92 protein-coding genes, 1 tRNA gene and 1 pseudogene are annotated in these 112,529 nt (G+C 43.6%); 64 read left to right on the top strand and 30 right to left on the bottom strand.

Annotation, left to right across the window (positions count from 1 at the left end):
• From R7M92_RS17790 to nspC, 4 genes are all read left to right on the top strand, one after another.
• Nucleotides 1-76 (top strand) — tRNA-Gly (locus R7M92_RS17790).
• Between the two features lie 897 nt (nt 77-973).
• Entirely contained in the window at nt 974-3,850 is a 2,877-nt protein-coding gene (locus tag R7M92_RS17785) for a pyridoxal phosphate-dependent class III aminotransferase (protein ID WP_186584860.1), read from the top strand.
• Between the two features lie 18 nt (nt 3,851-3,868).
• Nucleotides 3,869-5,113 (top strand): carboxynorspermidine synthase, encoded by a 1,245-nt coding sequence (locus R7M92_RS17780; protein WP_132936799.1) that lies wholly within the window; start codon nt 3,869-3,871, stop codon nt 5,111-5,113.
• A 103-nt stretch (nt 5,114-5,216) separates the two neighbouring features.
• On the top strand, nt 5,217-6,350 hold the full coding sequence (nspC, locus tag R7M92_RS17775; protein ID WP_005386789.1) for a carboxynorspermidine decarboxylase: 1,134 nt from the start codon (nt 5,217-5,219) through the stop codon (nt 6,348-6,350).
• Nucleotides 6,351-6,427: 77 nt separating this feature from the next.
• On the opposite strand, the gene R7M92_RS17770 is transcribed toward nspC, so the two are convergent.
• Together R7M92_RS17770 and R7M92_RS17765 are read right to left on the bottom strand one after the other, a co-directional pair.
• Nucleotides 6,428-6,940: a glycine cleavage system protein R gene (locus R7M92_RS17770; protein ID WP_005376814.1), complete on the bottom strand. Its 513-nt coding sequence runs from the start codon at nt 6,938-6,940 to the stop codon at nt 6,428-6,430.
• 221 nt (nt 6,941-7,161) lie between these two features.
• Nucleotides 7,162-8,064 carry a DUF3943 domain-containing protein gene (locus tag R7M92_RS17765; RefSeq protein WP_213963915.1) on the bottom strand — a complete coding sequence of 301 codons (903 nt, stop codon included), beginning with the start codon at nt 8,062-8,064 and terminating at the stop codon, nt 7,162-7,164.
• A gap of 191 nt (nt 8,065-8,255) precedes the next feature.
• On the opposite strand from R7M92_RS17765, the gene R7M92_RS17760 reads away from it, so the two are divergent.
• A complete protein-coding gene (locus R7M92_RS17760) occupies nt 8,256-9,488 on the top strand; it encodes a CinA family nicotinamide mononucleotide deamidase-related protein (protein ID WP_115386155.1) in 1,233 nt (410 codons plus the stop codon).
• A 96-nt stretch (nt 9,489-9,584) separates the two neighbouring features.
• Here the strand turns inward: R7M92_RS17760 and yfaE are convergent, their stop codons facing one another.
• The 4 genes from yfaE to ubiG all read right to left on the bottom strand — a co-directional run bounded on the left by yfaE (nt 9,585) and on the right by ubiG (nt 14,568).
• Nucleotides 9,585-9,866, bottom strand: coding sequence for a class I ribonucleotide reductase maintenance protein YfaE (gene yfaE, locus R7M92_RS17755; RefSeq protein WP_005376817.1), 282 nt, complete (start codon nt 9,864-9,866; stop codon nt 9,585-9,587).
• Complete coding sequence (nrdB, locus tag R7M92_RS17750; RefSeq protein ID WP_005376818.1) at nt 9,866-10,999, bottom strand: class Ia ribonucleoside-diphosphate reductase subunit beta; 1,134 nt, start codon at nt 10,997-10,999, stop codon at nt 9,866-9,868. The genes yfaE and nrdB overlap by 1 nt, the downstream gene beginning before the upstream one ends.
• An 83-nt stretch (nt 11,000-11,082) precedes the next feature.
• Nucleotides 11,083-13,365, bottom strand: coding sequence for a class 1a ribonucleoside-diphosphate reductase subunit alpha (nrdA, locus tag R7M92_RS17745; protein ID WP_005376819.1), 2,283 nt, complete (start codon nt 13,363-13,365; stop codon nt 11,083-11,085).
• 495 nt (nt 13,366-13,860) lie between these two features.
• On the bottom strand, nt 13,861-14,568 hold the full coding sequence (gene ubiG / locus R7M92_RS17740; RefSeq protein WP_005376820.1) for a bifunctional 2-polyprenyl-6-hydroxyphenol methylase/3-demethylubiquinol 3-O-methyltransferase UbiG: 708 nt from the start codon (nt 14,566-14,568) through the stop codon (nt 13,861-13,863).
• Between the two features lie 475 nt (nt 14,569-15,043).
• Between ubiG and gyrA the strand changes: the two genes are divergently transcribed.
• The 3 genes from gyrA (at nt 15,044) to R7M92_RS17725 (ending at nt 19,108) form a co-directional block, all read left to right on the top strand.
• Entirely contained in the window at nt 15,044-17,764 is a 2,721-nt protein-coding gene (gene gyrA / locus R7M92_RS17735; protein WP_054574746.1) for a DNA topoisomerase (ATP-hydrolyzing) subunit A, read from the top strand.
• A 123-nt stretch (nt 17,765-17,887) separates the two neighbouring features.
• Complete coding sequence (locus tag R7M92_RS17730) at nt 17,888-18,511, top strand: tetratricopeptide repeat protein (RefSeq protein ID WP_054574745.1); 624 nt, start codon at nt 17,888-17,890, stop codon at nt 18,509-18,511.
• A 42-nt stretch (nt 18,512-18,553) separates the two neighbouring features.
• Nucleotides 18,554-19,108 carry a hypothetical protein gene (locus R7M92_RS17725; RefSeq protein ID WP_047103266.1) on the top strand — a complete coding sequence of 185 codons (555 nt, stop codon included), beginning with the start codon at nt 18,554-18,556 and terminating at the stop codon, nt 19,106-19,108.
• A 130-nt stretch (nt 19,109-19,238) separates the two neighbouring features.
• Here R7M92_RS17725 and nrfA read toward each other — a convergent pair whose 3' ends face one another.
• Nucleotides 19,239-20,666: an ammonia-forming nitrite reductase cytochrome c552 subunit gene (nrfA, locus tag R7M92_RS17720; RefSeq protein WP_054574744.1), complete on the bottom strand. Its 1,428-nt coding sequence runs from the start codon at nt 20,664-20,666 to the stop codon at nt 19,239-19,241.
• A gap of 451 nt (nt 20,667-21,117) precedes the next feature.
• Here nrfA and nrfB point away from each other — a divergent pair, with 451 nt between their 5' ends.
• The 15 genes from nrfB (at nt 21,118) to R7M92_RS17645 (ending at nt 35,611) form a co-directional block, all read left to right on the top strand.
• A complete protein-coding gene (gene nrfB / locus R7M92_RS17715; RefSeq protein ID WP_054574743.1) occupies nt 21,118-21,720 on the top strand; it encodes a cytochrome c nitrite reductase pentaheme subunit in 603 nt (200 codons plus the stop codon).
• Between the two features lies 1 nt (nt 21,721).
• The gene (gene nrfC / locus R7M92_RS17710; protein WP_054574742.1) at nt 21,722-22,408 is read left to right on the top strand and encodes a cytochrome c nitrite reductase Fe-S protein; all 687 of its coding nucleotides are present in this window, start codon (nt 21,722-21,724) and stop codon (nt 22,406-22,408) included.
• Nucleotides 22,405-23,376, top strand: a complete 972-nt coding sequence (gene nrfD / locus R7M92_RS17705) for a cytochrome c nitrite reductase subunit NrfD (protein WP_054574741.1) — start codon at nt 22,405-22,407, stop codon at nt 23,374-23,376. The genes nrfC and nrfD overlap by 4 nt, the downstream gene beginning before the upstream one ends.
• A 9-nt stretch (nt 23,377-23,385) precedes the next feature.
• Nucleotides 23,386-25,293 (top strand): heme lyase CcmF/NrfE family subunit, encoded by a 1,908-nt coding sequence (locus tag R7M92_RS17700; protein ID WP_054574740.1) that lies wholly within the window; start codon nt 23,386-23,388, stop codon nt 25,291-25,293.
• Nucleotides 25,271-25,804 (top strand): DsbE family thiol:disulfide interchange protein, encoded by a 534-nt coding sequence (locus tag R7M92_RS17695; RefSeq protein WP_054574739.1) that lies wholly within the window; start codon nt 25,271-25,273, stop codon nt 25,802-25,804. Before R7M92_RS17700 ends, R7M92_RS17695 begins: the two co-directional genes overlap by 23 nt.
• Complete coding sequence (gene nrfF, locus R7M92_RS17690; RefSeq protein ID WP_025767282.1) at nt 25,791-26,201, top strand: heme lyase NrfEFG subunit NrfF; 411 nt, start codon at nt 25,791-25,793, stop codon at nt 26,199-26,201. Before R7M92_RS17695 ends, nrfF begins: the two co-directional genes overlap by 14 nt.
• Before the next feature lie 146 nt (nt 26,202-26,347).
• The gene (locus tag R7M92_RS17685) at nt 26,348-26,524 is read left to right on the top strand and encodes a hypothetical protein (protein ID WP_020480909.1); all 177 of its coding nucleotides are present in this window, start codon (nt 26,348-26,350) and stop codon (nt 26,522-26,524) included.
• Nucleotides 26,525-26,795: 271 nt separating this feature from the next.
• Complete coding sequence (locus R7M92_RS17680) at nt 26,796-27,392, top strand: GTP cyclohydrolase II (RefSeq protein WP_025767283.1); 597 nt, start codon at nt 26,796-26,798, stop codon at nt 27,390-27,392.
• Nucleotides 27,393-27,566: 174 nt separating this feature from the next.
• Entirely contained in the window at nt 27,567-28,829 is a 1,263-nt protein-coding gene (locus R7M92_RS17675) for an imelysin family protein (protein ID WP_318133920.1), read from the top strand.
• A gap of 92 nt (nt 28,830-28,921) precedes the next feature.
• Nucleotides 28,922-30,304 carry a di-heme oxidoredictase family protein gene (locus R7M92_RS17670; RefSeq protein ID WP_104979495.1) on the top strand — a complete coding sequence of 461 codons (1,383 nt, stop codon included), beginning with the start codon at nt 28,922-28,924 and terminating at the stop codon, nt 30,302-30,304.
• A 10-nt stretch (nt 30,305-30,314) separates the two neighbouring features.
• Nucleotides 30,315-31,352 (top strand): imelysin family protein, encoded by a 1,038-nt coding sequence (locus R7M92_RS17665; protein ID WP_318133918.1) that lies wholly within the window; start codon nt 30,315-30,317, stop codon nt 31,350-31,352.
• Complete coding sequence (locus R7M92_RS17660; RefSeq protein WP_318133916.1) at nt 31,333-32,415, top strand: DUF1513 domain-containing protein; 1,083 nt, start codon at nt 31,333-31,335, stop codon at nt 32,413-32,415. Before R7M92_RS17665 ends, R7M92_RS17660 begins: the two co-directional genes overlap by 20 nt.
• A gap of 153 nt (nt 32,416-32,568) precedes the next feature.
• Nucleotides 32,569-34,110 (top strand): L,D-transpeptidase family protein, encoded by a 1,542-nt coding sequence (locus tag R7M92_RS17655; RefSeq protein WP_005376852.1) that lies wholly within the window; start codon nt 32,569-32,571, stop codon nt 34,108-34,110.
• A 166-nt stretch (nt 34,111-34,276) separates the two neighbouring features.
• Nucleotides 34,277-34,825, top strand: coding sequence for a DUF882 domain-containing protein (locus R7M92_RS17650; protein WP_031778936.1), 549 nt, complete (start codon nt 34,277-34,279; stop codon nt 34,823-34,825).
• A 129-nt stretch (nt 34,826-34,954) separates the two neighbouring features.
• Nucleotides 34,955-35,611: an MBL fold metallo-hydrolase gene (locus R7M92_RS17645; protein ID WP_005376855.1), complete on the top strand. Its 657-nt coding sequence runs from the start codon at nt 34,955-34,957 to the stop codon at nt 35,609-35,611.
• An 18-nt stretch (nt 35,612-35,629) separates the two neighbouring features.
• Here the strand turns inward: R7M92_RS17645 and R7M92_RS17640 are convergent, their stop codons facing one another.
• Complete coding sequence (locus R7M92_RS17640) at nt 35,630-36,295, bottom strand: DUF2982 domain-containing protein (RefSeq protein ID WP_005386825.1); 666 nt, start codon at nt 36,293-36,295, stop codon at nt 35,630-35,632.
• 273 nt (nt 36,296-36,568) lie between these two features.
• On the opposite strand from R7M92_RS17640, the gene R7M92_RS17635 reads away from it, so the two are divergent.
• The 6 genes from R7M92_RS17635 to R7M92_RS17610 all read left to right on the top strand — a co-directional run bounded on the left by R7M92_RS17635 (nt 36,569) and on the right by R7M92_RS17610 (nt 42,571).
• Nucleotides 36,569-36,973 (top strand): hypothetical protein, encoded by a 405-nt coding sequence (locus R7M92_RS17635; protein ID WP_005376863.1) that lies wholly within the window; start codon nt 36,569-36,571, stop codon nt 36,971-36,973.
• A 414-nt stretch (nt 36,974-37,387) separates the two neighbouring features.
• A complete protein-coding gene (locus R7M92_RS17630; protein ID WP_017636112.1) occupies nt 37,388-38,479 on the top strand; it encodes a TRAP transporter substrate-binding protein in 1,092 nt (363 codons plus the stop codon).
• Between the two features lie 115 nt (nt 38,480-38,594).
• Nucleotides 38,595-39,134: a TRAP transporter small permease subunit gene (locus tag R7M92_RS17625; RefSeq protein ID WP_054574734.1), complete on the top strand. Its 540-nt coding sequence runs from the start codon at nt 38,595-38,597 to the stop codon at nt 39,132-39,134.
• Nucleotides 39,135-39,146: 12 nt separating this feature from the next.
• The gene (locus R7M92_RS17620) at nt 39,147-40,433 is read left to right on the top strand and encodes a TRAP transporter large permease (RefSeq protein WP_005376871.1); all 1,287 of its coding nucleotides are present in this window, start codon (nt 39,147-39,149) and stop codon (nt 40,431-40,433) included.
• Between the two features lie 151 nt (nt 40,434-40,584).
• On the top strand, nt 40,585-41,940 hold the full coding sequence (locus tag R7M92_RS17615) for a cache domain-containing protein (protein WP_053306569.1): 1,356 nt from the start codon (nt 40,585-40,587) through the stop codon (nt 41,938-41,940).
• Entirely contained in the window at nt 41,933-42,571 is a 639-nt protein-coding gene (locus R7M92_RS17610; RefSeq protein WP_005376875.1) for a response regulator, read from the top strand. Before R7M92_RS17615 ends, R7M92_RS17610 begins: the two co-directional genes overlap by 8 nt.
• A 40-nt stretch (nt 42,572-42,611) precedes the next feature.
• Here the strand turns inward: R7M92_RS17610 and R7M92_RS17605 are convergent, their stop codons facing one another.
• On the bottom strand, nt 42,612-43,088 hold the full coding sequence (locus tag R7M92_RS17605) for a MarR family winged helix-turn-helix transcriptional regulator (protein ID WP_005376877.1): 477 nt from the start codon (nt 43,086-43,088) through the stop codon (nt 42,612-42,614).
• A gap of 387 nt (nt 43,089-43,475) precedes the next feature.
• On the opposite strand from R7M92_RS17605, the gene R7M92_RS17600 reads away from it, so the two are divergent.
• Nucleotides 43,476-45,047, top strand: coding sequence for a BCCT family transporter (locus R7M92_RS17600; RefSeq protein ID WP_005376879.1), 1,572 nt, complete (start codon nt 43,476-43,478; stop codon nt 45,045-45,047).
• 230 nt (nt 45,048-45,277) lie between these two features.
• Nucleotides 45,278-47,161: a methyl-accepting chemotaxis protein gene (locus R7M92_RS17595; RefSeq protein WP_005376880.1), complete on the top strand. Its 1,884-nt coding sequence runs from the start codon at nt 45,278-45,280 to the stop codon at nt 47,159-47,161.
• A 69-nt stretch (nt 47,162-47,230) separates the two neighbouring features.
• On the opposite strand, the gene R7M92_RS17590 is transcribed toward R7M92_RS17595, so the two are convergent.
• A complete protein-coding gene (locus tag R7M92_RS17590; protein ID WP_005376881.1) occupies nt 47,231-47,950 on the bottom strand; it encodes a 3'-5' exonuclease in 720 nt (239 codons plus the stop codon).
• An 8-nt stretch (nt 47,951-47,958) separates the two neighbouring features.
• On the bottom strand, nt 47,959-49,848 hold the full coding sequence (locus R7M92_RS17585) for a DUF294 nucleotidyltransferase-like domain-containing protein (protein ID WP_017636107.1): 1,890 nt from the start codon (nt 49,846-49,848) through the stop codon (nt 47,959-47,961).
• A 314-nt stretch (nt 49,849-50,162) separates the two neighbouring features.
• Between R7M92_RS17585 and R7M92_RS17580 the strand changes: the two genes are divergently transcribed.
• Nucleotides 50,163-50,804 (top strand): outer membrane beta-barrel protein, encoded by a 642-nt coding sequence (locus tag R7M92_RS17580; protein ID WP_017820457.1) that lies wholly within the window; start codon nt 50,163-50,165, stop codon nt 50,802-50,804.
• An 89-nt stretch (nt 50,805-50,893) separates the two neighbouring features.
• Here the strand turns inward: R7M92_RS17580 and R7M92_RS17575 are convergent, their stop codons facing one another.
• From R7M92_RS17575 to R7M92_RS17565, 3 genes are all read right to left on the bottom strand, one after another.
• On the bottom strand, nt 50,894-52,084 hold the full coding sequence (locus R7M92_RS17575) for an amino acid aminotransferase (RefSeq protein ID WP_042522780.1): 1,191 nt from the start codon (nt 52,082-52,084) through the stop codon (nt 50,894-50,896).
• A 332-nt stretch (nt 52,085-52,416) separates the two neighbouring features.
• Nucleotides 52,417-52,716, bottom strand: a complete 300-nt coding sequence (locus tag R7M92_RS17570) for a hypothetical protein (protein WP_005376885.1) — start codon at nt 52,714-52,716, stop codon at nt 52,417-52,419.
• A gap of 245 nt (nt 52,717-52,961) precedes the next feature.
• Nucleotides 52,962-53,192: a hypothetical protein gene (locus R7M92_RS17565; protein WP_017636104.1), complete on the bottom strand. Its 231-nt coding sequence runs from the start codon at nt 53,190-53,192 to the stop codon at nt 52,962-52,964.
• A gap of 259 nt (nt 53,193-53,451) precedes the next feature.
• Between R7M92_RS17565 and R7M92_RS17560 the strand changes: the two genes are divergently transcribed.
• From R7M92_RS17560 to R7M92_RS17520, 9 genes are all read left to right on the top strand, one after another.
• Nucleotides 53,452-54,843 carry a PLP-dependent aminotransferase family protein gene (locus R7M92_RS17560; protein WP_318133914.1) on the top strand — a complete coding sequence of 464 codons (1,392 nt, stop codon included), beginning with the start codon at nt 53,452-53,454 and terminating at the stop codon, nt 54,841-54,843.
• Between the two features lie 98 nt (nt 54,844-54,941).
• Complete coding sequence (locus R7M92_RS17555) at nt 54,942-55,166, top strand: hypothetical protein (protein ID WP_318133912.1); 225 nt, start codon at nt 54,942-54,944, stop codon at nt 55,164-55,166.
• Nucleotides 55,167-55,347: 181 nt separating this feature from the next.
• Nucleotides 55,348-56,805, top strand: coding sequence for a gamma-mobile-trio recombinase GmtY (gene gmtY / locus R7M92_RS17550; RefSeq protein ID WP_318133910.1), 1,458 nt, complete (start codon nt 55,348-55,350; stop codon nt 56,803-56,805).
• Nucleotides 56,805-59,468, top strand: a complete 2,664-nt coding sequence (locus R7M92_RS17545; RefSeq protein ID WP_318133908.1) for an integrase family protein — start codon at nt 56,805-56,807, stop codon at nt 59,466-59,468. Before gmtY ends, R7M92_RS17545 begins: the two co-directional genes overlap by 1 nt.
• A complete protein-coding gene (gene gmtX / locus R7M92_RS17540; RefSeq protein WP_318133906.1) occupies nt 59,468-60,145 on the top strand; it encodes a gamma-mobile-trio protein GmtX in 678 nt (225 codons plus the stop codon). Before R7M92_RS17545 ends, gmtX begins: the two co-directional genes overlap by 1 nt.
• A complete protein-coding gene (locus R7M92_RS17535; protein ID WP_318133904.1) occupies nt 60,145-60,582 on the top strand; it encodes a VPA1267 family protein in 438 nt (145 codons plus the stop codon). The genes gmtX and R7M92_RS17535 overlap by 1 nt, the downstream gene beginning before the upstream one ends.
• Before the next feature lie 23 nt (nt 60,583-60,605).
• On the top strand, nt 60,606-61,019 hold the full coding sequence (locus tag R7M92_RS17530) for a hypothetical protein (RefSeq protein WP_318133901.1): 414 nt from the start codon (nt 60,606-60,608) through the stop codon (nt 61,017-61,019).
• A gap of 79 nt (nt 61,020-61,098) precedes the next feature.
• Entirely contained in the window at nt 61,099-62,742 is a 1,644-nt protein-coding gene (locus R7M92_RS17525) for an AAA family ATPase (protein ID WP_318133899.1), read from the top strand.
• 105 nt (nt 62,743-62,847) lie between these two features.
• The gene (locus R7M92_RS17520) at nt 62,848-63,444 is read left to right on the top strand and encodes a tyrosine-type recombinase/integrase (RefSeq protein WP_318133897.1); all 597 of its coding nucleotides are present in this window, start codon (nt 62,848-62,850) and stop codon (nt 63,442-63,444) included.
• A gap of 210 nt (nt 63,445-63,654) precedes the next feature.
• Here the strand turns inward: R7M92_RS17520 and R7M92_RS17515 are convergent, their stop codons facing one another.
• From R7M92_RS17515 to R7M92_RS17505, 3 genes are read right to left on the bottom strand one after another with little or no spacing between them, the layout of a single operon-like run.
• Nucleotides 63,655-64,665, bottom strand: a complete 1,011-nt coding sequence (locus R7M92_RS17515; protein ID WP_318133895.1) for a hypothetical protein — start codon at nt 64,663-64,665, stop codon at nt 63,655-63,657.
• Nucleotides 64,666-69,051, bottom strand: a complete 4,386-nt coding sequence (locus R7M92_RS17510) for a PAAR-like domain-containing protein (RefSeq protein WP_318133893.1) — start codon at nt 69,049-69,051, stop codon at nt 64,666-64,668.
• A 17-nt stretch (nt 69,052-69,068) separates the two neighbouring features.
• Nucleotides 69,069-69,521: a hypothetical protein gene (locus R7M92_RS17505; RefSeq protein WP_021018079.1), complete on the bottom strand. Its 453-nt coding sequence runs from the start codon at nt 69,519-69,521 to the stop codon at nt 69,069-69,071.
• Between the two features lie 580 nt (nt 69,522-70,101).
• On the opposite strand from R7M92_RS17505, the gene R7M92_RS17500 reads away from it, so the two are divergent.
• On the top strand, nt 70,102-70,344 hold the full coding sequence (locus R7M92_RS17500) for a helix-turn-helix domain-containing protein (RefSeq protein WP_041853476.1): 243 nt from the start codon (nt 70,102-70,104) through the stop codon (nt 70,342-70,344).
• A 630-nt stretch (nt 70,345-70,974) separates the two neighbouring features.
• Here R7M92_RS17500 and R7M92_RS17495 read toward each other — a convergent pair.
• A complete protein-coding gene (locus R7M92_RS17495; protein ID WP_079325371.1) occupies nt 70,975-71,289 on the bottom strand; it encodes a helix-turn-helix domain-containing protein in 315 nt (104 codons plus the stop codon).
• Between the two features lie 103 nt (nt 71,290-71,392).
• On the opposite strand from R7M92_RS17495, the gene R7M92_RS17490 reads away from it, so the two are divergent.
• A complete protein-coding gene (locus tag R7M92_RS17490; RefSeq protein ID WP_318133884.1) occupies nt 71,393-71,923 on the top strand; it encodes a hypothetical protein in 531 nt (176 codons plus the stop codon).
• Nucleotides 71,917-73,296: a DEAD/DEAH box helicase gene (locus tag R7M92_RS17485; protein ID WP_318133882.1), complete on the top strand. Its 1,380-nt coding sequence runs from the start codon at nt 71,917-71,919 to the stop codon at nt 73,294-73,296. The genes R7M92_RS17490 and R7M92_RS17485 overlap by 7 nt, the downstream gene beginning before the upstream one ends.
• A gap of 324 nt (nt 73,297-73,620) precedes the next feature.
• On the opposite strand, the gene R7M92_RS17480 is transcribed toward R7M92_RS17485, so the two are convergent.
• Both R7M92_RS17480 and R7M92_RS17475 read right to left on the bottom strand, forming a co-directional pair.
• The gene (locus R7M92_RS17480) at nt 73,621-74,097 is read right to left on the bottom strand and encodes a hypothetical protein (protein ID WP_318133880.1); all 477 of its coding nucleotides are present in this window, start codon (nt 74,095-74,097) and stop codon (nt 73,621-73,623) included.
• 87 nt (nt 74,098-74,184) lie between these two features.
• A pseudogene (locus R7M92_RS17475) lies at nt 74,185-74,384 on the bottom strand (IS3 family transposase); the annotation flags it as partial.
• 282 nt (nt 74,385-74,666) lie between these two features.
• On the opposite strand from R7M92_RS17475, the gene R7M92_RS17470 reads away from it, so the two are divergent.
• The gene (locus R7M92_RS17470; RefSeq protein WP_070967984.1) at nt 74,667-75,263 is read left to right on the top strand and encodes a tyrosine-type recombinase/integrase; all 597 of its coding nucleotides are present in this window, start codon (nt 74,667-74,669) and stop codon (nt 75,261-75,263) included.
• Between the two features lie 541 nt (nt 75,264-75,804).
• Here the strand turns inward: R7M92_RS17470 and R7M92_RS17465 are convergent.
• From R7M92_RS17465 to R7M92_RS17455, 3 genes are all read right to left on the bottom strand, one after another.
• Nucleotides 75,805-76,656 carry a hypothetical protein gene (locus tag R7M92_RS17465; protein WP_025541420.1) on the bottom strand — a complete coding sequence of 284 codons (852 nt, stop codon included), beginning with the start codon at nt 76,654-76,656 and terminating at the stop codon, nt 75,805-75,807.
• A gap of 674 nt (nt 76,657-77,330) precedes the next feature.
• A complete protein-coding gene (gene asnS / locus R7M92_RS17460) occupies nt 77,331-78,731 on the bottom strand; it encodes an asparagine--tRNA ligase (protein ID WP_017636101.1) in 1,401 nt (466 codons plus the stop codon).
• A 189-nt stretch (nt 78,732-78,920) separates the two neighbouring features.
• A complete protein-coding gene (locus R7M92_RS17455; protein ID WP_213971100.1) occupies nt 78,921-80,546 on the bottom strand; it encodes a methyl-accepting chemotaxis protein in 1,626 nt (541 codons plus the stop codon).
• A gap of 380 nt (nt 80,547-80,926) precedes the next feature.
• Between R7M92_RS17455 and R7M92_RS17450 the strand changes: the two genes are divergently transcribed.
• The 4 genes from R7M92_RS17450 to queD all read left to right on the top strand — a co-directional run bounded on the left by R7M92_RS17450 (nt 80,927) and on the right by queD (nt 88,815).
• Nucleotides 80,927-82,129, top strand: coding sequence for an EAL domain-containing protein (locus R7M92_RS17450; RefSeq protein ID WP_017820452.1), 1,203 nt, complete (start codon nt 80,927-80,929; stop codon nt 82,127-82,129).
• Entirely contained in the window at nt 82,129-86,916 is a 4,788-nt protein-coding gene (locus R7M92_RS17445) for a PAS domain S-box protein (protein WP_318133876.1), read from the top strand. The genes R7M92_RS17450 and R7M92_RS17445 overlap by 1 nt, the downstream gene beginning before the upstream one ends.
• A 20-nt stretch (nt 86,917-86,936) precedes the next feature.
• The gene (locus R7M92_RS17440; protein WP_318133874.1) at nt 86,937-87,854 is read left to right on the top strand and encodes a hypothetical protein; all 918 of its coding nucleotides are present in this window, start codon (nt 86,937-86,939) and stop codon (nt 87,852-87,854) included.
• A 589-nt stretch (nt 87,855-88,443) separates the two neighbouring features.
• Nucleotides 88,444-88,815, top strand: coding sequence for a 6-carboxytetrahydropterin synthase QueD (queD, locus tag R7M92_RS17435; protein ID WP_017820449.1), 372 nt, complete (start codon nt 88,444-88,446; stop codon nt 88,813-88,815).
• 88 nt (nt 88,816-88,903) lie between these two features.
• Here queD and R7M92_RS17430 read toward each other — a convergent pair whose 3' ends face one another.
• The 5 genes from R7M92_RS17430 to R7M92_RS17410 all read right to left on the bottom strand — a co-directional run bounded on the left by R7M92_RS17430 (nt 88,904) and on the right by R7M92_RS17410 (nt 95,050).
• Nucleotides 88,904-89,371: a GNAT family N-acetyltransferase gene (locus R7M92_RS17430; protein WP_262592407.1), complete on the bottom strand. Its 468-nt coding sequence runs from the start codon at nt 89,369-89,371 to the stop codon at nt 88,904-88,906.
• Nucleotides 89,372-89,465: 94 nt separating this feature from the next.
• The gene (locus R7M92_RS17425; protein ID WP_054577702.1) at nt 89,466-91,181 is read right to left on the bottom strand and encodes an EAL domain-containing protein; all 1,716 of its coding nucleotides are present in this window, start codon (nt 91,179-91,181) and stop codon (nt 89,466-89,468) included.
• Between the two features lie 211 nt (nt 91,182-91,392).
• Nucleotides 91,393-92,754, bottom strand: a complete 1,362-nt coding sequence (locus R7M92_RS17420; RefSeq protein ID WP_005376899.1) for an L-serine ammonia-lyase — start codon at nt 92,752-92,754, stop codon at nt 91,393-91,395.
• A 97-nt stretch (nt 92,755-92,851) separates the two neighbouring features.
• A complete protein-coding gene (locus R7M92_RS17415; protein WP_005388284.1) occupies nt 92,852-94,105 on the bottom strand; it encodes an aromatic amino acid transport family protein in 1,254 nt (417 codons plus the stop codon).
• 345 nt (nt 94,106-94,450) lie between these two features.
• Nucleotides 94,451-95,050, bottom strand: coding sequence for a CoA pyrophosphatase (locus R7M92_RS17410; RefSeq protein WP_005376901.1), 600 nt, complete (start codon nt 95,048-95,050; stop codon nt 94,451-94,453).
• A gap of 231 nt (nt 95,051-95,281) precedes the next feature.
• On the opposite strand from R7M92_RS17410, the gene R7M92_RS17405 reads away from it, so the two are divergent.
• On the top strand, nt 95,282-95,821 hold the full coding sequence (locus R7M92_RS17405; protein ID WP_005388282.1) for a heme NO-binding domain-containing protein: 540 nt from the start codon (nt 95,282-95,284) through the stop codon (nt 95,819-95,821).
• 7 nt (nt 95,822-95,828) lie between these two features.
• Complete coding sequence (locus tag R7M92_RS17400; protein WP_318071020.1) at nt 95,829-97,529, top strand: ATP-binding protein; 1,701 nt, start codon at nt 95,829-95,831, stop codon at nt 97,527-97,529.
• Between the two features lie 364 nt (nt 97,530-97,893).
• Here R7M92_RS17400 and pabB read toward each other — a convergent pair whose 3' ends face one another.
• Nucleotides 97,894-99,258, bottom strand: coding sequence for an aminodeoxychorismate synthase component I (pabB, locus tag R7M92_RS17395; protein WP_138940465.1), 1,365 nt, complete (start codon nt 99,256-99,258; stop codon nt 97,894-97,896).
• 270 nt (nt 99,259-99,528) lie between these two features.
• Here pabB and R7M92_RS17390 point away from each other — a divergent pair, with 270 nt between their 5' ends.
• The 8 genes from R7M92_RS17390 to R7M92_RS17355 all read left to right on the top strand — a co-directional run bounded on the left by R7M92_RS17390 (nt 99,529) and on the right by R7M92_RS17355 (nt 107,417).
• Nucleotides 99,529-101,046, top strand: a complete 1,518-nt coding sequence (locus R7M92_RS17390; RefSeq protein ID WP_005376905.1) for a fumarate hydratase — start codon at nt 99,529-99,531, stop codon at nt 101,044-101,046.
• 174 nt (nt 101,047-101,220) lie between these two features.
• Entirely contained in the window at nt 101,221-101,406 is a 186-nt protein-coding gene (locus R7M92_RS17385; protein ID WP_005376906.1) for a hypothetical protein, read from the top strand.
• A 255-nt stretch (nt 101,407-101,661) separates the two neighbouring features.
• Nucleotides 101,662-103,038, top strand: a complete 1,377-nt coding sequence (locus R7M92_RS17380; RefSeq protein WP_318133872.1) for a YcjX family protein — start codon at nt 101,662-101,664, stop codon at nt 103,036-103,038.
• The gene (locus tag R7M92_RS17375) at nt 103,035-104,075 is read left to right on the top strand and encodes a YcjF family protein (RefSeq protein WP_064354116.1); all 1,041 of its coding nucleotides are present in this window, start codon (nt 103,035-103,037) and stop codon (nt 104,073-104,075) included. Before R7M92_RS17380 ends, R7M92_RS17375 begins: the two co-directional genes overlap by 4 nt.
• Nucleotides 104,076-104,175: 100 nt before the next feature.
• On the top strand, nt 104,176-105,720 hold the full coding sequence (tyrR, locus tag R7M92_RS17370; protein ID WP_017820442.1) for a transcriptional regulator TyrR: 1,545 nt from the start codon (nt 104,176-104,178) through the stop codon (nt 105,718-105,720).
• A 36-nt stretch (nt 105,721-105,756) separates the two neighbouring features.
• The gene (gene rimJ / locus R7M92_RS17365) at nt 105,757-106,341 is read left to right on the top strand and encodes a ribosomal protein S5-alanine N-acetyltransferase (RefSeq protein ID WP_213876434.1); all 585 of its coding nucleotides are present in this window, start codon (nt 105,757-105,759) and stop codon (nt 106,339-106,341) included.
• Between the two features lies 1 nt (nt 106,342).
• Nucleotides 106,343-106,930 (top strand): HD domain-containing protein, encoded by a 588-nt coding sequence (locus R7M92_RS17360; protein ID WP_005376917.1) that lies wholly within the window; start codon nt 106,343-106,345, stop codon nt 106,928-106,930.
• 13 nt (nt 106,931-106,943) lie between these two features.
• Nucleotides 106,944-107,417 carry a DUF2947 domain-containing protein gene (locus R7M92_RS17355; protein WP_017636094.1) on the top strand — a complete coding sequence of 158 codons (474 nt, stop codon included), beginning with the start codon at nt 106,944-106,946 and terminating at the stop codon, nt 107,415-107,417.
• 43 nt (nt 107,418-107,460) lie between these two features.
• Here R7M92_RS17355 and R7M92_RS17350 read toward each other — a convergent pair whose 3' ends face one another.
• Nucleotides 107,461-108,423 carry an integron integrase gene (locus R7M92_RS17350; protein WP_017636093.1) on the bottom strand — a complete coding sequence of 321 codons (963 nt, stop codon included), beginning with the start codon at nt 108,421-108,423 and terminating at the stop codon, nt 107,461-107,463.
• Nucleotides 108,424-109,151: 728 nt separating this feature from the next.
• On the opposite strand from R7M92_RS17350, the gene R7M92_RS17345 reads away from it, so the two are divergent.
• The 5 genes from R7M92_RS17345 to R7M92_RS17325 all read left to right on the top strand — a co-directional run bounded on the left by R7M92_RS17345 (nt 109,152) and on the right by R7M92_RS17325 (nt 112,351).
• Nucleotides 109,152-109,910: a hypothetical protein gene (locus R7M92_RS17345; RefSeq protein ID WP_136977444.1), complete on the top strand. Its 759-nt coding sequence runs from the start codon at nt 109,152-109,154 to the stop codon at nt 109,908-109,910.
• A 199-nt stretch (nt 109,911-110,109) separates the two neighbouring features.
• Nucleotides 110,110-110,388: a hypothetical protein gene (locus R7M92_RS17340; protein WP_033007115.1), complete on the top strand. Its 279-nt coding sequence runs from the start codon at nt 110,110-110,112 to the stop codon at nt 110,386-110,388.
• A 174-nt stretch (nt 110,389-110,562) separates the two neighbouring features.
• On the top strand, nt 110,563-111,156 hold the full coding sequence (locus R7M92_RS17335; protein ID WP_203346223.1) for a hypothetical protein: 594 nt from the start codon (nt 110,563-110,565) through the stop codon (nt 111,154-111,156).
• A 186-nt stretch (nt 111,157-111,342) separates the two neighbouring features.
• A complete protein-coding gene (locus tag R7M92_RS17330; RefSeq protein ID WP_005377023.1) occupies nt 111,343-111,696 on the top strand; it encodes a DUF6404 family protein in 354 nt (117 codons plus the stop codon).
• Between the two features lie 145 nt (nt 111,697-111,841).
• A complete protein-coding gene (locus tag R7M92_RS17325) occupies nt 111,842-112,351 on the top strand; it encodes an ATPase AAA (protein WP_047104285.1) in 510 nt (169 codons plus the stop codon).
• The last annotated feature ends 178 nt before the right edge of the window (nt 112,352-112,529 follow it).

Raw genomic sequence — 112,529 nt, 5'->3', positions numbered from 1 at the left:
GCGACACTAGCTCAGTTGGTAGAGCGCAACCTTGCCAAGGTTGAGGTCACGAGTTCGAACCTCGTGTGTCGCTCCAGATTTAAGGCCTAACATGAAAATGTTAGGCCTTTTTCGTATTTTTTGAAAATCTCAAACTTCTTTTCTGTCACAGACTTCGTTAAGTAACGAACCCTTTGTCTAATTGACTCAAGTGATTGTTCATTCTGCCATTGCAAAGCATCTTAGCCATTCCTACTAGTCTATGTTTAAACCATCACTTGTGGAGAATAACCACTCTTGCTCCAGGCAAAGCTGTGACGAGAATGCTATCTTTTTAAATGTTCCGGATATTGAAAGGAATGTTTTACGATTAAGCAGCACAACCTTAAACCTCTGTTGGATGAGGTGATGATATCTCAAGAATATTTGTTTAAATAACAGCTGTTTGAGAGAAGCAGAAAAGCATAGCTCATGAATATGAACATGCGAGTTACGATGGGGTATGTTTTGTTGTGATTTACATCACTGTTACTAATATGAAAAATCGTTGCCAGAAGATTTTATTTTGTGATAAATTCGCGCGCAATCTCGGAGCGTAATTAACAACGTTTGATCTCTGGGGGATACGCGTAGTGACCATTCAAGCTGATTGTGACACTGCGTAGGGTAGGTATCGGCAAAGCCTTTTGTCGATAGACGGGATACTAATGCTGTAAACGCGGCATATTAATGGGAAACCCAACATTGAAACCTTTGAATAAACACACACTAATCAGCTTCATACTGCCGAAATGTCCTGTTTTACAAAACGGGTGCATTACAGAACCTTGATTAATCCCTTTTACATATAAAGTCGCGAGTATCGTGGCGGATGATCTGTATTTGTCATTTATGCACTGACAAATGCGGAGGGGTCTTCACACCTCCTGTAATTTCATTCTAATGATTATTAATACAGGATACAGAATTATTATAATTCAAGGGATTATGTAGTATGAGCACTGCCTTTGAAGTCGATAGCAATATCGCAAACATTTTTTCGTCTCAGGTTCCTATCGTTGAGGGAACGTATGACTTAACGCCAGATCAAGTATTGATTGATCAGGCTGAGCATGAATCTGAAGTACGTTCTTATCCACGTCGTTTGCCGATCGCAATTAAACAAGCCTTTGGGTGCTTGGTTGAAGATACGCGTGGACAGATCTTTCTAGACTGCCTTGCGGGGGCAGGCACTCTAGCTTTGGGGTATAACCATCCTGAAATAAACCAAGCTCTGAAAGAGCAATTAGATTCAGGACTGCCATATCAGACGCTAGATATTGCAACATCAGCAAAAACGACGTTTATTCAATCTGTTAAGTCTTTTCTTCCTCAAGAGTTAAGCGAGAACAGCGTTATCCAATTTTGTGGCCCGTCTGGAGCTGATGCGGTTGAAGCTGCTATCAAGCTCGCGAAACAGACTACCGGTCGCAACACTATGTTTGCCTTCCGTGGCGCATACCATGGTATGACTAATGGTACGATGGGGATGATGGGTAACTTAGGCACCAAAGCTCGTCGAACTGGTTTGATGTCGGATGTGCACTTTATGCCTTTCCCATACAACCTGCGTTGTCCTTTTGGGCTTGGCGGTGATGAAGGTGCAAAAGCAAGTATTCGCTATATCGATCGTCTTTTAAACGATGATGAGTCAGGCATTATGAAGCCTGCCGCGATTATCGTGGAGCCAGTGCAAGGTGAGGGTGGTGTTGTTCCTGCGCCAGCATTCTGGCTACGAGAGTTACGTCGTATTTGTGATGAACACGGTATCTTACTGATCTTCGATGAGATCCAGTGTGGTATTGGTAAAACTGGCTACAATTTCGCGTTCGAAGAGTCGGGCATTGTTCCAGATATTCTGTGTTTATCAAAAGCAATTGGTGGTGGCTTACCAATGTCGCTATTGGTTATCAACAAGCAACATGATACATGGAAGCCGGGCGAGCACACAGGTACATTTCGTGGTAACCAGCTAGCTATGGTCTCTGGTGCGAAAGCATTAGAAATTATCCAGCGTGATAACCTTGTTGAGCATGCCAATATTGCGGGTCAGTACCTGCGTTACGGCCTTGAGAGTATTCAAAAGCGTGTAAACTGTATCGCAGAGGTTCGTGGCAAAGGTTTGATGCTAGGCGTGGAGATTAAAAATCCAGACGGTGAGCTCAATAAATTTGGTGAACCTCAAGCGGATAGTGAACTCACACTTTCTATTCAACGCGCAGCACTCGAGCGTGGCTTGATCGTTGAAAAAGGTGGACGCGAAGGCGCAGTAATTCGTTTCCTTCCTCCTCTTATCATCTCGTTTGAGCAAATCGACTTTGCTTTACGTGTATTTGAAGACGCGATTTTAGCCGCTGGCGGTAGTCACATCGAAACTCAGCCACAAGATGAATGGAAGGAGCATTTCATCCACACTGGGGAGATGGGCAGCAATGAATTTGCTTCGGTGATGAATCACACTACTACGGCAATGAAGTCAGTGTTTGAACAAGTGACTGCACCGTATTCAGGTATGGATCCAAAAGCATTGGAAGCAGCGATTCACGACGTTGATCTTGATAATGGAAATGCGCCTCTTAAATCCGTTATCGACGATGCTGCTGAGCTGGTCGCGAAAAACGCAATTTTTACTCAACATCCAGATTGTATTGCTCACCTACATACTCCACCGTTGATGCCAGCGATCGCGGCAGAGGCAATGATTGCGGCTTTGAACCAGTCGATGGACTCATGGGATCAAGCTTCATCAGCGACTTATGTTGAACAGAAAGTTGTGAACTGGCTATGCGATAAATATGAGTTAGGTGCAAAAGCGGACGGTATCTTCACGAGCGGCGGCACGCAAAGTAACCAAATGGGTTTGATGCTTGCGCGAGATTGGATTGCTGACAAACTCAGTGCACACTCAATTCAAAAGCTTGGCCTTCCTGAATACGCAGACAAGCTACGTATTGTATGTTCGAAAAAATCCCACTTCACGGTTCAAAAATCAGCGTCTTGGATGGGATTGGGTGAAAAAGCGGTCATGACCGTCGATGCTAATGCCGATGGAACGATGGATGTCACTAAGTTAGACGAAGTTCTCAATCAGGCCAAAGCAGAAGGTTTAATCCCATTTGCCATTGTTGGCACAGCGGGTACAACGGATCACGGTGCTATTGATGACTTAGACTTTATCGCCGATATCGCAGCGAAACATGACATGTGGATGCACGTCGACGGTGCATACGGTGGAGCTCTGATTCTAAGTAGCCAAAAAGCGCGTCTGAAAGGTTGTGAGCGTGCACATTCCATCAGCGTAGACTTCCATAAGCTGTTTTACCAAACCATCAGTTGTGGTGCGCTATTGGTAAATGACAAGTCTAACTTTAAATTCCTGCTTCACCATGCAGACTATTTGAACCGCGAACACGACGAACTACCGAACTTGGTGGATAAGTCTATTGCGACAACTAAGCGTTTTGATGCGCTCAAAGTGTTTATGACGATGCAAAGCGTAGGGCCAAAAGCCCTAGGCGATATGTATGATCATTTGCTTGAACAGACGCTTGAAGTGGCGGACATGATTCGAGATAACAAACACTTTGAGTTGTTGGCTGAACCATCACTATCTACGGTTCTGTTCCGAGCGACACATGAATCAGCGGATCTTGATGAACTGAACAAAACGTTGCGCTTAGAAGCGTTAACACGCGGTATCGCGGTATTGGGTGAAACCATTGTCGACGATAAAACTGCATTGAAATTTACGATTTTGAACCCGTGTCTGACGACGGCGGACTTTGAATCTTTGCTCTCAAAAATCAATACGCTAGCGGCAGAGCTAGTTTAACAAAGGTAACGGAAAACTATGGCAATTCTACAGATTGGTGCAGGCGGCGTTGGCTGGGTAGTTGCACATAAAGCAGCACAAAACAACGACGTTCTGGGTGATATCACAATCGCATCACGTACCGTAGGTAAGTGTGAGAAAATCATCGAATCGATTCAGAAGAAAAACAATCTGAAAGATTCAACTAAGAAATTAGAAGCGCGAGCGGTAAACGCGGACGACGTAGATTCTTTAGTTGCTTTAATTAAAGAAGTACAACCTGACTTAGTGATCAACGCAGGTCCTCCTTGGGTGAACATGTCTATTATGGAAGCATGTTACCAAGCTAAAGTGTCATACCTTGATACATCTGTTGCGGTTGATTTGTGCTCTGAAGGCCAACAAGTACCTCAAGCTTACGATTGGCAGTGGGGTTACCGTGAGAAGTTTGAAGAAGCGGGCATTACAGGTATTCTTGGTGCTGGTTTCGATCCGGGCGTAGTATCGGTGTTTGCCGCATACGCAGTGAAGCATCTGTTCGATGAAATCGATACTATCGACGTAATGGATGTAAACGCAGGCGACCACGGTAAGAAGTTCGCAACTAACTTTGATCCAGAAACGAACATGCTTGAGATTCAAGGCGATTCGTTCTACTGGGAAAGCGGCGAGTGGAAACAAGTACCTTGTCACTCACGTATGCTTGAGTTTGAATTCCCGAATTGTGGTTCTCACAAAGTGTACTCAATGGCGCATGACGAAGTTCGATCTATGCAAGAGTTCATCCCGGCGAAACGCATCGAATTCTGGATGGGCTTTGGTGACCGTTACCTAAACTACTTCAATGTGATGCGCGACATCGGTCTACTCAGCCCAGATCCACTAACGCTTCATGACGGTACGGTTGTTCAACCTTTGCACGTGCTAAAAGCACTACTACCAGATCCAACATCTCTCGCACCAGGCTACACTGGCCTAACGTGTATCGGTACTTGGGTTCAAGGTAAGAAAGATGGCAAAGAGCGCAGTGTATTTATTTACAACAACGCTGATCACGAAGTCGCATACGAAGATGTTGAACACCAAGCTATCTCATACACCACTGGCGTACCTGCGATCACTGCTGCTTTGCAGTTCTTCCGTGGCAAATGGGCAGACAAAGGCGTGTTCAACATGGAGCAGCTAGATCCTGACCCATTCCTAGAAACCATGCCATCTATCGGTCTAGATTGGCATGTTCAAGAACTGGAGCCAGGACAACCTGTTATCCATAAATTGAAGTAAGAATTTAGCGACTCTTATTTGTACGTTTAAGCCGATGCACTTGCGTCGGCTTTGTTCGATTTTAAAGTGCCTTTGCTAAGGCGAAGGGACGTAAGGTATCAAAATGCAACAAAACGAACTAAAAACGCCATACTTCATGATCAATGAAGACAAGCTGATTGAGAATTTAGAGAAAGCAAAACAGCTAAAAGACATCTCTGGTGTGAAGCTTGTATTAGCACTGAAGTGCTTCTCAACATGGGGTGTATTCGACATCATCAAGCCTTACCTAGACGGAACAACAAGTTCTGGCCCGTTTGAAGTGAAGCTTGGCTACGAAACGTTTGGTGGTGAGACACACGCATACAGCGTGGGTTACAGCGAAGATGACGTTCGCGATGTGGCGGACATCTGTGACAAGATGATCTTTAACTCTCAGTCACAGCTAGCGGCTTATCGTCATATTGTCGAAGGCAAAGCATCGATTGGCTTGCGCCTAAACCCAGGTGTGAGCTATGCAGGGCAAGACTTAGCAAACCCAGCGCGTCAATTCTCTCGTCTTGGTGTTCAGGCTGATCACATCAAACCGGAAATTTTTGATGGTATTGATGGCGTAATGTTCCACATGAACTGTGAGAACAAAGACGTAGATGCGTTTATCGGCTTACTCGATGCTATTTCAGCTCAGTTTGGCGAGTACCTAGATAAGCTGGACTGGGTAAGCATGGGTGGCGGCGTGTTCTTCACATGGCCGGGGTACGATATCGAGAAGTTGGGGTTAGCACTTAAAGCGTTCTCAGAGAAACACGGCGTACAAATGTATTTAGAGCCGGGTGAAGCGATAATTACTAAGACAACTGATCTCGTTGTAACAGTGGTTGATATTGTAGAGAACGTAAAGAAGACGGCGATTGTCGATTCAGCCACAGAAGCTCACCGCTTAGATACGTTGATCTACAATGAGCCAGCGTCAATTCTTGAAGCATCTGAAAATGGTGAACATGAGTATGTGATCGGCTCGTGTTCTTGTTTGGCTGGTGACCAGTTCTGCGTAGCGAACTTCGAACAGCCTCTAGAGATAGGACAGCGTCTGCATATTCTAGATAGTGCCGGTTACACCATGGTGAAACTGAACTGGTTTAACGGTCTACGTATGCCGTCGGTTTACTGTGAACGCTCGAATGGTGACATTCAAAAACTGAATGAATTTGACTACTCTGATTTCAAACGTTCACTGTCTCAGTGGTCAGTGAAATAAAACGTATTGAGTATTAGAACGACAAAGAGCAGCTGAATTGCTGCTCTTTTTATTGGGGAAGCGTTAAAGGTATGCAGTTAGCTTTCTACAATTACACGAGTGTCTTCACTCAGAGATTCTAACTCATTGGCTATGTCTTCAATTTCTAGCTCGCTAGGTAGTTTTATCGCCATTTTAGCACTGAATAAGCTAGAGCTTACCCCTCCGCCTCCAGCAATGAATACACGCTGACAATCCATATCTAAAATTGAGATACCTTGATTATCGAGAACGTGAGTAATTTCATTCACAATACCCGCTCTATCGTTGGCATCTAAACGAAGTTGGAAGATAGTGTCTTCACGATATGAGTGAGGCTCAGAGTCGACGAACCTAACAACAAGAGTCTGACAAGAAGAGAACGCCTGTTTAACGATGTCGGCATTTTCTCTTGGAAGCTCTACTTTGATGACACCTGCAACTTGGTCTTCGATAAAGTTTACTTTGCTGATCAGCCATTTCCCGCCGTTTTCGTGTGTGATTGCAGCGAGCTCTTTAATCGTGGCGGGTGACGCTTGTCCGACAAAATTAACAATAAATACGGTGTTCATAATGTCCCCTCCTGGAATCAAGGTTTGGACGCAGTACGAATAAACGTGCTACTTAAGTTATTGGAATAAATCCTTTTATTTAGTGTAGGTGCTAAGGGCGGGTAATGTTTGATGAAAGTCAATTTTTAACACTAATTCGTGATGCAAATAATTAAAACAATGTTCAGAGCACAAAAAAACAGCCATCGTAAGGCTGCTTTTTACCGAGTATCAACTTAGGATTAGAAGGTTACTTTTAACTCGATACCATAAAATTGACTGTCGTAGTTTGCGCCTGCGTCCATGGCGAATTTTGCAACATCTTGGTTTCCAAACCAAGGTGATGAATTGAATTGTAGTTCTGCACTACCGCCCCATGCATCAGTTACCCAATAATGAATATGTCCAACAGGGTTTAAGAAGAAGAGCGAAACATCACCTGCGGTTTCAGAACCCATAACTTCGCCGCCGTTTGCAATAATGTCTTGCTCAGCCGTTAACATCATTTCACCAACAACAGCACCAAAGAATGGTGTGATAAAAATATCCTGCCAAGATGGTACTTCTGCGAACGCCTCCACGCCATACTCCCAAAAGAACGTCGACATAGTTGCGGAGTACAAAAACGACTGAAATTCATTATAGCCAGCGTGACGTGCTGCCGTGTAGTAAACGCCGCCAAAATATGGGTGCATGATGTAGTTGAGGACATGTTCATCGCGATCCCAAACGGGGCCGTCAGAGACATTATCTTTCCACTTTTGCCCCAACTTACTCATGTCTCGGTCTTCTTCGTCCCATTTGGTGATACTTTCTGGAAGAAAAGTCATCATGCCTACGGTCGCGATACTGAGACCTAGAATGGTGTAGGTTTGACCCATCAGATAATCCCAGTCTTTATCTTGAGGGATGATGAGATGTTTAGGCTGAAGCCCTGCGTCAAGGTTTAGCGAATCATCATTATTCTGTTCATACATAACACCGCGATTTTGAGCCTCGAAGGTGTACAGAGTCGTCGTTTCGCAGTAACCTGACAAGCAATCAGGTGTGTAAGAAAACTCTGTATGACGGTTTAGGTCATAGCGACTTGCGTGCGCAAGCGCTGACGAAGCCAAGCAAAGGCCTGTTAGAGTCGTCTTGAACATGGATGATTTTGACACAAAGGTCTCCGAGTTAATGGTGTATGTTCGGGCTCGTAATTATCCCTCAAAACATCAATCATTTAAACACTTGACCCTTATTTAGTCCCAACAAACCTCGGCGAGATTTGTCCAAATAAAAAGAAAAATAAGCGCTATAACGAAAATAGGATTGTGCTTACGTTCAGGAGTCAGTTGTGAAAATAGCAATGCTTAGTACTGGTGAGGAAGTCCTCCACGGTGATATTGTTGATACTAATGCGGCATGGTTGTCTAGCCTGTTTTATCAACATGGATTTGGCTTAACAAAGCGCTCTACGGTTGGTGATAGCCTATCGAGTTTGGTTGAAGAGTTTTTAATGCTCAGCTTTAACAACGATGTGGTTATTGTTAATGGTGGTTTAGGCCCTACAACGGATGACATGAGTGCTGCCGCCGCCGCGAGAGCCGCCGATTGTAAACTGGTGCTATTCAAAGAGTGGTTGCAGCATCTAGAAAGTTTGTATGCTCGACGTGGCATCCCTATGCCGGACAGTAATTTAAAGCAAGCAATGCTGCCAGAAACGGCAGAGATATTGGACAACCCGATAGGCACTGCTTGCGGTTTCAAAATGCTGATTAATGATGCCATTTTTTATTTCACACCGGGTGTACCAAGTGAATTTAAGCTCATGGCAGAGACGCAAATTCTTCCCGATCTGAGAAGAGTGTTTCCAGATGTTCAAGGCTCATGTTGTAGTCGAATCTACACGTTTGGTCTATCTGAATCCGGTATTTCAGATAAGCTAGATCAGCTAAAACTTCCTCAAGGCTATGAGCTAGGGTATCGCTCTTACTTGCCTTTTATTGAAGTGAAACTTTTTGGTCCTTCAGATCAGATTGAACAGCGTTTGAAACTCGTACAGATAATTAATAAACACCTTGAGAGTAATACCGTTAGTATTGACTTACCTATGGTTGAAAATGTCGGCCAGTTGTTGGTCGATAAAGGACTAACGGTGTCGACCTCCGAAAAAAGTAGCGGAGGATACTTAACGTACTGGCTAAACGGCGATGAAAACGCTGAAAAGCAACTAGGGCATGGTTGGATACTACCGAGCCTGACTCAAGCGATGGCCAACAGCGGAGATCCATTAGCAGAAACGTTTGCTCTGGCTGGTGCTACGCGAGAGAAGTGTGGGACGGATTTATCACTCGTTACTGGCCATATTGAAGAGGGTGTTTTTTCCGTCGCTTTATCGACACCGTCAGGCGAGTGGGGAGCGTTATATAAACTCTCGAAAAAGTATCAGCGCAGTGATCAAGTTAAAGTGATCAGCACGGCAGCTCTAGACTTGTTGCGTCGCTACCTAGAACGTAAACCGATGTTTGCGCATTATGCATTTTTAGAGAAAGTTAAAGAGATGCACCTCCCGAGCAGTGCTTTATAACCAAAGCTCTCTACAGTAGTCTGAGAGACAAAAAACAGAGACAAAAAAGCCAAGGTGATTACCTTGGCTTTTGCATTTTATACCGTCGAGTCAACGTTATGCGCGCTGCTTTTCTTTCATCGCGTAGTTAACGCCGCTAAGTGACAAATCTGATTTTGCTTTACAGATACAAGGTAATATTTCATCACTTTGTGTGTAAGCCATGGCAAAACCAACATACTCCACTTCACCAGACTCCAATTTGCAGCGACAGGCGCCGCAGTGCCCATCACGGCAGTTGTATTCTGGTAATAGGCCAGCTTGCTCCATTGTTTCCAAAATCGTATTGGAAGGGTTGGATTCAATGCTGATCAGTTTGTTGATTTTGAGTGTTGCCATTACAGCTCGAATCCTTCGAAGTCATCTGCGCGAACTTCATTGTCAATTTGACCCACAAGGTAAGAAGAGATTTCTGCTTCTTGAGGCGCAACTTGAACGTTATCTGAAGACAACCAAGCGTTAATCCATGGAATTGGGTTGGTTGTTGCTTCTGGATACGCTGCTGGTAGACCTACCGCTTGCATACGAATATTTGTGATGTATTCAACGTATTGGCTTAGGATGTCTTTGTTTAGACCGATCATAGAGCCATCTTTGAATAGATACTCTGCCCACTCTTTTTCTTGCTCAGCCGCTTCTTTGAATAGGTCAAAACAGTCCTGTTTTGCCTCTTCTGCGATTTGCATGAAAGTGAAGTCATCTTGACCGTTACGTAGCAGGTTGATCATGTGCTGCGTGCCGTTTAAGTGAAGTGCTTCGTCACGAGCGATCAGCTTGATGATTTTCGCGTTACCTTCCATTAGTTCGCGTTCTGCGAAAGCGAAAGAACATGCGAAACTGACGTAAAAACGAATAGCTTCTAATGCGTTAACAGACATCAGACAGATGTACAGCTTCTTCTTAAGATCGTACAGACTAACCTTAACCGTTTCACCGTTAAGGACATGCTCACCTTCACCGTAGCGATGGTAATCATTCGTCGCTTGAATCAAATCGTCGTAGTAGTGCGCGATGTCTTTTGCACGCTTCAGAATGTGCTCGTTCTCAACGATATCATCAAACACCACCGCAGGGTCGTTCACGATGTTACGAATAATGTGTGTGTAAGAACGAGAGTGAATCGTTTCAGAGAAAGACCAAGTCTCAATCCAAGTCTCTAGTTCTGGCAGAGACACAAGCGGCAGCAGTGCCACGTTAGGGCTGCGGCCTTGGATAGAGTCAAGAAGCGTTTGGTACTTCAAGTTAGAGATGAAGATGTGCTTCTCGTGATCTGGCAGTTTGTTGTAATCGATACGGTCGCTAGATACGTCTACTTCTTCTGGACGCCAGAAGAAAGAAAGTTGTTTCTCGATAAGTTTTTCGAAAATCTCAAACTTTTGTTGGTCGTAACGTGCAACGTTTACTGATTGACCTAGGAACATTGGTTCCTTCAATTGGTCATTCTTTTTTTGGTTAAAAGTACTGTAAGCCATAATGCCTCAATTCCTTTTAAACCTCCCCGTAAGGGGGAGGTTATCGATAGTCTGTCTTTACGGGTTCGCTAGGTACGGGAAGATTAAATCTTACAACCGCCGCCAGCACAATCGTCATCTTGTGGTTGAACAGCGTCTTTCTGTTCATCTTTCGCGCCATCACGAGTGTTGTGGTAGTAAAGCGTTTTCACACCAAACTTATACGCTGTTAGCAGGTCTTGAAGTAGTTTCTTCATTGGAACCTTGCCAGTCTCGTAACGTGACGGGTCGTAGTTAGTATTAGCAGAGATAGCTTGGTCAACAAACTTCTGCATAATACCCACAAGGTGTAGATAACCGTCGTTCGAACCGATATTCCAAAGCAGTTCATAGCTGTCTTTAAGTTCTGTGAACTCTGGTACAACTTGCTTCAGGATACCGTCTTTCGAAGCTTTTACTGAAACGTAACCACGTGGTGGCTCAATACCGTTAGTTGCGTTTGAAATCTGAGAAGAAGTCTCAGAAGGCATTAGCGCAGTCAGTGTTGAGTTACGTAGGCCGTGCTCCATAATTTCTTTACGTAGGCTGTCCCAGTCGTAGTGCAGCGCTTCGTCACAAATTAGGTCGATATCTTTCTTATACGTATCAATCGGCAGTAAGCCTTTCGCGTAGTTCGTCTCGTCGAATGAAGGACACTTACCTTGTTCTTTCGCCAGTGCTACAGATGCTTTCAATAGGTAGTACTGCATTGCTTCGAACGTACGGTGAGTTAGGCCGTTCGCGCTACCGTCAGAGTATTTCACGCCATTCTTCGCTAAGTAGTAAGCAAAGTTAATCACACCAACACCTAGCGTACGACGGTTCATAGTCGATTTGTATGCCGCTGGTAGAGGGTAATCTTGGTAATCAAGCAGTGCATCTAACGCACGAACAACAAGATCGGATAGCTCTTCGAAATCATCTAGAGACTTGATAGCACCTAAGTTGAATGCAGAAAGCGTACACAGTGCGATCTCGCCTGAGTCATCTTCAACGTTAGTTAATGGTTTCGTTGGCAGTGCGATTTCTAAACATAGGTTCGACTGACGAACTGGAGCGACTTCAGAATCAAATGGGCTGTGAGTATTACAGTGGTCCACGTTCTGGATGTAGATACGACCCGTTGATGCACGCTCTTGCATTAGCAGAGTGAACATTTCAATCGCTTTAACCGTTTCTTTCTTGATTGAAGGATCGTTCTCGTACTTCACGTATAGACGCTCAAACTCTTCTTGGTTTTCGAAGAATGCGTCGTACAGACCAGGTACATCAGATGGTGAGAATAGCGTAATATTGCCGCCTTCAACTAAACGTTGGTACATCAGTTTGTTTAACTGAACACCGTAGTCCATGTGACGAACACGGTTTTCTTCAACACCACGGTTGTTCTTAAGTACCATTAGTGAGCGTGCTTCACCGTGCCACATTGGGTAGAACACAGTAGCCGCGCCACCACGTACACCACCTTGTGAACAACATTTTACTGCTGTTTGGAAGTACTTGTAGAACGGAATACAACCAGTGTGGAATGCTTCACCACCGCGAATCTCTGAGCCTAATGCACGGATACGACCTGCGTTGATACCAATACCAGCGCGCTGAGATACGTAACGAACAATTGAGCTTGCTGTTGCGTTAATAGAATCAAGACTGTCGCCACACTCGATCAGAACACATGAGCTGAACTGGCGAGTAGGGGTACGCACGCCAGACATAATTGGCGTAGGTAGAGAAATCTTAAATGTCGATGTCGCATCGTAGAAACGTTTGATGTAATCAAGACGCGTCGCTTTTGGATATTTCGCAAATAAGCACGCTGCTACAAGGATGTATAAGAACTGAGCACTTTCGTAAATTTGGCCCGTAACACGGTTCTGTACGAAGTACTTACCCTCTAGCTGCTTAACTGCCGCGTATGAGAAGTTTAGGTCGCGTTTATGGTCGAGGTACGCATCAAGTTCGTCGAGTTCTGCTTTTGTGTAGTCTTCTAGAATATGTTGATCGTACTTACCCATATCGACGAGGCGAGACACGTGATCATAAAGCGTTGGTGGCTCGTATTGGCCATACGCTTTTTTACGCAGATGGAATACCGCTAGGCGAGCAGCTAGGTATTGGTAATCCGGAGTCTCTTCAGAGATCAGGTCTGCCGCAGACTTGATGATTGTCTCGTGAATATCTGTCGTTGTGATGCCGTCGTAAAACTGGATGTGAGCGCGAAGTTCTACTTGAGAAACCGAAACATTATCTAGACCTTCTGCAGCCCAAGTGATAACGCGGTGGATTTTATCCAGATCGATACTTTCTTTACGGCCATCACGCTTGGTGACGGTAAGTTGTTGGTTCATTCTGCTTTATTTCCCTAAGAAAACTGATAAAAGCCGTATTTTTGTTTGTTTATGTGCAATATGAGTAAAGCTTGCGGCGGCTTTGTGATCAAAGTCTATCTATATATTGTCGCTTAAACACAACATATAGGGGTTCATTTGTTTGCGGGTTACAAGATAGTGCTATTACACTGATTTATCAAGGTACAGATCGGGGATGACTTGTGGATAACTGACAAAATGAAAAAAATCAGTAAGTGAACACTAACCGATGAGAAAAGGGCAGACTTGAATGGTTAAAAGTACGGTTTCGAGATCGGTTTAGAAATAACCGCATGCAAAAATATTTTCCTTGATCTTTGGCCGTTTTTATCTACGAAAAATGGCTTGGTCAAAATGGAATCTAGAGCACGAATTTTAGCCATAAAAAGACAAAAAAAGCGGCAACTTTGTGCTACCGCTTCATTTTCTTTAAAAAATGTCAATCACAAAACACATTTTTTAACGCAACAGCGTTCAGTATTTTTTAGTATGAACGATGTAGTTTACATCTACATTACGACCGAGTTTGTAGCTGTCATTTAGAGGGTTGTAATGAAGCCCAGTAATGCCCATTTCCGTCAGGTCAGTTTGGTCTATCATCTTCATCATTTCGGCTGGCTTGATAAACTTATCGTGCTCATGAGTGCCTTCAGGAACAATCTTAAGAAGCTTCTCAGCACCGACAATAGCAAATAAGTACGACTTAATGTTTCGGTTCAAAGTTGAGAAAAACACGTGACCACCGGGTTTGACTAGCGCAGCACAAGAGCGGATAACGGAGAGAGGATCTGGAACGTGTTCAAGCATCTCCATACAAGTCACGACATCGTAAGTTCCTGCGTTTTCTATAGCGTGGTCTTCTATTGTGCTCTGAATGTAGGTCAGTTGAGTGCCTGTTTCTAATGCATGTAGTCGCGCGACTTCTAATGGTTCTTTACCCATATCAAGCCCCGTCACAATAGCGCCTTCTTTTGCCATGCTTTCAGCAAGAATGCCACCACCACAGCCGACATCAAGTGCTCGCTTGCCAAACAAGCCATTTGCTTTTTCAAGTACATAGTTCAAACGAAGTGGGTTAATTTGATGAAGCGGCTTAAACTCGCCTTCTAAATCCCACCATCGAGAAGCCATGTCCTCGAATTTCTTAATTTCACTTGGGTCGACGTTTTGTGCTTTAGTCATAATTGGTTTTATTGCATTCAATCTGAGTCCTTTAGAGGGCGCCAGTATACTCCAACGTTTTACACCCAAACAACCTCGATGTGCTTAGTTAAGGGACAATGACAGAGTTCACTGGCGCGGCAATCGAGACAGGTGCCTGTAATTTGTAAAGCGCTCGCTATTGTTTTTGGTTCATCCTTGAACTGGTGCCAGTGACAATAACTCTAAAACCTGCATTTTCGCGTTGTGTAGTTAAAGGAATTTACCTCGCTTTTCCGCGTAAAGAGTCCGATTTTGCTCAATATTGACCGAAATATAACCACTAATCAGAAAGATATGGGATGAGTGTGCAAATTCTCGACATTTGATTCATAACCAAGCTCACAACCTGATAAAAGGAGAGGGAAAGTGATGCCGAAGTGATGAATTGTGTGTTATATTTTTGCACCTTACACGTATCGTAATTACGATCAGATAATAGAGGGATAATGGCTCTATGAGCGATTTAGCTAAAGAGATCACGCCCGTAAACATTGAAGATGAGCTTAGAGGTTCATACCTAGACTACGCGATGTCAGTCATCGTGGGTCGTGCTCTTCCAGATGTGCGTGATGGCCTAAAACCAGTACACCGCCGCGTTTTATTCGCGATGAACGTACTAGGCAACGATTGGAACAAACCATATAAAAAATCAGCCCGTGTTGTCGGCGACGTAATCGGTAAATATCACCCACATGGTGATAGTGCTGTGTACGACACAATCGTACGTATGGCTCAGCCGTTCTCGCTTCGTTACATGCTGGTCGATGGTCAAGGTAACTTTGGCTCGATCGATGGCGACTCTGCTGCGGCAATGCGTTACACCGAAGTTCGAATGGCAAAAATTGCCCATGAACTATTGGCTGACCTAGACAAAGAAACCGTAGACTACGTACCAAACTACGACGGTACTGAGCAGATCCCAGCGGTTCTTCCAACTAAAATTCCAAACCTATTGGTTAACGGTGCTTCTGGTATCGCAGTAGGTATGGCAACCAACATCCCGCCTCATAACCTTGGCGAAGTGATTGATGGCTGTCTTGCATACATCAATAATGAAGAAATCACTATTGATGAACTAATGGATTACATTCCTGGTCCTGATTTCCCAACGGCGGCGCTTATCAGCGGTCGTAAAGGCATTGTAGACGCGTACAAAACAGGTCGTGGCAAAATCTACATGCGTTCGAAAGCGGACATCGAAGTGGAGAAGAATGGTAAAGAGACCATTATCGTCACTGAAATTCCTTACCAGGTGAACAAAGCTCGCTTGATCGAAAAGATCGCTGAGCTAGTTAAAGATAAGAAAGTAGAAGGCATCAGTGCACTGCGCGACGAGTCAGATAAAGACGGTATGCGCATTGTTATTGAGTGTAAGCGCGATGCTGTGGGCGAAGTAGTTCTAAACAACCTTTACGCTCAAACTCAGCTGCAAACCACTTTCGGTATCAACATGGTGGCCCTAAACAATGGCCAGCCACAGCTATTCAACCTAAAAGATATGTTGAAGTGCTTCGTTGATCACCGTCGTGAAGTTGTGACACGTCGTACTATCTTCGAACTGCGTAAAGCGCGTGAACGTGCTCATATCCTTGAAGGTTTAGCTCTAGCGCTTGCTAACATTGATGAAATCATTGAGCTTATCCGTAAGGCACCTACACCGGCTGAAGCAAAAGCGGGTCTTATCGCTCGTGGTTGGGATTTAGGCAACGTTTCAGCAATGCTAGAGCGTGCTGGTACAGATGCTGCGCGCCCTGAATGGCTAGAGCCTGAATATGGTATTCGTGATGGTCAGTACTTCCTGACTGAGCAACAAGCACAAGCTATCCTAGATCTACGTTTACATAAACTAACAGGTCTAGAACACGAGAAGATTCTTGGCGAATACAAAACACTTCTAGAAGAAATCGCTGAACTCATGCATATCCTTGCGAGCACTGAGCGTTTGATGGAAGTGATCCGTGAAGAACTTGAAGCGGTTCGTGACGGCTTTGGTGACGCTCGTCGTACAGAAATCACAGCTGCGAGCCATGATATTGACATGGAAGAGCTGATCGCACGTGAAGACGTTGTGGTTACTCTATCTCACGGTGGTTACGTTAAGTACCAAGTACTGAGCGACTACGAGTCACAGCGCCGTGGTGGTAAAGGTAAGAGTGCGACTAAGATGAAAGATGAAGACCATATCGAGCGTCTTCTAGTGGCGAATACCCACGATAACATCTTGTGTTTCTCTACTCGTGGTAAGACATACCGCCTGAAAGTTTACCAATTGCCTCTAGCGAGCCGTACTGCGCGTGGTAAGCCAATTGTGAACATCCTTCCGCTCGAAGAAGGTGAGCGCATTACCGCGATTCTACGTGTAGATGAATTCTCTGAAGACAAATTCATCTTCATGGCAACAGGTGACGGTACGGTTAAGAAAACGCCGTTGAACCAGTTTGCAAACGTACGTTCAAACGGCCTAATCGCTGTGAACCTACGTGAAGACGATTCGTTAATCGGTGTGGATATCACTAACGGCGAAAACGAAATCATGCTGTTCTCTAAAGCGGGTAAAGTGGTTCGCTTTAAAGAAGCAGAAGAGATTCCAGTACTTGATGAAAATGGTAAACCAGTTCTTGATGAGAATGGTCAGCCAGAGATCAAGTTTAAAGGTGTTCGTCCTATGGGTCGTACCGCCTCTGGTGTTCGTGGTATGAAACTGGCTGAAAATGACCAAGTTGTATCACTTATTGTTCCTTCGCACGAAGGCGACATCCTAACGGTTACAGAAAACGGTTATGGTAAACGTACAGCACTTAGCGAGTACCCGACAAAAGGTCGTGGCACTCAAGGTGTAGTTTCTATCAAAGTTTCTGAGCGAAATGGCCCGGTAGTTGGTGCTATCCAGGTTGTTGAAGGTGATGAAATGATGATGATCACCGACGCTGGCACGTTAGTACGTACTCGTGTGGGTGAAGTTAGCCAGGTTGGTCGTAACACACAAGGTGTAACGCTTATCCGTACTGCGGAAGATGAATCAGTTGTTGGTTTGCAACGTATTGAAGAAGTTGATGATGAAGAGCTGCCTACTGATGAAGATGCAGAAGCGTTAGAGTCAACAGACGAAAATACGCAGCAAGACGCTTCAGAAGCTCCAGCTGCTGATGATGCAGAGGAAGGTAACGAAGAGTAATCTTACATCGTTATCCTGATATGAAAAGCCGAGCCTTAGTTGCTCGGCTTTTTTGTATCTGTATCAACGCATTTAAAGTAAGAAATGCGTACACTGACGTTATCTTTGTTTACAGGACGTGTTATGTCTGTTTGGTTTTTCGCTGCCATCACTCTGATGGGGTTGTTTATCGTACTCTTATCATTGAGTGCATCAAAAGTTAAACCTGCTCAATGGTTTGGCTTTTGCCTGTTAGTACTTGTCGTGACGAGTGCCAGTTTCTTATTGCTGCATCAAACACCGCCTAAACGAATACAAGCGGAAATGTCACGAATGATGACTGCTCGTGACATCATGAAAGAGATTCAAGACCAGTTGCGTGAAGATCCGAACAACGCTGAATTGTGGTTCCAACTCGGGCAGGGCTACCTGCTAGAGGGGGAATTTGACGGCGCGCTGATTTGTTTTGATTACGCGATCCAACTGACTGAGCCAGTCAATGCCACGCAACTTGCTGCGAAAGCGACGACCTTGTACTACATTCACCAGCAATCAATGACGCAAGAAGTCAGTTTGCTTCTAGAACAAGCTCTACAGATAGAACCGCATAATGAAGCGGCTTTGTCTTTGATCGCAAATGATCATTTTCTGTCATTCCGATTTCAGGAAGCGATTGATGCCTGGGTAATATTATTAGATTCTAATGATCCAAATTTAGATAGGGTGCAAATCATTAACTCTATTAACAAAGCAAAAGAGCTATTGTAAGCGTACAATTTAACAAGCAATAGAGAGAAAGGTGGGCAACGAATGAAAAATAAAGCACTAAGCATATTGGTTTTGCTGTGCGGCTCTGTGCTGGCGGGTTGTAGCTCTTCCGATCATTCTGGCTCTTCCTCTATGGTTTATTATTCATCGGGTTATTACGATCCGTGGTGGTACGATCATGACGACTACTGGATTTATTACTATCCGGGCTGTTGCGATAACGACGATGAATACAAAGAGAAACTGGAAGAGTGGTGGAATGGTTTAGATGAAGACCAACAGCAATCCATCAAAGACAAAGTCGAAGATTGGAAAGACGATGATATGTCCGCCAATATCGATAACATGAAACGCCAACTCGACGATCATTGGCAATCATTGCCTGACGAGCAAAAGCAAGAGATTAAAACCAAATGGGAGAATCGTCCGGAACGTATTGAGCCAGCGACTTTACAAGACAAAGCGGTAAAAGAAAAGGTTCAACAAAGAAAAGCATTACCGGAAACGAAGATCCAGCGTCCAGTTGCTCGTCCAAATGTGCAGATACCTAAAGCACGTCCAAATATTCAGCCTAGACCGAGGCTTCCTCGTCGCTAGTACGTTCGATTTTGTCTCTCGATAGAATCGGGGATGAAGAAATAAAGATAACAAAGAAACAAATAAACAAAAAAAAGGGGCGTTCAGTACGCCCTTTGTTGTATCTATAAACTAACCTCTGCAAGTTAGACTAATATGTGGCTTCGCGTTCAGCTGCTGCTTTATCCCATTCTGGTGCCACCGTTTCTAGGAAGTGTTTCTTGTCTGCGTTCATCTTATCCATATCCATGCCCAGTGCTTGCTGTGCTTTCGCTTTGGTCGAGATATCTGGAATTTGAACAGGGTCAGTAATGCCTTTGGTTGCCAGTAAGCGAACCAACTTGGTACGGGCGTCAGCAGCGCGGTCAACTGCAGTACCAAGTACTTCTAATGCTACCTCAGGAGCATGCATGTGGACACCGTGAGAAGCAATCGCGTAGTCCCAACGCCATTGTGCATGGCGAATATCTTGTAGGATAGGTTCCATCTCTGCTTCTGTTGCACCTGCTTTCCACGCCTCGCCTGCTTCAAAGTGTGCCGCTACGATTTGCTTCTCGGCGGTTAGCTTCATGTTCAGTACTTGCGCTTTGCGAGTCGAAACGATGCCTTGTAGCTGCTCTTTAGTTTGGGTATGACATTGTGCACAGGTGTCTTCGAAGCGGTCAAATGGGTTACCCACTTTGTGGTCTGTGTACACCGTGCCGTCTTCTTTGGTTACTTTAGGCATATGACAGTCCACACACACCACTTTGTTTTTGCCATGGATGCCATCGCGCCATGTTTCGTAACCTGGGTGTTGTGCTTTTAGCATCGGAGCTTTAGATACTGCATGCGTCCAATCTTTGAAATTCAACGCGTCGTAGTATTTCTCCATGTCATTAACGGTGGTGCCCATATCCCATGGGAACTTAACCGCTTTAGTCGGGCCGGTGAAGTAGTATTCAACGTGACATTGAGCGCAGACCGATGCTTGCTTATCTAGGCGAGATTGTTCATCAAAGTTTTTACCAATAGTATCAAAAGCACGCTCGACATAAGGGCGAGTTACCGCCAGTGCTGGTTCGCCTTTCTTAAATTCTTCAGAGCGAGTGTCGTGACAGTCAGAACAACCAATAGGGTTGACGATTTCTGAGCCCAATCGTGCCCATTTACCTTCGAAATAACCGTCTTCACCACGTTCATCAATCACGCGAGCAACGTCAGGGCTTTTACAGCTCCAACAGGCCATTGGCATCGGGCCGGATTTTTCATCAGTCGGTGCGCCAGTACGTAAGGTTTGGCGAACATCATCAAGTGCGTAAAAGTGACCGCGCGCTTTGTTGTAGTCTTTCGCAAAGCCGTAGCCAGCCCATAAGATCACCATGTTTGGGTCTTCACTTAGGGCGTCTTCAATGTGTTCGCTTTCGGATGTTGCTTTCCAAGAGTGGTATTGGTCGGGATGGTTCTGTTCAAAGGCGTCATTACGAGGATCGATAAGGCCTTTTTCTTCTGCCGCCAACGGAGCGCCGACCAAAAATAATTGGCTGGCGAATAAGGTCGCAACCGCGATAGGTGCGCTCATCCAGTGTTTTATGCTCACGGTGTTATCTCCATATTCGTTTTTATTAGCAGCGTTGTGAGAAGCTATTCCAAATAAGAACTGGAGATCTACGATTAATAATATTGCTTAATTGGATAGATGAAATAGTGAGCGAATCTTGTCTTGTTTTAGATCAATTTACACCAGTGATCTCAGTCATGTTTGAATTTATATACCCCTAAAGTGGTAGTGGTTAAGTCCTTGTTCGTCAATGTATTGGGCTTTTAACCATTTTAAAAATAGGGTGATTTAGTTCGCTTTTTGAGCAGGTGTTTCTACCCCTTATGAATAATAGAGGTATTATAAATATAGGTTTAGCGTTGTGGCTTTCCGAAATAAGAATTGATGTCATTTGAAGATTTGAAAAAATATCTTCAGAGGAAATTAATTGTCGCTCAAATAAATAATTGAGAATAGTTATCAATTATTATCGAGCTAAGGAAAGAACAATATGGGCAATATAAAATTGACCATAGAGACAATGCTGAAACTTCTCTTCGTCTTTGCCATCTATGGTTTCTCCATCGCCGCCCATGCGACTTCTTCAGAGCCGATTGAAGGTGCTCAAGCTGAGCGTCATCAAGTCGAGTTGATCCGTGACCGAGACTACAAGTGTCTGCAATGTCATAAGGATGCCAAAGAGACTCTGAACCTTTCGCATGACCCGCAAGCTCTACTCAGCCAAGGGAAGCAACTTAATTGCACCAATTGCCATAGCAACATTGGTCCCGACCATCGTGAAGGCGCGCCTGATGTGATTAAGTTTTCTGCCGCGCAATCGAAAGAGGTACACGACAAAGTGTTCCTTGATCCAAGCATGATTCTTAAAGCTAACAGCCAATGTGTGGATTGCCACGCACCGACACAGCTAAGAGAAAGCCACTGGACGCACGATGTGCACGCCAAAAACCTCACTTGTTCAAATTGCCACGATGTACACGCAGCGAAAACCAAAGCGTTGTCGTACAACAGAAAACAACTGATCAAGCAGTGTGTGGATTGTCACTCTGAATTTGCCGTCGAACCTGAACTTGCCAAAGAAGAGGAGAGATAGCATGAAATGTTCGAGAAGAAACTTTTTAGCCGGCAGCGGCGCGTTGATTTTAACTACAGGCGTTGCAGGCACTTCCGTTGTTAGCTCCTCTCTTTATGCCAGCAACAGTGAACAAGCGAAGCGCATGGGTATGGTTCATGATGAAAATGCCTGTATAGGCTGTACCGCTTGTACCGATGCTTGTCGCGAAGTAAATAAAGTCCCTGAAGGCGTGACCCGACTTAAAATTCATCGCAGTGAACCGATTGGCGAATTCCCAGATGTGGAATACCAGTTTACTCGCGAATCCTGTCAGCACTGTGATAACCCACCATGTGTGTACGTTTGTCCAACAGGCGCTGCATACCAAGATGAAGCGACAGGCATCGTGGATGTACACAAAGAGAAATGTGTCGGATGTGGTTATTGCCTTGCTGCTTGCCCTTACCAAGTGCGCTTCTTTAATCCCGTCGATCACTCTGCGGATAAATGTAACTTCTGCCGTGATACCAATCTAGCGCAAGGTAAGCAGCCAGCTTGCGTGGAATCTTGCCCAACAAAAGCACTCATCTTTGGTGATTTAAATGACCCAACTAGCGAGGTGAGCAAAGCTATCGAAAGCCATGTTGTCTATCGCGATAAATCGCATTTAGGTACGCAACCTAAACTGTACAAAATTCCGCATAGCAAAGGGGAGGTGTCATCATGAACGGCTTCGAAAGTGCATTCCACTTTGACTCGTTAGTCTGGGATTGGATCATTGCGATTTACTTATTCCTTGCTGGGATGTCAGCAGGTGCGGTGATGATTTCAATCTATTTAAAACGCAAAGTGATTGAAGGTGATCCCGCAAACAACGGCATCATGAAAGCGATGGCTTGGCTTGCGCCATTTGGCATCATTGCTGGGTTAGTAATTTTGATTTTCCATTTAACCAAGCCTTTAGAGTTTTGGAAGATCATGATCTACTACAACCCAACGTCGGTGATGTCGATGGGCGTGATCTTGTTCCAAGTGTACATGCTAGTGCTGTTTGTTTGGATTGGCGTTATCTTCCGCCATCAAATCATCAGCTTCTGTGAAGGGAAGTTACCTAGCAAACTGTTGGATTTTGCCGATGGCATTTTAATTAAGGCGGGGAAAGCCAACAACGGCATTGAATTGTTTTTGGGCTTCTTAGCCATCGTGCTTGCGGCATACACTGGCTTTCTACTGTCTGCGTTGAAGACTTACCCAATGCTAAACAATCCAGTACTGCCAATCTTGTTCCTGTTCTCTAGTTTGTCCTCGGGCGCAGCGGCATGCTTGATGTTCGGCATCTTGGTGTTTAAAGAGTCGACCAGCAGCCCAAGTGTATCTTGGGTGCACGGATTTGAACGCCCAGTAGTGTTGTTTGAGTTGTTTGTCTTAGTGACCTTCTTTACTGGATTGATCTTCAGCGGTGGTCAGAACGAAGTCGCGGCTTGGAATGCTATTTCGAGTGGGTTCTGGGCTCAATGGTTCTGGGTTGGAGTAGTGTTCATCGGCATGCTTACGCCTTTGACTCTCAATTGGTTAACGCCTTCAGAAGTGCGCCACAAAGGCAGTTACGTTTTTGTGGTCACGACGTTGAGCTTGGTCGGCGTACTTATGCTGCGTACTTTCATTCTCTATGCCGGTCAAATGACCGTAGTGTAAGGGGGATAAATGGAAGCTGAGCTAGGGTTCTTCTTACTGATATTGGTGGCTGTAACATCGACTTGTGCATCGCTGCTGCATTGGATACGTCGTGCTATAGGTAAGAAGGCAACATTGCCGCATCAAGTCGCGATGTCCCACATCATTAGCTTAGCTTCCATCATTTGTTTAGCACTTCTGATCGTCTGCTTCGTGCAAGACAACTTCGCGTTGGAATATGTTGCTACGCATTCCAACAGTCAACTTCCCGTGGCGTTCAAAATTGCTGCCGCTTGGGGTGGGCACCAAGGCTCCATGTTGTTTTGGGTCGTCACCTTGAGTTTATGGGCGTCGTTTATTGCATTTAAGTCACCGCTCAATGCCCAATATACTTGCGACTGTTTAGGAATCATGAACGTTCTGATTGGGACGTTTGCATGGTTCACGTTAATGACCTCTAACCCGTTCGAATATGCCCAAGTATTGGTGTCGGAAGGGCGAGATCTAAACCCAATGTTGCAAGATGTTGGGCTTATCATTCATCCACCATTGCTTTATCTCGGTTATGTTGGTTACGCAGCAATATTAGCTTTTGCATTAGCGGCGCTATTGGGTAAACAACCGATGGGCGATTGGTATGTGGTCGCTCGAAGCGCAGCGTTTTTTGCATGGGGAACGCTCACGTTGGGTATCTTGGTAGGATCTTGGTGGGCGTACAATGAGCTAGGGTGGGGCGGCTGGTGGTTTTGGGACCCTGTGGAGAACGCTTCTCTACTCCCTTGGCTTACTGGTACTGCTTTGTTGCACAGCGGTGTTGTCGCAACACGTAACAGAGGCGCAATTTGGAGCACCTATGCACTGGCGTTTGCTACGTTCAGTCTAAGCATTTTAGGGACATTCGTGGTGCGCTCTGGCGTGCTGACTTCAGTGCATGCTTTTGCGGTGGACCCAACTAAGGGTTTAGTGCTGCTTGGTGTATTGAGCTTGCTTATCATCATCACTTTTGGCGTATTGATTTTGCAAGGAGAACAACTCCCTCGCTTCAAACTTCAATCTCTAGCGAGCCGAGCTTACGCTGCTTATATCGCCAAAGGACTATTGGTTATTGCGACTGCCATCGTTTTTCTTGGCACTTTTTATCCGATGGTTTATCAACTGCTCGGCTTAGGGAACATTTCAGTTGGCGCACCTTACTTTAATAGTCTGCTCTTTCCATTAAGCATACTGGCTCTGATTGCCTTAGCTTTGATGCCGGTGCTGAAATGGACAAAAGGCACAGTGCCGAGTGTAAGCGCTGATATCGCGATCAGTATCGCGTTATCTCTAGTCTCTGGGATCGGGTTTATGTTCTCAATGAATGCACTGCATTTCGAAGTATTGCTAGCCATAACGTTGGCTACTTGGGTGATTGTGGCGCATCTCGTTATGCTGTTTCGCTGCTCCAACAAGCGTAAACTCATCCCAATCGTGATGGCACATATCGGTTTTGCAATGGCGGTGAGTGGGGCTGTATTCAACAGTCACTACTCTTATGAATACAATTTACGTGTCGAACCAGGCAGTTCTCAACAAAGGGCGGGGATCACTATCGATTATCATGGTATCGAATGGCTGGTGGGGCCGAACTATACCGCGGAACAAGGACAGATCACCTTGCACTTGGAAGATGGCCGCATGCTCAATTTCAACCCGCAGAAGCGCCATTACCCTGTGCGAGTAATGAACATGACTGAGCCTGCGATTCGTTCACTATGGCATGGCGATTATTACGTGACATTGGGTGACAAAGTCGATACTCATGCTTATGCGATTAAAGTTCAGTACCGCGCAGGTATTTGGTGGATATGGTCTGGCGGGCTATTAGCGGTGTTTGGTGCGCTATTAACAGGCCTAAAGAAAAGGAGAGAGGCTATCAATGCGATCGAGAAATACGCTTAAACTCGCAGGTCTCGTTGTAGCTGTTGCCGTGTTTGCTGTAGTTACTGCGGTGGCCTTGTCTGAGCGACCACATGTTGAATTGTCCCCACAACGAAATTTAGAGACACCTAATTTTCGCTCTACTTCTCTGATCTCTGATGACATGGTTTCTGAGCAGTTGTTCAAAAGCGACGGATATAAATTATTGAATGTTTGGGCATCTTGGTGCGGAGTATGCAAACGAGAGCATGAAGAATTATTGCAGTTAGCAGAACTCGGTGTGCCTATTATTGGGCTGAATTATAGAGATCAAAAACAAGCCGCTCGTGAATATTTGAGCTCTAAACGAAATCCATATATTGAAGTAATTAGTGACCCTAATGGAAAGCTCGCTGTGGAGCTAGGTGTTATCGGAACGCCGGAAACTTACTTGATTGATCCAAATGGTCGTATATTGATCAAATATCGTGGAGAGCTAACGGCAGATAAATGGAACGATATATTTTCAGGATACTTGAATGTTTCGATTTAATAATCTTCTCCTCACTTTAATCCTATTTATACTATTTTCTCCTTTCACGAGAAGTGCGGATATAGAACAGAATGTTGATCTGTTTGAATTTCATTCTGTTGAAGTGCAACAGCGTGCAACCTCGTTAGCCAAGACATTACGCTGCCCGCAGTGTCAAAACCAAAACCTTGTCGAGTCTAATGCACAAGCGGCTAAAGACCTGAGGTTGAAAGTGTATACGATGGCCAATGAAGGAAGCTCAGATCAAGAAATAAAGGACTATCTAGTTGCTCGTTATGGGAATATTGTTCTGTATCAACCACCATTAAATTATTCCACGGCGCTGTTGTGGATCTTTCCTGTGCTATTTTTGATCTTTTTTGTCTTATATTCGATCCGAATGGTGAAGCGTAATTAATGTGACCGTTATTCCACTATTAAAAATAAATTGTGCACTTAACAAGCAGAATGTTATCATTTTTCCGAATTTATGAAGTTTCCAGTATAAAGAAAATAAAAATTTTGAGCTGGATAAGTAATAAAAGAACGAAATAGGTGCACGCAGTGGATTCAGTTATATTACAACTTAAAAAAGACTTCTATTCGCAGATTCGTGCATTGCAATCACCGAACCTGCCTCAAGTTACTTCAACGCTCGCCGTGTTGACCGACGAGGAAATCCAAGAACTCGAAGCAGTTTGGATTGAACTCGCCGTTTGGAAGCGCAGTCAGACCCATTAAAAGATAGACCAAACGACCTTCTTGAAACCCCAGACAAAATTTGTCTGGGGTTTTTTATTGTAGTTTTTTTAAATTGTTATAATATAACAATTGTTCAGTTGGAGAGTGTTTCTCTTTTGCTGTCTTGAGTGGATAACTGCCCTCAATTGTGATCTCTATATTGCAAAATGCGGTATCAGTCCCCATAGTTGAAGAGCAACGAGTAAATCCCATGAATGCAATAACGAAAACGCATCAAGCGCATCAAGCAATAAATCGAGTGAGTATAGATATGGCGGAAGTACGTGCCAGAGTAGATTTTAAAGTCGGGGCAAAAAGTAACATTGATGCCGAAATTCTGTCTTTCCATGGTCTGAAGACAGACAAAGAGCATGTTGCTATTATCTTTAAACAAGCGGACCAAACTCAGGACATGCCTTTAGTTCGTATGCACTCTGAGTGTTTGACAGGCGATGTGTTCCACTCTTCACGCTGTGACTGTGGTGAGCAACTAGAAGAGACGATCAATCGCATGGGCGAGTCCGGTGGTATCATCTTGTATCTCCGTCAGGAAGGTCGTGGTATTGGCTTGTACAATAAGATCGATGCATACCGCTTACAAAGCCAGGGCATGAACACGTACGAAGCTAACAACCATTTGGGCTTTGATGATGACCTGCGTGATTTCACAGAAGCAGCACAAATGCTAGAAGCTTTAGGCGTGAATAAGATCCGCCTCGTGACTAACAACCCTAAGAAAATTCGTGAGTTATCTGAGTACGGAATTGAAATTGGCGAGGTTGTCAATACCTCTGCACATATCAAAGATGGCAACGAAAATTATCTGAAGGCAAAAGTCTCTCACGGAAAACATGACCTAAAGGTTTAATCCTAAAGATAAAACTGACAATAAAGCCTGTGAAAAACCTCATTTTTATGAGGTTTTTTTGTATCTGGAGTTGCAAATAAATTGTAAATTTGTATTATCTCGAGACTAAAGTGCAAATAAGAATAATTAGCACTACTAATACGATAATTGAAAAGCTCAACAAGGATGCTTCAGATGAATGCAAAAAAAGTTTTAGTCCAATCTATTGCTGCATCACTCCTCATTGCCAGTGGTTCTACCGTTGCTGCCACAGTAACTAAACAACAAGTAGTCGAACATTACGCGGACGTTGCCCATGCTGTGTTTGCTGATTCAGTAACAACAGCGAAGGCGCTTGACGTAAAAATCGACGAATTTCTAAAATCACCATCAGCGAAAAAGCTTGAAGAAGTAAAACAAGCTTGGCTAGATTCTCGCGTGCCTTACCAACAGTCTGAAGTTTTCCGTTTTGGTAACGCGATTGTTGACGATTGGGAAGGTCAGTTAAACGCGTGGCCACTTGATGAAGGTCTGATCGACTACGTAGCAGCGGACTACCAATACGAATTGGGTAACGAAGGTGCGGCTGCAAACATCATCGCAAACACAAGTCTGCAGATTGGTGCTTCTAAACTGGACGTTTCAAAAATTACGCCAGAATTACTAGCAGATTTAAACGAAGTAGGTGGTTCTGAGGCAAACGTTGCATCAGGTTACCACGCGATTGAATTCTTGCTTTGGGGCCAAGACCTAAACGGCACTAACGCAGGCGCAGGTCAACGCGCTTACACTGATTTCGTTGTGGGTTCTGAGTGTACGAATGGCCATTGTGAGCGTCGTGGAGAGTACCTAAAAGCAGCCGCTGATCTACTGGTTCAAGACCTTGAGTGGATGGAAAAGCAGTGGTCTGCTGAAGTAAAAGGTAACTACCGTGAAGAGCTACTGAACGACTCAGCGGACAATGGTCTACGTAAGATGCTATTCGGCATGGGTTCTCTTTCTCTAGGTGAGCTAGCGGGTGAGCGCATGAAAGTGGCACTAGAAGCGAACTCAACTGAAGACGAGCACGATTGTTTCTCAGACAACACGCATAATTCTCACTACTACAACGAGCAAGGCATCTACAACGTTTACACAGGTACATACAAAGGTGTAAACGGCAAAGAGCTATCTGGTCCAAGTATTGCTGATCTTGTTGCTCAAAAAGATAAGAAAGCCGCGACCGACATTCAAAAGCAGTTTGATACAACACGTAGCCAAGTTGGTGAGCTAGTGACTTCTGCAGAGAAGAACAACCAGCACTTTGACCAACTTATTGCAGCGGGTAACGCACAAGGCAACGCGCTAGTAAACGACACCATCATGTCGTTGGTAGCACAAACCGGTGCGATTGAGCGTGCGGCAAGCATTGTCGGCATCGACAGCCTAAGCCCTGATACTGCTGACCACGAGTTTTAATAAGAAAACCATAATAAATAAGGGCTCTTTGTGAGCCCTTTTGACGTTTGAGCTCGTTGTTATCACCCTTGTTGTCTATGTAGAGCAATGATATGAAGCCATACCTAATTTCTGCGCTAGCCGCGATCCTTTCTTCTTCTGCCATGGCTTATGATGTTAAGTCTGGTGGCAAAACCAGTGTTAAAAAAGACGGCGCGAATGCCTATTCTCTTCCTGCTGCTAACTTGCCAATGAGCAAACGCCTCGATTTTAGCGTCGGTAACAGCTTTTTCCGCAACCCTTGGGTACAAGCGCCAGCGTCAACAGACGCTCGTGATGGCTTAGGCCCGCTTTTTAACACCAATGGTTGTCAGAATTGTCACATCAAAGACGGTCGTGGTCATCCGCCAGAGAAAGATGATTTACATGCAGTGTCTATGTTAGTGCGCTTAAGCATTCCTGCGATGACGCCAGAACAAAAGAAAGCTTACATCAAAGATGGCGGCATACCTGAGCCGACTTATGGTGGCCAGCTTCAAGATTTCGCCCTGCAAGATCAAACGCCAGAAGGCAAAATCGAAATCACTTACACCGATGTCCCAGTGAAATTTAAAGACGGTACGACGGTGACGCTAAGAAAACCTCATTTGAACATTACCGATCTGGGTTACGGCGATATGCACCCTGATACCGAGTTCTCAGCACGCGTGGCACCGCCAATGATCGGCCTTGGTTTGTTAGAGAGTATTCCCGACGAAACGCTACTTGCTTGGGCTGATGAACAAGATGCCGACAAAGACGGTATCTCAGGCAAAGTCAATAAGGTGTGGGATATTGAGAAGGACGACTTCTCGATTGGTCGTTTTGGCTGGAAAGCAGGACAACCGACGCTAATGCAGCAAAATGCAGCAGCATTTAATGGTGATGTGGGTCTTACGAGCCATTTATTCCCAAATGAAAACTGTACCTCGAAACAAAGCATTTGTGACGACATGCCAAATGGCGGCAAACCAGAAGTGAGTGAAAATATTCTCGACTTCGTAGAGTTTTACAGCCAGCACTTAGCTGTACCTATTCGCCGTAATGTCAATGGCCCTAACGTGAAACTTGGCAAGCAAATCTTTGCTGCGTCTGGCTGTGAAAGCTGCCACAAGACCAGTGTTAAAACGGCGAAACGACCAGAGTTACCAGCGCTTTCTGAGCAGCTTATCCACCCATACACCGACATGCTTTTGCATGACATGGGTGAAGGCTTAGCCGATAACCGTCCGGAATATCAAGCAAACGGCCGCGAGTGGCGAACAGCACCGCTATGGGGCATTGGTTATACCGAAGAAGTAAACGCACATACTTACTTTCTACATGATGGCCGCGCTCGTAACCTGATGGAAGCGGTGTTGTGGCACGGCGGCGAAGCTGAAACAGCGAAACAAAACGTCTTAGCACTGAACAAAAAAGAACGTGACGCATTGATTGCGTTTCTGAATTCTCTATGAGGAAGCAACCATGAAAAAAACACTATTAGTGAGTGCGATTGCCGCAACGTTAAGTTTGGTTGGTTGCCAATCGACCATCGGTTCGAGCGTTGCCAAGCCTGAGAGTACAAGTCATATTTCTCAAAGCGTGTACGAGGTCGAGTTTCAATCAGCTCAGACGTTTTTAGCGCAAACCACAGAACTTGAACAACGCTTCGCAGGTTACTGCGCATCAGAGTCGAAAGATGATGCACAAGTAAAACAGCAGTGGCATCAAACGATGCTTGCGTGGATGGCATTACAAGGTCAAGAACGTGGCCCTGCTACGGCGCTGGAGCAAAGCTGGAATGTTCAGTTTTGGCCAGATAAAAAGAACACTACTGGTCGTAAAATGTCTGTATTGACGAAATCTGACCAAGCTTGGAGTGCAGAAGATATCTCCACCCAAAGTGTCACCGTGCAAGGTTTAGGGGCTCTGGAATGGCTGCTTTACGATAAAGCGTCGACCTTATCTAGCAACAGCAATACTTGTGTGACAGGCGTAGCGATTGCAGAAAACCTCGATAACAAAGCGCAGATCATCGCGGATTCTTGGGCAGAGAACCCTTGGAAATCGCTAGAGATGACGGAATGGGAATCTGAGTACATTTCACTGCTCTCGAATCAGCTTGAATACAGCATGAAGAAGTTGAGCCGACCGCTAGCGAAGATTGGTAAGCCTCGCCCGTATTTCTCAGAATCGTGGCGTTCAGAGACCTCGCTTTCAAACTTAAAAGCCAACCTTCAAGGGATGGAAGCGTTGTACTTTGCTAACGGGAATGGTCTAGATGCGCTACTTAGAGAGCAAGGCCATGCAGATCTCGCAGACCGTGTCGTTCATCAGTTTGAAATGGCGTTAGAAACTTGGCCAGAGGATAAGAGCTTGTTTGCTGCACTACAAACAAAAGAAGGCTATCGCATGGTGCTCTCTCAATACAATAAGCTAGAGCAATTGAAGTACCTGATTCACGAAGAAGTGGCGATCGAGCTTGGCGTAGTTATAGGATTTAATGCAACCGATGGTGACTGATCAAACCCGCCGAACCTTGCTGAAAGCCGCTCTATTCGGGGCGGCTATACCTATGATGCCATTTGGTTGTGCTTCAACAAGCTCACGTGAACCTGCGTTGATCGGCTGTTCTATCATTGGTCGAGATAAATTCGCAGCGGTGGTGGCGGATGAGCATGGTATGCCGCTATCTTCATTGCCGATTCCTGAGCGTGGTCACGGTGTAGCAACCAACCAACAAGGCCACGCCGTAGTTTTTGGTCGTCGACCTGGTACTTTCTTCATGGTGTTTGATTATCGCTCAGAGCAGATGATCAAACTGCAACTAGCAACGCCAAATCGTCATTTTTACGGACATGGTGTTTACTCCCATGACGGCACATTGCTATTTGCCACAGAAGGGGAGAGGGGGACAAGTCGTGGGATCATTGGTGTTTATGATGTGCAGAAGCAATATCAAAAAATCGATGAGTTAACGGGTTTTGGCCTTGGCCCTCATGAAGTGATCATGATGCCTGATGGCGCACTAGCGATTGGCGTCGGTGGCGTACACACCAACGGCCGTGAACCTCTCAATCTTGATAGCATGAGACCGAGTCTGAGTTACCTTTCACAGGAAGGGGAGCTATTGGATCAAGTGTCTTTACCGGATCATAAGTTGAGTATTCGCCACTTAGCCCATGACGGTGCGGAAACCGTGCTTTGTGGTCAGCAATATCGTGGTGAGCCGGACGAGTATCCAGCCTTGATCGCCATGCACACGCGTGGTGGTGAAATGCAAGATCTTCAAGCTGAGCCTGAAGAGTGGGCGCGTTTCAATCACTACGTTGCGAGTATTGCAGCAACCGATGAATGGATCTTAGCCACTTCGCCTCCAGGCAGTTGTTATGGTATATGGTCTAAGTCTACTGGCAAATTGGTAGAGCTAAGTGCGTTACCAGACGCTTCTGGTGTTGTGATCTACGGTGATGAATTCCGAGTCAGCTCTGGGGCGGGAAAAGTGGTAGAGCAAAGACCAGAGGAGTCAAAAAGTACCTTCGCAAGCGGAGTGCAATGGGACAACCATTGGTCGAGAATTATCTAGAAAGATCATTGAGTAATTACTTATAGAGAGTTTTGTTGTCGTTTTCGGCATCAGATTCTTAATTTTAAACCTGCAAGCTGTGAGATATTTGCCATACTTTTTATTATGGCAAGTAGCGCAAGGATCATTTCAGTGTTTGCTAGGGTTTTAATCATGACGGCACTTCTGGTGCCGTTTTGCAGCTTTTCCACCGTCGTTTCTCTCGAAGCTTCAGCGCAAGTCGAGCAAGAGGGAGCGGTACAAAAGCTGTCTGTAGAAAAAATGATCCATTATCCAGAGGTGATTGATCAACTGTATCAAAGCACCAATTACCGTTTGAACTGGGAAAATGAAAGTGATATTGAGCAGTTTCTTTTTCAAGTAAACCTGGTTGCACTTGCGGATGTCACCGATGAATTCGAAAATCAACTTCACCGGATAAACCAAGTAAGGTGGCAGGGAGATAATCTCGACTTCGATTTAGTGATGACAGATTCACTCTTGATGTACCTTAGTTATCTTGAGCAACTCCCCGAAGAAGGGATTAATTGGCTATTTACAGACAAAGCCCATGTTACGTTACCCGCTCCTAGCATCGATACTTTATCGGTTCTGAGTAATGAGATTACGGTTGGCAAACTTGGTCAGTTTTTGGCAAGTCTCCGGTCTCCATTACAAACAGATGATGCTTTCTACTCCGCCTATTCTTCGCTATCGGAACATTCTCAGTACCAATATCCTGCCTATCAACAAACTGGGCTAGCACGTGTTGGCGATATATTAGAAAACAGACCCCTATTGATTGAGCGAATGGAGATCGTAGGCGTAGATGTTTCTTACTTGGATTTAGTCACTGAAGAATATGACGAACAATTAGAGCTTGCGATAAAAGAGTTCCAGCGTATTCATGGTTTGAAAGAAGATGGCGTTATCGGCCCGAATACCATTCGATGGATCAACTTTTCTCCTCAAGAGCGATTGCATCTGCTGGCGTTGAATTCTGAGCGTTCAAGAATTTGGTCGAAAGAAAGGGATAATGTTGTCTTTGTTAACGTGCCTGGATACGAAGTCACGTATTGGCATGATGGTCAACCCTTGTTTGAGTCTAAAGTTGTGGTAGGGAGAGCATCAAGAAAAACGCCCATCATGTCGGTAGCACTGGATTCAGTTATTCTCAACCCAACTTGGAACGTGCCTTGGACTATCATGGTTAAAGACATTATTCCTAAAGTAAAACGTAATCCGATGTATTTGATTAACCATAACATTCAAATCATTCGGTCTTGGACTTCGAACGAAATTATTGACCCTACAACCATCAATTGGGCAACGGTGAATCCGAGAACATTTCCTTATCGTATGCGACAGGCGTCGGGCTTACAAAATGCACTGGGATTGTACAAGTTCAATATGCCTAACCCACAAGCTATTTATTTGCATGACACGCCAAGTAAGAACTTGTTTGAACAGGACAGACGCGCATTCAGCTCAGGATGTGTTCGTGTAGAACATGCAGACCAGTTAGCAGAACTTCTGTTCAAAACTCAGGGGTTGGAAGAACGTTTAGCGAAAAAGCGAGAAAGTTCTCGTCGGTCTAACACGTCAGTTCCTTTGGGAGAGCGCATTCAAGTACACATCATTTATCAAACAGCATGGTTGGAAGAGGGAACGCTTTACTACCGTGATGATATCTATAAGTACGATCACCGCAGTTGAAATCTTTAAGGAAAATTTACAAAACGAAGAATTCTCTTTTCGTTCAATAATTAAGCAATAATTACTGCATCTGAAAATCAAGATGGAGCGTTTTATGCATTTGACGTGACAAATGTGTTTGGTTAATGTCCACGACTTGTCTAGTTGTTGAGCACTGTATTTTGAAATGGTAAGTCGTAACTTTTCCCGCCGAGATTTCCTTAAAATGACCGCTGGTGGTGTGGTGTTGGCGTCTGCCCTGCCATCATTTTCTTGGGCTTCACTCCCTGACGAGCCACGTGCGCTGGCGATGAACAATCTTAATACTGGAGAGATCCTCGAAACATGCTATTTCGATGGAAAACGATACATTAATGATGAACTTCAAAGGCTGAATGAGTTTTGTCGAGACCATCGACGGAATGAGGTTCATCCGATGGATCGACGCTTGTTCGATCAAATAAGCCAAATTCAAAAGTTAATTGGTACAGAAGCAGAGGTGATCGTCATTTCAGGTTACCGTTCTCCTGCCACTAACGCCTCGCTGCGCAACGGGTCTTCTCGTGTAGCGAAAAAGAGCATGCACATGGAAGGAAAGGCCATTGATTTTCGTTTAGACGGCGTGAAGCTTTCAACGGTTCGTGATGCTGCATTAAGCCTAAAAGCCGGTGGCGTGGGTTATTATCCAGGTAGTAACTTTGTTCATATCGATACGGGAGCTGTTCGTTCCTGGTAGTGCTAGTTGAGACAAGGTTTCTAGTCTCAGAACGTCGTCGATTACCCACAGTTCAAAGCTTGAAGTCGCTAGGCCTTAGTGTCATAGTTGCGGCAGTTTTCATGCAAATTTATTCGGTATAGGTTATCTATGGCTCTGAAATACCAAGTTGTTCCAGTAACATCTTTCTCTCAAAACTGTTCTATTGTCTGGTGTGACGAAACCATGAAAGGTATTGTGGTTGACCCAGGCGGCGATGAAAAGCAGCTCGCTATGCTTATCAAAGAGCTGGGTGTTGACGTGGTAAACCTAGTGCTAACACACGGTCACTTGGACCACGTAGGTGGCACGGAACCGCTGTCTGCACTGCTTGGCGGTACAGAGATTGTTGGTCCTCACAAGGCAGATAACTTCTGGTTGCAAGGTTTGGAAGGTCAGAGCCAAATGTTTGGTTTCCCGCTGACAGAAGCGTTTGAACCGCACCAATGGCTAAATGAAGGTGACACTGTCACTTTTGGTAATCAAGTGCTGAACGTATTCCACACACCTGGTCATACACCTGGTCACGTTGTGCTTTACAGTGAAGAAGCGCGTTTAGCGTTTGTGGGTGACGTTTTGTTTAACGGTAGCATTGGTCGAACTGACTTCCCACAAGGTGATTTCAATACGTTGATTAGTTCTATCAAAGAGAAATTGTGGCCTTTAGGCAATGATGTCACGTTTGTCCCTGGTCACGGCCCTCAATCGACTTTCGGTCATGAGCGTAAAACTAACCCGTTCGTTGCTGACGAGATGCCGCTTTACTAAAAGTGCGTGTACTAAGCATTATTCTGGCTCGGCGGCAGCTAAGTATCGCCGAGTCAGTCCCACAAAATCCTCAGCCTCACGATCTAGATCACTTGCTGATATAAATAGATCGTAGCCATAAAAGCCTCTCTGATACTTCATCCGGTTGGCGAGCATCGCTAACAAACCTTTGTACTCAATCCCATCTCTGTTTATATACGGTTTAGGGTCAAGCACTATATCCTCAAACTTATCTTCACACTGATTTTGTTTCGCGCCTAAGTAAAGCAGTGCTCGCTGGCTGAGGAGAATTTCTGTCGCTATACGAGGGCAGATTGAATTTAAGTAGGGCGAGTAGTGTTTTAGACGAATACCGATCCAAGGTAGCGGTTGGTGCCACCCTTCCTGTTGGTAGCTACAAATACCGATTGACTCAATATTTCGCCATCGGACGACCCAACCTCCTTTAAAAAGGTGTTGCTGAAAGTGAGAAGCTGTCAGCGTAAAAGTGACTTGGCTTTTCTTAATCATCAAGATGGCGAAACCAACGATTGCAGACATCAAAATGACCGACAACATGGCTTGCTTCCATCCCGGAGAAATGGCAACCAAAAACAAAGTGATGAGTGCAACAAGCAACAAAAGTATTCTGTTGATAGGGGAGTCGGGTTTGAAATGTGAATTTGTTAGGTGCAGCGTTTCCATGCTTATAACCTCATCGAATACTTGTCCAAAAATAAGTGGGTAGCTTTATGTGCATTGATTTGCATTTAAAATAAAACAAACCTCTGTTTTTATACCCAGTATTCAATAAATCCGTTCATAAAATATCTGATTAAATAGTAGACGTTCTATGCTTTGAGCGCATTTTTCATCGCGTTTCGCCGCTAAAACCTACAAATTGCTTGTGAATTTTGGTATAAAACGCGCTTCAAATTTTCATCCCTGCTGAGATGCAGTGAACTGGAGAAATATTCAATGAGACTTGCTCATAAGCGTAAAGTGCAGATGAAACTGCAAAAACGCATTAAAGCGACAGTAGCAAACTTAGCTGCAGCACCTAAAGCAGTGAAGCCTGTTGCGGAAAAAGCAGTAGCACCTTCTGTTGCTGAAAAAGCTGTTGCGGAGAAAGTAGTAGCTGATAAAAAAGTAGCTGCAGTGAAAACAGTTGATGTTGCCCTTACTCCTAAGCAACAACAAGTATTAGACATCGTTATGGCGAATGCTGAAGGTATTAACCCTAAAGGCATCGGTCTAGCTGCAGGTCAAGAAGATACTAAAGCGGCATCATGGGCTACTGGCGCACTAAAGAAGCTTCTTGAAGAAAACCTAGTTCAAAAAGAGCAGTTAGCAGGTAACAAAGTTATCTACAAAGCAGTTTAATTACCGCTACCGTTCTAGATTGAATACCTCGGCCGATGCCGAGGTATTTTTTTATCTTGGTATTGGAAATAATGCATTAAGTACTGACTTTAACACTGCCAATAAGTGGTTTGTCACATTTTCTTAAATACTATGTAAATTTTTTGGCAGAAAAATACGTACGTATTGTCTTTTATTTTTATTCATAGATAAAAATATAATTTATTGATTTTGCTATTAACAGTCTTTTGTCATGACGGTTGTCCTACGTACTTGTACGTAATACCTTAGGCTAATGCCTTATTGATGAATTACTCGCTTCCGTGTTCATGCCCATTTCGCATTAGACAACATTGTTACATCTTTTATACCGAATACAGCCAATCCTAATGAAATGGATGACAACAATAACCTTGGTGATAAAGGACGTGAACGATGAGTCTAATCCAAAAATCTTTAAAACGAGTGCTCAAAACAACCGCTGTCGCTGCCGCGATGGCACTCGCAGCGACTTCTGTAAACGCTGCTGAAAAAGTCTATCGTTTAAAGCTTGCTGAAACTTGGGGGCCTAATTTCCCAATTTTTGGTGATACCACAAAAAACATGGCCAAAATGGCGGAAGAGATGTCCAACGGACGTTTGCAAATCCGCATTGATTCCGCAAACAAGCATAAAGCGCCTTTTGGGGTGTTTGATATGGTTAAGTCGGGTCAGTATGACATGGGGCACTCAGCGTCTTATTACTGGAAGGGTAAGGTTCCAAACACACTTTACTTCACTTCTATGCCCTTCGGTATGTTGCCAACTGAGCAGTATGCATGGTTTTACTACGGCGGTGGTATGGAGCTGATGGAAAAAGTGTACTCTCCACATAACTTGATGTCTTTCCCTGGCGGTAATACCGATACTCAGATGGGCGGGTGGTTCCAAAAAGAGATCAAGTCCGTCGAGGACTTACAGGGTTTGAAAATGCGTATCCCAGGGTTTGCTGGTGAGATTTTGGCTGAGTTAGGTGCCAAGCCAACGAATATCGCCCCTGGTGAGCTATATACTTCTCTAGAGCGTCGCACAATTGATGCCTTGGAATGGGTTGGTCCATCGCTGGATCTACGTATGGGCTTCCACAAAATCGCGCCTTACTACTACACAGGTTGGCATGAGCCAGCGACTGAGCTTCAGTTCCTCGTTAACAAGCGTACCTGGAATCGTCTACCTGATGACCTAAAAGCGATTTTGCAAGTAGCCATGAAAACGGCCGCTTACGATATGTACACGCAATCGAAACACGAAAGTGGCAAAAACTGGGCATCTATTAAGTCTGAATACCCAAATGTTGAAGTAAAAGATTTCCCACCTGAAGTAGTAGCTGCGTTGCGAGAAGCAAACGATCGTTTGTTGAAAGAACATGCAGAAAAAGATGCTTTGGCGAAAGAGATTCAAGAGTCGCAAGCGAACTATATGAATCAAGTTCGACCATGGTCAGATATTTCGCACCGAGCGTACTTAAACAGTCAAGCTCAACAATAACGTTATGAAGCAGGCGATGCCGAGAGGTTTAGCCTGCTATCGAAGCCCAAGAAAACTTCATAATGAATGCTCCGCACCATAGCGGAGCGCATCTAAACGTTCCACGGAGTTCGGAATGAGAAGTCTTATTTATATTGAGCGATTATTTAACCGCTTTAGCGATTTCCTCGGATGGTTATCCAGCATCCTGTTTATTTTGTTGTTAGCAAACGTTGTGTACGACGTTGTCATGCGTTACGTGTTTAATGATGTGTCTATCGCATTCCAAGAAATGGAATGGCATCTATTCTCTGCCGTGTTCTTGCTTGGTGTGCCTTACGCAATTAAGTCCGGTGGCCATGTTCGCGTCGACATTTTTTATGAACGCTTATCTTACAAAGCACAATCCATCATCGACATCATAGGCACACTATTTTTCTTAGTCCCTTTTTGCCTACTGGTAGCTTGGTTTGGTGTTGATTTCGCTAAGGAAAGTTACGCGTTAGGCGAGACGTCTGGTGACCCAGGTGGCTTACCATATCGTTGGATTATCAAAGCGATGATTCCGCTGTCATTTTTCTTTATGGCGGTGAGTGGTATTGGATTGTTACTTCATTCAATCAACAAAATTGTCAACCCTCATCTCATCTATGCCGGTAATAACGGTAAGTCGTAAAAGGAAGTCATTATGATCGGTATAGTGATGTTTTTTGTTGCGCTCTTTGCGCTTCTATTGGGATTTCCCGTTGCCTTTACTTTTGGTGGTATCGCGCTGATTTTTGGTGTTTGGGCTGAAGGCATCGAGATGTTTGCTTTTATGCCATATCGAATTCAGTCCATTATGGAAAATACGGTGCTAATGGCCGTACCGCTGTTCGTTTTTATGGGGCTAGTGCTACAGAAAACGAAGCTTGCTGAACAGCTACTAGAATCAATGGGGCGTTTGTTCGGTGGCGTTCGCGGTGGTATCGCTATTTCTACCGTGTTAGTTGGCGCATTGCTTGCGGCTTCAACGGGTGTGGTAGGCGCATCAGTTGTTGCGATGGGCTTAATATCTCTTCCTGTGATGCTCAAGTACAATTACGACAAAGGTTTAGCGTGTGGGACTATTTGTGCGTCTGGCACGTTGGGCCAAATTATCCCACCTTCTATCGTGTTGATCTTGTTGGGTGATGTACTTGGCGTACCGGTAGGGGACCTATTTCAAGCTGCGATCTGGCCCGGTATTACACTTGTTGGCGCCTATGTGATCTATATTCTCATCTACGCGAAGTTGAACCCTCAAGCCGCACAGGCGATAGAGCGCGATGAGTCGATCAGTCGTAAACAAGAAGTGCTCACCGCACTGAAAGCTGTATTGCCACCTTTAGCATTGATCATCGTGGTATTGGGCTCCATCTTTGCAGGGATTGCAACACCAACAGAGTCAGCGGCACTGGGCGGTGCAGGTGCGATAATTTTATCACTATTGTATAAACAGTTTAGTTGGTCGATGATTTATGATGCATCAAAAGAGACAGTTAAAGTAACCGCAATGGTCTTTGCGATCTTACTTGGTGCGACCGCCTTTTCAATGGCATTTACCTACACTGGTGGTGATTATTTAGTTGAAGAGTGGATGTTAGAACTGCCGGGTGAAAAGTGGGGATTCCTTATTATTACCATGGTGGTGATTCTGATTTTAGGTTTCTTTATCGACTTCGTTGAAATCTGTTTTATCATCGTGCCAATTATTGCGCCAGTCGCTGAATTGATGGGCATTAATATGACGTGGTTTGCGATTCTTATTGCGATGAACTTACAGACGTCGTTCCTCACACCGCCATTTGGCTTTAGTTTGTTCTATCTAAAAGGTGTCGCTCCAGCAGGGGTTACTACGCGAGATATCTACAAAGGTGTGATGCCATTCATCGCGATTCAGATTGTTGTGTTGGCGTCTTTGCTGTTTTTCCCAGGTTTTTACGGTATGAGTTAATCACTCGATAATAAAGAGATTTTGTGAACTGAGAGTTTTTACCTTTTGAGACAAGTTGTTAAGCTGTTAATTATGTCTATGCAGACACAATCGATTCGTTTGTACTGCTAAGATAGTAAGCTGTAAAGGCAGCGTTTCATGGAGGGAAGGGATGCCTCTCAAAGCAAAGTTAATTCTGCTGACACTGATACCCGTGGTATTGGTGTCAGCGAGTATCAGCTGGATCTCTATCTATCAAACCAAGACCCTTGGCAAAAGGGAGGTAGAGATCTTTCATCAAAACCTGATCCAATCAAAAGAAGCGGCGCTGAAAGATACGGTCGACGTCGCTTTTGACTCCATTTCTTACATCTACAACGATCCGACTTTAGAAGAGAGTGTTGCCAAAACGCGTGTGAAAGCGATTTTAAATCGTTTGAGTTATGGGTCGGACGGCTATTTTTTTGCTTATGATAAATATGGTACCAACCTTGTACACCCAGTTCTTCCGGAGCTTGTCGGGGAAAACTTACTCTATCTTGAAGACGAAAATGGCGATCGCTTAATCGAAGCTTTATTGTATCAAGCGCAATCTGGTGGTGGATTTCATCAGTACCTGTGGCAAAAGCCATCTACGGGTGAAGTTGTCCCTAAGCTTAGTTACGCTGCATGGCTCGATAAGTGGGAATGGATGATAGGGACTGGGCTGTATATTGAGGATGTAAGCCGAGAAGTCGCCAATATGCGCGCGGCGGTGAACAAAAATATCGAAACGACATTTTTCTCAGTCGTCGTGATCTTAGCGGTGACCGTTGCTGTAATCATTGTTCTCACTTTGGCGATCAATCTGCACGAGCATCGCCTCGCTGATAAGAACCTGAAAGAACTGGCACATAAAACCGTGATGTTCCAAGAAGATGAGAAAAAGCATTTAGCGCGAGAACTGCACGATGGAATCAATCAGTTGTTAGTCTCCAGTAAATGTCATTTAGACTTAATGAGTCATAGACTGGAAGACGAAAAACTCAAATCCCACTTAGATAAATCACAACGATCGCTCGTTACCGCGATAAACGAGGTGCGGCATATTTCTCATCAGCTCCGTCCAAGCGCCCTCGATGATATCGGTTTAGAAGCAGCACTGACGACCTTGCTACAGGACTTTCATTCCCATTCCGGGATTGATATCGAGAGCAATTTCGATACTCAGCAGCATAAACTGACTTCGGAAGTCGCAACGACACTATATCGCGTCGCTCAGGAGTCTTTGAATAACATTGAAAAACATGCGCGAGCGAAAAAAGTAACGGTTACTTTGCAAAAAATGGGCAATATGCTGCAATTACTCATACGTGACGATGGGCTTGGATTTGTGGTTAACCATGCAGTGCACCAACAAGGGATTGGGTTAAGGAACATGCAAGAGCGTGTAGAGTTCATCGGTGGTGAATTTGAGCTAATGAGTGAGCTTGGCTTGGGAACAGAGATTACCGTGCTGCTTAATTTGGATGAAATAGTTTATGGATAAACCGATTAGTGTAGTGATTGTCGATGATCATCAAGTGGTATTGGATGGCTTCATGGCTCGTTTGGAGTTAGAGCCTGACATCGAAGTGGTGGGTACAGCAAGTAATGGTTTGGAAGCGATAGAGGTCGCAAAGCACTTGCAACCGGACGTCATATTGATGGATATCAGCATGCCAATAATGAACGGTATTGAAGCGACTGGTGTGATTAAAGAAGCTCGCCCAGAGAGCAAAATACTTATGTTGACCATGCACGATAATCGCGAGTACATCATGAAGGTCATGCAAGCTGGTGCCGTAGGATATATGCTCAAGGAAATCTCGGCCGAGAAAATGGTGCAAGCAATAAAAACGGTGAACCAAGGCTCGACGTATTTCTGTGAATCCGTCACACAAACACTCTTTACCCAAGAAGTGGTGCCTGCCACGCAAAAAACGAATCCTCTCAGCCGCAGGGAAGAAGCGGTACTTAAATTAGTTGCTCAAGGAAACAGCAGCAAGAAAATCGCCACTTTACTCAATATTAGTTATCGAACGGTAGAGACGCATCGCCATAACATTAAGCACAAGTTGGACTTACATTCGACGGCAGAGTTAGCAAAATATGCGTTTGAAACTGGGTTGACTGAGTAGGAGAGTAGTGCCCGCAAAAAGCGAGCACGTGGGAGCGAAACTAATCGGCTTTGGTAATGCTACCAAGCTCTAGCATTGGAGCAACATCGATGTCCTCTGCATTCATCATCGTCGAGATGCGTTGAACGGAAGATAGTAGAAGGGATTGCTCCCATTCTTCCAATTTTTGGAATCGATTAATGAAGTGCTCTTGCAGCGGCGTTGGTGCTTGTTTTAAGGCTTCTTGGCCCTTGCTCGTAAGTACAGCATGCACTTTACGCTTGTCTTGAACACTGCGCTGACGCTCAACAAACTGGCCTCGTTCTAGTCTATCTAGAATGGTCGTTGCGGTCGCTTGGCTCATGTTAGTGTGGCTAGACAACTGTTTAATCGTCACGTTATCTAAGTCATTGATAGCGCGCATCAAAATCAACTGTGGAGCAGTCAATCCAGACTCTTTGCTCAGCTTTTTAGAATGTAAATCAATAGCGCGGATGATCTGACGAATCGAGACCAATACTTCTTCGTACTTTTCCAATTTATTCATCCAGTCTGTAGGGAACATTTATCGAGGCGACACTAACTTAAATGCGCCCTTATTTAAAGGGGGGAAATCAAAAATTACCTCTACAATTTTACGCCGTGTCCTCAATACCATTTTGTCGCGCCTTTTCGACAAAATAAGAAGAGCTAAAATTATTATAGCAATAAATGTTTGTGGTCTAACTATTGTAGTAGTGATTTGTTCTATCAAAGGCCGTAACCACACAGTGAAAAGTAAGTTATTGGATTTTTTAATAGCAAAAAGATAGACAAAAACGTGTCAAATGATAGGATCTTGCGCCTTCACGGAATGCAAAACGTATCGTGTTCGAAAGATTTTTTTGTTTGGTACGTAAAAACACTACAAAAATAGAGAGGAACGATGACAAAGGGTATAGATAAGTACAGTATCGATAGTACCGACTATACGGTAGGTCAGGACAACGTTCAAAAATGGGGTTTTGATGTTCATAACCCAGTTTTTGGTATTAGTGCAGGTTTAATTGCGCTGTTTCTTGTCGCTGCATTAGTTCTAGATGCACATACCGCAAAGACGGCACTTGATGGGCTGAAGTGGAAAATTATTGGTTCATTCGATTGGTTGTTCATTATTGCAGGTAACATTTTCGTTATTTTCTGTTTGGCGCTTATCGTCTCACCAATGGGTAAGATCCGACTAGGTGGTAAAGACGCTGTTGCCGATTACTCGTTTATGTCATGGCTTGCAATGCTATTTGCAGCTGGTATGGGTATCGGTTTAATGTTCTGGAGTGTTGCAGAACCTGTCGCTTACTTCACCGGTTGGTATGAAACGCCACTTGGTGTTGAGGCAAATACACCAGAAGCCGCGAGATTGGCACTGGGTGCAACGATGTTCCACTGGGGCCTTCACCCATGGGCAATTTACGGTGTTGTAGCACTTTCTTTAGCATTCTTTGCCTACAACAAAGGTTTACCGCTATCTATGCGTTCGATCTTCTACCCACTTCTGGGTGATCGTGCATGGGGTTGGGCTGGCCACATTGTGGACATTCTGGCTGTGCTTGCGACTTTATTTGGTCTTGCTACATCCCTAGGTCTAGGTGCGCAGCAAGCAGCAAGTGGTATTCATCACGTATTTGGTGTTGAGCCAGGCCTAGGTCTGCAAATCGTCGTTATTACCGTGGTGACTTTACTTGCTGTTGTTTCAGTCGTACGCGGCATCGATGGTGGTGTTAAAGTCATTAGTAACATCAACATGGTTGTGGCGTTCTTGCTACTTCTCCTTGTTGGTCTTATCGGTTGGGCGGCGAGCCTAGGTTCGATTCCAACCACACTTATGGCATATGTAGAGAATATCATCCCACTAAGTAACCCGTTTGGTCGTACGGACGAAGCTTGGTTCCAAGGCTGGACAGTGTTCTACTGGGCTTGGTGGATTTCATGGTCGCCATTCGTAGGCATGTTCATCGCGCGTGTTTCTCGTGGCCGTACCGTTCGCGAGTTCATCACAGCAGTTCTGCTGGTTCCAACTGCGGTTACCGTTGTTTGGATGTCTGTATTTGGTGGCCTGGCGATCGAGCAAGTTGTTGATAAAGTAGGTGAGCTGGGCACAAATGGCTTGACTGACGTATCACTTGCTATGTTCCAAATGTTTGATGTTCTTCCATTTGGTAGCATGCTTTCTATCATCGCTGTTGTGTTGGTACTTGTGTTCTTCATTACGTCTTCTGACTCTGGTTCACTTGTTATCGACAGTATCACGGCAGGTGGTAAAGTCGATGCACCTGTACTTCAACGTGTCTTCTGGGCATTCATGGAAGGTGCAATTGCGGTTGCTCTGCTATGGATTGGTGGCTCCGAGGCGGTTCAAGCTCTTCAGGCTGGTGCCATTTCTACAGCACTGCCATTTACCTTCATTCTGCTTGCAATGTGTGTGAGCTTATTGATGGGTATGCGAACTGAGCGTCAGTAATTCGGCATTTTATAAAACCGTTTACTAACAATTAATCAAAAGGCCAGCAATTTGCTGGCTTTTTTTGTGCGGTTTTTATGACGATCGAGACAAAAAAATGACACATGAAAGTTCATATTTTACAAAGAGTTAATGTGCTATTTTGTTTTTTAAAAATTAGTGAATAGTCGTAAAAAAGTGTGTAATATTCATGCACCTTAACTGTTCTCCCAACTCAAAAAACTATAAATATGAAATTATCATTAAAACAAAAGCTTATAGGCGCAAGCCTTTCTGCTGTTGTTGTGATGGCAACAGCACTTACTTGGTTGTCGGCTGGTCAATTATTTGATCAGACTCGTTCAGGTGTCTATTCACGTGCGCAAAGTCTTAGTACTACTGCGTCAGAGGGAATTTCTGATTGGGTCAATATCCGTAAAGATATTGCCACTGCGTTCAACGACTACTCGACCGAGCAAGACGTTGTTCCTTTCCTACAACAAGCTCGCAAGGCTGGTGGCTTCGATGACATCTTCCTTGGTACACCAAACGGTGATATGTACCGCTCTCATCCGGAGCGTAACCGTGCTGATTATGACCCTCGCACACGTCCTTGGTACAAGGATGCTGATGCCGCGGGTAAGCAAATCATCACAGCCGCATATCAAGACGCAATCACGAATGCACTACTTGTGACCATTGCTGAGCCAGTAATGAAAAATGGTCAGTTTGTTGGTGTTGTTGGTGCGGACGTACTGATCGATCAGCTTATCAGCGATGTGATTAACTTAGATGCAGGTGAAAACGCGCATGCGATGCTAATCGACATGAATGAAGGCACCTTCTTAGCGCATCCAGATAAAAGCTTGACGCTTAAGCCTATCACCAGTGTTCTAAAAGATTTTTCAGAAGAGGCAATTGAGCGCGCCGCCGATGAAGGTCGTATCGAAGATACGGTAATCAAAGGAAAAGAGAAGCTTTACTACTTCAATAAAGTTCCTGGTACGCATTGGATGTTTGCGATTGAAATGGATCGCGCAACAGAAGAAGCAGGTCATGCGGTATTGCTACGAGATCTATTGTTTACTGCTGTGGCGATCACGATTGTGGTTATTCTTGCAGTTTCTTGGCTAGTTGGTTTCTTGTTCCGTGACTTGAACCGCGTATCAAATGCACTGGAAGAAATTGCATCTGGTGAAGGTGACTTAACGCAACGCCTAGAACCACGCAGTGATGATGAAGTAGGTAAACTGGCGGAAAACTTCAACCGTTTTGTTGGCAACATGCACACAATGGTTACTAAGCTTAGCCACGTATCTTCTGCGCTTTCAGAGCAAGCACGCACGACAGCACAGCAAGCTGAGGAGCGTAGTCAGCGTATCTCTTACCAGCAAGATGAAATCAACATGGTGGCGACGGCCGTGAACGAAATGGCAGCAGCGACACAAGAAATTGCAGGTAATGCTGATAGCACGGCAAGTAACTCAGAAGAAGCGGTTCAAGCTTGTTCACACGGTTCAAGCCAAGTAACTCAAACGCAAGGCTCTATTCAGAACTTAGCGCAAGAAGTTCAAGTTGCTACTGATGTGATTCAAGAGCTAGAAGCACACGGAAATAGCATCAATACGATTCTATCAACGATTCAAGGCATTGCAGAGCAAACGAACCTACTTGCACTTAACGCGGCGATCGAAGCGGCACGTGCAGGTGAGCAAGGCCGTGGTTTTGCTGTGGTTGCAGATGAAGTCCGCGTATTGAGCCAACGTACTCATGCTTCAACGCAAGAGATTCAAGAAACTATCGAGATGCTACAAGGCACAACAGCCAAAGCGGTCGGTATTATGGGTGACAGTCGTCGTCTAGCTGATACCAGTGTTGATGATGCCAATGCGGCTGCAGCGAGCTTGACGCAAATCCACACTGCTGTTGAGCGTATCAGTGATATGGCAACGCAGATTGCTTCAGCAGCAGAAGAGCAAGCATCGGTAACCACTGAGATCACTCGTAACACTGAAGGTATTCGTGACGTGTCTAACGAGTTGTCAGTCGAAGCTCATCAAGCAGCAGAACAAGCTGCTCACCTGTCTGAGCTATCACACGAACTTGAACAAGAGATTCAACGCTTTAAGCTGTAATCTTGTCTCAACCTAAGTAAAAAGGAGCCATCTGGCTCCTTTTTTGATCGCTATTAAGCGTGAAGTATACTACAGCCAGAACTCACTGATGGGTTGCTCTTCACTGTAATGATGGGCGATTTGCGCTTGCAGTAACTCTGCGGTAGCAATTGCATCGGTTAATGCATGGTGAGGCGTATAGTCTGGCAGCCCATAACGGCGTCGAGATTGTGCTAGCCGAACCGATTCTGGTTTTTTCCCTTTTAAACGCTCCCAGAGAGAGCCTGAACGTTTCTGTTGAATCGTTTCTTCAAGGTGCAGCGTATCTAAAACAGGAAACTCAATACCTTCCCCTAAACGGCTTTTGAGCGCTTTATCCAGAAACTCTCTCTCGATACGACGGTAATGAACAACAATGATTTTCCCGCTTAAGCATGGTAGCAGCTCGCTTAAGATATCGCCTAAGTCAGGCGCATCGATCAATTCGCTGTGAGTAATACCGTGTATAATGACTGAATCTTCATCGAGTGCACGCTGTGGACGTACCTTCCAATGACGCGAGTTACGTAGGAAAATTCGCTTCAGGTTAAACGGCACCAAACCAATAGTAATGATGTCATGTTTTTCAGGATTCAAACCCGTCGTTTCGAAATCTAACGCCACGAACTCTACCTCAGATAACGGTGTTTCTGGAGCAGGCGGCTTGTTGCTATAAAACGCAATTAAATTCTCATCTTTCGCCATCTCCAGCTTTTGTTCAAACTTCGTTGGCCACTGAATGGTTGGCTTCTGAAAGAGCTTTTTAATCATGCTAAACCTCACTTAAAGCTCTTGTTCGCTTGGTAGCGGAACTTAAGGAAATTTTGACCATTGCTTAGGATCTGGAATGCATCCTTTAGGTTGCGACGTTCAAACTCAGAGAGGTTTTCCGGTTCGATATTGTTATCAGGATCAATGCCTAGTTCCACATCCGTCGCTTGGTGACGAATACGCACCATGGAAATAAACTCTAACGCGTCTTTTAAGTCTTGTGCTCGACCTTTTGGCAAAATGCCAGCATCAATAATGTCGTCAAGACGCTCAAACGAGTTCTGTGCACGTGAACCAACCGCCAGAGAGTGAACGCGAATTAAGTCGACCAGAGGAGCAGTACCGCGACGTTTGAGGTTGATGGAGTTGTTGTGTCTGCCATCTTTTTCCATCACGAAGTCTTTAAAAAAGCCTAGAGGTGGTGTTCTGTTTAGTGCGTTACGAGCCAAACACGCTAAGAAGCGGTTGTTCTTTCGAGCGCGACGAACAATAAAGCTAGTTAACTGTTCTGCCCATTTTAAGCGGCCATAGACGCCATCCAAGTCGAAAAAGATGGAGGCGTTGAGTAGTGCTTTCGGGTTCGGGTTATCAATCCAGTCAGCAAAACACTCTTCCCACTCTGAACGAGTCATGCGCCACAGTGGGTTGGTTGCCATAATATCGCCTGTGCAATATTTGTAGCCACAGGCATCTAACCCATCGCTGACGTATTTTGCTAGGGCTTCGAAGTATTTACCATGTTTCTCTTCTTGATAAGTTTCATCTAGAATGATGGCGTTATCTTGGTCAGTTACCAACAGTTGCTCATCTCGCCCCATTGAGCCAAGTGCAAGGAAACAATAAGGAATTGGCGGTGGGCCAAGCTCTTCTTCTGCCATTTCTAGCAGACGCTGTTTGAAGCTTCGGCCAATGACCGACATCGCGCTACCCACCATGTGAGAGTTGGCATCTTCATTGACCAAACGCACGAAGCTGCTTTTCACTTCTTCGGCAACAACTGCTAAATCTTCGATAGTCTGTTGTTGGAAAATACTACTCACCAACAACAACGAATTCTGAGATTCATAACGAACAATGTCGGTTGTTTCGATAATACCGATTGGTAATTGGTTTTTTACCACTGGTAGGTGATGTACGTTGTAACGCAGCATCGTTAACATTGCTTCATAGATGTAAGCGTTGTGGTCAAGAGACATGACCTCCGTGGTCATCACACTGGACACATCGTCCTGTGGGGACAAACCTTCAGCTAACACACGGGTACACAAGTCACGGTCAGTAATGATACCAAGTACTGGGGACTGTGGATCGTCTTCGTCACGAACGAAATCTGGGTCGACGATAAGTAAAGCCGATACGTTGTCATTCGCCATTTGCTGCGCGGCTTGCTGGATTGTCTGACCACGATCAATCGTATGAGCATCGCCAGTCAGCAAGGTTTTCACTTTTGACGTCGTCAGGTCATTGGCGTCTTTGTTTTCTGAAATGGCTTGGCGTAAACGAGCGCTATTTTCAACTTCAACAAAATCCGCAAAGGAATCAAAGTTATCGTAAATTTCTTGGAAAATGTCACCAGGAATACAGTAGAGCAGGGTATCCTCAATGGCTTTTACCGGAAAGCGGACTTTGTTATTGGTGAGCATGCCCATCTGGCCAAATAGGTCACCTTCGTCAAGGCGGTTATAAAGCTCACCTTTGCGTCGATAAACTTCAACAACACCGCTTCGCACCACGTATAAATCTTGGATATAGTCTCCAAAATGGATGATGGGGGTATCTTCTCGGTAGTACGAGATTTCGACACTCTCTGTCACCTTGTTTAGTGTTTCTTCAGGGAGTTCATTGAACGGGGGATACTTGGCGAGAAAGTTGTAAATCTCGAGAAGTTCTGCATCCATCGAAGGCGCCTTTTAGTTCGCAAATAATAAAGTAATCTTAACTTAGTTTTAAAACAGAGTCTTATCTGAACCGCGATTTTCGTGCTCAGTCATAAGATTCTGACATATCGCACGATAAGGGAGCTTCATTTTTACTACTATATGGCCACCTCAATTGAAAAAGACGTCGTCGATATGTTTTCTTCGTGATGACTGATTAGATCTTTGGCTGTTTCAGATCGTTATCACGTCTTTAGATTACGCTATTCTTCTTGAGCCAAGTAGCTCAGGCGATGGAATACAGTGTTTAGATAATTCTCATGAAAGGAAGTCGAATGGTGAGAAATTTATTGCTTGTTTCTTTAGCTGCTTTGCCGGCGATATCAAGCGCAGCGGTCATGGACCAAGCAGAAAAATTTGGGTACGAACACATTCATTTGGATGTTGGTGCCGGAACGACAAACGAAGAATGGTTAGATAACTCTAATGCGACCACAGTTGGACTCGGTGGTAACTATTTGTTTACTGAGAACTGGTTGTTTAATGTTGATTACTCAGCGCAGTTTTTCCATCCGGATGATTTTACTCTTCGCATTGACCGCCTTTTGTTTGGTGGTGGTTACCGCTACGGAGTTACAGAGCAATTCGATATCTACGGGCTATATGGAATAGGCGCAATCAAAGCGAAAGCGACGGACGACAAAACGGATAATACGTTGTCTTCCGATAGCGAATTGATTCAAGCTGTAACTGTTGGGGTGAATTACTTGCTAAGTGAAAAGCTTATTGCGACAGCTGAAGTGGAGTTGAACCGTAGTGATATCGTTGATGAGAACAATTTTAAGATCGGTCTTAACTACCAATGGCATAAAGTCATCGGCACTGGTCTTTTTTATCAGTTTAGAGATACTGATTACAGCGGTGAAAGCTCAGATTACGTCAATGAAGTAGGGCTGAGTTTGAAGTTTGTCTACTAGATCGGACGGGTTCGTTTTTGGCGTTAAGTTAAAACAAAAAAGGTCAGCTTATGCTGACCTTTCCTTTTAATAAAGTATGCGACAGTCGATTATAAAACCGCTGCAATGCCTTTACACAGAGGGCCCATATTTGACTTCGTCATACCAGCAACACTGATTCGGCCAGAACCGACAATGTAAATACCGAACTCTTCTTTAAGGCGGTTAACTTGCTCTTTAGAAAGACCAGAGAAAGAGAACATACCATTTTGACGTTCGATGAAACTAAAGTCTGCGTCCACACCCTCTGCTTTTAGTGTCGCTACAAATAGTTCACGCATTTCTTGAATACGGTCACGCATTTCTGCTACTTCAGCTTCCCATTCCGCACGCATTTCGGCGTTGCCAAGAATGTGAGTCACGACAGCGCTGCCGTGTGCAGGTGGGTTAGAGTAGATAGAGCGAATAATGGCTTTAACTTGAGAAAATGCGGTTGTTGCGACTTCTTCTGACTCAGCTACTAACGTGAAGGCACCTACGCGTTCATTGTATAGGCCAAAGTTTTTCGAGAAAGAGCTCGCGACTAGGATTTCTTTGTTGTATTTAGCAAAAGTACGAAGACCTGCAGCATCTTCTTCCACACCTTTAGCAAAGCCTTGGTAGGCGAAGTCGAACAGAGGAAGCAATTTCTTCTCTGCGATAAGTTTCGCCAATGTTTCCCACTCTTCAGCCGTAGGATCGATCCCTGTAGGGTTGTGACAGCAGCCGTGTAGAAGCACGATGTCGCCTTCAGATGCAGATTGCAGATCATTTAGCATCGCATCGAAGTCTTTGTCTTTTGTTTCAGCATTGTAGTAGCTGTATTGTGCCGTTTCGATACCAGCAGCAGTAAATACGCCGTTGTGGTTTGCCCATGTAGGGTTGCTGATCCAGATCTTTACATCGCCTAGTTGACGTTTAATGAACTCGCCGGCAACACGTAGTGCACCAGTACCACCCGGAGCTTGAGCTGTTTTAGCGCGTTTTTCGTTTACAATTTCTGCATCAGAGCCGAAAAGCAGTTTTTGCACTGCAATGCCGTACTCTGCTGTGCCTTCGATGGTTAGGTAAGATTTGGTTTTTTCAGTTTCAACAAGTGCTGCTTCAGCTTTCTTTACTGTCGCAAGAACGGGAGTTTCGCCTTGCTCGTTTTTGTAAATACCTACGCCAAGGTTAATTTTGTCTGCGCGAGCATCTTTTTTAAACTCTTCAGTAAGGCCAAGAATAGGGTCAGCCGGAGCGGCAACTACTTTTTCAAACATAATCTTCATCCATGTTAATCGAAGGGGTGTGCTAACATTTATACCTTTCAGCAATATTGGTTACAACCGTTACTGAAAAGAAAACCTAAAAAAGTTGCGATTTGAAACAGAATTCTAACATAACTAAAGTTTTTGCCATGAAAACGTTTGGTAGGCACAGAGTTTGAAGGGCATTTATGCCATGGTTGGAGAAGTTTTGCACACATCCCAATCGTTTCAATTCAGTGCTTTGCGTTAACGCGTTTATAGTTGTCTAGTGAGGATTTGTTGAGACAAAAACGCCCCACCAAAGGTGGAGCGTTTACTGTTAGAAGTATGGATATCGGTTGGGGTTATTTCTTCAGATTGATTTCCGACTCAACCGCATTGGTTTCGATGTCAGGGTTAGAAGAAAGTTTTTCAGTCGCCCAGTCGTTCATATGCTTTAAGATCGCTTTTAATGCGTGCTTTTCGGTTGGTACTTCTGTCTTTTCAACTTCAAGTTTTTGCTTCGGATGCGTACCCGTCGCATCTTCCGCAACGTGTAACCAATCTGGGTGCCAGTAATAAGGTTGGCCGGAAGGAGAGCTCCAAGAATGTACGCCGTTGGATTCACCTTTGTATTTAATATCTTCTTCGTTGTATTTCGCCATTATTGTTTTCTCTCATAATCCATGAGTTGAGGTGTGCATCACCATTACTATTTAAATGTAACAGATGTAATGAAAATTAATGTGATAACAATCGACTTATTTTGCCCTTTGAGCGCCATAGAAGATGCGTACTTCTCATTCAGAAGAATTTACTATTTGGCAGGTTTTAGCTTTATCTGTGTTTAAAGCATACGACGATGGATTCGCCTACCTAATGCTATTCTTGAACGGTGATAGAGCCTAAACTACTCGTCATTCAAGTGTTTGAGAATCGCCGCTTTTGCATGCTCTTCTGTCGCTGTTTCTCCATCAGGGACTTCAAGGTCAGCCTTTTTGTGTTCACCCAAAGCATCTTCAGCGATATGCAGCCAATCAGGATGCCAATAATAAGGGGTGGTACTGCCAGGATGGTCCCAACTATGTACACCTTTATGTTTTCCGCGATACGAGAGATCGTCCATTGTAAAAACTTTCATCGCTTCCTCCTGATTTAAAGACCGTAGCTCGAAGTGAGTTTAACGCACTCAGTCCAACGTAAAACCTTGGCTTTTAGGTATTGCAAAGATGTGAGGCAATATGTGTGTAACGGTCAAAGTATGGGATATAAACGCTCACTTCGTGGCTGAAATATCTATTGATAAGCTTGATAAATTACGTTGCTAAATTGAATACTCCCATATCAGAATGCTGGCGCGAAGTATGCTATGGTGCGGCTGTAAGTGAAATGAGGGAAACATGAACCGATACCGTCAACTGGCTGAGCTGTTCAAAACGCAGATTCAGCAAAATACATGGAGAGCAGGGGAAAAGCTGCCATCAGTGCGTGTAACAAGCCGAAACCATTCTGTCAGCGCAGGTACGGTATTACAAGCTTATCAGCTGCTCGAAGCACAAGGTTGGGTCGCAGCGAAACCTCAGTCTGGATACTTTGTGACTGCGGAGTTGGACCGCTTCGAACCGAGTTCTCCAGCCACTTCCGTTTATCGCTCCAGCATCAACGATGAACTTTACGACTACCTCAAAAATCAGGCCTCACCGAATGCGGTGAAGTTTGGCTCCGCGTTTCCAGACCCTGCATTGTTCCCATTAGAAGCGCTAAACCGCAATCTAGCCAGCTCAGGCAGGAAGATGGGGGCAGAGACGTTATTGGATAACTTGCCGCCGGGCTGTGAGTCTCTACGCCGTTTGATTGCTCAACGGTACATCCAACAAGGTATGGTGTTTACCCATGATGATATTGTCGTTACTTCTGGCGCATTAGAAGCGTTGAATTTGAGCCTTCAGGCCGTGACCCAGCCTGGAGATACTGTTGTAGTTGAATCACCGACGTTTTATGGCGCACTTCAAGCGATTGAACGTTTAGGTCTAAAGGCGATAGAAATAACGGTGGATCCGTTAACTGGACATTCAGTGGATCAAATTGAAGCGACTTTTGCCGACAATGATGTTCGCGCATGTTGGTTAATGACTAACTTTCACAATCCAACAGGAACTTTATTAAGTGACGGGCAGAAGCAACGTATCGTCGAACTGGCTGATAAATACGATGTGTACTTGATCGAAGATGATGTGTATTCAGAGCTTTATTTTTCTGAAAAAAAGCCAAGCTCACTTAAAGCTTTTGATACACAAGAGCGCGTGTTGCATTGTGGATCATTTTCAAAAAGCCTTTGCCCTGGCTATAGGTTGGGCTGGGTGGTAAATAAACGCTTCAATGCGCAACTTCAAAAGCTGCAACTTATCTCGACGTTGTCAGGCAGCGCACCAATCCAGCAGGGTATCGCGCATTACTTGCAAAACGATAGTTATGATAGCCATCTTAGAAAACTGCGAAAGAATCTTGAGCAGCGGCAATTGTCGTTTATTGAACTGGTTGATAAGTACTTTCCCCAATCGATTCGTTACACGCAACCGGAAGGCGGCTATTTTCTTTGGATAGAACTGCCGAAAACAAAGTGCGGAAAAGCGATTTATCAGAAGTTATTGGAAGCGAACATCACTGTAGCATTTGGTCAGTTGTTTTCTATCGCTCCAAATTATGAGAACTACCTGAGGCTTAATACATCGTTACCTGTAAATGATGAATTAGAACAAGCCGTGAAGACGGTCGGAGAATTACTTCATTAGCCAACTGTTTACCTGTTTTTTGCTCAAACTGTATCAGTGGACGATACCGAAGCTGTGTTTCAATCATGGGCAGACAACCATTTAGGTTAGGAGCCGTAATGAAAAAGCAGTTGGTAAAGCATGAACTTAGGTTGATGGGTGTTGCTATTTTTAGCGCATTTTTGTTGGTGTTTGCACACTTGATATTGGCGAAATCTTTTTCTCATATGGTTTGGACGGAATACACTGCTGCCGTTATCCCATTTGTGATGTTTGGCTTGTGTGTGGTTGGAGTAAAATACGCAGCGCGAGCAGATGAGGATGAGGACGAAAATAACAACTAGAGTGCATACACCGGTTGCTAGAAAATCATTCGTACAAATAAAAGACCTCCACATGGTTATATATAGTACCTTAAACTATGTATAATGTGTATTAAGGCAGAGAAATCTGCCTTTTTATTGGTCGATCAAGCAGCTGGGACTATAGTGTATTATATGTTTAATGTGTACACGGAAGGTTAGTTTGTCATCAGTAAAAGTCAGAGCGACGATTGTCGAAGACAATACAGGTATTAAAAGCCAACTACCTATCTTGCTAACTGAGCAAGGAGAGTTAAGGACGGTCACGGACTACCTACTCAAGCTAGAGGCGGACGGTGTGAGTAACTCCGTCATGAATGGATTTCTTCAAGCAGTGTCCTTATTGTTGGATTACATGGAAGCCAATAGAGGGATGTTTGACGATCCGAAGTTGCTTTTCCAGACCTTTTCTAAGCGTTTGTACACAGGAACGATTGGTGAAGATGGACTTGACCCCTCTGGTTTGTATTGGGTGCCAAGTTCAACAAGTAACGTGAATAAGCACATTCACCGACTGACGGCATTCACCGATTGGTTAGCAAACAAGCAAGGCACTGTGCCAATGAACCCCTTGCGTGATGCCACCCCTCATGAGCAGCGATTGAATTACGCTGCATGGTATCGTAAAAACCAGAATGATTTTCTCGGTCATATCGAAGATAAGACCGTTAACAAAACCATCCGCAAAGCGCGAACCATCAAGGGGTGCACACCACTCACCAAAACCGAAGATGATGCTATCGCCTTTCCTGAAAAACATTGGGAAGATTTTTATATGAGCGGCATCGGTGGTGCAACCGACCCGCGAGTGGCACTCAGGGACAAATTAATACTTCTGCTTATGCACGGCGGCGGGTTACGCGAAAGTGAAGCTTTAACGCTTTGGGTCACAGATGTGTATGAAGACCCCGATAACCCAGATAGTGCTACCGTTCGAATTTACAATGAAGTCGATGGCAAAGCCCCTGACGGTTGGCGTAGTCGCTCAGGAACAAAGATCAGAGAAGCATATTTGAAAGAACAGTATGCTCGTATTCCACGTAAGCGAATGAAAGGCACGGCACGCGTTGGCTGGAAAACCAAAGTCGTTGACCATAAAGATAACTACATACAGGTTCAATGGTTTCCAACAGACTATGGCAAAGTGTTTATGTCACTGTGGAAAAACTATCAAAAGTATCGCGCCAGCATCGACTGTCATCACCCTTATGCGTTTATTGCATTTCATCACAGCGCGTTAGGCAACCCATACACGCTCAACGCTTTCCATGATAACTACGCCAACGGCTTGAAGCGCATTGGTTTAAAGCCGAACAAAGCAGAAGGCTTAGACCCACATGGACATCGACATAATTACGGCAGACGGCTAGAGCGTTCAGGATTGAACCCCTTGGTGATTCGCCGCTGTATGCACCACAAGTCTCTAGACTCACAAATCCCTTACATAGGTAAAGGTCAGCAGGAAATCTCTGAGGAACTGACCCAAGCAACGTTGCAACTGGCAAACCTTGAATCCAAAGTCAAAGCACTCGACTGGAAAGCACTGGTTGAACATGGTTTTGATGACATCGACCCACAGGGGTACTTCACGGGCAAACCTCCAAAATTGAGAGGCAAGTAATGGCGAAAAAAAGAAAATATGACGGACGTTCATCGGATTTAACCTTCTCATGGATGTTGACCACACTTGGTGCGGAGTGGCAACAATGGCAGGAATTGGCTGCTGAGTGGATGGCGACACAAACGGTAGGTCTAAGCAATAAACGTGATGCTTTAACTCGCTTCTTTGAATTCTATCTTACTGAATGTGCGCCCTATGCCATCGGCAATATAGATTTGTTTTTTAAGGGCTGCCAAGGACACAAATGCTCTAGCGAAGAGTTGGATAAACTGGTTAGAAAAACACAAAATTCCCCAGTAATCATCCAGAAAGGCGTGAACATTCCTTGTGACTTCATCGAGTTTGTCATTGAAAAAGTGTTCTCCGAGGAAGATGACAATGGCAACCTTGTGCCACTGGTGCAAAACCCGCTGAGCAAAATCAAATGTCAAAATTCAGCGACCGAAACCGTGCGTAACCCTCTGCCGTATCGCTATATTCAGGACTTGCGCCAAATTCTCTGTCCGTTGCCTGATAAAACCGAACTTGCGGTCATTGAGCAAAATCTTAAAGAGAGTGAAACTCTGCTTCCTGCCTATCACTACCGCCATTTCAAGCACTGGACATGGGCGCAGCAGCAGACAGGGCAAGGAGAAAGAGGTGGTGATGGTGACTGGTTTGAAGTCGAGCCTGAGTTGATTGATAAAACCGACCCCGACTGCGTGTGGCGCAGCAAAGAAGTCACTCGAAATAACAAGAAAATCACCGCTCACCAAATCTGGTCGCCCGTCAAAGCGATGGTGATTTTCATGAAGCTCCATTTGCCGCTGCGTACCTATCAGGTGCGTATGCTCGATAGTGGGGAAGCCTACACATGGCGCTATGAGCAAGGTCAATGGGTACTTAACACCAAACATGATTTTGCACTTGGTAGTGAAAAACGCCCCTTCGGAAAAGGCATCTTTCGCCGCATTCACGACACCATGACAGGGCTGTATTCCACAGGTCTATACATCAACACCAACAAAACCGCCGACCAGAACAAAGACGAACTGGAGCGTGGCTACATCATCCCTTGGCAATATGAAGAAGTGCTGTACTGGCTGGAAAAACTGCGTAACTGGCAAGAAAAGTATAATCCGATAACAAAGCCCACCGATTGCACCACACTGCTGAGGAAGCACACTGGTAAAAAGAAGTCGGATAAACAACTACAAAGTATGGGTGAAATTGCTTTTTTGTTTCGCGATGCCTCAGCAAAGGGGGAGGATAAATTCAAGCCAATTAATTACACCGCAACAGATTCTTTCTGGTATCAACTATTATTGACGCTAGAAAACCAACTCGCAGAGCAAGGTAATACACTGGATAACGGCGAACTTTTAAAACTGGTTGTGGATTACCCAGAAGGTATGCCTAAACGTGCTATGCTTTCCACACTCTTTCCCCTGCACAGTTTACGTGTATCTCTCATCACGGCGTATACGATGGATACGCAATTGCCACTGCCTGTGATTTCTAAGCTATTGGCTGGGCATACTCGCCTGTTGATGACCATCTACTACAACAAAATCACCCCGTCCGTGATGGCAGAGAAAATGGATGAAGCGCATGGTGAGTTGGATGCTAAATCTAAGCAATCAGTGCGCAACTTCCTTAAAGACGCCTCAATGGAGCAAATCCAATGCAAGATGGTGTATCACAGCGATGACAGCATTCAGGCGGCACTGGTTAACCGCAATCCGATAGGTTGGGAAGAGCGCTCGTGTGGCCTATGCTTGGTCGGTGGTAACACCGTGAAATCGGATGAAGTCAGTACCCTTGGTGGTTGCTGGAACGGTGGTGAGTTAATTAAGGATGCAAAAGCTGCTCAGTACCGCATATATGCCAGCGTGCCTCATGGCCCTGAAAACTGCCCTCGCTGCCGCTGGTTTATTACCGAAGCACGATATCTTCCTGTGCTCAATGCCCACTTCAACCAACTGAGCTACAAAGCGCATCAAGCGGCTAACCTATCTGTGGAAATTGAGGGTGAACTGGAAGCCCTTAAAGACGAGCAGTTCTTCTGTGAAGAGCAAGGTAAGCCTTTTATCAAGCACGATGAACTGCAAGCTCTACAGCGCCGCTGGGAAAAGCAACAAGTAGAGGCAAGTGAATATGCCGAAGACTGGGTAGCGTGTTTTGAGCTGATTCAAAAAATCATTCGCGTCGAAGAGACGAGGAATGAGGATGACACCAAAGATAAACTGATTGCGGTTGGCTCTGAGCAAGATGTCAGCCATGCCTTGAAGTTTATCGAAACCGACTCTGAATTACTGCATCTATCGCTGCTTTGTGATGATGCGGAGTTCTACCCTGATTTGCAGGACGAACTGCGTAAAACCCCTGCTATTGAAAAGCGTTCACGCAAGCTCACTCGTGTGCTAATGAAAAAAGGCTTCGAGCCGATTTTCATGGAAATGGACGACAAGCAACAACTCATTGCCGCCAACGCCATGCTGCGCCAAATGGCAAAAATTGCCGACCCTGACGATAAACTTGAAGGGTATCGCAAGGTGGCGAACTACATCGAAGCGGGTGAATACCTGACTGATAACAAACTGTTCTCTCAGGGTATTCATGCACTGACTGATAAAGCCATTAATCTAAATGGCATTGCACTACCGAACTTATTGGAGGACTAATGGAACTCGATATTGATGTCATTCTGGCTGACTTAAAAGAAGGCAAAGTGCCTCGCACGCAGCAAAACCTCGATAAGCTCAACGACACGCTGAAAGCCTATGCGGAATCAGGTCAGCGTGACTTCTCCATTACGCAAATTGGGCGAGTATCTGCTGAAAATGGCGGATTGGCTTATGAAGCCATACGTGCGACCCGCAACAAGCACTACCGCACTCTTATTGAAGCATGGGCGGCAAAGTACAATACCAATACCAAAAAACCGTTATCCAACACCTCAAGGTCTAAATCCATTCCTGCGGATAATAAGCTGCTAGAGCGAATTCCAGACCCTGCGGTACGCGCCTTGTTTGGTCAAATTATTGCCGAGCGTAACCGTTACCGCAAAGAGGTCAATTTGCTCAAACAACACGCCAATATCACCATCGACAAACGCCCCGAGCGCCAGTTTGACACCACCGCAGAGCCAAGCGTGGAAGTGCTGCCATCCCTATCAGGTGTACTCATTGAATCGGAGAAAAGAGCCTTAGCGTATGCCATTTCTGATGAATGTATGGAAAAGAACAATTGGCAAACTACTCAGGCGGGGCAAGTAAAAGACATGGAACTCAACAGTGAAGTATTCCCTAGAGGCTTTGTCACAGGGCTTCGCAAGCTACTGGGTGAGGTAGATGACTAATGGCAAGTGGGCAGCAGAAAGCACAACAAAACCTTGAGGCATTTGAGGTTTGGAAAGCCACACAGACTGACGATGACTTCAAACAAATCGTGTTTAGAAGTCAGCTTAATCGTATTGAAGTGGCAAAGGGTATTGGTTGTGGAAAATCGGCATTAAACCAAAATCCTGCCCTCAAGAAAGCACTCCAAGCCTTAGAATATGAGTTGCGCGGTAAAGGTGTCCTGCCACCATTGACCGACGCTGCCAAGAAGAATGTGGGCAAACCTCAAGCCTACGACAACACAGCAAATCGTAAGATGCCAGATTCAAAGCGGGAGTCATCATTAGAAGCTGAGAACATTGAATTGAAAGCCAAGGTCAAGGAGCTTGAAAAGCGACTTGAGCGCTTTGGTGAGCTATCTGAAACCTTATCCGAAATGGGGTTGATGCCACGATGAATGCCGCTTTGCATGAAGACCAAATGCGTGTCACCAGTATCCCTTATCGCTCGACCAATATGGTGATATTCAGCGGTGTACCGCTTGCGAAGGACTCTTACAAAACTAATAGTGGGAAGTATTACGTCACCATAAAAGCCGACCCCGATAGCATCCCTGTACAACCTGCGCTGGGACAGCATTGGTCAATCAAAGGTGCTCGCCAGATAGAAAATATGGAAATGGATGATTATGTGATGCAGCAGCACACCTATGAATCACCCAAGTACGTTGAATGCACCTTACCCGAAACAGGGGAGCAACTGATACGCTTTATCGCCAGAGAAAGTGACTTCAAGGGTATTGGCGAAAGCAAAGCTAGGGCGCTCTGGCAGCTCTTGGGTAAAGACTTCCATGCCACAATGAGAAATACACCCCAGAGTCCAGAAAGCGTCTGACATCGATTTTGAGTGAAGATTCAGTGGAAGCGCTCTTTAAGGGGACGCCAAATATAAAAATCTGGCACATTGCAACTGGATGAGTGAGCACAACATCCCCGACAGAGTGCAGCAACGGCTGCTCAAGCATCACGGTGAAGCTTCCATAGAGGTACTTAAGGATAATCCTTATGCTTTGAAGGGTTTTGGTCTTTCGTTCAGTGCCATTGAAGAAATTATCAAGGTAACGGATTTTAAGAGCGATGTTGCGAAGGATGACCCAAGAAGGTTCAGTGCTGCTCTGGAAATGGCGATTCGCAAGGAAATTGAAAAAGGTCACACCTATACCACTCATGCCAATGTGCGCCCTTACCTCAACAAACTATTGAAAGACAAAGCACTGGTCACTCAGGCGTTCCAATCAGGTCATGATAAAGCTCAGTACATTTTAAACCCCGACACAGGAACCTACCATCCAACTGCGCAACTTCTGATGGAAAGTGTCGTTGCCAAACGGCTAAATATACTGATTAAGCGGAATGACTTGTTTGATGAAAACGCCAATGCTGCGTATTGCTCTGCGGTTGCGGAGCTTCCCTACGAATTAACCCCTAAACAAATCGAAGCCGTCACAACGTGTCTGGATAATTCGGTAAGCTGTATTGCGGGCGGTGCAGGAACAGGCAAGACAACGGTACTCAGAACGGCTCTCAGGGCTTACCATCAACTTGGATTTGGAATACACGCCGTTGCGCTCAGCGGTCGTGCTGCGATGAGACTTCATGGGTTCATCGGTTTTGTTACCTCAACCATTGCCAAATTGCTGCGTGAAGACCCCATAGAACCCAGTGTCGAGAAAACAAATCACCTACTGGTGATTGATGAGGCAAGCATGATTGACTTGCCAACCATGTATCGTCTTGTGAATCACATTCACCCCTCTGTACGATTGATATTCACTGGCGACCCCGACCAACTTCCACCAATCGGCTGCGGCAAGGTGTTGGCAGACATCGTTGAAGCAAAAGCGGTGGCTAATACGATGTTAGATATCGTCAAGAGACAGGAAGGTTCAACGGGTATCCCCGAATACTCAAAGCTCATTAATCAAGGCATGACGCCTGAGCAATTAAGCACAGGTGCAATACACTTTCACGAAACCAGTAAAACAGACATTGCCAAAGTCTGTTGTGAGCTTTACCAACAGTGTCCTGAAAACAGTCGCGTTATGGCTCCAACCAAGGCACTCGTATCAGAAATCAATAAACTCACCCAACAAGCCGTTAACCCAGATAGCACTAGCCTTGAGTTCGAAATCAATGGTGATAAGTTCTTTTTGCCACTTCGCATGAATGATGCGGTGTTATTTACGCAGAACCATTATGACAAAGGCATTCAAAATGGCTCACTAGGCATGCTAACCAACGCCAAACCTTCTGGTGATAGTTACGGTGAAGTGACGCTAGATACAGGTGAAAAGGTCGAGATAACACAATCCGTTCTAGACTGCATGGAGTTGGGTTATGCGGTCACTTTGCACAAGGCTCAAGGATCACAGTTTCCGCGCATCATCATCGCTCTGCAAAACGGAAGAATTGTTGATAGAGCATGGCTCTATACGGCAATCACGAGAGCTGAAAGTGAAATCCATATCGTTGGTATTAGCGATGATATGAAGCGTATCACCGAGGCACCTAGTCACTCTCATAAGCGGAATAGCTACCTAAAAGAACTGTTGAGTTAGCAATTTCAAACTCGTTTATGTCCAGGGACGTTTCTGCTTTTCCTGACCTTACTAAATGTGGTTGCCAAACTTTATGTTGACCAAAAACACTAGGAGGAGGTCATCATGAGAAAGTTATCTTCTGGTAAATGCAGCGGCATCAAAAGGCCATTTAAGCTTGAAGAGATCCGGCGGATTAGAACTAGGCTGGAGATTGAAAACGATCTAATGCAGTTTGCACTACTGAACCTAGCGATAGATAGCAAGTTAAGAGCGAGTGATTTGCTAAAGCTACATGTTTACGATGTTTCTTCGCAAGGGGTTATCTATGAGAGGGGTCAGTGCATCCAGCAAAAAACGGGCACCGATGTCCACTATGAGATTACTCCGAGAACGCAGCAAAGTATTAGCAGGTGGGTTTTTGCAGCATCCCTAGAGGCAAGCAGTTTTCTATTCCCGAGCAGCCGACGATCTGGGCAACCTATCAGCTACTCATTTTACCGTTCTATTATCAGAAACTGGGCTGAAAAACTGGGATTGAATGCTGACTATTACGGCACTCATTCTATGCGCCGTACTAAAGCTACTCTAATCTATGCCAGAACGAAAAACATCAGGGCCGTACAGATCTTACTTGGACATTCGAAGATAGATAACACAATTCGATACCTTGGCGTTGAGCTAGAAGACGCTCTGAGGCTTTCTGAGAAAACAGACTGCTGACAGGCAGGAACTGTTACAGGCTTTTCTTCTGAAAAGCCTGTGCCCCTTTATTGTTTTCGAGCATGACGACACGTGTGGCTATTGTCTATACACGCCACACATGTCCATAATGTTAATCGTGACTTTATATTTAGGTATTGTGAATATCTATTCTAGAAGGTAAGTTAGTCCTACCGCACTAACTTACCTTAACGAGATTACTCTCAAACCTCAAATCGCATGACCTCTCACTCGGTTCGTTTGGTAGTGGGAAACGAGATCATCTTGAGCAGCAAGAGCTGCTTCAACACGCTGTTCAAAGTTATCCGGCTGTTTATCCTTGCGTAAGAAGTATTTTGCTGGCTCCCTTGTAAACGACTCACCTGTAATCACTGCTTCTTTGCCATGCTCCATAAACGCCAATATTTGAGCTAATGGGTAAGTCATATCACTCTCTCGATGAAAAGAAAGCTTTCCGATATCAATGCCCACGATCCCCATCGGTCCGTAGCCCGTTTGTTTTTTGTTCTCAAACTGCAATACGATATTTAAGCCAAGGTGATTTTCTAATATACCCATTTTGTCAAATGACGCCGCGCCAACCCTTCCATGCCGCCACGAGTAGACAATTTGCCTGTTTCTATCAAAGTAAACTTCCGCGTCTTGAGGTTTCAACAAGAAAAGCAACCACAAACCTAAAGATAAAGCGCCCATGAAAGAAAAAAGGCCGATACCGAAAAGGAAATGATCTAGCTCTCCAAGTTGCTTAAGCGCTCTCATGTGTGTAAACAATGACACATCGCCGTCTTGCTCAAAATAGATGCTGTAGCCTTTAATGGCATTATCGGCGAGAGCTATCCCCCGCCGAAAAATATCCTCTTCTTCTTTATCCCCTTCCTTTTGAGCGTCAGAAAGGTAGCTTATGTATCTGGCTTTGTTTTCACTATAACTTTCGATCATACGCCCTGCCTGAGCCTTGTGAGCTTCAAAATCATATTGGTAGCTAGAGTCGTAGATAAAATACAGGGTCAACACGGTTAGCATCAGCATCCATGGCAAGACAATGGTATTACGGCGAGTATGATAGCCAGTCCTTAACGTCAACAGGTTATCATTGACCGTCATAAAAGGTTCGAGTGGGTCTTCCATCGGAACAACGATCACTTCTGCTCGAAATTGCGCCCACCACTTTGAAAAAGGTTGCGCTTTTGTTGTAAATATTCCTTTAGAGCCGCGATTCATTTATTTTCCCCAAGGTGTAGTGTTTGGTTTTTCATCAAGCATGCCTATTTGACTCGTGCTTATGTAGCCGCTGTTGGTTAAATAGCGTTTTGGCACCACTGTGTTTGGTGTCGGTTCGTAACACCAGATCAGACGAGCCGGATGCGAAAACTCGACATTAACCGTGACATGCAGACCGTCTTCTTTGGCGATACATAACGTCCTATCTTCAAATGCCGCCGCCAACGCGATCCTGAAATTTTCGGTCATGGCCTTATCGGGCTCAGGTACTGAATAAGCCGCGTATTTGGCATCATCCAGTTCACGATAAATCGAGCCATGCAGTTGAGATACGTTTATTTTAAAATCCGGCAAGACGAATACGTAACTGAGCTTGTATCGATACGGCTCTGAGCCATATGGACGAATACTGCTATCCACGATAGTGAGTTTGGGCGCGTAAAAATAGTTTAAAAACTCCTGAGACTCGATGTTCAATGCCGCATCAAAGTATTTAATGTTATCAGATGTCACAGCCTTGTTGTTATTAGATGCCACAGCGGTGATTACATCCAGCCTCTCTTGAACAGTATTAATGTCTTCTTGCTTTTTAAAATCACTCCAAAACGGATAATACTCACTTGTTCCCCAGAAAGAGCTGTAGAGCAAGTTTTCGAAACTATTTTTGCCATATCGGCCAATCTGATATGCACTAAATAAAAGTCCTGTAAGACCAACGGCGAGCAATACGGCTCCAATAGGGCCCCCGATGGCCGAAAATGCAACCAATAGACTGGAGACGCCACCGGTCAGATAGCCCAGAGAAGCTTGTTTATTGCCTGACCTATAACTAGTAAAAACATCCCAGAAGTAAACAAATGACATTGCCACGTTTGCACCGACAACAAGTCCTTTTATCGGCGCTGCCGATAGACGCGTATCTAAACGCTGACTGTAAGCTTGTAAACTGCGCACTCCGAGCTTTTTAGCTAACTGCTTACTCATATTCGGTAACTGCTTTTGAAGAGCAAGAAGTGCCCTCTCAGCTTCACGTGCTGCAATATTTACTCCCTTAGCACTGTACTGACTGAGAGTAATACTGTCTGCGGTGATCGCCGCGAGCGTGGACAACATTTTCACCGCACGATACGCATATTCTTTGTCATCATTGACGGGGTCGAGTGTATCGAATTGTGTTTGAGCCAAAAGATCATTGATGGTATTCACATTTGCTTGATACGACCAATAGGTCAGCCCTAAACCTGCACTTTCTTGTGCGAAATGGAGAAGTGTTTTGGTAGGAAGCCTATCGGCCAGCTTTTTGAGCCATTCAGGCGCTGATGCTGTTGGCTCTGCTTCTAGTAATTCGAAAATACGTTGCTCTGATTGGTTTGCTTTCATTTCAGACCAATTGAGCAGCTTTTCGCCAAATTGCACTTTTGATTTGATTGAGCTTTTTTGACCCGTTTGTTTATCGATTAAGTTTTCGATGTCATCGAGCGCCATGTTGAGTCGATTCCCCGTAAACCGAACCCCTAATAAGGCATCAAATAATGATGGTAAGGTTGCTTTATAAAAGCACTCTAACCCAGAATTTCCCAGTAACTTAGTGCCATAAGTGAACTCAGCTTGTATACGAGCCAAGTAATTGCCTATCGAAGTTAATACTGGCGGAACAGCATGATGCCAATTTATTTGATCTTGAGGCTGAAGAAATACGATCTGAACGGCCTTTAAAGAAATTCCCCACACCTTATCTAATGGGGTGAGTTCTTCTGTACGAAAGGCTTCACCAACCCATCTATCCATGTTTTCAATGCCTTCTTCACTTGCGGTCACGCCTTCAAAAAGCGATCCAAGAAGGAGCAGCAATTTACCCATCTCAGCAGCAGGATCGATAATGCCTTGCTGACGAATATCAAAGTAGTGTCTTAGATAACAAGTAAGCGAACCAACCTCATCTTCAGCGCCTTGACCTGCAACAAAGTAGTCCATTAGAGCGAGCAATGTCTTACGTTCTTTCTTCTTATTATGGATTTCTCTTTGGTAAGCTTTCAAAAATATTGGGAGCCTTTCCGTATTAAGGTTTTCCTCCGCTGCTTTCTTGACTTCTGGAATATCGCTTTCAAGACATGACTGTGCGTACTGACCAATCGTCAAAGGGTATTTGTTGACATTGACATAGGCTTGTTGCTCAGCGACATTTTTCGAGATAACTTTTGAGATATCACGTTGACGACCAACTGGGTCAAACAAAGCCACCAAAGCGCCATCTTTATGCTCGCTATGGCTTTTTTGCATGGTTTCTACAATACCTTCAGTCGTAAGGTGGTAACTTAGTGTGGTAGTGGCGAGATCAAGCCCGTGTGCCATAGGTTTCGCGCTGTCTTTGTCGGCCAACCACTTTTCATCGTTATTGCGGTAATCTTCAACCAAGGCGCTGAGGTTTTCTTGCGTTGCCGCTTGACTAAACTCGGTTTGTTGCGCAGTCAAATCCACCTGCTGCATCGCCTTTTTGCGCAACTCTTCATCGTTGTTCATGTTATCAATGATGGCGGCAGACCATTCGTGCTCAGAGTAGACGATGGAGATCTTTTTCGCTTTCGGCGTCACAAACGCAAAAGGATAGAACGTGGAGCCCGATGAGGTATCGAGCGTTAATCCCTCTTGAGCGTTTTCTTCATTGGTGAAATAGTATTTCTCAAACTTTTCAATCACACCGGTCGGCGTTTGGGTTTGCGCATATTTGAAGATGTGAAAAGGCGCGGTCTCTTCTTCGTTCTCTTCTTTGATATACAACCAACCCTCACGTAGAAGGCGAAGCAGGTAGCCACCGGTGTCTTTCAGCCCGGTAGCACCATTCATTTCTAACATGCTTGGCGGGGCTTGCGCTGGCATCACTTCATCAAAGAAGTTTGCGTAGCCATAACGCACCGGATAAATCGGAATGACATTCTCAATCACACCAGCCACTTCGTTCATGAATGGCTCCACCGTGTCGATGGTTTTGGTGGTGTTAACAACGGCTTCAATCGATTCACTCTCAATCGAGTGCAAGTCGTCTGCCGCTTTGATGATCTTTACGTTGTCAGTGTTCGCCAGAAGCTCGCTGGCTTTGGTTTGCATTTTATTGAACACACCAGAAATGAGGTCGGGTAGTAACTTCATGTACGAGCTTAACGTATCGATGTGCTTATCGAACACATCCTCAGACAGGTACGCGTATTGCAGTTTGCTGGCTTCATCACGTAAGAAGGTTAACCGACTTTTCAGCTTGTTAAGCAGCGCGTCGAGTTCACTATTGATGCTCTTTTCTGCCGCTTGCCAATCGTAGTCAGCCAAATAGGCTTGTGGGTTGCCTTTACCTCGTGCACGCATGTACGCCAGCATTCGGTCAGTGGTCTCATGCGGGGCTAACCTCAGCAGTACCGACAGTAGTTCCCCTTCTTCTAATACTTGAGGCAGCGTATAAGCGAGCAGCGATTCGGTGGTATGTGGCAAGGGTTGATCAAGGTTGCCAATGAGTGCATCACAGGTCTTTGATACATCGAATGTTGTATCTGGGTGATAATGGGTAAAGTGCTGAATGACCTCGGCACTGACCATGTCTTGGAAATAGCGATCGCTACTCAACGTTTGCCCAATACTGCCCCAAGCCGTGCCAACGGTCTCAATTCTGGTTGGCTGCCAAAAGCCGCGTTGACCTTTGGAAGCGATATTGAAAAAATCATCATCCGATTGGCTATCTATATGGCGAGGGTTCTCGCGACGAACCGGAGTCACCACAAACGGGTCTTGACTCTCTTCGACCAGCAGTTTGACCTTCCCCCCTTTGAGCGGGTCGGCATCGCTGCGTCCTTTTTCATCCAAAGTGGCTTCATACACCGTCGAGCCTTGCTCATCACTGAGTTTAAATGGCGCATTCACCAGTCTTTGACCATTTGGATGACGCACGCAAACGTCCATGATAAAGGTCTCTTCAAGATCTTCTTCGACCGAGAAAGATGGGTTCTGTACGCCAAAACACATGGTGTTGCCATTGTTCATGGTCATTTGATCACTTTGGCGTGCCACTCCTTTTCCTTCGATAAGAACATTCGGAGAAGACGTCACAAACTGCGCTTCTCCTTCAATGGTTCCTGAACTCACGCCTTTTTTATCGCCAGCGGCATCACCTGTACTTTTTGAGAACTTACTGCCTTGTAGTGCAATACTATTGCCACCATCGGCAGTAACACTGGTTGAGCCGTCCACCAAATCGGCGGATTTAGCGTTATTGCCGTACGGAATAGGAACGACAGGCTTTCCGACTTTGGTTAAACAAACGTCCGGCACAGAAGCGTTCGCTTCACCGCCTGAGCCTTTATGTACAATACTCAGCCCATTAGCGCCGATGGTTGATGCCATAATTTTTTCCTTTTCAATCAGTTTAAGCGCACTTTGGTCGCTTGAATTTTTTGTAGCTTATCTGCCGAAGTATTGATGTTTTGGGCGGTCGTTTTAACCGTACCACTTTTCGCAGTCATTGATACTTGAGTCTCCCCTGAGCGTAGGACGACACTTTCATCGCCTTGAACAACCATGTTTTTGGCTCGGAGTATCAATAGGTCTTCCTCTAGTAGAGAGGTGAAGATGTCAACAAGGATAGGAAGGCTAAGATCGCCATCCATAAAGTTGATTTGGCAGTTCAATTGATTATCAATAGCAAGATCTATGTCAGAAGCTTTAAACGCTCGACCTATCACTGCCCATATAGGCTGACCGATTGGATTCCCGTGAAAATTGACTTTAACGCGAGATTTATCTGAGTGAACTTCATAGACTTTACCGATTCGTGGGTAGACCTCTTTTGAAGCATCAGGTTGCGACGATTTCATTGCAGTTTCCATAAACCAAATAACTTTGGATTTTAACAACCGAAATGAATCAAGGCGCTTATTCTTTATGCGGTGAAAAAGTGATTCGCGGTAGTGAATTGCACGATATTTCCTTTTCAAAGCACTTTTTGCGCTTTTAAAGCAAAGGAATTGGGCGTTATTTTGTGATTTTAACCTTGCACGTCAGACCTTGTAAAAGTGTGACTCAGGTAGCAATTAGGGTGTTGGCTATCGCGGTAAGAGAAATCATCTTAATCTATGGCACGGATGAGCACTCTGTCTACAAAGGCTGTGATCTTACTCTCATCCCAGTCAACAAAAGATTTAGGGAACTTTCCTGTTAATTCGGACTCCGAGCTTATTCATTTTCTATACAGCTGCGCTTAATTCATGAGCTTTGACGGATACTTCGAAAGAATACAGCGAAAAATGAACGCTGCGAGCTCATTAGAGACACTTGTAGTCTGGCGAAAAAGGATCAACATTGGTAATTCTGGTTTGCCCTACAAAACTCAACAAGGGCGCTTAGTCGCACATTGCTATACATCGTTCAAAGAAGAAAAAAGTAAGAGGAAAAAATATGACGACCTTGATAACGCAGGATGAGGTGGTTCAATGTGTGAAACAAGAGCTTGAATTGACAGGCATTGCAGATAAAAAGCATGCAGCGCCCGATCTCAGCCAATTACTACCAGAAGTGAAGTGCACGATTGTCGAAGTGCTCTTGCTTCATACCCGAGGCAATCAGGCTCAGGCCGCACGAATGCTTGGAATGAATCGTGCTACATTGCGAAAGATATATAAACAAAGCCTTAAACGATGAATGCTATCTATTAGCAAGAAGCGGCTTTTGCAAATCCTGCCAATCGCTGCATTAGAATGGTACAAAAGCCGCCAAAGAGAACAAAACGTCCTCTATTCTTCCTCAAGGTGCCTCATCGAAAGTCTTGGACGGATTTTAAAAAGGCACCAAGAAGGGGAGCGAGACTAGAGTCGCCACAACCAACCGTCAAGCATCTTCTTAATTACCAGCACCACTTCTTCTGTATACCATCCACTAACCTTACTAAGGCCACTTCTAAAGTCAAACTCGAGCGAAGATGAATGTATCGAGGCCAATGAAGAGTTTGAGTGTCCTCATTGTGGTGAAACCTTGAGCTATGGATCATTGCTTGGTGCCCAGCATATAACGATTGAAGTTGTGGATTATTAAAAGTGCGCTATTGGTCATTCAGAATAATTGAGCCATCTGCAAAGTGAATAAGTAGTCATCTTTATAAGTGGAGCTTATATTGGTTTGAGCAAAAAACTATCAGGAAATTGGCGTTTACACTAAGCAATAAATGTCCAAAAATGACTCATTGTGAACATTGGTCGTTTGTGACCGCTGGTCGTCTAGCACGCTCTAGTCATGACCGACCAGCTGGTGTAAGGTCGAATATGAGTTAACGACCTAGCCATCTTCGGAATCACTCAACTTATTGATAAGCTCTTGCCTCTCCTCTTTGCTCAGTTTTGCAATCAAGCAAGCTAACTTGGCAGAGCTTTCTTCTTCACAAAAGAAATAGTTCAAAGGAACACCTAGTTCGTCAGCAATGAGTTTTAGTGTTTGTATGTCAGGAGTGTGTTTTGCTTTCTCATACTGATTCATTCTGGCGCTTGCTGAACCCTCATCCATACCTATTCTCACTCCCAAGGCTTTCTGGGAGAGTTTGGCTTTTTTACGCGCTTCTTTAAGTCGCGTTGGGATTGGGCTAGTAAATGACATTTTCGGTTCATGTTTAAAAACCTACAGTAACTAAGATTTTCTTAGTTTTGTCGATTTCTGTATACTAAGCAATCCTTAGTTTTTAGAACCGCATGAGTTGTAAATGAAACGTTCGACGAAAATCAGTGCGATTATGCACAAGTTATTGATTGAAAAAGGTATGGATCGTTTTTCGGTTATTGAGTTACGCGACGCCTCTCTTTCTATTAGTGATTTTAGGAAGGAGCCTGATGAGGCAAGAAAAAGACTCTACAGACAAATTCTTCGCTTTGTGAGAAACGGTTGGCTTCAAAGTGAGGGAGAGGGACGAGATAAAAGGTACTTTCAAACAGATCTGTTTCGCTCTCTTAACGTGAAGCCCAAAGTAGAACGAAAGAAAGTCCCCTCCTTAGTTGAACCCTATTCAGATTACTCGGTATTGCGCCATGAGCGAAACCAGTACAAAGCTGAGTTAGAGATTGTTTTGGGTGAGATCGACGAATATCAATCACTCAATCGTCGTTTCCCTGAACTAGAACAAAGGCTCAACCCTATGTTGCAACAAGCGAGAGATCGCTCTGCACACCTATTTGGCAAAGTGAACGTACTGACCAATGTGATCAATACCATCTCTTCGGATGTCGTCGAATGTTGAGAAAATGGCAACGAGAGTGCTCTGAAAAAGCGTTAAAAAACTACAAAAGCAGCCAGCACCACTTTTTTTGCCAAGCTACTCCAGGGGCTGGAAAAACAGTATTGGCGGCAACTATTGCCTCTAGGTTATTGAAGGACGGTATGGTAGATCTTATTTTATGTTTTTCACCGTCGTTAACGGTATCAGATGGGATAAAAAGAACCTTTTCAGAAGTTCTCAATCGCGCTTTTACTGGTGGTCTAGGTTCGATAGGACAGTCGCTTACCTACCAGTCTATCCAATTTCTCAGCGAAGAGTTTTGGCAGACGCTACGTAACTATAGAGTGTTTGTAGTGTTTGATGAGATACATCATTGTTCTGGTTCTGAGTATGAAAAAGCGAATGTATGGGGGCAACAGATCCTAACCAAGATTCAAGGACTGGCTACCTACACCTTAGCACTATCAGGTACACCTTGGCGTTCAGATGCATTACCGATAGTGATGGCACAGTATAGCGACCCTGATGGGCAGATCTTGGTCGACTATCAATATACTCTCCAGCAAGCCGTTGCCGACCATGTTTGCAGAACACCAAGAATTGTACTGGTAGACAATGAACACTTGTCGATAACTAGCGACGGAAAAACAGAATCGTTTTCGTCGATCCTTGAGATGCTAAAGCAAAATAAAGCTCCTTATCAGAGCGTAATTCACAATCAAGAGGCTATGGAACACCTTCTCGAACTTGGTTGTAGAAAGCTCGCCGAGATACGAACTCAAAATCAGTATGCAGGAGGACTAGTCGTTGCCTCTTCTGTTCAACACGCCGAAGAGATCAAAAAGATACTTTTGGAAAAGTGCCAACAAACCGTCTCCATCGTGACCTATCGTCACGAGGAGCCTTTGGCTGAGATTGAACGCTATCGGAACGACAGTACTCAGTGGATAGTCAGTGTTGGGATGATTAGTGAGGGTACAGATATTCCCAGGCTTCAAGTTTGCTGCCATATGAGTTCAGTTAAGACGGAACTTTACTTTAGGCAAGTTCTGGGGCGAGTTCTTCGAGTGAATAATGACTCGAATCAACAAGCTTGGTTATTCACTTTCGCAGAACAGAGCTTGATAGAGTTTGCCGAGCGAATAGAACAAGATATTCCCGAATCCTGTATGTTTATTAGTGGAGATACTCCTGAAACATTTGTAGCGAGAGAGTTAGGACGAAAGGAAGCGGCTAAGGGCTTCAATATTGATCTCGTAAGCAGCAATGTTGATTTGAGATGGAATGGCGCCACTGACCTTGGTTGCATGGTAGATATTGTTCCTAGCCTTTCTAATGAGGTTCTGTTTGGCACGTTCAAGCAGCGTATTATTTCAGCATTTCAAACAGTTTGATACTGGATCGCTGTATGGGTATTTAGTCAAACTTTCTTCAGGGGCTTCAAAAACGAACACCAATCTTTCTTGGATTGGTGCTCGTTAGTATTATGAGGAAGTATCTCAATAAAGTTTGATCGTTTTTGTCCTGAGAGGTGTTGGGGCGACTAGCGCTAACTCGCATTTACCCCAAAGTGTATCTACTTCTCATGTGTTTGAGCTGTTACCCGACCGAAAAACATCCAGTTAAATTTAGCGACGATATCAGCGTAAAAGCTACGCTTCAATCATTTAAATTGGTTTATTTATGGCTGGATTTATACGAATTAGCTAAAGAAGCAACTAAGGGTAAGCTTGACTGTTCTTTGAGAGATCTAGAGCTATGGTCGATTGATAGAACGGAGCTGAGTAATCCTGAAAGATTTGGTTGTATTGCTCACGGCTATCAAGCACAAAAGCAACTCGAACGTGGTCTAGGTTGTATGTCGTTAAAACAGAACGTAACCAACCTGCCAACGAATTCTCCAAAAGCGCTCTACAGCCCACGAACCACACCCATGTTTGCTGATCACTTCGAATAATATCTAAGATTTCTGACTTGTATCGATACCCATCTCCCATTGAAGTTAGGTCTATGTACACAACATTAGCACCCAGTCCATGGTTAACGCGGTTGTAGATATCTTGAAGCTCTTTACCGCATTCACTATCAAATGTGTGGAACCTCATCATGCCCAACTCCCAATAGCCATTTATTAAGCGTTCTGGTGTACCTAAGGGCCAGCTATCAAAGGTGTATAAATCATTATCTTTACGCATCTACAAAACTTATTTTTATGAACAGATTAGAGAAGTGGAGTCTAATGGTTGGACACATAAGCCAATACCTTTGGTGGTTAATCCGGCTCATGCGGCATATCTCTGTTTGCTAAAGTAGATTTCTTCAGATGGGAGACCGTTGAGTCCCTGATAATTACGCTCCTCATTATAAAACATCATGTAGTGCACGATTTCAAGCTCTACTTCGCGGGGTGTGCTGTTAGATTTTAGTAAATCTCCTCATATTTCAGACTTCGCCATAATTGCTCAATAAAAAAATTGTCGACCGAGCACTTTAGCCAAAAATCATTTGTTTGATTAGAAAGTGGTAAGCTCGTCAAGGGATTACATAAAATATTCCTCCATGCGGTTAAGCTAATGATCGTTAGCCTAATGATCGTTAGCTTAACTTCCCAAGCTCCCTCACAACTATTAAGAAATCCTCACCATTTTGTGTCATTTTATTTGGGCTGACACAAATCTGTCCACCGACGTTTCAGATCTTCCTAAACCCTACTAAATTTGACTGCCAAACTTCATGTTGACCAAAACACTGAGAGGAGGTCATCATGAGAAAGTTATCTTCTGGAAAATGCAGTGGCATCAAAAGGCCATTTAAGCTTGAAGAGATCTGGCGGATCAGAACTAGGCTGGAGATTGAAAATGATCTGATGCAGCTCGCATTACTGAACCTAGCTATAGATAGCAAGTTAAGAGCGAGTGATTTACTAAAGCTACACGTTTACGATGTTTCTTCGCAAGGGGTTATCTATGAAAGGGTTCAGTGCATCCAGCAAAAAACTGGCACCGATGTCCACTATGAGATTACTCCCAGAACACAGCAAAGTATTAGCCGATGGATTTTTGCAGCATCCCTAGAGGCAAGCAGCTTTCTATTCCCGAGTAGCCGACGCTTTGGGCAACCTATCAGCTACTCATTCTATCGTTCAATTATCAGGAACTGGGCTGTAAAACTGGGATTGAATGCTGACTATTACGGCACTCATTCCATGCGCCGAACCAAAGCCACGTTGATATATGCCAGAACGAAAAACATCAGGGCCGTACAGATTTTACTTGGACATTCGAAGCTAGATAACACAATTCGATACCTTGGAGTTGAGCTAGAAGACGCTCTGAGGTTGTCTGAAAAAACAGACTGCTGACATGCCGTCGCGACTAAAGGCTTTTCTTCTGAAAAGCCTTTGCCCCTAAACGTGTTTAGTGGATAAACTATCAATAGATTGATTTGTGCGTAAGCTTGTTTCACCAGTTTTTAGTTCCAGATACGACAAAGCTACAGGCAATGCCTATGGCTTTGTAGACAGCTACAGGAGGTTGTCATTCAAATCGAAAAGGGAACACATTCTGTGTGCAGCGTCGGGTGTTTATCACCAAAGTATATAGGAGGAAAAGCACCTAGACTTATCGTATGTCCTCGGTGGTCTGCTTTGAAACTAAGCCAAGTTCAATCCGATACAATTACTTCTGGCCAGACAGTAAATAGTAACTCCAAGAAAAAGCAGGGATACCCGAGGCTCACAAAGTTAGTTTAAAGTTAAGAACCGTATGTGGAAAGCTTACTTCTCCCCCAAAGTGTGCAAGGGCAAGTTGATACTTGAATTTAAACTCCATAATTTGGCCTACTTTTTCTTCATGTCTAGAGCTTTATCTTTATAATGCTGCCAAATTTGCTACCCCACTCTATTAACAACGTTTATTTTCAGGGTCGCAGTTATAGCCATTCTTTTTTAGGTATGTGCTCGCATGAACAGCAGCAATGTACATTTTCGCTAGGTCATCGACAAGACATAGCCCAGCACGTCTCCACCGCATTTGCTTTTCTTCGCTTTCAGACCCAATGAGATCATATAATGGACCGTCATAAAGATTTTGAATACTTAGCTGGGCTTGTTTTTGGTTAATTAGAAAAGCAGAAATGAGTCTCACTTCCTGTTCATTGAGTGACCAGACGATCATGTCATGCTCTAAGCTTTTTGGCGTGATTCCCGCGCTTTGAACGATAGGATAGCTTCCAGGACTTGCACTGACAAAGCCCTCATGCATACCTAGTAAAAGCTGAGGTATAGCTACATCTGCACGATGTAGCCTCTTTGCCCAGTCTTGAGTATCCAGATCTGCTGTGCCCTTTTTGGCTTCCGACCAATCAACTTGATCACCATACGTTGCTAAAGCGTCTCGGATAACAGCTTCAAAGTAGAGGAGAAATGACTTCCTCTTTCTCCGTTCGGTATAAATGTGTTTGATTATAGGTGTTATAACCGCCGTTCCCAAAACGACTATTACGGCTGCTATTATTCGCCCATCTAGAACTATTCCTAGCGAAGAGGGTGCAGTACCCGAAAGCTCTTCTGCTAATAAAAGAGGGGAGAAGACAAAGCTTCCCCCTATATTTAATAGTAGTTTCATGTTCGTCAGAACATTCTTGGTCCTTCCATATACAACTTCCTTCTCTTTGGTATGTAATTCCTTTCTTTTTGCCGACTTACACTTTAGTGCGAACACGCCTACAAGCTCTTTTCTATCATTGTAGTTCATCCAGTGTTACCTGTATTTTATACGTATATTAAATTCACAAGTGCTCATTTATTAACCTACAAGATAATCCGCTTGTTTGACAGAAATATGCGTCACTCAAAAAGAATTTTGTTAAAAACTGAGAAGTGAGCCAATCTTGAGTTTATTGCAGAGAGCAAAGGTGGATTGGTAGTGTTCTATCATAGGAGCCAATAAATGGAGTGCTCTGAACTAGCAGTTTGCATACTGCGTTAAGCGGTCGACATCAATAATACTGGACAATCATCTAAATTTGACTGCCATACTTGAGCTAATTTAAGCCTTTCTAATTTAGCAAAACCGTAACTTATTTATGTCCAGAAACGTGTTTCAGCGGATGGTCAAGAAAAATCATAAATGCCTAGCCAGTAGTGAGCTGTGCGAGCGTCAGGAGTGGCTTTATTATTTTACTTTACCATCATTCCCATAAATACCCTTTTGGCAGGGTGATGGTCTTCACGTAGTGAGACCATCGCCTTGCTAAGCCTTCAGGGATAAAAAAGCGTACACACCATTATACATAGTATGTACGCTTTATAGACCCAAAAGAAGCATTGCCAGTAAAGGGTTGTCACTCACTCACACGCAAATAGACATATTTTTTACTGTATACTCCCATGTGGAGGTCTTTTTAATTCAATATCACTAAAAAGTGATTAGAAGTTCGCAGAGCGAGGAGTACGTGGGAATGGGATCACGTCACGAACGTTGCCCATACCAGTTACGTAAGATACTAGGCGCTCGAAGCCTAGACCGAAGCCTGCGTGTGGCACTGTACCGTATTTACGTAGGTCGCGGTACCAGCTCATATGTTCAGGATCGATACCCACTTCACGCATACGTGCATCTAGAATGTCTAGGCGCTCTTCACGCTGAGAACCACCGATGATTTCGCCGATGCCCGGTGCTAGAACGTCCATCGCTGCAACTGTTTTACCGTCATCGTTAGCACGCATGTAGAATGCTTTGATGTCTTTCGGGTAGTTCTTAACGATTACAGGTGCTTTGAAGTGTTCTTCAGCAAGGAAACGCTCGTGCTCAGAAGACATATCGATACCCCATTCAACTGGGAATTCGAACTCACGACCTGAATCAAGAAGGATCTGGATTGCGTCAGTGTAGTCAACCTGCGCGAAGTCAGAAGAAACGAACTGCTCTAGACGAGTGATTGCTTCTTTGTCGATGCGTTGAGCGAAGAACTCAAGGTCATCGCGACACTCTGCAAGCACTGCTTTAAACACGTACTTGAGCATGTCTTCAGCCAGTTTCGCTACATCATCCAGTTCTGCGAACGCAACTTCAGGCTCAACCATCCAGAACTCTGCTAGGTGGCGGCTTGTATTTGAGTTTTCAGCACGGAAAGTAGGGCCGAAAGTGTAAACTTTGCTTAGCGCACAAGCGTAAGCTTCTGCGTTTAGCTGACCAGATACGGTTAGGAACGTCTCTTTACCGAAGAAGTCTTCGTTGTAGTCCACTTTACCAGCGTCAGTGCGAGGAAGGTTTTCCATGTCTAGCGTAGATACACGGAACATTTCACCAGCGCCTTCAGCATCTGAAGCCGTGATCAACGGCGCAGATACCCAGAAGTAACCTTGCTCGTGGTAGAAGCGATGGATTGCTTGAGATAGGCAGTTACGTACACGTGCTACTGCACCGATTACGTTTGTGCGCGGACGTAGGTGCGCAACTTCACGTAGGTACTCGATTGAGTGACGAGTTTTTGCCATTGGGTAAGTTTCAGCATCTTCAACCCAACCAACCACTTTAACGTCAGTGGCAGCAAGTTCGAAGTCTTGACCCTTTGCAGGAGATTCAACAATCTTACCAGTTACTTCAACAGAGCAGCCAGTCGTTAGCTTTAATACTTCGTCTTCGTAATTATTAAGATTATTTGGGACCACGGCCTGAATCGGGTCGAAACAAGAGCCGTCATATATGGCAAGGAAAGAGATTCCAGCTTTGGAATCACGACGTGAACGGATCCAGCCACGAACAGTCACTTCGCTGTCTACTGCTAGCTGACCTTTCAATACGTCTGATACAGGCGCGTAAGTCATGTTTTCAATATTCTCCATTGAGGTAAAAATTCAACTCAACGCTTACTTAAAGTACTTGTCTAATAACATTTTTGTTCAAAAAACAAGCTAAGCGCTGAGTTGGGTAGCATTTTACAGATTCAACGAGACATATTACCTGTCAATTCGCTCGCATCAACCTTTATATTCGTTTTGATGGGGAGAATCTCTCTATTTATTCACTCTTTGGTGCTCTGAAAGTGTGAATTGGTTTAGTAATTGCTCTAAACGTTCGGATAGATGCTCTAAATCAACACTAATATCACGCGTGTGTGATGCTGATTGCGATGTGTCGTTAGCATGCAGTGTGATCACATCTATTTTAGATTGAATATGCTGACTTACATCAGATGTGGTTTGCGTCTGGTTTTGGATATCTTCTGCATGTCTGAGCACTTGGCGCATTTCGTCAACAACGTTATGCATTGTGGCTGATAGTGCCTCGACATCGACAGAGCGTTGATGAGCAAACTGGCAGACGGTATCAACAGAAGTTAATGACTCTTCACTTCCTTGCTGGAATTGAGAAATGATATGTTCAATATTACCAGTGGCCTCAGCCGTCCTAGAAGCCAGGTTACGCACTTCTTCCGCGACGACCGCAAAACCGCGTCCTTGCTCTCCGGCTCGGGCGGCTTCAATAGCAGCATTCAACGCGAGCAGATTGGTTTGTTCTGCAATACCTTTAATAACCACAAGAATGGACGACACTTCTTCGGTTCTTTGGTTTAGAGAGCTGATTTTTTCCCGTACAGTATCAATGTTACTCACTAGTTGTTTGATGTCTTCACTTACATTGTGTGCTTGGCTTGCACTATGAGTGGCGACATCAACGGTGTGATTGACCAAAACAGTAGCGTTGTTAGTCGAGTCCTCAACCGCAGTTTGTTGCTGCAACATATCGGTGATATTACTTTGTACTTCGTTGGTCTCTAGCTGTTGGTTATTGGCCGCTTTATCTGTGGACTGCGCGACAGCAGTTAGTTTACTCGCGGAGTCGGCAAGTGAGTGAGAGGTGTCTTGCACACGTTCTAAGCTTTCGGAGACCGTATCCATGAATGAATTGATTGCAGTAGAAAGTTGGCCCACTTCATCCTGTTGGTGATGCATAAGTCGTTGAGATAGATCTTTGCTATGGCTCACATTCGACATGAATTTCGACGTTCTTTGAATTGGTCGTACAATGATTTTCTGAATCAAACTCATCGTTATGATGAAGCCCACAAATGCGATTACGGCCATTATTCCCATCGCAAACATTGCCTGTTTACTGATCATTGAATTGACATGATTCATGTTGTATTCCAAGCGAATCGCGCCCAACACTTCTCCTGCTGGTGCAACGTGGCAAGAAACGCAGTTGGTGCCACGGTAATTTTCGCTCGATTTCATTGGTAGTGCGACTACTAACCCTTTGCCCCAATCGGCTGAGATTGGTTCAATCACCAGTTCACCATTCAACGCTCGTTGATCAATATCATCGACAGGCTGCTGGTTTTGTTGCCCAGGTCCGTAAAGTTTGGTCACAGTATCAGCTCGCAGCACGCGAACTGCTTCAATGCCTTCTTGGGCCAGGGCCTTTTGACGTAAGGTTTCTTTTTGCGACATGGTGCCTGTAAGCATCATCATATTTAGGCTATCGAAATAATTACTAGCCTTATCATGGAGTTGTTCACTAAGAACATCATTGATTAAGGTTTTTTGTTGATGGTATTGGTAAGCCGTAGAGGCAGCTAGAACGCAGCTGAAGACAGCAATTAACGCCAGTAAGAGCTTAAAAGTGATAGTTGAGCGCATAAATTTATAAGTGTAATTGGAACGAACTGCACAATATTAATGTGCACAAATGCGCACTGCGAACAACGAAATGAATGATTGTGACCCCACACATGTTGGGGATATGTAATTGTGATGTGAGTGCTGTGTAATCAAATGTTTGGCGCGTGACAAAAATACGACGCCGAGACAAAAGTTTTGATTACTTGCGCTGAGAGCCCTCCACGTTTTGTTGCGTTTGTATTTAGTAAAGTTGAACCAAAACATACGTCATTTTTGAGAGCAGCACATGTAATCACGCGTAATTTTGGCATAAACCGTTGCTCGCATCTACACTGAAAATTGATAGAAGTGAAGTACTTGTAGTTAGTGGCTCACATCTTTCTGAAGGGGAGGATAGCGTGAAGACTTCAGAATATAAGATACTCGTAGTTGACGATCAACCAGTGGTCAGGAAAACATTAACGATCTGTTTGAATAACTTAGGTATAAAGAAAGTTTTAGAAGCTGAAAATGGCAAGAAAGCAAAGGAGCTTGTGGCGTTTGACGAATTCGACGTAATTTTTTGTGACTTGAATATGCCAGTAGAGGATGGCTTCGAGGTGCTGATGTTTTTAGGTACCATGAAGTTTCCAGGTGCTGTCATAATCATTAGTAGTGAAGAACAAGAAATCTTAGCATCTACATCTAACTTAGCGCGCTTTTATGACTTGAACATTATAGGGTGTGTAGAAAAACCTATAACGTTTAAAGTGGTTCAAAATATCATAGAGGGAATTGAAGCGTTACCCACTCTTAAACGTACAGAAACACAACTTTTCGAACTGCCTGAAGATGAACTAGTTAAATACCTAGAAGCACAGAAAATTGAGGCTTACTTTCAACCTCAAGTAGATCTGGCGTCAAGAAAGATGAAAGGTGTAGAAATTTTAGCACGAATTAGTGATGACCAAGGTTCATTGATCCCACCGGATAGTTTTATTCCCACAGCAGAAAGGTCTCCTTCTATCATACTTGATCTTACGAAGAATGTTATTGATAAGGCCTTGAAAGAAATATCAGAAAACTATGACTCTTTTTGTGATCTAACATATGCGTTTAATATATCAGGGAAAGTTTTAGAAAATAATGACTTTCCCAATTGGCTCTGTAGAACGGTTGATAAGTATGGTATTCCACATGAAAACATTATTTGTGAGTTAACTGAAACAGCAATAAGCTCCAGCCCGACTATTGTCGATACTCAAATGCTCAGGTTGAGAATTATGAAATTTAAGTTATCTATCGATGACTTTGGTACTGGGTACTCATCAATAGCTAAGTTACATACGATCCCATTTAATGAAATAAAAATAGATAAAGAGTTTGTTTTTAACTGTCTCACTAACATTAAATCTGCTGCGATTGTTGAGCAAAGTATAGCAATGGGAAAAGCGCTAGGAATGTCAGTTGTTGCAGAAGGTATTGAAAGCATTGAGGTGGAGGAGTTTCTAATTAGTAAGGGTTGTGAAATAGGACAGGGATATTTTTATTACAGACCAACTAAGTCTAGTGAAATAATAAATGTAATTAATGAATTTAACTTTAATAGTGAGAGTCGTTAATGAAGTTTTCTATTAAGTTACCTTTATTATTTTTTATATTAAGTTTGGTTATGCTAAGTGCGGTTACATTTGTTTCATGGAAAGGTAAAGATATTCTTCAGGATACCACTTTAACAAATATAGAAAGGGAAGCCACTTTATTAATTAGACTAATAGAGAGAAATTTATTTGAACGATATCACGATGTACAGGCTTTTAAACTTTCTTTAGGTCAATTTGAAGTGAATTATTTAGACAAAAACGCTCTCAGTCCTAAAGTTATAGATAACCTGAATGATTTTGTAAGAAATTATAAGGTGTATAGACGAGTAATAATATTTGATTCTAATGGAAATGTTTTAGCTAGCAACTCTGAAAATCCTTTTGGAAAGGAACTCATAGATCTTGATATAAGCCCTAGTAAAATACGTGATAGCATCTGGTTTCAAGAGGCTATGAATGGTCTTACGCTTGAGCCAGAGCAACCAGAAAGCAGTTATGTAACGGGTCCGAATCGATATTTGATTGATAATAACTCTAACTCTTTCGATATGCTTTTTGCATCAGTTATTCGCAACGCTAATGGTCAAAGTATAGGACTTTGGGTAAATGTCGTCGATTTTAGCGCGGTCGAAAAGATAGTTGAGGAAACATATGAGCTACTTTCAAGCCGAGGGCTGCAAAGTGCAGAGCTAACCATCCTTGATGATCAAGGAAGAATTATCGTGGACTATGATCCTGTTGGACAGAGTAAGTCAAGATATACACGAGATTTTAGTGTCTTAAGTCGTTTGAATCTAGCAAATAATGGTGTCGAGGGAGCAAGACTGGCGGTCGCAGGGCTCAGTGGGTCTAATATTTCAAGACATTTTCGAAAACAAGTGCAACAAGTTACAGGTTACGCACATACCAGTGGTGCTTATGATTATCCTGGTCTGGGTTGGTCTGCAATGATTCGTGTTGGTGTTGATGAAGCATTTTACGAGTCTGACTCCCTTTTTAAAAATACATTGCTTCTTTCAATACTAATTTTGGGTTTGATTTTACTAGTATCATTCTATTTGGGCAAACAGATTGCTCGTCCGCTAAGTGCCTTAGCGCTGAGTATTAAGCGATTAGCAAGTGGAGAGAAGAATATAGAGCTTCCTGCTATTTACGGTAAAAATGAACTAGCGGTTATGGTAGCAGAGCTTAATAATTTAAAAGAAATTGTTATCGAAAGAGAAAGGCTGACGAAAGAAACGGATGAACAAAAGTTTTTGTTAGATATTCAGAGTAAAGCAATAGACTCTACAGCATCAGGAATAATTGTTACTGATATTAATCGGGAAGATTATCCAATTATTTTTGCAAATAGAGCTTTTGAAATTCTTACAGGTTATTCTAAAGAGGAAGTTCTTGGTAGAAACTGTCGATTTTTACAAGGTGACGATAAAGAACAAGATGGTTTGGAGGCGATACGTGAGGCTCTAAAAAACAACTCATCTATATCTGTTATTTTGCGGAACTACCGTAAAGATGGAACATTATTCTACAATAATTTAAGAATTGACCCAGTTTTTGATGATGAAAATAAAATCACACATTTCATTGGTATCATTACTGATATAACAGAGATAAAAAGACGTGAAGAAGAGACAAAGATTAAGCTGGAAAGAGAAATACAAACTAGAACAAAAGAAGCTAGAGAGTCTGAGACTCGATTAAGAACGGTATTTGATACCGCTTTAGATGGCACCGTTGTTATCGACAAAAATGGAATTGTATTAGATATTAATCGATCAACTGAACTTATATTTGGACGTGTTAGAGAAGAACTAATCGGAGAGAATGTTTCTATACTTATGCCATCCAGTTATGCTCATGAACATGATGAATATATTCGTAAGTTTTTGTTTACTGGTGATAAGAAGTTAATTGGAACTCCAAGAAAAGTTAAAGGTTTGCATAAGTCAGGACGTGTTTTTCCAATAGAGATATCTGTAGGAGAAACTAAGGTTGATGACTCTCAAGTGTTTGTTGGGATTATAAAAGATATAACTAGTCAAGAGGATACAAAGCAACGAGAATTAATGCTTCAAAACGAACTACGTGAACGAGAAGTTATCTACAGAGCCGCTTTTAGCCAAGCCGCTGTAGGAATTTGTCGTGTTAGTTTAGAGGGAAGTTTCATCGAAGTTAACGATAAAATGTGTGACATATTTGGCTACAGTGAAAAGCAATTACTTTGTATGTCAGTAGAAGAGGTTACTCATCTCGACGACCTCAACAAAAGTCGAGCAATGATGTCTTTATTAATTGAAGGTAAAAAGCGTAGTTTTTCAATAGACAAGCGATATCTTAGTAAAGAAAAAGGAATATTTTGGGCTACGGTTTCTGTATCGGCTGTTTTAGACGATGATAATCAACCTAAATATTTTATATCAGTAATAGAAGATATATCTAATCGGAAGAAAATTGAGAAAGAGCTTCGATCGGCGAAAAGATCTAGAGATGAGTTATTAAGGGGTATGCGCTTAGCTTCGGATGCAGGAGGAATTAGCAATTGGGTGCTGAACACGGAATCAGGAGTTTTTAAGTGGGACGATAAGATGTATGAGCTTTATGGCGTCCAAAAAGGCACTAAGCTTTCAGTAAAAGATTGGGAAGGAGCAATACATCCAGACGATTACGAACAAGCAACAAATGCCTTTACTAAATCTCTAGAAACCAAGGAAGTATTCAACGCTGAGTTTAGAATAATTAATCAAGATACAGATCAAATTCGGTGGATAAAAGCGGCTGGAGATGTTGTCTTCGACAAAGAATCTGGTGATGAGATGGTTTTTGGAGTTAACGTGGATATCACTGATGAGAAGGATGCTCAAGCTGCTTTAGAGCGTGAAACCTTATCGGCAAAACAGGCTAATGCTGCGAAGTCTCGTTTTCTCGCTACCATGAGTCATGAAATACGTACGCCTATGAATGGTGTAATCGGTATGGTTGATTTACTTAAAGAAACAAATCTGAGTACAGATCAGCACAGTATGGTTCGTACAATACGTGATTCATCGTTTTCTTTGCTAGAGATAATAAACGACATATTAGACTTTTCAAAAATAGAGTCAGGAAAAATCGAGCTTGACCTTACCACTGTAAATATTCTCAGTTTAATTGAAAAAACCCTAGATGCCTTATGGGTTAATGCTCATCAGAAAGGTATCAGTTTGTATCTTTATTTCGAAAATACAATTCCTCAAGAACTACTGCTAGACACCGTTAGAATTCGTCAAGTCCTTCTAAATTTGTTAGGTAACGCTATCAAATTTACAAGTAGCGAAGAGAAAAAAGGAGTTATCAAATTATGTGTAAGTTATCAAAACAATAGTTTAAGAATCTCAGTTGACGATAACGGAGTAGGAATGAGCCCAGAGCAAGTGTCTCGACTCTTCACTCCTTTCGTTCAAGCGGACAGCTCAACTACACGAAAATTTGGAGGTACAGGTTTAGGGCTTAGTATTAGCAGATCCTTTGTTGAGCTTATGGGAGGACAAATAGAAGTTTCAAGCAAGCTTGGTTACGGAAGCTGTTTTTCATTCTCCATTCCCGCAGAGCCTAATGAATCGTCGCCAGCACTCTACAGTTATGAACTATCGAGTTTTAAAGTTGTATTAAAAATCGATGATGAAAACTTATCTCATATTGTCAGAAAAATGCTTTTGGACCTCAAGGTGGCAGATATTTTTGATGAGATTGAAAAATTAACGAATCAGAGTGAGTCGAGCATTATTTATATTGGTGACCAAGCAAACCAATTAGATGAAAATAGTAAATGCCGTGTTTTAGAAGTCATAGATAATCCAACAGCAATTAAAGGTTATATTAAACCTAATAAGTATGTGATTGGTACACATCCTTTCAAACCCAGTGATTTTATTACGGCCCTTGCGGTGTTATCTGGAAAAGAAAGCCCTGACTTTGATTGGTCTGAGTGCCTTTATGGTAAAGATAATTGTCAGTTTGATTCGAATGATAAGGATAAAAGTGGCATCACTATACTTTGTGCTGAAGATCAACCGACTAACCAGTTAGTTCTATCTCAACAGCTGGACCATCTTGGTTTCAGTTATGATATGGCTTCTGATGGAAAAGAGGCTTTTGAACGATGGTCAGAGGGAGATTATGACTTAGTATTAACAGATTGTCATATGCCAAGGATGGATGGATTTGAGTTGACATCAGAAATAAGGCGAGTAGAGGAAATGAGGGGCGAGGGGAGAACACTAATTATCGCCCTTACCGCTAATGCAATGTTAGGTGAGGCTGAGCATTGTTTAGAAGCCGGTATGGATGACTACATAACTAAACCTGTGGAGTTAAAAACGTTGAATAGAGTGCTGTCGTTACGCTTAAGGGGAAAAACATTAAGAAACAAGAGTGATACAAAGCTGATTGAAACATCGCATATGAATTCAATTGAGAAGGCTAATTTCTCTAAATTGATCGATTATGATCATCTATCCGCCGTTATCGGGTCTGACAATGTGGAGATGCAGAAAGCAGTGCTCTCAATGTTTTGGGATAATATTGTTCGAGACATAGAGAAGCTAGAAGTTGCCATTAAAGAGGCTAACCTTGAACTAGTGAGAAACCTTGCTCATGGAGCTAAGGGCGCGGCTACATCAAGTGGGGTATTGTCATTAGGGGTTTTATTCAAAAGGTTAGAAGAAAACTACGTCAATGCTACGAAAGTTGACTCTCTTATGAGAGAGATAAAGCAGCTCATTAAACAAGTTGAGAGCCAGTTAATGCAAGAGAATATAATTTAGCGTTCCTTTAGGAGATATGGATGTTTAACTCAAATACGATAGATCAAGCTCCTTTCGACTCCTTCGAAGAAGCTAGTCGCTTTACACTGAAGTATCTTCATAAAAAGTATGGATTTGGCGCCTGGATGTTAACAAGAAAAAATGAAGAAGATTGGATCATTTTGCAGGTAGAAAGCGACAAGTACAATATTAAGGAGCTATCGACGTTGGTTTGGAGCGATTCGATTTGTAGCCGAATGGTACAAGGTAACGGGCCTAGGTGGGCTCCTTCTGTGCAAGCTATTGAAAATTACAAATGTGCACCTATAAACCAACAGCTAAGTATTTGCTCTTATGTTGGAATCCCTATCTGTTACCCTGATGGGGAGTTGTTTGGAACATTGTGTGCTATAGATACTGCAGTTCATAAATCTATTCCATCTGATGGGCAAGCCACGGTAGAGCTTATTTCAAAGCTTTTGTCTAGCATGCTGTGTATGGAAATAGAGAGAAATACCGCGGCGAGTAGACAAATGTATCACCTCCCAAGTCAGTTTAAGGACGCTGAGACTGGTTTTTTTAATAGATTAGGTTGGTCTATATTTTTAGAAAAAGAGCAGAGCGATGTCAGAACCGTTGGTGTTCCATTATATATAATTGCTATTGATGCACTGGGTATATTTGATGAGAGTGGAGATTCTTATAAGAGTAATTTATACAATTTATGTGAAATTTTAAAAAATTTTCAAAGAGGTGATAATTATATAGCCAGACTAAATGATAGCATCTTTACCATATTAGTACATGATATAAACACTATAGATTTTAATAATCTATACCATGAGTTGTACAAAAATATATCTAATTTAGATCTTCAGGTTAAAATCGGATGTAAGAAACATTTATATAATAAAAACTTAGACGATACAGTTATTGAAGCTATAAAAGACGCTCAATAAGAATAGAGATGTTATAATTTTCATTAATTAATATCTCGACAGCATGTTTCATATAATTTTCTTTTTAATTTATATTTTTTTGATAGCTTCTGGTTTGTCGGCGTTCTTTACGAACTAGGACTAATTTATTAACACTAATCAACTCGCGTGATCGACTGGGTGTATTTGTTAGCCGTTGGTAACCTACGATAATTTTAAGCTGAAGTTGTCTGATTGCATATAGAAAAACTCGTATGGGTACTTTTGAATACAATGAGACGTTCTACAGTGTTCAATGTAAGCACGATGCCAATAGCCAGTTATCGTCCTTGAGTATGACTGGTGATATGAAGAAAGAATAACTAGTATCTACTAAATGGGTTGCATTGAGAGTTCTTTTTGTCATGAACTTACTTTTAGAAAGCTTGCACGTTGGTTCTGTGCTAAGGATAATAACCTTGTCGTTATTTATCGCTCTCTGCTCCATCATTAGGATTTTTTGTACATCGAGGAGTATGAGAAATACAGCGTGTATGTGAGTGTTTCTATCGAGACGTATTAATACTCAAATCGCGGTGTGAAAAGTCATTTAAAACAGAGGTTTACTAAGTTGTCATCTTATACATCTGAAATATACAAAGAGTTTATGTTCGAAGCAGCACACCATTTGCCACACGTACCAGAAGGTCACAAGTGTGGTCGTTTGCACGGACACTCTTTCCTTGTTCGTCTTTATGTAGAAGGTGAAGTTGATCCACATACAGGTTGGGTAGTGGATTTTGCAGAGATCAAAGCTGCATTTAAACCGATTTACAATCGCTTAGACCATTACTACCTAAACGACATTGAAGGGTTAGAGAACCCGACTAGCGAAGTGTTAGCAAAATGGATTTGGCAGCAGCTTAAGCCAAGCTTACCACTGCTAAGTAAAGTAGAAATCAAAGAAACGTGCACAGCTGGTTGTATTTACAAAGGCGAATAAGTCACTTTCTATTGAGCATTAAACAAGGCAAGCGAGAAGCTTGCCTTTGTTGTATCTGAATGGCCCAATTTTGATTATGCTTCACCAGCTAGCTTAATGGATGTCGTAGAATCCATTCTTTTTCATTATCACCCAATGTTGTTTCCTCTGTATTAATGAATCCGCACGTATCAAAAAAACTGATAGCGTATTGCTGACTTTGTGGAACAGTGGCGCAAAGAGAGGTGCTTTTAGGGTTAATGGTATACGCATAAAGGAACAGTTTACGCAATGCCTCACTCCCTACCCCTTGACGTTGGAAACGTTGATCAATCATCAAGTATTTAAGCTCCAGTTCGTATCGTTTAGCAAACGGCGCATGTTGGGAGAAACCTTTATCGATAACAAGGTAGCCTACTAATAGATCATCAGAATAAATCGTAAAGAACGCCTCTGACTTACTACGTTTTTGATAAGCCATTTCAAACGGTGTAAAAAATCCTTTTTGCTCTTCTTGCACATCCAATTGCATCAAACTTGAAAAATCTTTCAGTTTGGTGGGTTTAATCGCAATCATCGCTCAATCACAAATTGGCGGCATACCGTTATGCCACCACGAGTTTTTATAGAGTATTAAATCTATTTTAAGTAACTAACCGAGTGAAGAAAAGCTAGCAATGAAGAGGGTAATAATAACCTTGGTGAATGTATGCGCCCAATGTTGTGAGTAAGTGAGCACTGTCTGCCGTTTCTACGCCTTCAACAATGACCGTGCAGCGATACGTATTGCCCATAGCAATTAACTGACGCAAGGTTTCTATCTTTTTATCATCAGTTTTTAGGCCAATAACAAATTCTCGGTCGATTTTGAGATAGTCCGGATTCAGCTTGCTGATAAGCGCCACATTATTATTGCCGGTGCCAAAGTCATCAATACTGATTTTACAATCCAGAGCTTTTAGTTTCGCGACATTGCCATAAATCTCAGAGGTATAGTACATCGATGCATTTTCTGTGATTTCGATTGTCAGCAAACGGCAATCCCGATTAGATAGCTCTCTATATAGGATTGAAAAGTTACGCCCTCGCAGCAAAGAAGGACAAACGTTAATGCTGATAGGGATGGGCAACGCTTTTTGTTTGGTGTAGATGGAATCAATCACCAGTAAGGTATGAGTTAGCAGCAATCCATTGCGGATCAGTGTTTCAATAAACCGTTGCGTATTTTTTACCTTAAACCGGGAGAGGGCTTCGTAGTGCACAATCTTTTGTGCCGAAGTGTTATAAATCGGTTCCAGTTTTATTTTGAATTGTCGAATTGCGCACAAGTAAGCCATAAAGGCTTGTAGGGAGCGGTGACGCAGTATAATGAGAAAAAGTAAGCTCAGTAGAATGATACTTTGAAACGGTCCAGAGATGTAATACACCTCTTTATAGCCACTATTCTTTACGTGATAATTGAAAAAGCGTTCATTGGTGTTACCAATCTCTAACGACGTTCCGGTATTCGTTGATAGCTTCATACCGGAAAGAAAAAAACGTGAAATATGATTTTCAACATTGTCGGATAAGTTAATGTTTTTAACACGAACCAAAACAGTTGCGTTATTTAAGTCAAATGATTGGGTCGTGTAATTGCTATTGTTACTCCACTCTTCAAACGCTTTTTTGCTGACAGGGACAACGGTTTCTGGAGTGACTAAGCATCGAATATTGAAACGATCTAGCATCATGCTCGATTCCACCAACTTCACATTATCAAATAGTGACTTCAGTTCGCTTTCATTAGCAAAGCAACTCCTGCGGGAAAGGTTCTCTGCAATTTCGAAGGCGTTATCCAGATAATTATGTTTAACGATGCTGTTTATCGCGTAGTAACAGATAGCAAAGAAAATGATCGCAGTGATCAACACAACCCACATTGCTTCTGAATAGATCTTTTTATTACGCAGGCAAATACGAAGCGCTTTGCGAAGACTATTGGTTGTGTATTGATTGATCTTCTGTTGATGTTCGATGCCATTCTGATGGTTGTTTTGCATAGTAAAAGGGATGAAGTATCCGGTCCGGTGAATGTTTTCGATAATGTTTTTGTTAGTGGTTAAATGTTCTTCCGTGAGCTTGCGAAATTTCTTTCTTAGAGCGGCCACCGCGTTTTTAAAGCCATTTTCAGGCAGTGTCATTTTGTATTGTTGAGTGATTTTGCTTTCTATTAACCGCTGACTAATCGGCGTATTTAAACTGCCGTATGTGGCGATAGTTGACAGAATGGCGTACTCATTTGGGTTGACAGGAATGGAGTGGTGGAGTGACTGATTGAGCTCTAGAGATATTTCGTTTTCGGACAAGCAAACGCAGATTTGGTTTCCAATTTCAAACCTAATCATGTGTTGATGTGCTCCAAGTTTAATTTTTGGCTACGTTATCAATAAAGCTAGGGAAGAGATGTGATTTTTTACTGAGATATCCATAATATTTGGATATATTCAACGTTTTAGGTTTTTTTTACTTGTCCTGATAACGCATTCTCCTGGGTTTTTGGGGTATAAAAAAACCCGAGCATAAACTCGGGTTTTGATTGGTATTCAGAAAGGCGTGTTAGCAAATCACTTTGATTGCTAGACCACCTTGAGATGTTTCGCGGTATTTCGCGTTCATGTCTTTACCTGTTTCTAGCATGGTTTCGATAACCTTATCTAGAGAAACAGTTGGAGCTGAAGAGCGACGTAGTGCCATACGAGTAGAGTTGATTGCTTTTACTGCCGCAATACCGTTACGCTCGATACATGGAACCTGAACCTGACCTGCAACTGGGTCACACGTTAGACCTAAGTTGTGCTCCATTGCGATTTCTGCTGCCATACATACTTGCTCTGGGCTACCACCCATAAGCTCAGCAAGGCCTGCTGCTGCCATAGAACATGCCACGCCAACTTCACCCTGACAGCCAACCTCTGCACCAGAGATCGACGCGTTACGCTTGTAAAGACCACCGATTGCGCCAGAAGCTGCAAAGTAACGGATGTAATCTTTTTCAGTCACAGTTTGGATGAACTTATCGTAGTAAGCCAGTACCGCAGGGATGATGCCACACGCACCGTTAGTTGGTGCTGTAACAACGCGGCCACCTGCTGCGTTCTCTTCGTTTACTGCGAAAGCAAACATGTTTACCCAATCAACAACAGACATTGGGTCGTTTGTTGTCTTTTCTGAAGTAAGTAGCTGCTGGCGAAGTGCTGCTGCACGGCGAGGCACACGCAGTGGACCAGGCAAAATACCTTCTTCATTCATACCGCGATCCATACACTCGCGCATTGTGCGCCAGATGTTTGCGAAATAAGTACGAGTTTCTTCATCTGAATGAAGCGCATGCTCATTCTTCATGGTTAGTGCGCTGATGGACAATCCACTTTCGTGGCATTGGTTAACCAGTTCCTCTGCCGTTGTAAACGGGTAAGGTACTTTTACTGGGTTTTCAGCTTCTTTACCGAAATTTTCTTCATCAACGATGAAACCACCGCCGATAGAGTAGTAAGTTTTTGAGTACGCCTTTTCGTCATCAATCCAAGCGTGGATCTGCATGCCGTTTTCGTGTAGCTCTAGGTTTGTTTTGTGGAAGTTCATTCCACCTTCACGTGGGAACGATACTGTGTGACAGTGCATGCCAACAGGAAGGCGTTCAGTTTCTTCTACACGAGCGATAAAGCCCGGGATAGAATCGATATCAACTTTCTCAGGAGTGTTGCCTGCAAGACCCATGATTATAGCAATATCTGTGTGGTGACCTTTCCCTGTCAGTGATAGTGATCCATAAACGTCAACGGTGATTTTAGTGATGTCGCGCAGTTTTCCCATTGCACGAAGATCATCAATAAACTCTTTACCCGCTTTCATTGGGCCTACAGTGTGTGAGCTTGAAGGTCCAACACCGATTTTATAGATATCAAAAACACTAATCATATCGATTACCTCAGAAGAAAGCCTCCCAAGGGGAGTTGGGAGGCTTAATTTTATCGTTATATTTTTGGATTAATCATACTGCAACGGGCAGAGATGATTAAAGAGCGCCGTAGATTACAGAACTAATTGCAGCAAGACCACAGATTGCTGTGAAAATTTGCACAGGTGCTGAAGTTTTGTACTTAGCCATCGCAGGAACTTTTTGCATTGCGAAGATTGGCATCAAGAATAGGATTGCCGCAATCATCGGTGCACCCATTGTTTCAATCATACCTAGGATGCTTGGGTTAACGATAGCAACGATCCAAGTTGTGATTACAATGAAGATTAGAGACATCTTCTCGATCTTGCTTACTGGTGATTTTGAACGAGATTTCACTAGACCAACTAGACCTTCGTGCGCACCTAAGAAGTGGCCAAAGTAGCTAGAGGTGATCGCTGCGAAAGCAACCAATGGACCCATGTAAGAGATCAGTGGAGATTCATGCACGTTTGCTAGGTAAGAAAGAACAGAGATGTTTTGCTCTTGCGCTGTTGCTAGTTGCTCTGGAGACAGAGAAAGTACAACAGAGAAAACGAAGAACATAACAAAGCCCATCAGCATCATTGCTGCGCCACCAGTGATAGCGTCAGTTTTCTTAACTGCGTCATCACCATATACACGACGTTGCTCTTTAGAGAACTGAGAAATGATTGGGCTGTGGTTGAAAGAGAACACAATAACAGGGATTGCTAGCCATACGATAGCTGGCATTGCACCCCAGTCAGGCGACACTTCCATCATTGAAGTGTTCCAACCAGGAATTAGGTATACAGACAATGCTAGTAGGATGAACACGAGAGGGTAAACCATTGCTGAAGTTGCTTTCAGCATAAGCTCTTTACCGAATACTACACCTGCTGTCATTGCAGCAATAAGCGCACCAGAAAGTAGCCAGCGAGGAATAGATTCCATGCCCATTTGGTTAACTAGGAAAGAGTCAACTGTGTTTGTGATACCAACACCGTAGATAAGTACGATTGGGTAGATAGCGAAGAAGTAAGCGAACGTAATAAGGTTTGCGCCAGTCTTACCAAAGTGCTCTTCTACTGTGTCGGTGATGTCCGCTTCAGGGTTTTTCGCAGAAAGAACGAAACGAGCTAAAGATTTGTGTGCGAACCAAGTCATTGGTGCTGCGATTAGGGCTAGGATTACTAATGGCCAAAAGCCACCTGCACCTGCTTTAATAGGAAGGAACAGTACACCTGCACCTACTGCCGTACCAAAAAGGGACAGACACCAGGTAAAGTCTTTGTAAGAAAACTTACTAGACGATTGTGCGGTAGAAACCGCAGAAGTAGTTGTATTCATTTTTTAGTTACTCATTTTGGGAACAGGAAATAAGTCGGGAGTAATTTTGCAAGATTTTACACTAGGAAAATTAGATCTAAATCATTTATTGCTTACGCTTATTGAATGATATGTCAAAAACCTGCTTTTTATCACGAAAATGATGTGCTACTCGTGATTTCTGCTAATGAGTAAAATTAGAAAAACTTATCAATAGGGTTGTTTGTATAAATTTATTTCACCGCAAGCGTTTGCGGTGAAAATGGAAAATTAATCTAATGTGAATGAATGTTTATGAAGCAACGTTTTATTAATATTGATGCGCATAATGATCGCGCCTATAAAAGCACCGATATCAACAACTGTTTAATGTGAAATAATATGTTTTTGCATTGATTCGATAATTTGTGCCGTCATGCCCCAGATGAAATGCTGTCTATATGGGATAGCAAATACACGATGACTGCTTCTTTTTAGGTCAAATTTGGTGCTATACAATTTTTTGGGGTTCAGAATATGGTTGGCAGGAACCTCAAAAACTGACTCTACTTCATTTGGGTCAATATGCGTTTTATATTCCGGAGAAACAAAAGCCAAAAAAGGTGTCACATTAAATTGACTAATCGTTGGTAGTGTAGGCAGTTGGCCAAACACATGAATATGCTCATCTTCTATCCCAACTTCTTCTTTGGTTTCTCTTAAAGCGGTATTCACGAGCTGAATATCTTCCTGCTCATATTTGCCACCGGGAAAGCTGATTTGTCCCGGATGATGGCGTAAGTGGGCTGCGCGCTTAGTCAGAATGACTTGTAACCCGTCATCGCGTTCCACAAAACCGATTAAGACTGCCGCATCTCTCAGGGACTTTTCTTTCATCCATTTCAGTCGTGCAAGGGACTCTTTGTGGTAGCCCGTTGGAAGCCGAAATTGAAAGTTCTGTAGTAAATGAGTTTTGTCGATAACCAAACTGAGTCCTTATTTATCGTGCCTAACCATTATCTATTATACTCAAAGACGGCAAAGCGTATGGCGTTATCGTTACTGGTTACCAAATAAAGCATTCGCATTAAAACACTCGCCAGCACTTTCCCTCTTTGTGTTGTGTGTCTCACTCTGCTTGAACATATTAATTTGAAACTTATAAGGTTATACACCATTCTTTATTTTAGGACGTCACTATAGGGCAAGTATTGGCCAATGAAAGGGATTATTTTCACCGAGTTCATGGAGTTAGTGGAAGAGAAATTCGGTCTTGATGTGTTAGACCAAGTTCTCGACCTTTCTAACGATGAAGGTGTTTACACCGCTGTTGGTAGTTACGATCACAAAGACTTGGTTAAGTTGATCGTGAATCTCAGTAAAGTATCTGGTGTTCCCCCCGAGCAACTGCAAGAGGTGTTTGGAGAGTGCGTTTTTTTGAATTTACTTCGCTCTATTCCTAGTCACGCCAGTTTGCAACAGTGTGAAACGACGTTTCAATTTGTTCGCCATGTTGAAGACTTTATTCATGTCGAAGTTAAGAAGCTCTATCCTGATGCTAACCCTCCGCAATTTGATTTCATTAGTGAAAACCAATCCCAATTGGTATTTGACTACCACAGCGCAAGATGTATGTCTCACGTATGCTTAGGATTGATAAAAGGTTGTGCTGCACATTTTGGTGAGGTAGTTCATATCAAACATCAAAACCAGTCAGAAGATGGCAGCAAAGTACGTTTTTGGTTAGAGGCTCAATAAGAACAATATGACGGGAAGTTCCTCATTAGAAAGGAAACTCAAACGAGAAGTTGCATCAAGAAAAGCAGCTGAGCAGCTGTTGGAACAGAAAAGCTTAGAGTTATATGAATCCAACCAGCAACTCAGTGTTGCATTGAAAAAGCTGGAGCTGAAATCTAAAAAGGATCTTCGTAAGTTTGAGTTTGAAGAGCAAATTGATGCGACGTTGATTAAGTTCGGTCGTACTTTTTTATCGAGCACGTTCGATGAAGCAATGATAGCGAGCTTTATTGAGCAGCTCACTTCTAACTCGATCATTTCTGCGGCTTACTTGTTTCTTGACGCTACAAAGCTGAGCTCATTGCGTCGTCATCACTTTGGTCACTTACAGCTTCGTCATAACAACGAGATTTTCACCACTCCTAATTGGCAGGGAGAGAATTTGCATTTGCCAGTTATCATTGATGGGGAAACGGTTGGGGAGTTGATTTTCTCCGTGTTGCAAGATCAAATCGATCAGTCTTTTATTTCCAAACAGATGGAGCTCGTGTCTGACTTAGTTCATGGTGTTATTGGTCGACACTTAAGTTTAGAGCGAGAGGTCGAGCTGAGAAAGCGGGCTGAGGAATCAGAAAAAGCGACGAAGGAGTTTGTCGCCATGATTAACCATGAGCTGCGAACTCCTCTCAATGGCGTATTGGGTAGTGCGGAGTTATTGAGTCGAACCCAATTAGAAGAAGAGCAGCGTCAATACTTGAGTAATCTTATTCAATCAGGGGACTTATTGAGAGTTATCATTAATGATCTTCTTGATTTCAGTAAGATGAATGCCGGTATGATGGAAATCATACATAAAGTTTTTGCCTGGGAGGAGCTTGAAAAAGCCATCATGGGTGTATTTGCAGCTAAGGCTGCGGAAAAACGCATCCATTTCTCTATCGACAAAAAGCTGGGGATTCCAGAATTTTTAGTCGGTGACTTAGAGCGCATTACACAAATTTTGGTTAACTTGGTGGGAAACGCGATTAAGTTTACTCACTTGGGTGGTGTCGTGTTACGGGTGGAATGGCTTAACGGCACGGCTTATTTTGAGGTTGAAGACACTGGTATTGGCATCCCAATAAAAGCACAGCCGTCACTATTTGATCCATTTGTCCAAGTTGATCGCTCGGCGAAACGCAGCTTTGAAGGCTCAGGTTTAGGTCTCGCGATTTGTAAAAACCTCGTGGATTTGATGCAAGGTCAAATTAGCTTTGAGAGTGAAGAGCGCAAAGGGACAACTTTTAAAGTTGCTATTCCTCTTGAGGAAGGGCAAGCACAAGGCACAGCAGAGGGGGAGTTGGTCACCATAGAGCGAAGCGATTTAGCAGGACGCTCAATATTAGTGGTTGATGACATCAGAATGAATCAAGTCATTGTTACTCAAATGCTGAAAAAACTCGACATTACACCTGATTTAAAAGCCAACGGAAAAGAAGCATTAGAAGCGGTGAAAAGTAAAGACTACGAACTGATATTCATGGACTGCCGAATGCCTGAAATGGATGGTTATGAGGCGACGATGTATCTGAGAGAGCGTGGCTTTACTCATCCTATTATTGCATTAACCGCTGGCACTACCATCGAAGAGCGTCAAAAGTGCATTGATTCAGGCATGGACGACATCCTCACTAAGCCGTACACCGCAACCGATATCGAACAGATTATGTGTAAGTGGCTTGAGCAGTAAACGCTGCCTCTTAAAAAGTATGTTTGTTGGCCAACGGCTAAAAGCTAAAGTACATGCAAATAAAACACACAAAAAAACGCACCACACCGGATAATGCCGATCATTTAACGATGTTTTTTGGGTCATTCTAGCGAGCCTTGGCGAGACTAAGAATCTAGTAGCAGCACGATGAGCGGGTAATGAAACAAATTTGACCACAAAGTGCTTGAATAGAAGAACCTGTATCACGCTCCTTCGTCGTTGTGCAGGGTGATGAGATACAGAAATATGCCACTCGCTGTTAAACGAGCGGCATTATCCGTTCTAGAGGCGTTTTAGATTGTTTTCGTCACTAGCATTAAGCGACGTTGTCCGCGGTTGAAATCTACGATTGCAGCGCTGGCAAAATCTTTGAAAGCTTATCCAACGTTTCTTGATACTCAGAGGCGCAATCGCTATCTGCCACGACGCCGCCGCCAGCCCAAGCGTAAAGTTTGTTTTTTTCCGCTACAAGAGTTCGGATAGTAATGCTGGTGTCCATACGACCATGGCGTGAAATGTAGCCAATACTGCCGCAATACGCGCTGCGTCGATGCGGCTCAAGTTCTTCAATGATCTGCATTGCGCGAACTTTAGGTGCTCCCGTAATTGAACCGCCTGGAAAACACGCTCGCAGCAAATCCGCAGGAGCGTATTGTTCATCCAAATTTGCACGAATGGTGCTCACCAAATGATGCACAGCAGGGAAGCTTTCAATATCGAACAGCTTTGGAACGTGAACGCTACCCGGTGATGCAACTCGACCAATATCATTACGCAGCAAATCGACAATCATCAGGTTTTCTGCCTGATCTTTTTCCGCTGTCTGCAAGTCATGGGCATTAGCGTTATCTTGCTTTGGATCTTCGCTGCGTGGTCGAGTACCTTTGATTGGTTTCGTTTCAATGACGCGATCTTTGAGCTCTAAAAAGCGCTCTGGAGAGATACTCGAAATCGAAGACTCTGGCATACGGATAAAAGCGGAAAATGGCGCTTGGTTGGCGGACTCTAATTTTAGATACGCTTGCCACTCACTGCCTTGATACGGTGCGTTAAAGCGCTGCGCCAAATTGATCTGATAGCAGTCACCGCTCAACAAATACTCTTGCACCTTGTCAAAGCGAGTGGCGTAGCTCTCTTTCGTCATGTTTGACTGCCAAGCACCAGACAAAGCGAAGTCAACGGTTTGTTCTGCTTTTTGCTCGTTTAACCATTGCCAAGCTTGCTCGATGTTCTGACCGACTAAGCATGCTTTTTTAAGCTTGTGGTCAACAACAACGGCCCATTCATACAGACCTACCGCCATATCCGGCGTGTTGAGATCTTTTTCTGCCACTTCTGGCATCGTTTCTACGCGGCGACCTAAATCGTAACTGAAGTAACCGAGCGCACCGCCGACAAAAGGCAAATCCAATTCTTTATTTAACTCTACGTGAGGAAGCCACTGTTCTTGCAACTGATGAAGCAGCGTGAATGGGTCATCTTGAGTTGAATAGGCATTCGATGGCGTTTCAACTTGTGTGTTGTCGGCAGTGGTTTCTAACGTTGCAATCGGGTTGGCGACCAACACATCGAAGCGGCTATCGATATGCGTTTTTGATGCAGAACGCAGCAACATCGCCCAAGGTAGGTGTTGAATGCGAGAAAAAAGGTGAAGAGCAAACTCTGGTGCGTATTCCAGCGCTTTAAAATCAATGAATTGATTGTCCATGTTGTTCATTTGTGTAATTTGTGACAAAGAGATCGTTCACTGCATGGCATGTCATGGGCAGCAAGAGTATCATATTCCTCTGTATAGCCAAACTCCCTCTATTCATAGGGTTTTGAGATGGTTTACAAGTAGGCAACTTCAGCATTTCGTGTGTCGATATCAGCCGTTCGACAATTGTTTATAAAAAACGAAGCTCAAAAGAGCAATAAGCTCAACAAACACGATTGAAGCCAAGCCAATAATGGAAGCATAACTATAACGAGGCATGTAATGACGGTAATACGCAAGCAGGATGTCATCAGCAGTGTCGCTGATGCGCTACAGTATATTTCTTACTACCACCCGCTAGACTTTGTTCAAGCTCTTGAAAAAGCCTATCACCGCGAAGAGAGCCAAGCCGCTAAAGACGCGATTGCTCAGATCTTAATTAACTCCCGAATGTCCGCAGAAGGTCACCGTCCAATTTGTCAGGATACTGGTATTGTGACGTGTTTCGTCAACATCGGTATGGGCGTGCAATGGGATTCGACCGACATGACGGTTCAGCAGATGGTAGATGAAGGTGTTCGACAAGCGTACACGAACCCTGATAACCCGTTGCGTGCGTCAGTACTTATGGATCCTGCCGGTAAACGTATTAATACCAAAGACAACACGCCTGCCGTCGTACATATCAACATGGTTCCGGGCGATAAAGTTGAAATTCAGATCGCTGCGAAGGGCGGCGGTAGCGAAAACAAAACTAAGATGGTGATGCTAAACCCATCTGACGATATTGCTGAGTGGGTAGAAAAAACGCTACCAACTATGGGGGCGGGCTGGTGTCCTCCTGGCATGCTTGGCATTGGTATCGGCGGTACGGCTGAAAAAGCAGCGGTATTGGCAAAAGAATCTCTAATGGAACACATCGATATTCAAGAGCTTATCGACCGTGGTCCACAAAACGCAGAAGAAGAGCTTCGTTTGGATATCTTCAATCGCGTGAACAAACTTGGTATCGGTGCGCAAGGTCTTGGCGGTTTGACGACTGTTGTCGACGTTAAAATCAAAACTGCGCCAACGCACGCGGCTTCTAAGCCTGTTTGTTTGATCCCGAACTGTGCGGCGACTCGTCACGTACACTTCACGCTTGATGGTAGCGGCCCAGCAGAGCTAACACCACCTAAACTAGAAGATTGGCCAGATATCACTTGGGAAGCGGGCGAAAATACGCGTCGCGTAAACTTAGACACAATTACTAAAGAAGAAGTACAAGAGTGGAAGACAGGCGAAACGGTTCTTCTATCAGGTAAAATTCTGACTGGTCGTGATGCTGCGCATAAACGTATTCAAGGCATGCTAGATAACGGTGAAGGTCTACCTGAAGGCGTAGATCTAAACGGTAAGTTCATTTACTACGTAGGCCCTGTCGATGCAGTTGGTGATGAAGTCGTTGGTCCTGCTGGCCCAACAACATCTACGCGTATGGATAAATTCACCGACATGATGCTAGAAAAGACCGGCATCATGGGCATGATCGGTAAAGCTGAGCGTGGCCCTGCAACGGTTGAATCTATCAAGAATCACAAAGCGGTTTACCTAATGGCTGTAGGTGGCGCTGCATACTTGGTGGCGAAAGCGATCAAGAAAGCTCGCGTTGTCGCATTTGAAGATTTAGGTATGGAAGCGATTTACGAATTTGAAGTTGAAGATATGCCAGTAACAGTGGCTGTCGACTCAAATGGTGTTAACGCGCACCAAATTGGTCCAGACACTTGGAAAGTGAAAATTCAAGAGATGGAAGCATAAGGCAAAGGGCAATCTTGCTGCGTCTCAGTAGAGAGAATGTGACAAGGTGCTGATTTACCTAGCAAACAATTGACAAAAGTGCAGCGAAACCTGCACTTTTTGTCTATATAATTAAGGATATAAACCTTTAGGCATAGCAATCAAACGTTATGCGAACAATAATTAGGAGACGGCATGCCTCGTTTTATTCAGATTCTACAAATTATTCTTGCTGTAGTGATAGGTGGCTTTGTTGGCTATGACTTGATTCTTCACGGTATCAGCATCTTTGATGAAAAGTACGTGACCATCACATGTGTGTTGTGGTTGATTTTAGAAATCGCTCTATTTGTTATCTATAAGTTAATCGAAGACGACTAGGCTTAAAGAAAGCGGGTTCCTGTTTAACATAGTAATCAGCGCATATAGAGTTACTAATGCTGTAGATTAAGTAAGCCTCTGAACCACTCAGGGGCTTTTCTTTTTTAACACAGCATTAAGCCGGATGTTTTGTTCATCTTTTATTAAGGTATATAAAGTTAAACTCATAGGATTCGGGATAGAACAGTATTCATAGCTCGAAATTCGAAGTCGCTGACAACGTTGTTTTAAAGTGGAGTAAGATAAAGAAGCGTAATGAAGAGAGTAAAGAAAGAAGTTAATGACTTTATCAACAGAGGTATGGACTCTAATGTTCGAATTGCTGTCACCGGACTTTCTCGTGCCGGTAAGACGGCATTCATCACGTCATTAGTGAATCAGCTTCTTCATACTGCAACCCATGACAATTTGCCTCTTTTGACTGCGGCTAGAGATAAGCGCCTTATTGGGGCGAAGCGTGAGCCTCAATCGAATATGATGGTGCCACGCTTTGCTTACGATGAGGCGATGAGCCAAATTCATGCCACTCCACCTCAGTGGCCAGTACCGACACGTGATGTGAGTGAGATTCGCTTAGCGCTCAAGTACAAACCAAATAAAACTACGAAAAAGCTGTTGAGTAAAACCGCAATTTTAAATGTTGATATTATCGACTATCCAGGAGAGTGGTTGCTCGACCTGCCTTTATTGGACATGGACTTTGCAACGTGGTCGCAAACTCAGTTTGATGCACTTAAAGGCCAGCGTGGCGATTTAGCCAAAGCTTGGCTTTCTGAACTGGAGAAAGTGGATCTCTTTGCAGAAGTGAATGAGAAACTACTTGAGAAAGTTGCACACACATACACAGAGTACCTTCATTCTTGTAAAGACGCTGGCCTTCATTGGGTTCAGCCTGGCCGCTTTGTATTACCTGGTGAGCTAGCAGGCGCGCCGGTGCTACAGTTTTTTCCGTGTCGTGCTGATTCGGAAAGCAAAGCGCCCAAGGGCAGTAACTTAGCGATGCTAGAAGCCCGTTTTCAGGAATACCAACAGAAAGTAGTGAAAGCGTTTTATAAGCATCATTTTGCGACCTTCGATCGCCAGATTGTACTGGTGGATTGTTTGCAGCCTCTCAATGCCGGTGATGAAGCGTTTTACGACATGCGCCAAGCGCTAGAACAGATCATGCATAGCTTCCGCTATGGTCGTAGTAGCTTTTTGCGTCGTTTGTTCTCACCAAAAATCGACAAAGTGTTGTTTGCTGCTACAAAAGCGGATCATATCACGCCCGATCAGCACCCAAATTTGGTGTCTCTGCTCCAACAACTGGTGCATCCAGCATGGCAAACGGCAGCCTACGAGAATATTGAGATGAGCTGCATGAGTATCGCTTCCATCCAAGCAACCACGACGGGGTTTATTTCCTCTGGAGATAAGACCATCCCGGCGTTACAAGGAACAACATTGGGTGGTGAGCCGATGACTATGTTTCCCGGAGAGGTGCCGAAAAAGCTACCAAATGCAGCTTATTGGCAAAACAACGGGTTTGATTTTACGTCGTTTCGTCCGATGCCCTCACCGAATGATGAGCCAGTGAAGCACATACGCTTAGACAAAGCACTGGATTACCTGATTGGAGATAAATTGAAATGAGTGAGTTGAAGCAAAAACAAGTTTTCTCTGAAAAAGTAATGGAAAAAGATCAGCAATCGAATCAACCGGAGTTGACGGCGCAGCAAACATTCGGCGAAAAAGAAACATTTGTACCTGTTGAAGTTAAAGAAGCGCACCAAGAGACCGAACAGGAATTGCAACTCGAGCATGTCATTCGTCCAAAATCGGGCAGAAAATGGCTCGCGACTGGCGCATTTGCAACTTTTGCTGGTTTGGTTGGCTGGCAAGCGGTGGACTCGGTTATAACCGCAATTCAGGCTTCTGATTGGCTGGCCTTAAGCTGGACGGGGTTTATTGCTGCGATCGCTTCGCTTGGTTTAGGAGCTATGGGTAAAGAGCTTTGGAAACTGCGAAAACTACGAAATCATTTTAGTGTTCAAGAAGAAGCAGAAGCACTTGTTAATAGTGAGAGCGTTGGGAAAGGGAAAGACTTTTGCGAAACCGTAGCAGAACAAAGTGGTGTGATGGCAGAGAATCCGGGCTTTGATCGTTGGCAGAACAGTATTAACCCTGCTCATAGTGACGCTGAAATTCTTGATATGTATGACTCGATGGTGGTGAGCCAACAAGACAAGTTGGCAACGAAAATCGTATCACAGCACGCAACCGAGTGTGCGGCCCTAGTCGCCGTGAGCCCTCTGGCTGCCGCTGATATGTTGCTGGTGGCTTGGCGAAATTTCAAAATGATCGACAACCTCTCCAAGGTATATGGGGTAGAGCTAGGTTATGCCTCTCGCATCAAGTTACTAAGAGCGGTATTTGTCAATATGGCGGCGGCTGGTGCCAGTGAGCTCGCTATTGATGCCAGTATGGATTTGATGTCGATGGATCTTGCTGGCAAAGTTTCTGCTCGTGCGGGGCAGGGACTAGGTGTTGGTATTCTAACGGCACGTTTGGGCTTGAAAGCGATGACCTTATTGCGTCCACTACCCTGGTATCCTGACCGTCAGGTTAAGTTGGGCACCATACGCAAGGCAGTGGCGGCGAAAGTTGCATCAATTACGATGAAACCGTAACGAATATCAACTTTGATGTATAGGATTGCTTGACGCCATTCCAAGCATGATAGAAACTACTGTCAACTTTTCCTGACAGTTGTGAATTGGGATATTTTAAGTGCGTCTTGAAGTCTTATGTGAAGATCGACTCGGCTTGACCCGAGAACTGCTCGATATTTTAGCGTCTAAAAGCATCGACTTGCGTGGTATCGAAATCGATATTAGCGGTATTATCTATTTGAATTGCCCGGATATTGATTTTGATACGTTTAGTGAGCTGATGGCTGAAATCCGCCGTATTCCGGGGGTGAAAGACGTACGTAAAATCCAGTTTATGCCGATGGAGCGCCACAATACGGAGCTGCTCTCGTTAGTTGATAACTTGCCCGATCCGGTTTTTGCCATTGATCTTAAAGGTGCCGTAGACATGGCAAACATGTCTGCACTTTCATTGCTTGGCCTTCACAAGCAAGAAGTGATTGGTACTCAAATCGGTGCTTTGTTACCAAGTGTTCGTTTCTCTCGTTGGTCTGAAGGTGTTAATGGTCGAACGCGGGAAAACCTTGTGATTGATGGCTTGGACTATGTTCTAGAGTTGATGCCCGTTTATATCCGAGACGAAGCGCAAAACTCGACTCTAGCGAGTACTCTAATGACGATTCGCTCTAGTCAGCAAGTTGCCAGAATTGAAGAAGCGCTACCGCTGCATAATCCTCTGGGTTTTGAGCACTTTGTTGGTATATCGAACCGTCATAAAGCACTAATGAACCAAGCTAAGAAGCTGTCTGTGCTTGACCAACCATTGTTGATTGAGGGCGAAACGGGGACCGGTAAAGAAATGCTTGCTAAAGCTTGCCACAGCCGTTCTAGCCGTGCGAGCAAGCCATTCCTAGTTTTGAGTTGTGCTTCGATGCCTGACGATGTAGCAGAAACCGAACTTTTTGGTCATGCGCCGGGTTCATTTAATCATGAACAAGGCCACAAAGGCATCTTTGAGCAAGCAAATGGCGGGACGGTATTTCTTGATGAAATCGGTGAAATGAGTTCGCACCTTCAAATCAAGCTGTTACGTTTTCTACAGGATGGTAATTTCCGTCGTGTCGGTGCAGAAGATGAGATGCATGTCGATGTTCGTATCATCGCTTCAACAAAACATAACCTTGCCGAGCTTTCTGAAGCAGGAATGTTCCGTGAAGATTTGTATTATCGTCTCAACGTACTTACGCTCAGCATTCCTCCGTTACGTAAGCGCTCAAACGACGTTGCACCATTGCTTGAGTTGTTTGTGGCTAAACATGCTCAACAGCTTGGGATTGATAAGCCAGAGTTTGATGATGGTCTAGTTGATGCCCTTGCAAATTATCAGTGGCCAGGAAACATGCGCCAGCTGGATAACATGGTTCTTCGAGCGCTCACGGAAATGGATGGTGATATACTAAACGCGGATCACTTCAATTTACCTCAGCCTCAGTCAGTCGGCGCTGGTAGTGCAACGCTTAACATCGACGGTTCTTTGGATGAGATCATGCGTGATTATGAATCTCAAGTTCTGGAACGTTTGTATCAGTCATTCCCATCAAGCCGCAAGCTTGCTAAGCGCTTAAATGTATCGCATACCTCAATCGCTAATAAACTGCGTGATTACGGTATACGTAAGAATTAATCGAATTGAACGAAAAGACGGAATTAATCATTTGTAATGGAAGATAACAGCTCATCTATCGCCGTTCATAAGTTGGACGGTGACTTGCTTCTTCGTACCGCTGAAATCGGTGACGCAGATATGATTGCCGAATATTTTCAAGCGAACCGAGAATACCTGAAACCGTTTGAACCGAAACGTGAAGAGGCTTTTTTCTCAGTGAACGGTTGGTTGCAAAAGCTTATCAAGCTCAATGAGCTGCATCGAATGGGATTGGGGTATTATTGCCTTTTAGTCAGAGTCTCTTCGGGTGAAATGCTAGGTACGATATCCTTTAGTAGTTTGAGTCGTTTTCCTTTTTATTCTTGTAACGTCGGATATTCTCTCGCTGAAAAAGCGCAAGGGCATGGTTATATGCGTCGTGGATTAACCATGGCTTGCGACTACATGTTTAACGTTCAGAAACTGCATCGTATTCAAGCTGGCTACATGCCTCACAATAAACGCAGTGAATCTGTGCTAGAGCATGTAGGTTTCAATCGAGAAGGGTATGCAAAAGATTACCTTTTGATTAATGGTGAGTGGCAAGACCACGTTCTAACGTCGCTTATTAATCCGAATTGGCAGCCAGAAGGGCGATAGTATGGAACGATTGGAAAAGCAGTTAGCACTTGTAATCGAGCTCGATAAACTCAAAAGCATTTTGCGCCGAACTCGAGTTAAAAGTGCTGAAGGGCGCCTCGAAAATAGTGGTGAGCATAGTTGGCATGTCGCACTGATGGCAATATTGATGGAAGAGCATGCGAATGCACCTGTTGATATTTGCCGAGTGATGAAAATGTTATTGATACATGACGTTGTAGAGATCGACGCGGGCGATACCTTTGTTTATGATACTGCTGCGTCTCAAGAGCAAGCAGAAAAAGAAATTAGAGCCGCAGAGCGCTTGTTTGGTATGTTACCCAGCGATCAGGAGCAAGAGCTATTGGCGCTTTGGCATGAATTTGAAGCCGCGCAGACCGATGATGCTAAGTATGCAAAAGCACTCGATCGGTTAATTCCAATGCTCTTGAACTACCATAATAATGGTCAGAGTTGGAAGGAACATGGTGTCTCACGCGAACAAGCACTTACCATTAATAAACGAATTGAATTTGGCTCTGTTACCTTATGGGACAAAGCGAAAGAGTTGATTGAAGAAGCCACAGAGAAAGGTTGGCTGAAATCGTAATAAAGGAGACTGAATGTCTTATTTGCCTTTGGACGAATACCAAAGAAAATGGATTTTTACGCATCAGTCGATGCCTGTGCCAGAAGAAGATTTGGCTTTTATTAAGCCGATGAGCCAAGCCCGCTCAGCACAATTTTGGAAAGAAAATATCAGTGCTCAAAGCCCTGATATGGATAGACTAAGTTCCCAAGACTGGCCAATGAACGAGGCGAATTGGTCTGAAACTGTGGATTGGATGGCTGCGTGGGAGTCGGATGATCCTGACATGCCAGCGGAAGCTGAGGCACATATCGATTGGCAAGACGATGTAACCGTTTACTTTTGCTACGAGAAGTACAATGTCATCGAAACGAAATGGTCTATTTTTAAAAAGCACTGGAAGAACTTTCTCTTTTATGACGATGGTCCGATACTAATAGGACGTCGCCGTTCGCAAGCACTTTGGTTTGATTCAAAAGGCAATGTGAAACTCGGTGTTCGTCAATAACGAGTTATAAAGCAAAGCCACCTTTCGAGGTGGCTTTGTTTTTCTAAAGGCTGGATAATGGACTCAACACGCCGCCAGCCCCGCGCTCGATAACGTGAGTATAGATTTGCGTGGTTTTTACATCAGTATGCCCTAATTGTTCCTGAACAGTTCTAATGTCTGCGCCAGATTCCAATAAGTGCGTGGCAAAACTGTGTCTTAGTGTGTGGCAAGTTACAGTTTTCTCAATGCTTGCGTCGCTTGCCGCGCGCTTTACCGCTCTTTGTATTGCGCTTTCATTGATATGATGCCTTCTGAGTTCACCAGTGTCTCGATCTGCGCTTAACTTTGTTGATGGAAACAAAAAGTGCCAGTTAAAATCTAGCTCCGCTTTTGGGTATTTACGTCGTAAACCTTCAGAGATGTATACGCCCGCATAACCAGGCATGTGCCTATCTTTAAAGTAATAGTTTCTTGCTAAATTAACTTGAGCTTTGAGTGGTTCATGCAGTTCTTTGGCTAATGTGACTGTACGATTTTTACCTCCTTTTCCTTGCCAAACGCGAACTGCACCATAATCATAATCGATGTCTTGAACTCTTAAGCGTAAACATTCCATAACTCGAAGCCCGGAGCCGTAAAGCAGCTGAATATGGAGTCTATACCTCGGGTCGATATGCTGAACGAATCTTCGGATCTCTTCCCTGGTTAACACAACGGGAAGTTTCTTTTCGGTTAAAGATTTCTGAAATCTCATATCAAGTGATAGTGGGGTTTTGAAATAATCACGATATAAAAATGATATTGAGTTCAGCGCCAAAGCTTGCGTTTTTACCGCAACTTTTTCTTCTACCGCTAAGTAACTCAGAAATTGAATGACATCATCTTCTGCTAGTGTTGATGGGTGTGCAAGCTGGTGAAAAGTGATAAAGCGTTTTATCCAAAATAGATAACTTTCGATAGTTTTATTCGCATAATGACGAGTAAGCATGTGCTCTTTTACACTAAGTAAAAACTGACTTTTCATGATAAATTAACCTGTTTATTTATACAGCTCCGTTAATGTATCACCACTTTTGAAATTAGCGTGCTGTGCGCCGCCTAATTGCGCGCGCTACCACACATATTCATACTGTTTTTCTATTTGTTTCATACATATAAGTGCTACGATTGATAGCGCTTTTGATAAGAAAGAAGGCGGTAGCCTGCCAGAAAAACGGCAAGTCGCCGTATAGAAAGCGTTAGTTGCCAACGAGGAAAAATGTACCTAAAGCAGAATGTTTAGGGCCAATATCCGTGTGTTTTTGGCTAGGTTTTCGTATTTCAATTTCTAGTTATTAGGTGTTGTGAAAATCGTGCTTTGGTTCCTTGCGCGATTTGGGTTTTCTGTTTCAGAAGCTGATTAGCTTGTTGAAAGCCTGCTCTGCTGCATTATCGTTCCAAAAGGTTTGTTTGGTGTTCAAATTCCGTTTTCTACGGCGCTGTAAATTCCAAGTGGTTTCAGTGACAGGCGCTTTGAAACTGCGCCTGATCTAAGTATCTCAAGATACGAAATATGGGCGTTGGCAAAGTCCAGTAAACTTCAAGTCACTGCCTTGGGCTTGGCAACTAACAAACTGTTCAAGAGGGATTCCCAACGCTTGGCGGTTTGGTGTTAAATTTGGTAAACGTGTTTACGGTGCTGTTTTTAAGTAAGGTGGTGGCGTTGGTCACCCCTTAACAGGGCGTTATGTGCCAAAGCGTCAAAGGAGAACTATGTTCAAAAAATTTTTGCTAAAGTCTTTAGTTAAATTTAAAGCTAGAGAACGGGTTTATCTTGGCTCTAAATCGTCATTGGAAAATAACGATATGTACTTTATCTGGGCTAAGGATTCGAAGAAATATTATCTGGAATCAATTGAAGGTGAAAATGTCCTAACTTTCCATTATCCAGACCCTGACAGTGATGATGCTGAGACTCACAAGATACCGTTCTCTCAACTGTCTCAATACGACTTGTTGATTAAACATCATTATCGCTTATGGCAATTAGAGTATACAACGTTGCTTAGTGCTTATATTTATAATGTTCTTGGTATTAATCGTGTTAAGTGGTTTTTCGAACAAAGTCGAGATAAAAAAACGATTAGTTATTACGAAAGATTTGAATTGTTAAGTGTGGTTCTAAAACATAGAGATGCGTCAAATAAAGTCAATTTCTATGCACTAAAGCGTGAAATTTATGGGAACAGCTCGGAAAATAGAACTGACTATACCCATAACATGGACTTGCGCTGGAAACTATTAGCCTTACAAGAAAGTGGAGATGTTAGTTTTAAAGATGAAGTTCTCCATCTGTCTAACATAACTGTGAACCCACAGGCTCTGAATACACTTTCGGCTTATCAAAGAGAGGAACGAAAGCACCGTGACAGTATTAGGATGGCTCGCATTCAGCAAACCATCGCATTTCTATTGTTTATTTCCGCAGTTATAAATGTGTACTTTACACATATAGCAGATAAAGGCACATAACAAAGCATTTAAGAGTGATTCCCAACGCTTGGCATTTTTCATTTCATCGTTGGGTATTGTGTTTACGGTGGTCTGGTTAAGTTTCGTGGTAGCGTTGCTCACACCTTAATGCGGCGTTAGGCGACATGAGCGAAACGATAGAGTAGTGATAGTATCTTGGCGTGAATCTAGCTTCAGTTAACAGAAAAGGAGTGGGTTAATGAATGGCAAAGCATTTGATAACTGGCAAAAATCGCGAAAGAAAGGATGTTTAAATTGGCTGTTCAGAACAACTTTCGTCACAGCCATCTTGTACATAATTTTTAATGTTATTTTCCTTTATCCATCTTCTGATGCGGCAAGCATTACGATTTTCTTATCGGATAATGCTCTTAATTACTCAATTTACACGATCGGGATGTTTTTCGCATTTTGGGCGATTTGGCTATACAACGAATCTTCGTATGAGAAAGAAGTTAAACGTAGAAATGTCGCCTAACAAACTGTTTAAGAGGGATTCGCAACGCGTGGCATTTTTACTGTGCGTTGGTTCAAGTGATTAAGGTGGTATGCAGCGGCTTCGGTATTGCGTTGCTCACCCCTTAACAGGGCGTTAGTTTACTTTGTATCATTGAAGTAGTAGAGGTTACTTAATATCGTGAATAAGATTCTTATGAAAATAAAAAAAATATGTGTCTATATCGATCAGATAAAGGCATACATAAATGACGATCCTGAAGAACCAGGCTCCTTTAGCAGTTATCGAAGTTCAATTCTAGATGCTGCTGCGTTAATATTAATTGTCATATCAATGGCAACAGTTTTTGGTTTTTTTGCTGGACTAACGTATGAAGAAATTGTCACTGTATATCATCAGATATTTGGTGAAAACTTCGGTCAAACATCATTTATGATAAGTATGTTTGTAATAATAGTTCTCAACGCAACCCTCTTAATTGTTACTGATTATCGGATGCTTAAATTCATAGATAAATTAAGGCTATTATTCCAGACTTATACTGTAACAATGTGTGTAATTGTGCTATTCGGAAGTATAATTAGTACACATACGCTTTTTAAAAATGACCAGATATTTGTTCTTATTTTAATATTTTCATCATTGACTGTGACTTTGTTTTTTACTTGGTTGAATAAAATTGACGCAAAAAAGTTGAGTATTGAAAACAAGCAATGTATAGGCTTTTTGGCTATTTGGACAATGTTGGCTGTTATCATGCAATATAAAAGTATTGTTATGCTTCATTGAATCAACAACCAGTATAAGAAAACTAACAAGGCGTTTAAGGCGGATTCACAACGCTTGGCGATCTCGCATCAAGTTAGGTTAAGTGTTTAAGGTACAATGGTTTAGGCTTGGTGGTTGGCGTTGTTCACCACTTAACGCGGCGTTAGGTTTCTCCACGGGAAACATCGAATACAAGGATTTTGGGTCATGGATTATGAAACGAAGCTACAACTTGCGCACAAAGAATTAAGTGACAAAGGTGTTTGGAAGTCGAACTACAATCCCCCACTTGTAAAGTCGTTACGTAAACTAGGACTGTGTTTTCCACCGCCTTATTATCAAAGCTTCTTTGCAAACGTTATGCTTTGTGCGACTTTCTTTGCTCCTGTTTGGGGAGTATTTCAATGGTTTCTTGTGTGGAACGAGTTAGGTAAACCAGTTTTAGAAGCAGTTTTCATTTCGTTACTTACTGGCGCTTTGTTTGGCTTGGTTATGGCAACCTTCTATTACATTAGGCGTAAGCAATTAAATCTAACAGATTGGGGTTCACTGGGGGAATAAGCCCAAAACCTAACAAATTGTTCAAGAGTGATTCGGCACGCGTGGCATTTTTACTATGCGTTAAGTTCAGTGGTTAACGCGGTATGCGGAAACCTCGGTATTGCGTGCCTCACACCTTAACAAGGCGTTAGCATGCGGGAGTAATATGAAGAAAATTCTCATCATCGGTAATTCTGGCTCAGGCAAGAGTTGGTTGTCGAAACAGTTATCCCGAAAACTTCATTTGCAAGAAGTTAACTTGGACTCGATTGTATGGGAGCCAGGTGGCTATAATCAAAAACGCTCCACCGGAGCAATCGAAAATGAAATTGCTAGTATAAAGTCTCAATGCAACTGGGTAGTTGAGGGAGTATTTGGTGCTTTAGCCGAACAGCTTATTTTTTCTGCTGACATGCTGTTGTTTTTGGATTTGGAATGGTCTGAATGTGAAAGTTCTCTTTATGCTCGTGGTTCGGAGAGCTCGAAGCAACTTAATGAGGAACAGGCGGAGAAGAATTTTTGTGAATTATTAAAATGGGCTTCTGAATACTCGGTTCGCGAATCCAAAAGTTCACGACAGTTCCATCAGCAATTGTTCAGAGATTTTCACGGTTCTAAAGTACGTTTCACAACACGCTCTCAAGTGAATGAGTTTGTAGCGGAAACAACATGCTAACAAACTGTTTAAGAGTGATTCGCAACGCGTGGCATTTTTACCATGTGTTGATTTTAGTGATTTAGGTGGTGTGCGGAGGCTTTCGTATTGCGTTGCTCACACCTTAACAGGGCGTTAGAACTTACTACTGAAAAATCATAGAGCGAGAAATGAAAGAGTTACTTTTATTATCAGCTTT

Origin of the sequence: Vibrio sp. Vb2880 (genome assembly GCF_033337975.1) — a bacterium.
In the GTDB taxonomy this organism is placed as follows: domain Bacteria; phylum Pseudomonadota; class Gammaproteobacteria; order Enterobacterales; family Vibrionaceae; genus Vibrio; species Vibrio alginolyticus.
Note: the sequence above shows the minus strand (reverse complement) of the source record. Positions and strands in the feature narration are given on the sequence as shown.

Coding starts and splice junctions, on each gene's coding strand:
- nspC (WP_005386789.1), top strand. CDS start 5,217: ATGCAACAAAACGAACTAAAAACGCCATACTTCATGATCAATGAAGAC.
- R7M92_RS17675 (WP_318133920.1), top strand. CDS start 27,567: ATGAATGCAAAAAAAGTTTTAGTCCAATCTATTGCTGCATCACTCCTC.
- R7M92_RS17495 (WP_079325371.1), bottom strand. CDS start 71,289: ATGTCATTTACTAGCCCAATCCCAACGCGACTTAAAGAAGCGCGTAAA.
- pabB (WP_138940465.1), bottom strand. CDS start 99,258: ATGGACAATCAATTCATTGATTTTAAAGCGCTGGAATACGCACCAGAG.
- R7M92_RS17485 (WP_318133882.1), top strand. CDS start 71,917: ATGTTGAGAAAATGGCAACGAGAGTGCTCTGAAAAAGCGTTAAAAAAC.
- R7M92_RS17565 (WP_017636104.1), bottom strand. CDS start 53,192: ATGAAAGTTTTTACAATGGACGATCTCTCGTATCGCGGAAAACATAAA.
- R7M92_RS17420 (WP_005376899.1), bottom strand. CDS start 92,754: ATGATTAGTGTTTTTGATATCTATAAAATCGGTGTTGGACCTTCAAGC.
- R7M92_RS17655 (WP_005376852.1), top strand. CDS start 32,569: ATGACGGCACTTCTGGTGCCGTTTTGCAGCTTTTCCACCGTCGTTTCT.
- rimJ (WP_213876434.1), top strand. CDS start 105,757: ATGGAAGATAACAGCTCATCTATCGCCGTTCATAAGTTGGACGGTGAC.
- R7M92_RS17355 (WP_017636094.1), top strand. CDS start 106,944: ATGTCTTATTTGCCTTTGGACGAATACCAAAGAAAATGGATTTTTACG.
- R7M92_RS17375 (WP_064354116.1), top strand. CDS start 103,035: ATGAGTGAGTTGAAGCAAAAACAAGTTTTCTCTGAAAAAGTAATGGAA.
- R7M92_RS17500 (WP_041853476.1), top strand. CDS start 70,102: ATGACGACCTTGATAACGCAGGATGAGGTGGTTCAATGTGTGAAACAA.
- R7M92_RS17470 (WP_070967984.1), top strand. CDS start 74,667: ATGAGAAAGTTATCTTCTGGAAAATGCAGTGGCATCAAAAGGCCATTT.
- R7M92_RS17465 (WP_025541420.1), bottom strand. CDS start 76,656: ATGAACTACAATGATAGAAAAGAGCTTGTAGGCGTGTTCGCACTAAAG.
- R7M92_RS17575 (WP_042522780.1), bottom strand. CDS start 52,084: ATGTTTGAAAAAGTAGTTGCCGCTCCGGCTGACCCTATTCTTGGCCTT.
- nrdA (WP_005376819.1), bottom strand. CDS start 13,365: ATGAACCAACAACTTACCGTCACCAAGCGTGATGGCCGTAAAGAAAGT.
- R7M92_RS17400 (WP_318071020.1), top strand. CDS start 95,829: ATGACGGGAAGTTCCTCATTAGAAAGGAAACTCAAACGAGAAGTTGCA.
- R7M92_RS17385 (WP_005376906.1), top strand. CDS start 101,221: ATGCCTCGTTTTATTCAGATTCTACAAATTATTCTTGCTGTAGTGATA.
- R7M92_RS17535 (WP_318133904.1), top strand. CDS start 60,145: ATGGCAAGTGGGCAGCAGAAAGCACAACAAAACCTTGAGGCATTTGAG.
- R7M92_RS17520 (WP_318133897.1), top strand. CDS start 62,848: ATGAGAAAGTTATCTTCTGGTAAATGCAGCGGCATCAAAAGGCCATTT.
- R7M92_RS17610 (WP_005376875.1), top strand. CDS start 41,933: ATGGATAAACCGATTAGTGTAGTGATTGTCGATGATCATCAAGTGGTA.
- nrfF (WP_025767282.1), top strand. CDS start 25,791: ATGTTTCGATTTAATAATCTTCTCCTCACTTTAATCCTATTTATACTA.
- R7M92_RS17770 (WP_005376814.1), bottom strand. CDS start 6,940: ATGAACACCGTATTTATTGTTAATTTTGTCGGACAAGCGTCACCCGCC.
- R7M92_RS17340 (WP_033007115.1), top strand. CDS start 110,110: ATGAATGGCAAAGCATTTGATAACTGGCAAAAATCGCGAAAGAAAGGA.
- R7M92_RS17560 (WP_318133914.1), top strand. CDS start 53,452: ATGAACCGATACCGTCAACTGGCTGAGCTGTTCAAAACGCAGATTCAG.
- R7M92_RS17600 (WP_005376879.1), top strand. CDS start 43,476: ATGACAAAGGGTATAGATAAGTACAGTATCGATAGTACCGACTATACG.
- R7M92_RS17325 (WP_047104285.1), top strand. CDS start 111,842: ATGAAGAAAATTCTCATCATCGGTAATTCTGGCTCAGGCAAGAGTTGG.
- R7M92_RS17585 (WP_017636107.1), bottom strand. CDS start 49,848: ATGGATGCAGAACTTCTCGAGATTTACAACTTTCTCGCCAAGTATCCC.
- R7M92_RS17330 (WP_005377023.1), top strand. CDS start 111,343: ATGGATTATGAAACGAAGCTACAACTTGCGCACAAAGAATTAAGTGAC.
- R7M92_RS17680 (WP_025767283.1), top strand. CDS start 26,796: ATGGCGGAAGTACGTGCCAGAGTAGATTTTAAAGTCGGGGCAAAAAGT.
- R7M92_RS17670 (WP_104979495.1), top strand. CDS start 28,922: ATGAAGCCATACCTAATTTCTGCGCTAGCCGCGATCCTTTCTTCTTCT.
- R7M92_RS17530 (WP_318133901.1), top strand. CDS start 60,606: ATGCGTGTCACCAGTATCCCTTATCGCTCGACCAATATGGTGATATTC.
- R7M92_RS17510 (WP_318133893.1), bottom strand. CDS start 69,051: ATGGCATCAACCATCGGCGCTAATGGGCTGAGTATTGTACATAAAGGC.
- gyrA (WP_054574746.1), top strand. CDS start 15,044: ATGAGCGATTTAGCTAAAGAGATCACGCCCGTAAACATTGAAGATGAG.
- R7M92_RS17700 (WP_054574740.1), top strand. CDS start 23,386: ATGGAAGCTGAGCTAGGGTTCTTCTTACTGATATTGGTGGCTGTAACA.
- R7M92_RS17695 (WP_054574739.1), top strand. CDS start 25,271: ATGCGATCGAGAAATACGCTTAAACTCGCAGGTCTCGTTGTAGCTGTT.
- gmtX (WP_318133906.1), top strand. CDS start 59,468: ATGGAACTCGATATTGATGTCATTCTGGCTGACTTAAAAGAAGGCAAA.
- R7M92_RS17595 (WP_005376880.1), top strand. CDS start 45,278: ATGAAATTATCATTAAAACAAAAGCTTATAGGCGCAAGCCTTTCTGCT.
- R7M92_RS17345 (WP_136977444.1), top strand. CDS start 109,152: ATGTTCAAAAAATTTTTGCTAAAGTCTTTAGTTAAATTTAAAGCTAGA.
- R7M92_RS17645 (WP_005376855.1), top strand. CDS start 34,955: ATGGCTCTGAAATACCAAGTTGTTCCAGTAACATCTTTCTCTCAAAAC.
- R7M92_RS17425 (WP_054577702.1), bottom strand. CDS start 91,181: ATGATTAGGTTTGAAATTGGAAACCAAATCTGCGTTTGCTTGTCCGAA.
- R7M92_RS17785 (WP_186584860.1), top strand. CDS start 974: ATGAGCACTGCCTTTGAAGTCGATAGCAATATCGCAAACATTTTTTCG.
- R7M92_RS17380 (WP_318133872.1), top strand. CDS start 101,662: ATGAAGAGAGTAAAGAAAGAAGTTAATGACTTTATCAACAGAGGTATG.
- R7M92_RS17665 (WP_318133918.1), top strand. CDS start 30,315: ATGAAAAAAACACTATTAGTGAGTGCGATTGCCGCAACGTTAAGTTTG.
- R7M92_RS17415 (WP_005388284.1), bottom strand. CDS start 94,105: ATGAATACAACTACTTCTGCGGTTTCTACCGCACAATCGTCTAGTAAG.
- R7M92_RS17430 (WP_262592407.1), bottom strand. CDS start 89,371: ATGATTGCGATTAAACCCACCAAACTGAAAGATTTTTCAAGTTTGATG.
- nrfD (WP_054574741.1), top strand. CDS start 22,405: ATGAACGGCTTCGAAAGTGCATTCCACTTTGACTCGTTAGTCTGGGAT.
- yfaE (WP_005376817.1), bottom strand. CDS start 9,866: ATGGCAACACTCAAAATCAACAAACTGATCAGCATTGAATCCAACCCT.
- R7M92_RS17525 (WP_318133899.1), top strand. CDS start 61,099: ATGAGTGAGCACAACATCCCCGACAGAGTGCAGCAACGGCTGCTCAAG.
- R7M92_RS17625 (WP_054574734.1), top strand. CDS start 38,595: ATGAGAAGTCTTATTTATATTGAGCGATTATTTAACCGCTTTAGCGAT.
- R7M92_RS17620 (WP_005376871.1), top strand. CDS start 39,147: ATGATCGGTATAGTGATGTTTTTTGTTGCGCTCTTTGCGCTTCTATTG.
- R7M92_RS17350 (WP_017636093.1), bottom strand. CDS start 108,423: ATGAAAAGTCAGTTTTTACTTAGTGTAAAAGAGCACATGCTTACTCGT.
- R7M92_RS17765 (WP_213963915.1), bottom strand. CDS start 8,064: ATGTTCAAGACGACTCTAACAGGCCTTTGCTTGGCTTCGTCAGCGCTT.
- R7M92_RS17725 (WP_047103266.1), top strand. CDS start 18,554: ATGAAAAATAAAGCACTAAGCATATTGGTTTTGCTGTGCGGCTCTGTG.
- ubiG (WP_005376820.1), bottom strand. CDS start 14,568: ATGACTAAAGCACAAAACGTCGACCCAAGTGAAATTAAGAAATTCGAG.
- nrfB (WP_054574743.1), top strand. CDS start 21,118: ATGGGCAATATAAAATTGACCATAGAGACAATGCTGAAACTTCTCTTC.
- asnS (WP_017636101.1), bottom strand. CDS start 78,731: ATGACTTACGCGCCTGTATCAGACGTATTGAAAGGTCAGCTAGCAGTA.
- R7M92_RS17570 (WP_005376885.1), bottom strand. CDS start 52,716: ATGGCGAAATACAACGAAGAAGATATTAAATACAAAGGTGAATCCAAC.
- R7M92_RS17640 (WP_005386825.1), bottom strand. CDS start 36,295: ATGGAAACGCTGCACCTAACAAATTCACATTTCAAACCCGACTCCCCT.
- R7M92_RS17445 (WP_318133876.1), top strand. CDS start 82,129: ATGAAGTTTTCTATTAAGTTACCTTTATTATTTTTTATATTAAGTTTG.
- R7M92_RS17480 (WP_318133880.1), bottom strand. CDS start 74,097: ATGCGTAAAGATAATGATTTATACACCTTTGATAGCTGGCCCTTAGGT.
- R7M92_RS17390 (WP_005376905.1), top strand. CDS start 99,529: ATGACGGTAATACGCAAGCAGGATGTCATCAGCAGTGTCGCTGATGCG.
- R7M92_RS17545 (WP_318133908.1), top strand. CDS start 56,805: ATGGCGAAAAAAAGAAAATATGACGGACGTTCATCGGATTTAACCTTC.
- nrdB (WP_005376818.1), bottom strand. CDS start 10,999: ATGGCTTACAGTACTTTTAACCAAAAAAAGAATGACCAATTGAAGGAA.
- R7M92_RS17360 (WP_005376917.1), top strand. CDS start 106,343: ATGGAACGATTGGAAAAGCAGTTAGCACTTGTAATCGAGCTCGATAAA.
- R7M92_RS17515 (WP_318133895.1), bottom strand. CDS start 64,665: ATGAATCGCGGCTCTAAAGGAATATTTACAACAAAAGCGCAACCTTTT.
- R7M92_RS17505 (WP_021018079.1), bottom strand. CDS start 69,521: ATGAAATCGTCGCAACCTGATGCTTCAAAAGAGGTCTACCCACGAATC.
- R7M92_RS17780 (WP_132936799.1), top strand. CDS start 3,869: ATGGCAATTCTACAGATTGGTGCAGGCGGCGTTGGCTGGGTAGTTGCA.
- R7M92_RS17660 (WP_318133916.1), top strand. CDS start 31,333: ATGCAACCGATGGTGACTGATCAAACCCGCCGAACCTTGCTGAAAGCC.
- R7M92_RS17490 (WP_318133884.1), top strand. CDS start 71,393: ATGAAACGTTCGACGAAAATCAGTGCGATTATGCACAAGTTATTGATT.
- R7M92_RS17650 (WP_031778936.1), top strand. CDS start 34,277: ATGGTAAGTCGTAACTTTTCCCGCCGAGATTTCCTTAAAATGACCGCT.
- R7M92_RS17405 (WP_005388282.1), top strand. CDS start 95,282: ATGAAAGGGATTATTTTCACCGAGTTCATGGAGTTAGTGGAAGAGAAA.
- R7M92_RS17555 (WP_318133912.1), top strand. CDS start 54,942: ATGAAAAAGCAGTTGGTAAAGCATGAACTTAGGTTGATGGGTGTTGCT.
- R7M92_RS17630 (WP_017636112.1), top strand. CDS start 37,388: ATGAGTCTAATCCAAAAATCTTTAAAACGAGTGCTCAAAACAACCGCT.
- R7M92_RS17335 (WP_203346223.1), top strand. CDS start 110,563: ATGAAAATAAAAAAAATATGTGTCTATATCGATCAGATAAAGGCATAC.
- nrfC (WP_054574742.1), top strand. CDS start 21,722: ATGAAATGTTCGAGAAGAAACTTTTTAGCCGGCAGCGGCGCGTTGATT.
- R7M92_RS17590 (WP_005376881.1), bottom strand. CDS start 47,950: ATGATTAAAAAGCTCTTTCAGAAGCCAACCATTCAGTGGCCAACGAAG.
- R7M92_RS17580 (WP_017820457.1), top strand. CDS start 50,163: ATGGTGAGAAATTTATTGCTTGTTTCTTTAGCTGCTTTGCCGGCGATA.
- R7M92_RS17635 (WP_005376863.1), top strand. CDS start 36,569: ATGAGACTTGCTCATAAGCGTAAAGTGCAGATGAAACTGCAAAAACGC.
- R7M92_RS17730 (WP_054574745.1), top strand. CDS start 17,888: ATGTCTGTTTGGTTTTTCGCTGCCATCACTCTGATGGGGTTGTTTATC.
- R7M92_RS17440 (WP_318133874.1), top strand. CDS start 86,937: ATGTTTAACTCAAATACGATAGATCAAGCTCCTTTCGACTCCTTCGAA.
- R7M92_RS17455 (WP_213971100.1), bottom strand. CDS start 80,546: ATGCGCTCAACTATCACTTTTAAGCTCTTACTGGCGTTAATTGCTGTC.
- R7M92_RS17615 (WP_053306569.1), top strand. CDS start 40,585: ATGCCTCTCAAAGCAAAGTTAATTCTGCTGACACTGATACCCGTGGTA.